Source organism: Dulcicalothrix desertica PCC 7102 (assembly GCF_003991905.1).
GTDB classification, from domain to species: domain Bacteria; phylum Cyanobacteriota; class Cyanobacteriia; order Cyanobacteriales; family Nostocaceae; genus Dulcicalothrix; species Dulcicalothrix desertica.
In genome coordinates, this window is record NZ_RSCL01000010.1 from 1 (window position 1) to 115,343 (window position 115,343).

At 38.3% G+C, this 115,343-nt stretch carries 110 protein-coding genes, 1 tRNA gene and 3 pseudogenes; 42 read left to right on the top strand and 72 right to left on the bottom strand.

The window, feature by feature from the left end; translation table 11 throughout:
- The first annotated feature begins 59 nt into the window (after nucleotides 1-59).
- The 3 genes from DSM106972_RS51475 to DSM106972_RS51480 all read left to right on the top strand — a co-directional run bounded on the left by DSM106972_RS51475 (nucleotide 60) and on the right by DSM106972_RS51480 (nucleotide 2,144).
- Nucleotides 60-183 (top strand) — tRNA-OTHER (locus tag DSM106972_RS51475).
- A 172-nt stretch (nucleotides 184-355) separates the two neighbouring features.
- Entirely contained in the window at nucleotides 356-1,966 is a 1,611-nt protein-coding gene (locus DSM106972_RS21035; protein WP_127082559.1) for a TROVE domain-containing protein, read from the top strand.
- 13 nt (nucleotides 1,967-1,979) lie between these two features.
- A complete protein-coding gene (locus DSM106972_RS51480; protein ID WP_158632856.1) occupies nucleotides 1,980-2,144 on the top strand; it encodes a hypothetical protein in 165 nt (54 codons plus the stop codon).
- 532 nt (nucleotides 2,145-2,676) lie between these two features.
- Here the strand turns inward: DSM106972_RS51480 and DSM106972_RS21040 are convergent.
- A pseudogene (locus tag DSM106972_RS21040) lies at nucleotides 2,677-2,766 on the bottom strand (AAA-like domain-containing protein); the annotation flags it as partial.
- Between the two features lie 112 nt (nucleotides 2,767-2,878).
- Between DSM106972_RS21040 and DSM106972_RS21045 the strand changes: the two are divergent.
- On the top strand, nucleotides 2,879-3,415 hold the full coding sequence (locus DSM106972_RS21045) for a hypothetical protein (protein WP_127082560.1): 537 nt from the start codon (nucleotides 2,879-2,881) through the stop codon (nucleotides 3,413-3,415).
- A gap of 9 nt (nucleotides 3,416-3,424) precedes the next feature.
- Entirely contained in the window at nucleotides 3,425-3,916 is a 492-nt protein-coding gene (locus DSM106972_RS21050; RefSeq protein ID WP_127082561.1) for a hypothetical protein, read from the top strand.
- On the opposite strand, the gene DSM106972_RS21055 is transcribed toward DSM106972_RS21050, so the two are convergent.
- Nucleotides 3,898-4,293, bottom strand: a complete 396-nt coding sequence (locus DSM106972_RS21055; RefSeq protein WP_233787389.1) for a DUF433 domain-containing protein — start codon at nucleotides 4,291-4,293, stop codon at nucleotides 3,898-3,900. The genes DSM106972_RS21050 and DSM106972_RS21055 overlap by 19 nt on opposite strands.
- 525 nt (nucleotides 4,294-4,818) lie before the next feature.
- Between DSM106972_RS21055 and DSM106972_RS21060 the strand changes: the two genes are divergently transcribed.
- From DSM106972_RS21060 to DSM106972_RS21075, 4 genes are all read left to right on the top strand, one after another.
- Nucleotides 4,819-5,826: a hypothetical protein gene (locus tag DSM106972_RS21060; protein ID WP_127082562.1), complete on the top strand. Its 1,008-nt coding sequence runs from the start codon at nucleotides 4,819-4,821 to the stop codon at nucleotides 5,824-5,826.
- Nucleotides 5,827-5,829: 3 nt separating this feature from the next.
- Nucleotides 5,830-6,066 (top strand): hypothetical protein, encoded by a 237-nt coding sequence (locus tag DSM106972_RS21065; RefSeq protein WP_127082563.1) that lies wholly within the window; start codon nucleotides 5,830-5,832, stop codon nucleotides 6,064-6,066.
- Nucleotides 6,067-6,090: 24 nt separating this feature from the next.
- Entirely contained in the window at nucleotides 6,091-7,653 is a 1,563-nt protein-coding gene (locus DSM106972_RS21070; protein ID WP_127082564.1) for a polyamine aminopropyltransferase, read from the top strand.
- A gap of 83 nt (nucleotides 7,654-7,736) precedes the next feature.
- Nucleotides 7,737-8,324 carry a DUF4178 domain-containing protein gene (locus tag DSM106972_RS21075; RefSeq protein WP_127082565.1) on the top strand — a complete coding sequence of 196 codons (588 nt, stop codon included), beginning with the start codon at nucleotides 7,737-7,739 and terminating at the stop codon, nucleotides 8,322-8,324.
- Between the two features lie 2 nt (nucleotides 8,325-8,326).
- On the opposite strand, the gene DSM106972_RS21080 is transcribed toward DSM106972_RS21075, so the two are convergent.
- Both DSM106972_RS21080 and DSM106972_RS21085 read right to left on the bottom strand, forming a co-directional pair.
- Nucleotides 8,327-9,484: a glycosyltransferase family 2 protein gene (locus DSM106972_RS21080; protein WP_127082566.1), complete on the bottom strand. Its 1,158-nt coding sequence runs from the start codon at nucleotides 9,482-9,484 to the stop codon at nucleotides 8,327-8,329.
- A gap of 93 nt (nucleotides 9,485-9,577) precedes the next feature.
- Complete coding sequence (locus DSM106972_RS21085; protein ID WP_127082567.1) at nucleotides 9,578-10,882, bottom strand: dihydrolipoamide acetyltransferase family protein; 1,305 nt, start codon at nucleotides 10,880-10,882, stop codon at nucleotides 9,578-9,580.
- Nucleotides 10,883-11,127: 245 nt separating this feature from the next.
- On the opposite strand from DSM106972_RS21085, the gene DSM106972_RS21090 reads away from it, so the two are divergent.
- A complete protein-coding gene (locus tag DSM106972_RS21090; RefSeq protein ID WP_127082568.1) occupies nucleotides 11,128-11,619 on the top strand; it encodes a hypothetical protein in 492 nt (163 codons plus the stop codon).
- 129 nt (nucleotides 11,620-11,748) lie between these two features.
- On the opposite strand, the gene DSM106972_RS21095 is transcribed toward DSM106972_RS21090, so the two are convergent.
- The 3 genes and pseudogenes from DSM106972_RS21095 to DSM106972_RS21105 form a co-directional block, all read right to left on the bottom strand.
- Nucleotides 11,749-12,195, bottom strand: coding sequence for a YlqD family protein (locus DSM106972_RS21095; RefSeq protein WP_019489390.1), 447 nt, complete (start codon nucleotides 12,193-12,195; stop codon nucleotides 11,749-11,751).
- Between the two features lie 20 nt (nucleotides 12,196-12,215).
- Nucleotides 12,216-12,623 (bottom strand): annotated as a pseudogene (locus DSM106972_RS53640) (long-chain fatty acid--CoA ligase); the annotation flags it as partial.
- Nucleotides 12,614-12,829, bottom strand: coding sequence for an AMP-binding protein (locus DSM106972_RS21105; protein ID WP_127082569.1), 216 nt, complete (start codon nucleotides 12,827-12,829; stop codon nucleotides 12,614-12,616). The pseudogene DSM106972_RS53640 and the gene DSM106972_RS21105, both read right to left, overlap by 10 nt.
- Before the next feature lie 955 nt (nucleotides 12,830-13,784).
- Here DSM106972_RS21105 and DSM106972_RS51485 point away from each other — a divergent pair.
- The 3 genes and pseudogenes from DSM106972_RS51485 to DSM106972_RS21120 all read left to right on the top strand — a co-directional run.
- Complete coding sequence (locus DSM106972_RS51485; RefSeq protein WP_158632857.1) at nucleotides 13,785-13,961, top strand: hypothetical protein; 177 nt, start codon at nucleotides 13,785-13,787, stop codon at nucleotides 13,959-13,961.
- Nucleotides 13,962-14,113: 152 nt separating this feature from the next.
- Nucleotides 14,114-14,335, top strand: a complete 222-nt coding sequence (locus DSM106972_RS21115) for a hypothetical protein (protein WP_127082571.1) — start codon at nucleotides 14,114-14,116, stop codon at nucleotides 14,333-14,335.
- A gap of 63 nt (nucleotides 14,336-14,398) precedes the next feature.
- Nucleotides 14,399-14,851, top strand: a pseudogene (locus DSM106972_RS21120) (aldehyde dehydrogenase family protein); the annotation flags it as partial.
- Between the two features lie 158 nt (nucleotides 14,852-15,009).
- Here the strand turns inward: DSM106972_RS21120 and DSM106972_RS21125 are convergent.
- Both DSM106972_RS21125 and recQ read right to left on the bottom strand, forming a co-directional pair.
- Nucleotides 15,010-15,528, bottom strand: a complete 519-nt coding sequence (locus tag DSM106972_RS21125; protein WP_127082572.1) for a GNAT family N-acetyltransferase — start codon at nucleotides 15,526-15,528, stop codon at nucleotides 15,010-15,012.
- Nucleotides 15,528-17,687 (bottom strand): DNA helicase RecQ, encoded by a 2,160-nt coding sequence (recQ, locus tag DSM106972_RS21130; protein ID WP_127082573.1) that lies wholly within the window; start codon nucleotides 17,685-17,687, stop codon nucleotides 15,528-15,530. Before recQ ends, DSM106972_RS21125 begins: the two co-directional genes overlap by 1 nt.
- Nucleotides 17,688-17,995: 308 nt before the next feature.
- Between recQ and DSM106972_RS21135 the strand changes: the two genes are divergently transcribed.
- Nucleotides 17,996-18,775 (top strand): hypothetical protein, encoded by a 780-nt coding sequence (locus DSM106972_RS21135; RefSeq protein ID WP_325052200.1) that lies wholly within the window; start codon nucleotides 17,996-17,998, stop codon nucleotides 18,773-18,775.
- 100 nt (nucleotides 18,776-18,875) lie between these two features.
- Entirely contained in the window at nucleotides 18,876-19,133 is a 258-nt protein-coding gene (locus DSM106972_RS53645; protein ID WP_233787616.1) for a Uma2 family endonuclease, read from the top strand.
- Nucleotides 19,134-19,301: 168 nt separating this feature from the next.
- Here DSM106972_RS53645 and DSM106972_RS21145 read toward each other — a convergent pair whose 3' ends face one another.
- On the bottom strand, nucleotides 19,302-20,777 hold the full coding sequence (locus DSM106972_RS21145) for a phytoene desaturase family protein (protein WP_127082574.1): 1,476 nt from the start codon (nucleotides 20,775-20,777) through the stop codon (nucleotides 19,302-19,304).
- Nucleotides 20,778-20,865: 88 nt separating this feature from the next.
- Here DSM106972_RS21145 and DSM106972_RS21150 point away from each other — a divergent pair, with 88 nt between their 5' ends.
- The 3 genes from DSM106972_RS21150 to DSM106972_RS21160 all read left to right on the top strand — a co-directional run bounded on the left by DSM106972_RS21150 (nucleotide 20,866) and on the right by DSM106972_RS21160 (nucleotide 23,981).
- Nucleotides 20,866-21,648: an ABC transporter ATP-binding protein gene (locus DSM106972_RS21150; RefSeq protein WP_127082575.1), complete on the top strand. Its 783-nt coding sequence runs from the start codon at nucleotides 20,866-20,868 to the stop codon at nucleotides 21,646-21,648.
- A 160-nt stretch (nucleotides 21,649-21,808) separates the two neighbouring features.
- Complete coding sequence (locus DSM106972_RS21155; protein ID WP_127082576.1) at nucleotides 21,809-23,320, top strand: MlaD family protein; 1,512 nt, start codon at nucleotides 21,809-21,811, stop codon at nucleotides 23,318-23,320.
- 19 nt (nucleotides 23,321-23,339) lie between these two features.
- Entirely contained in the window at nucleotides 23,340-23,981 is a 642-nt protein-coding gene (locus tag DSM106972_RS21160; RefSeq protein ID WP_127082577.1) for a cadmium resistance transporter, read from the top strand.
- A 105-nt stretch (nucleotides 23,982-24,086) separates the two neighbouring features.
- On the opposite strand, the gene DSM106972_RS21165 is transcribed toward DSM106972_RS21160, so the two are convergent.
- Nucleotides 24,087-24,368 (bottom strand): DUF3288 family protein, encoded by a 282-nt coding sequence (locus DSM106972_RS21165; protein WP_073619962.1) that lies wholly within the window; start codon nucleotides 24,366-24,368, stop codon nucleotides 24,087-24,089.
- 232 nt (nucleotides 24,369-24,600) lie between these two features.
- On the opposite strand from DSM106972_RS21165, the gene DSM106972_RS21170 reads away from it, so the two are divergent.
- Complete coding sequence (locus DSM106972_RS21170) at nucleotides 24,601-27,057, top strand: ATP-dependent Clp protease ATP-binding subunit (protein ID WP_127082578.1); 2,457 nt, start codon at nucleotides 24,601-24,603, stop codon at nucleotides 27,055-27,057.
- Between the two features lie 299 nt (nucleotides 27,058-27,356).
- On the opposite strand, the gene DSM106972_RS21175 is transcribed toward DSM106972_RS21170, so the two are convergent.
- From DSM106972_RS21175 to DSM106972_RS52205, 5 genes are all read right to left on the bottom strand, one after another.
- Complete coding sequence (locus tag DSM106972_RS21175; RefSeq protein WP_127082579.1) at nucleotides 27,357-28,712, bottom strand: UDP-N-acetylmuramoyl-tripeptide--D-alanyl-D-alanine ligase; 1,356 nt, start codon at nucleotides 28,710-28,712, stop codon at nucleotides 27,357-27,359.
- A gap of 220 nt (nucleotides 28,713-28,932) precedes the next feature.
- Nucleotides 28,933-29,376: a tellurite resistance TerB family protein gene (locus DSM106972_RS21180; protein ID WP_127082580.1), complete on the bottom strand. Its 444-nt coding sequence runs from the start codon at nucleotides 29,374-29,376 to the stop codon at nucleotides 28,933-28,935.
- Nucleotides 29,377-29,534: 158 nt separating this feature from the next.
- Nucleotides 29,535-29,792: a tellurite resistance TerB family protein gene (locus DSM106972_RS55840; RefSeq protein WP_411675324.1), complete on the bottom strand. Its 258-nt coding sequence runs from the start codon at nucleotides 29,790-29,792 to the stop codon at nucleotides 29,535-29,537.
- 17 nt (nucleotides 29,793-29,809) lie between these two features.
- Entirely contained in the window at nucleotides 29,810-30,013 is a 204-nt protein-coding gene (locus tag DSM106972_RS55845; RefSeq protein WP_411675325.1) for a hypothetical protein, read from the bottom strand.
- A gap of 219 nt (nucleotides 30,014-30,232) precedes the next feature.
- Entirely contained in the window at nucleotides 30,233-30,370 is a 138-nt protein-coding gene (locus DSM106972_RS52205) for a hypothetical protein (RefSeq protein WP_026092841.1), read from the bottom strand.
- Nucleotides 30,371-30,716: 346 nt separating this feature from the next.
- Between DSM106972_RS52205 and DSM106972_RS52575 the strand changes: the two genes are divergently transcribed.
- Nucleotides 30,717-31,037: a GIY-YIG nuclease family protein gene (locus tag DSM106972_RS52575; protein ID WP_201800762.1), complete on the top strand. Its 321-nt coding sequence runs from the start codon at nucleotides 30,717-30,719 to the stop codon at nucleotides 31,035-31,037.
- 147 nt (nucleotides 31,038-31,184) lie between these two features.
- Here DSM106972_RS52575 and DSM106972_RS21195 read toward each other — a convergent pair whose 3' ends face one another.
- The gene (locus DSM106972_RS21195) at nucleotides 31,185-32,282 is read right to left on the bottom strand and encodes an FAD-dependent monooxygenase (protein WP_127082581.1); all 1,098 of its coding nucleotides are present in this window, start codon (nucleotides 32,280-32,282) and stop codon (nucleotides 31,185-31,187) included.
- A 158-nt stretch (nucleotides 32,283-32,440) separates the two neighbouring features.
- Nucleotides 32,441-33,229, bottom strand: a complete 789-nt coding sequence (locus tag DSM106972_RS21200; protein ID WP_127082582.1) for a DUF3598 family protein — start codon at nucleotides 33,227-33,229, stop codon at nucleotides 32,441-32,443.
- A 25-nt stretch (nucleotides 33,230-33,254) separates the two neighbouring features.
- Between DSM106972_RS21200 and ureE the strand changes: the two genes are divergently transcribed.
- The 4 genes from ureE (at nucleotide 33,255) to DSM106972_RS21220 (ending at nucleotide 35,905) form a co-directional block, all read left to right on the top strand.
- Nucleotides 33,255-33,698, top strand: a complete 444-nt coding sequence (gene ureE, locus DSM106972_RS21205) for an urease accessory protein UreE (RefSeq protein ID WP_127082583.1) — start codon at nucleotides 33,255-33,257, stop codon at nucleotides 33,696-33,698.
- Nucleotides 33,676-34,362, top strand: a complete 687-nt coding sequence (locus tag DSM106972_RS21210; protein WP_127082584.1) for an urease accessory protein UreF — start codon at nucleotides 33,676-33,678, stop codon at nucleotides 34,360-34,362. Before ureE ends, DSM106972_RS21210 begins: the two co-directional genes overlap by 23 nt.
- A 9-nt stretch (nucleotides 34,363-34,371) precedes the next feature.
- Nucleotides 34,372-34,971 (top strand): urease accessory protein UreG, encoded by a 600-nt coding sequence (ureG, locus tag DSM106972_RS21215; protein ID WP_127082585.1) that lies wholly within the window; start codon nucleotides 34,372-34,374, stop codon nucleotides 34,969-34,971.
- 307 nt (nucleotides 34,972-35,278) lie between these two features.
- Nucleotides 35,279-35,905, top strand: coding sequence for a DUF5678 domain-containing protein (locus DSM106972_RS21220; protein WP_127082586.1), 627 nt, complete (start codon nucleotides 35,279-35,281; stop codon nucleotides 35,903-35,905).
- Between the two features lie 8 nt (nucleotides 35,906-35,913).
- Here the strand turns inward: DSM106972_RS21220 and DSM106972_RS52210 are convergent, their stop codons facing one another.
- A complete protein-coding gene (locus DSM106972_RS52210; protein ID WP_170213591.1) occupies nucleotides 35,914-36,075 on the bottom strand; it encodes a hypothetical protein in 162 nt (53 codons plus the stop codon).
- Nucleotides 36,076-36,313: 238 nt separating this feature from the next.
- On the opposite strand from DSM106972_RS52210, the gene DSM106972_RS21225 reads away from it, so the two are divergent.
- The 5 genes from DSM106972_RS21225 to DSM106972_RS21245 all read left to right on the top strand — a co-directional run bounded on the left by DSM106972_RS21225 (nucleotide 36,314) and on the right by DSM106972_RS21245 (nucleotide 41,350).
- Nucleotides 36,314-37,276: an acetamidase/formamidase family protein gene (locus tag DSM106972_RS21225; protein ID WP_127082817.1), complete on the top strand. Its 963-nt coding sequence runs from the start codon at nucleotides 36,314-36,316 to the stop codon at nucleotides 37,274-37,276.
- A gap of 32 nt (nucleotides 37,277-37,308) precedes the next feature.
- Nucleotides 37,309-38,085, top strand: coding sequence for a sulfite exporter TauE/SafE family protein (locus DSM106972_RS21230; protein WP_127082587.1), 777 nt, complete (start codon nucleotides 37,309-37,311; stop codon nucleotides 38,083-38,085).
- A gap of 63 nt (nucleotides 38,086-38,148) precedes the next feature.
- Nucleotides 38,149-39,279, top strand: coding sequence for a BMP family ABC transporter substrate-binding protein (locus DSM106972_RS21235; RefSeq protein ID WP_127082588.1), 1,131 nt, complete (start codon nucleotides 38,149-38,151; stop codon nucleotides 39,277-39,279).
- 38 nt (nucleotides 39,280-39,317) lie between these two features.
- Nucleotides 39,318-40,664 (top strand): cytochrome P450, encoded by a 1,347-nt coding sequence (locus DSM106972_RS21240; protein ID WP_127082589.1) that lies wholly within the window; start codon nucleotides 39,318-39,320, stop codon nucleotides 40,662-40,664.
- 188 nt (nucleotides 40,665-40,852) lie between these two features.
- Nucleotides 40,853-41,350: a hypothetical protein gene (locus DSM106972_RS21245; protein WP_127082590.1), complete on the top strand. Its 498-nt coding sequence runs from the start codon at nucleotides 40,853-40,855 to the stop codon at nucleotides 41,348-41,350.
- Between the two features lie 70 nt (nucleotides 41,351-41,420).
- Here DSM106972_RS21245 and DSM106972_RS21250 read toward each other — a convergent pair whose 3' ends face one another.
- From DSM106972_RS21250 to DSM106972_RS52580, 4 genes are all read right to left on the bottom strand, one after another.
- Nucleotides 41,421-41,729 carry a TMEM165/GDT1 family protein gene (locus DSM106972_RS21250; RefSeq protein ID WP_127082591.1) on the bottom strand — a complete coding sequence of 103 codons (309 nt, stop codon included), beginning with the start codon at nucleotides 41,727-41,729 and terminating at the stop codon, nucleotides 41,421-41,423.
- Nucleotides 41,730-41,751: 22 nt separating this feature from the next.
- Nucleotides 41,752-42,177 (bottom strand): TMEM165/GDT1 family protein, encoded by a 426-nt coding sequence (locus DSM106972_RS21255; RefSeq protein ID WP_127082592.1) that lies wholly within the window; start codon nucleotides 42,175-42,177, stop codon nucleotides 41,752-41,754.
- 86 nt (nucleotides 42,178-42,263) lie between these two features.
- The gene (locus DSM106972_RS21260) at nucleotides 42,264-44,408 is read right to left on the bottom strand and encodes a GumC family protein (protein ID WP_127082593.1); all 2,145 of its coding nucleotides are present in this window, start codon (nucleotides 44,406-44,408) and stop codon (nucleotides 42,264-42,266) included.
- A 402-nt stretch (nucleotides 44,409-44,810) separates the two neighbouring features.
- A complete protein-coding gene (locus tag DSM106972_RS52580) occupies nucleotides 44,811-46,040 on the bottom strand; it encodes a GNAT family N-acetyltransferase (RefSeq protein WP_201800763.1) in 1,230 nt (409 codons plus the stop codon).
- 139 nt (nucleotides 46,041-46,179) lie between these two features.
- On the opposite strand from DSM106972_RS52580, the gene DSM106972_RS21275 reads away from it, so the two are divergent.
- Nucleotides 46,180-46,449, top strand: a complete 270-nt coding sequence (locus tag DSM106972_RS21275) for a hypothetical protein (RefSeq protein ID WP_127082594.1) — start codon at nucleotides 46,180-46,182, stop codon at nucleotides 46,447-46,449.
- Here the strand turns inward: DSM106972_RS21275 and DSM106972_RS51490 are convergent.
- The 11 genes from DSM106972_RS51490 to DSM106972_RS21335 form a co-directional block, all read right to left on the bottom strand.
- The gene (locus DSM106972_RS51490) at nucleotides 46,436-47,968 is read right to left on the bottom strand and encodes a TrbI/VirB10 family protein (protein ID WP_158632858.1); all 1,533 of its coding nucleotides are present in this window, start codon (nucleotides 47,966-47,968) and stop codon (nucleotides 46,436-46,438) included. The two genes, DSM106972_RS21275 and DSM106972_RS51490, sit on opposite strands and share 14 nt — an antisense overlap.
- 21 nt (nucleotides 47,969-47,989) lie before the next feature.
- Entirely contained in the window at nucleotides 47,990-48,643 is a 654-nt protein-coding gene (locus tag DSM106972_RS21290; protein ID WP_127082595.1) for a hypothetical protein, read from the bottom strand.
- 36 nt (nucleotides 48,644-48,679) lie between these two features.
- Nucleotides 48,680-49,495, bottom strand: coding sequence for a hypothetical protein (locus tag DSM106972_RS21295; RefSeq protein WP_127082596.1), 816 nt, complete (start codon nucleotides 49,493-49,495; stop codon nucleotides 48,680-48,682).
- Between the two features lie 13 nt (nucleotides 49,496-49,508).
- Complete coding sequence (locus tag DSM106972_RS21300) at nucleotides 49,509-50,537, bottom strand: hypothetical protein (RefSeq protein WP_127082597.1); 1,029 nt, start codon at nucleotides 50,535-50,537, stop codon at nucleotides 49,509-49,511.
- A 2-nt stretch (nucleotides 50,538-50,539) separates the two neighbouring features.
- Nucleotides 50,540-51,322, bottom strand: a complete 783-nt coding sequence (locus tag DSM106972_RS21305; protein WP_127082598.1) for a hypothetical protein — start codon at nucleotides 51,320-51,322, stop codon at nucleotides 50,540-50,542.
- Nucleotides 51,323-51,329: 7 nt separating this feature from the next.
- A complete protein-coding gene (locus tag DSM106972_RS21310) occupies nucleotides 51,330-54,071 on the bottom strand; it encodes a putative type IV secretion/conjugal transfer ATPase (RefSeq protein ID WP_127082599.1) in 2,742 nt (913 codons plus the stop codon).
- On the bottom strand, nucleotides 54,025-54,393 hold the full coding sequence (locus DSM106972_RS21315; protein WP_127082600.1) for a hypothetical protein: 369 nt from the start codon (nucleotides 54,391-54,393) through the stop codon (nucleotides 54,025-54,027). The genes DSM106972_RS21310 and DSM106972_RS21315 overlap by 47 nt, the downstream gene beginning before the upstream one ends.
- Nucleotides 54,393-54,902 (bottom strand): hypothetical protein, encoded by a 510-nt coding sequence (locus DSM106972_RS21320; protein WP_127082820.1) that lies wholly within the window; start codon nucleotides 54,900-54,902, stop codon nucleotides 54,393-54,395. The genes DSM106972_RS21315 and DSM106972_RS21320 overlap by 1 nt, the downstream gene beginning before the upstream one ends.
- Nucleotides 54,903-55,220: 318 nt before the next feature.
- Entirely contained in the window at nucleotides 55,221-55,760 is a 540-nt protein-coding gene (locus DSM106972_RS21325) for a WcaF family extracellular polysaccharide biosynthesis acetyltransferase (protein ID WP_127082601.1), read from the bottom strand.
- Between the two features lie 4 nt (nucleotides 55,761-55,764).
- Nucleotides 55,765-56,322, bottom strand: coding sequence for a YdcF family protein (locus DSM106972_RS21330; protein WP_127082602.1), 558 nt, complete (start codon nucleotides 56,320-56,322; stop codon nucleotides 55,765-55,767).
- Nucleotides 56,319-57,152 (bottom strand): 2OG-Fe(II) oxygenase, encoded by an 834-nt coding sequence (locus tag DSM106972_RS21335; RefSeq protein WP_127082603.1) that lies wholly within the window; start codon nucleotides 57,150-57,152, stop codon nucleotides 56,319-56,321. Before DSM106972_RS21335 ends, DSM106972_RS21330 begins: the two co-directional genes overlap by 4 nt.
- A 23-nt stretch (nucleotides 57,153-57,175) precedes the next feature.
- Between DSM106972_RS21335 and DSM106972_RS21340 the strand changes: the two genes are divergently transcribed.
- On the top strand, nucleotides 57,176-58,087 hold the full coding sequence (locus DSM106972_RS21340; RefSeq protein ID WP_127082604.1) for a class I SAM-dependent methyltransferase: 912 nt from the start codon (nucleotides 57,176-57,178) through the stop codon (nucleotides 58,085-58,087).
- 102 nt (nucleotides 58,088-58,189) lie between these two features.
- Here DSM106972_RS21340 and DSM106972_RS21345 read toward each other — a convergent pair whose 3' ends face one another.
- The 29 genes from DSM106972_RS21345 to DSM106972_RS21485 all read right to left on the bottom strand — a co-directional run bounded on the left by DSM106972_RS21345 (nucleotide 58,190) and on the right by DSM106972_RS21485 (nucleotide 91,975).
- Nucleotides 58,190-59,011: a glycosyltransferase family 2 protein gene (locus DSM106972_RS21345; RefSeq protein ID WP_127082605.1), complete on the bottom strand. Its 822-nt coding sequence runs from the start codon at nucleotides 59,009-59,011 to the stop codon at nucleotides 58,190-58,192.
- A gap of 3 nt (nucleotides 59,012-59,014) precedes the next feature.
- Nucleotides 59,015-60,199 carry a glycosyltransferase gene (locus DSM106972_RS21350; protein WP_127082606.1) on the bottom strand — a complete coding sequence of 395 codons (1,185 nt, stop codon included), beginning with the start codon at nucleotides 60,197-60,199 and terminating at the stop codon, nucleotides 59,015-59,017.
- A 296-nt stretch (nucleotides 60,200-60,495) separates the two neighbouring features.
- On the bottom strand, nucleotides 60,496-61,635 hold the full coding sequence (locus tag DSM106972_RS21355) for a glycosyltransferase family 4 protein (RefSeq protein WP_127082607.1): 1,140 nt from the start codon (nucleotides 61,633-61,635) through the stop codon (nucleotides 60,496-60,498).
- Between the two features lie 11 nt (nucleotides 61,636-61,646).
- Nucleotides 61,647-62,756 (bottom strand): glycosyltransferase family 4 protein, encoded by a 1,110-nt coding sequence (locus DSM106972_RS21360; protein WP_127082608.1) that lies wholly within the window; start codon nucleotides 62,754-62,756, stop codon nucleotides 61,647-61,649.
- 2 nt (nucleotides 62,757-62,758) lie between these two features.
- Nucleotides 62,759-64,069, bottom strand: a complete 1,311-nt coding sequence (locus tag DSM106972_RS21365) for a hypothetical protein (RefSeq protein WP_233787396.1) — start codon at nucleotides 64,067-64,069, stop codon at nucleotides 62,759-62,761.
- Between the two features lie 18 nt (nucleotides 64,070-64,087).
- On the bottom strand, nucleotides 64,088-65,305 hold the full coding sequence (locus DSM106972_RS21370; protein WP_127082609.1) for a glycosyltransferase family 4 protein: 1,218 nt from the start codon (nucleotides 65,303-65,305) through the stop codon (nucleotides 64,088-64,090).
- Complete coding sequence (locus DSM106972_RS21375; RefSeq protein ID WP_127082610.1) at nucleotides 65,302-66,345, bottom strand: glycosyltransferase family 4 protein; 1,044 nt, start codon at nucleotides 66,343-66,345, stop codon at nucleotides 65,302-65,304. The genes DSM106972_RS21370 and DSM106972_RS21375 overlap by 4 nt, the downstream gene beginning before the upstream one ends.
- Nucleotides 66,346-66,348: 3 nt before the next feature.
- Nucleotides 66,349-67,491, bottom strand: a complete 1,143-nt coding sequence (locus DSM106972_RS21380; protein ID WP_127082611.1) for a glycosyltransferase family protein — start codon at nucleotides 67,489-67,491, stop codon at nucleotides 66,349-66,351.
- Nucleotides 67,492-67,531: 40 nt separating this feature from the next.
- On the bottom strand, nucleotides 67,532-68,722 hold the full coding sequence (locus tag DSM106972_RS21385) for a glycosyltransferase family 4 protein (RefSeq protein ID WP_127082612.1): 1,191 nt from the start codon (nucleotides 68,720-68,722) through the stop codon (nucleotides 67,532-67,534).
- Between the two features lie 15 nt (nucleotides 68,723-68,737).
- On the bottom strand, nucleotides 68,738-69,436 hold the full coding sequence (locus DSM106972_RS21390; RefSeq protein ID WP_127082613.1) for a class I SAM-dependent methyltransferase: 699 nt from the start codon (nucleotides 69,434-69,436) through the stop codon (nucleotides 68,738-68,740).
- A gap of 66 nt (nucleotides 69,437-69,502) precedes the next feature.
- Entirely contained in the window at nucleotides 69,503-70,459 is a 957-nt protein-coding gene (locus tag DSM106972_RS21395) for a hypothetical protein (protein WP_233787904.1), read from the bottom strand.
- Nucleotides 70,452-72,248 carry an ABC transporter ATP-binding protein gene (locus DSM106972_RS21400; protein ID WP_127082615.1) on the bottom strand — a complete coding sequence of 599 codons (1,797 nt, stop codon included), beginning with the start codon at nucleotides 72,246-72,248 and terminating at the stop codon, nucleotides 70,452-70,454. The genes DSM106972_RS21395 and DSM106972_RS21400 overlap by 8 nt, the downstream gene beginning before the upstream one ends.
- A 52-nt stretch (nucleotides 72,249-72,300) precedes the next feature.
- Nucleotides 72,301-73,818, bottom strand: a complete 1,518-nt coding sequence (locus DSM106972_RS21405) for a hypothetical protein (RefSeq protein WP_127082616.1) — start codon at nucleotides 73,816-73,818, stop codon at nucleotides 72,301-72,303.
- Nucleotides 73,811-74,881 (bottom strand): non-hydrolyzing UDP-N-acetylglucosamine 2-epimerase, encoded by a 1,071-nt coding sequence (gene wecB, locus DSM106972_RS21410; RefSeq protein WP_127082617.1) that lies wholly within the window; start codon nucleotides 74,879-74,881, stop codon nucleotides 73,811-73,813. The genes DSM106972_RS21405 and wecB overlap by 8 nt, the downstream gene beginning before the upstream one ends.
- Nucleotides 74,878-75,663, bottom strand: coding sequence for a glycosyltransferase family 2 protein (locus DSM106972_RS21415; RefSeq protein WP_233787398.1), 786 nt, complete (start codon nucleotides 75,661-75,663; stop codon nucleotides 74,878-74,880). Before DSM106972_RS21415 ends, wecB begins: the two co-directional genes overlap by 4 nt.
- A gap of 108 nt (nucleotides 75,664-75,771) precedes the next feature.
- Entirely contained in the window at nucleotides 75,772-76,788 is a 1,017-nt protein-coding gene (locus tag DSM106972_RS21420) for a hypothetical protein (RefSeq protein ID WP_127082619.1), read from the bottom strand.
- 67 nt (nucleotides 76,789-76,855) lie between these two features.
- Nucleotides 76,856-79,894, bottom strand: a complete 3,039-nt coding sequence (locus tag DSM106972_RS21425) for a N,N-dimethylformamidase beta subunit family domain-containing protein (protein ID WP_127082620.1) — start codon at nucleotides 79,892-79,894, stop codon at nucleotides 76,856-76,858.
- 102 nt (nucleotides 79,895-79,996) lie between these two features.
- The gene (locus DSM106972_RS21430; protein ID WP_127082621.1) at nucleotides 79,997-81,154 is read right to left on the bottom strand and encodes a choice-of-anchor tandem repeat NxxGxxAF-containing protein; all 1,158 of its coding nucleotides are present in this window, start codon (nucleotides 81,152-81,154) and stop codon (nucleotides 79,997-79,999) included.
- Nucleotides 81,155-81,281: 127 nt separating this feature from the next.
- Nucleotides 81,282-82,583 (bottom strand): NAD(P)/FAD-dependent oxidoreductase, encoded by a 1,302-nt coding sequence (locus tag DSM106972_RS21435; protein WP_127082622.1) that lies wholly within the window; start codon nucleotides 82,581-82,583, stop codon nucleotides 81,282-81,284.
- A gap of 18 nt (nucleotides 82,584-82,601) precedes the next feature.
- The gene (locus DSM106972_RS21440) at nucleotides 82,602-83,597 is read right to left on the bottom strand and encodes a GDP-mannose 4,6-dehydratase (protein ID WP_127082623.1); all 996 of its coding nucleotides are present in this window, start codon (nucleotides 83,595-83,597) and stop codon (nucleotides 82,602-82,604) included.
- Between the two features lie 24 nt (nucleotides 83,598-83,621).
- Entirely contained in the window at nucleotides 83,622-83,975 is a 354-nt protein-coding gene (locus DSM106972_RS21445; RefSeq protein WP_127082624.1) for a multidrug resistance protein, read from the bottom strand.
- Complete coding sequence (locus DSM106972_RS21450) at nucleotides 83,972-84,358, bottom strand: EamA family transporter (protein WP_127082625.1); 387 nt, start codon at nucleotides 84,356-84,358, stop codon at nucleotides 83,972-83,974. The genes DSM106972_RS21445 and DSM106972_RS21450 overlap by 4 nt, the downstream gene beginning before the upstream one ends.
- Nucleotides 84,359-84,405: 47 nt before the next feature.
- Entirely contained in the window at nucleotides 84,406-85,536 is a 1,131-nt protein-coding gene (locus DSM106972_RS21455) for a DegT/DnrJ/EryC1/StrS family aminotransferase (protein WP_127082626.1), read from the bottom strand.
- Nucleotides 85,537-85,554: 18 nt separating this feature from the next.
- Entirely contained in the window at nucleotides 85,555-86,181 is a 627-nt protein-coding gene (locus tag DSM106972_RS21460) for an acyltransferase (RefSeq protein ID WP_127082627.1), read from the bottom strand.
- Nucleotides 86,168-87,181, bottom strand: coding sequence for a Gfo/Idh/MocA family protein (locus DSM106972_RS21465; RefSeq protein ID WP_127082628.1), 1,014 nt, complete (start codon nucleotides 87,179-87,181; stop codon nucleotides 86,168-86,170). The genes DSM106972_RS21460 and DSM106972_RS21465 overlap by 14 nt, the downstream gene beginning before the upstream one ends.
- Before the next feature lie 53 nt (nucleotides 87,182-87,234).
- Nucleotides 87,235-88,545 (bottom strand): nucleotide sugar dehydrogenase, encoded by a 1,311-nt coding sequence (locus tag DSM106972_RS21470; RefSeq protein ID WP_127082629.1) that lies wholly within the window; start codon nucleotides 88,543-88,545, stop codon nucleotides 87,235-87,237.
- 254 nt (nucleotides 88,546-88,799) lie between these two features.
- Entirely contained in the window at nucleotides 88,800-89,225 is a 426-nt protein-coding gene (locus tag DSM106972_RS21475) for a hypothetical protein (protein WP_186538695.1), read from the bottom strand.
- A 327-nt stretch (nucleotides 89,226-89,552) separates the two neighbouring features.
- On the bottom strand, nucleotides 89,553-90,914 hold the full coding sequence (locus DSM106972_RS21480) for a glycosyltransferase family 4 protein (RefSeq protein WP_127082631.1): 1,362 nt from the start codon (nucleotides 90,912-90,914) through the stop codon (nucleotides 89,553-89,555).
- 710 nt (nucleotides 90,915-91,624) lie between these two features.
- Nucleotides 91,625-91,975, bottom strand: a complete 351-nt coding sequence (locus DSM106972_RS21485) for a YkgJ family cysteine cluster protein (protein ID WP_127082632.1) — start codon at nucleotides 91,973-91,975, stop codon at nucleotides 91,625-91,627.
- Nucleotides 91,976-92,126: 151 nt separating this feature from the next.
- Between DSM106972_RS21485 and psb30 the strand changes: the two genes are divergently transcribed.
- A complete protein-coding gene (gene psb30 / locus DSM106972_RS21490; protein ID WP_026092833.1) occupies nucleotides 92,127-92,249 on the top strand; it encodes a photosystem II reaction center protein Ycf12/Psb30 in 123 nt (40 codons plus the stop codon).
- 69 nt (nucleotides 92,250-92,318) lie between these two features.
- On the opposite strand, the gene DSM106972_RS21495 is transcribed toward psb30, so the two are convergent.
- The 3 genes from DSM106972_RS21495 to sbcD all read right to left on the bottom strand — a co-directional run bounded on the left by DSM106972_RS21495 (nucleotide 92,319) and on the right by sbcD (nucleotide 96,466).
- Entirely contained in the window at nucleotides 92,319-94,454 is a 2,136-nt protein-coding gene (locus tag DSM106972_RS21495) for a single-stranded-DNA-specific exonuclease RecJ (RefSeq protein WP_127082633.1), read from the bottom strand.
- 83 nt (nucleotides 94,455-94,537) lie between these two features.
- Nucleotides 94,538-94,963 carry a hypothetical protein gene (locus DSM106972_RS21500; protein WP_127082822.1) on the bottom strand — a complete coding sequence of 142 codons (426 nt, stop codon included), beginning with the start codon at nucleotides 94,961-94,963 and terminating at the stop codon, nucleotides 94,538-94,540.
- Nucleotides 94,964-95,155: 192 nt separating this feature from the next.
- Entirely contained in the window at nucleotides 95,156-96,466 is a 1,311-nt protein-coding gene (gene sbcD / locus DSM106972_RS21505; RefSeq protein WP_127082634.1) for an exonuclease subunit SbcD, read from the bottom strand.
- A gap of 235 nt (nucleotides 96,467-96,701) precedes the next feature.
- Between sbcD and DSM106972_RS21510 the strand changes: the two genes are divergently transcribed.
- The 3 genes from DSM106972_RS21510 to DSM106972_RS21520 all read left to right on the top strand — a co-directional run bounded on the left by DSM106972_RS21510 (nucleotide 96,702) and on the right by DSM106972_RS21520 (nucleotide 103,783).
- Nucleotides 96,702-100,715: a PDDEXK-like endonuclease domain-containing protein gene (locus tag DSM106972_RS21510; RefSeq protein WP_127082635.1), complete on the top strand. Its 4,014-nt coding sequence runs from the start codon at nucleotides 96,702-96,704 to the stop codon at nucleotides 100,713-100,715.
- Nucleotides 100,716-100,832: 117 nt separating this feature from the next.
- Nucleotides 100,833-102,665 (top strand): trypsin-like peptidase domain-containing protein, encoded by a 1,833-nt coding sequence (locus tag DSM106972_RS52585; RefSeq protein ID WP_201800764.1) that lies wholly within the window; start codon nucleotides 100,833-100,835, stop codon nucleotides 102,663-102,665.
- Nucleotides 102,666-102,685: 20 nt separating this feature from the next.
- Entirely contained in the window at nucleotides 102,686-103,783 is a 1,098-nt protein-coding gene (locus tag DSM106972_RS21520; RefSeq protein ID WP_127082636.1) for a hypothetical protein, read from the top strand.
- A gap of 221 nt (nucleotides 103,784-104,004) precedes the next feature.
- Here the strand turns inward: DSM106972_RS21520 and DSM106972_RS21525 are convergent, their stop codons facing one another.
- From DSM106972_RS21525 to DSM106972_RS21535, 3 genes are all read right to left on the bottom strand, one after another.
- Nucleotides 104,005-104,418 (bottom strand): helix-turn-helix domain-containing protein, encoded by a 414-nt coding sequence (locus tag DSM106972_RS21525; protein WP_127082637.1) that lies wholly within the window; start codon nucleotides 104,416-104,418, stop codon nucleotides 104,005-104,007.
- Entirely contained in the window at nucleotides 104,399-104,701 is a 303-nt protein-coding gene (locus tag DSM106972_RS21530; protein ID WP_127082638.1) for a type II toxin-antitoxin system HigB family toxin, read from the bottom strand. Before DSM106972_RS21530 ends, DSM106972_RS21525 begins: the two co-directional genes overlap by 20 nt.
- A 224-nt stretch (nucleotides 104,702-104,925) precedes the next feature.
- Nucleotides 104,926-105,516, bottom strand: coding sequence for a MarC family protein (locus DSM106972_RS21535; protein ID WP_127082639.1), 591 nt, complete (start codon nucleotides 105,514-105,516; stop codon nucleotides 104,926-104,928).
- 153 nt (nucleotides 105,517-105,669) lie between these two features.
- Here DSM106972_RS21535 and DSM106972_RS21540 point away from each other — a divergent pair, with 153 nt between their 5' ends.
- The 3 genes from DSM106972_RS21540 (at nucleotide 105,670) to DSM106972_RS21550 (ending at nucleotide 108,570) form a co-directional block, all read left to right on the top strand.
- Nucleotides 105,670-106,482, top strand: a complete 813-nt coding sequence (locus DSM106972_RS21540; protein ID WP_127082640.1) for a carbon-nitrogen hydrolase family protein — start codon at nucleotides 105,670-105,672, stop codon at nucleotides 106,480-106,482.
- Between the two features lie 390 nt (nucleotides 106,483-106,872).
- A complete protein-coding gene (locus DSM106972_RS21545) occupies nucleotides 106,873-107,310 on the top strand; it encodes a hypothetical protein (RefSeq protein WP_127082641.1) in 438 nt (145 codons plus the stop codon).
- A gap of 207 nt (nucleotides 107,311-107,517) precedes the next feature.
- Nucleotides 107,518-108,570 carry a phosphodiester glycosidase family protein gene (locus DSM106972_RS21550; protein WP_127082642.1) on the top strand — a complete coding sequence of 351 codons (1,053 nt, stop codon included), beginning with the start codon at nucleotides 107,518-107,520 and terminating at the stop codon, nucleotides 108,568-108,570.
- Here DSM106972_RS21550 and cobA read toward each other — a convergent pair.
- Both cobA and DSM106972_RS21560 read right to left on the bottom strand, forming a co-directional pair.
- Nucleotides 108,519-109,310: a uroporphyrinogen-III C-methyltransferase gene (gene cobA, locus DSM106972_RS21555; RefSeq protein ID WP_127082643.1), complete on the bottom strand. Its 792-nt coding sequence runs from the start codon at nucleotides 109,308-109,310 to the stop codon at nucleotides 108,519-108,521. The genes DSM106972_RS21550 and cobA overlap by 52 nt on opposite strands.
- Complete coding sequence (locus DSM106972_RS21560) at nucleotides 109,307-110,104, bottom strand: sirohydrochlorin chelatase (RefSeq protein ID WP_127082824.1); 798 nt, start codon at nucleotides 110,102-110,104, stop codon at nucleotides 109,307-109,309. The genes cobA and DSM106972_RS21560 overlap by 4 nt, the downstream gene beginning before the upstream one ends.
- Nucleotides 110,105-110,157: 53 nt before the next feature.
- Between DSM106972_RS21560 and DSM106972_RS21565 the strand changes: the two genes are divergently transcribed.
- From DSM106972_RS21565 to DSM106972_RS21575, 3 genes are all read left to right on the top strand, one after another.
- Nucleotides 110,158-110,451: a glutaredoxin family protein gene (locus DSM106972_RS21565; protein ID WP_127082644.1), complete on the top strand. Its 294-nt coding sequence runs from the start codon at nucleotides 110,158-110,160 to the stop codon at nucleotides 110,449-110,451.
- 146 nt (nucleotides 110,452-110,597) lie between these two features.
- Complete coding sequence (locus DSM106972_RS21570; RefSeq protein ID WP_127082645.1) at nucleotides 110,598-112,100, top strand: UDP-N-acetylmuramoyl-L-alanyl-D-glutamate--2,6-diaminopimelate ligase; 1,503 nt, start codon at nucleotides 110,598-110,600, stop codon at nucleotides 112,098-112,100.
- A 169-nt stretch (nucleotides 112,101-112,269) separates the two neighbouring features.
- Nucleotides 112,270-113,637 carry a DICT sensory domain-containing protein gene (locus DSM106972_RS21575; protein ID WP_127082646.1) on the top strand — a complete coding sequence of 456 codons (1,368 nt, stop codon included), beginning with the start codon at nucleotides 112,270-112,272 and terminating at the stop codon, nucleotides 113,635-113,637.
- On the opposite strand, the gene DSM106972_RS21580 is transcribed toward DSM106972_RS21575, so the two are convergent.
- A complete protein-coding gene (locus tag DSM106972_RS21580; protein ID WP_127082647.1) occupies nucleotides 113,634-114,035 on the bottom strand; it encodes a response regulator in 402 nt (133 codons plus the stop codon). The two genes, DSM106972_RS21575 and DSM106972_RS21580, sit on opposite strands and share 4 nt — an antisense overlap.
- 604 nt (nucleotides 114,036-114,639) lie before the next feature.
- On the opposite strand from DSM106972_RS21580, the gene DSM106972_RS21585 reads away from it, so the two are divergent.
- The gene (locus tag DSM106972_RS21585) at nucleotides 114,640-115,245 is read left to right on the top strand and encodes an exopolysaccharide biosynthesis protein (protein WP_127082648.1); all 606 of its coding nucleotides are present in this window, start codon (nucleotides 114,640-114,642) and stop codon (nucleotides 115,243-115,245) included.
- The last annotated feature ends 98 nt before the right edge of the window (nucleotides 115,246-115,343 follow it).

A 115,343-nucleotide genomic window follows, 5' to 3' on the forward strand; every position in this document is an offset into this window, starting at 1 on the left:
CACCCGCTCCCCCCACCCGCCTCACCCTCCCAACCATAACCTAAAATCCAAACATCATGTGGCGGGTAGCTCAGAGGTAGAGCGCGTAATATCCTTGTTCGACTTATTGCCCTCACGGGACGACTGAATGAGGGTTATCGATTTAGGTTCGCGAGGTCGCAAGTTCAAATCTTGCTCCGCCACCATTATTCTCACTGGCAGGTAGCTTAATAGTAAAGCGCCAATTTTACCCTTACGGGACGAAGATTTAGGGTTATCGCTTACTCACGAATCCCCCCTTAATCGCCGGAGACGCGAGTGCAAAGCTCGTCCTGTCAATTTTATATTTGCCCCAACGGGAGTCGCGGAGATAAAAATGACATATAAATTTTTTCTAAATCAAAATAACAAAAATCAAAATACTCGACAATCTCAACCAATTCCCGGACGCGAAACTGAGATGATTCAGGGACGTTCTGGTGGCTACATGTTCAAAGCTGATTTGTGGCAAGTATTACGTCGTTGCTTGTTAATTGGTACATCACAAAATACTTATTATGCAGGTAAGCATGAATTAACCAATGCTTTTGTCGATACATTATTTAAAGCCATCGCCGAAAATCCAGAACGTGTAGCCTCAGAAATTATATATGCTTCTGACGGACGCTCAATTAATAACAGCGCACCAATTTTTGCTCTAGTACTATTATCAATGGGAGAAACAAACGGCGCCAAAAAAGCTTTCCAAGAAATTTTCCCCCAAGTTGTGCGTACTGGCAGCCATTTCTACGAATGGTTAAATTATACAAAATCAGTGCGTGGATTTGGTAAAATTGTTCGTGAAGCAGGACAACGCTGGTTAGCGCGCGAGAACGTTAGAGACTTGGCATATCAATTGTTGAAATATCAACAAAGACAAGGTTTCTCTCACCGTGACGCTTTACGTTTATTTCACGTCAAACCACCTACCGGAGACCATAACCAATTGTACCAATGGGTATTAAATGGATGGAAAGAACTACCAGAAGCAATTCCATCTGGTGCGTTAACACAAATTTGGTGGTACGAGTGGTTAAAACGTAATCCGAGTGAAACCCATAAAGCAATTTCTGAAGGTCGCTTGACTCATGAAATGGCGGCGCCTGTCGGTAAAATGGATAAAACAGCATGGCAATTATTATTTAATGATATGCCCATCGGCGCCATGTTACGAAATCTTGGTTCCTTAACTGAATTAGGTGTATTGCGCGCAGACTCAAGAAAAAACCTTGACCATGCAGAATCTATATTAAACAGTCGTAACCATCTTCGCAAAGGACGTATCCATCCAATAGACGTATTAAAAGCGCTAAAAACCTATAAATCTGGTGGAAGCTTAGGACGCAGCCAAAAAACTTGGCAACCTATTCCTCGTATTGTAGATATTTTAGAGCGCGCATTAGAACTTTCTTTCGATACTGTCGAACCAACGAATAAAGTATTTATGCACGCAGTAGATATTTCTGGTTCGATGAGTTGCTATACAGTCAGTTCAATTGGATTAACATGTTGTGAAATTGCGACAACAATGGCATTAGCAACTGCAAAAGCTGAAAAAAACTATGCCATCCGTGGTTTTTCAACACAATTCGTTGACTTAAATATTACAGCCAAAGACTCCTTTAGTTCAGCAATGAAGAAAGCAAGTAATCAAAACTTTGGTGGTACCGATGCATCAGTTACTTATGACTGGATGATTAAAAACAGATTTAAAGCTGACGTAATTTGTTTTTGGACAGACTGCGAAAGCTGGGCAGGACGTAAACATCCAAGTCAAGCACTTGCAGAATATCACCACAAAGTTAACCCGAAAGCCAAAGCTGTATACGTAACATTGGCGCCGAACAAAATCTCACTTGTTGATCCTCAATGTTCCATGTCTTGGGACTTAGCAGGTTTTGACCCTAGCGCACCACGCTTTATCCAAATGCTAGCAACAGATTTGTAATGTATGGTGGGCAATGCCCACCAAAATTTATCTACTAATTGCAGTTCTACGGCGCCGACCTGAATTTATTATCAATTTATGCAACTTATTTAAAGTAGATGAGACAGATTTATTTGTTATTTGTGCTTGCTTGCTGTTAGAAGCCCTGAAGGCAAGCTACAAGCTGTTAGCGATATAATACACAGTAAAACAATTGCAATAGATTTTGTAATTGTGGTAGACATTGGGCTGTTTGTTAGGTTGATGATTTCTATCAAACGGCACCTGTATTTGAGTATAGACTTGAGAAATTTGTGATTCTAATTGAGTTAATTTGAGATAAATTTAGCAAAACCTATCATCCTTATTACGTGAAGCATCTGATGCAGCAGATTACGTGTTTATACAATACATGTAGAGACGCGATTAAATCGCGTCTCTACAAGGTTGCGGGTATTATGCAACAAAATATTTGATTGTGAGCATTCATCAACCTTGTTTAACAGCTATCACCTGCTCACTTTGCTGAATAAATTTATCTACCTCAGAATGGTAAGGAAACAAACGTTTAACTAATTGGAACATTCGCAAGTTTCATTGTTAGTTACCTAGAGTGTATCAAATTATATAAATACTAATTCATCTTGTAAAATAATTCTCCCATGCGTGCAAGTGCTGCTTTATACTCATTTAACGGCATAGTTTTACTTAGTTGCCATAGCCAGTGACTCTATCACCAACCGCAGTTGCTTCCAAATATCGCGTTGCTTTGCTTCTTCGTGGAGGAAACGCAATAAACCAAAAAAGTCCTTGTAGATTTTCTAGCTAATGCGCTTTAGCTTGTATATATCAAGCTAGACGAAGAGCAAACATTAGTATTGTAATGATGAATCTTTTGATAAAATTGATTAAAACGTAAAAATAACATGTCATTTGGAGGTTAAAATTAGCCCTGAAAGCTATATACCGTCTGAAGAACTAGGTGCTGAACTTGTAGACCATATCGCCGAAAACGATAAGGTCATTCCTTGTGTTCAAAAAGGCTTAGTCAAAGTGGCTATTGACAAAGTTAATATCTACTGTATGGGTAAAGTACCTATGTATCCCCAAGAAGAATTGCAACAATTACAAAGCTTTAAACAAAGTAATCGTAAACAATTTGATGCAGACAAGCAGAATGAAAAAAGATTACTGTTTATACGGGATAAGCTAAAGCATAATTGGGATCGCTCCCAAGAAATGTTTAAAACAATCAAACAACTTGGATGGGAGGATTCTGTTGATGTTGTTGATAAAATCATTGCTCACTTATTAACGGTTGGTGAAGATATAACTGTTGAAAATCGAGTTAGATATTCAAGCCGATTGGAGGCACCTCTGGGATATTTGAAAGTACAAAGTACTTGGATAATCCTTCCAAACGGAACAAAATATCTATCAACTATTAATTTTATTCCAATTCAAAAATGAGGATAAACTATGAATAGCGAAAACTTGGAGATTCTGACTGATGCCGATATTGATTATGGTGATTTGTCAGAAGATGTACTAAAAAAACTCGCTTTAGATGATGAGTTATTCATTGCTACTTCTGCCCTTGTAGAATTAAGACTACGCGAAAGTCTTGTAGCTGCTATAATTGCTTATGAAATACTTTCTGAATCCAAGGGAGATAAATATTTACAGGCTACCGCGCTATCTGTTCTTTTTGAAACTAACCAAGAACAAGCGATTAATTATATGCTTAAAGAGGCACCGTCTTGTGAGCCATATATTCTCAATAGTATCATGGAATTAATGATTGAAAATGAACCTGATTTTAAATTTGTTCCTGCTTCGTTACTTGTAACTATAGTCAGAGAGCGCCTTCGAGAATTAGAAAATTCAACAAAATTTACTACGTTAGAAGCAAGGGATAAATTTTTACATACATACGGGCACATACAAAATATTCATACAAGCAAAGTGTAAACACTTTGATTTACACACCAGCAGTTGATGGTACGTAATGGCACTATGTTTTTCGCTTCGTTATGTTTTGCAATTGCTGCTTCAATCTCGTTTGCGTATACTTGGGCATAAGACCAAGCATTTGCTAAGTCAACAGCTGATAAAGTAGGATAATTATCTAAGATTTTGGCTTCACTTAGACCTGAGCGTTGGTAACTTACTAATAACCAAACAGGAATACGAGTTTGTCTTATACAAGCATCACCACCCATGACACCAGGAGTTTTGTTTATTCCTTGCCAAGTGTTAGCTAGACTTTGCGATAATAGTTGAATGACCTCGGCTTTTTCTGCTGGGGTTAATGAGAGTAATTGAGATTTTAATTCTGTAAAAGTCATTTTATCTGTTTACTTAGTATTCATAACATATATTTTATCATTGATAATATTATACTTGACTCATAACCCAAAGTTAGCAATGAATAGTCATAATCTAAATTTGATGACTGATAACGATATTGATATTTATAACATTAACGGGTCACACCTTTACTTTTAAAGTGTGTCAAAACCTTGAAGATGCTACCCTCCGGGAAAACTGCGCCCTTCGTGCGTCAGCATGACAAAAAGTTTGAATTTAACTCGTTTGTATTAAAAATATTGAAGATGCGCGCGAAAGCGGGAAAACTGCGCCCTTCGTGCGTCAGCATGACATAAGCCTGAATTTTGCGTGTTTGTATTATACGTATAAGATTTTTACGGCGCCTCTTTCAAAAATGAGTTCACTATCCGTTACATCCGTTTATAATTCTTTGTAAACTTTCTCTTACTTACACTGCACAGGCACCTACAGTTTTTGCCATTTTTGAAAAGCGAGGGCTAATATGGAGTAATTAACACGCTTTTTTAATTTATACAATTACAATGCAAGTGACTATAAAAACGAAGCGAACAAGCCAATTTATTGATTGGTGGGCTTGGGGCGCCTTCACTAGTTTCATATTAATTTTTGTAACGTTAATTCTGTCACCGATGTGGCAGCGAACGCTGTTAAATGAAACAGTAACGGTTGATGATGAGCCTGCAAAACTTAAGCCTATAGAATTAAAACCACATACACTCGGTGCCCTACGTGTTGATGCTGAAGCACGAATAAATGCGAATGAGTGGGTAGCGTTTGAAATTCAATTGCTTGATAAAGCTGGAAAAGTAATAGCGTCGGGTACTAAGGAAGGATGGAGTGAAACTGGGACTTGGTATGAAGAGGGAGAGTATGGAAGTTGGGCTGAACAAGATACTCTTGGTGGGCTAGATGTACGTGCGAAGCAAGATGAGACATTGACGGTTGCACTCGCACTGCTTGACTATGGAACTACGGAAGGAAAAGATTTAAATCAACCTGTATCGTTTCAAGTTACTGTCAGTGACGGGATAATAGATACTGGATATTTATGGTTAGGAATGATTCTTTCCTCTCCTTTCGCGTTGGCAACTATGTATGCTGCCCGTAAAAGTGGCAAGCGTGCGATTTTTGAGAAGATTCAGGATAGTGACCCTACTGGGCGTGGAATATTGGGAGGAGAAAAACGTTTGGTGCGTGTTCGCGTCGAAGTCGAAGCTGACGAAACGGCGCCTCGACAAGTAGAAGTTAGGCTAGTTATTAATGATGGCTATGGCGAACAAATATACTGCGAATCAACCGATGTTAACGTTGAGCGTAAAACAAAAGATGGGCAGTTTATAAAAGCTGTTGCTAAACTAGACAAATTCTTTGTAATACCTGAACGCAACTCTTACGGTTTTCACGTAGAAGTTTATCCTGATGCACCTATAGACAGAACAAAACTAATAGTTCGCGATGGCGCCCGTACAATTCTACCTACTGATGTAATTTATTTGGAAAATCACAAAGATTTAGCCGTTAATAATTAAATTATGATTACCAAAATTTTATCTGCTGGAACCGTATTAATTGCTGCCTCAACAATTTATGCCAGCGTCACCGACTCCAGTGCCCTAGTTCTGCGTCAAGAACAGCAATCAAATTATTCACCGCGTGAAGGCACAAATCCATCAGGACGATATAATTCACAAGGTGTATGGATTTTTACATCCACAGAACGCACCAGTTACGAAAATTTCCAAGGTGGTGGACCAGGAAGCGGGAAATGATTTGATTTTAAATTTTAGGAATATATGGGCGCCGAAACAGAAGAAAGTATCTTTATAAACAAAGTACAGCGAAGAACATTATTATTAGCAGCCGCAGTATCATCCGGCACAGGATTAGCGGTTGAATTATTACTGGGTAACCTAGCAAGCTATCTAATGGGCAACCAAGCACTCGCATATGGTATTGCCATAGGTGGATTCCTAGCAGCAATGGGTATCGGTTCATACTTGAGCAGATTTATCGCACCCAAAGAACAAGGACGCGCGTTACAGCGTGAAATGCTAACTGCATTTATAAAAATTGAACTACTCATAGCACCTTTAACTGCCTTATTACCAATGGCATTATTCGCGCTGTTCGTTGCCGATAGTGCTGTAATTTGGCAAGCTTTATTTGTCGTTACTATCTTACTGGGAATTTTAGCAGGCTTAGAAGTGCCAATTCTCGCGCGCTTGCTTGAAATAGTTGACGGTGTACGCGATGCTATTTCTGGAGTACTGGCACTTGATTATTTGGGTGGTTTGTTGGGGTCGCTAGCATTTCCCCTACTTTTATTACCTTTTTTGAGCATGTTTCCCACTGCGTTTGTGTTAGGCGCCTTTCCTGCTTTAATGGTATTTGCTATTGGACAGTGTTTTCCATCAATGCGTCGTTGGGGATATGCAGGATTGATATTAGGTATAGTCTTACTTATATCGGCGCCAGCATCTATCCCACTAGGCAACAAGCTCGAAAATAATTTATATAATGCACCAATCATTAAGCGAGTTCAATCAACTTACCAACGTATTGTTTTAACACGTCAAGGTAAAGACCTGCGTTTATTTCTCGACGGTGACTTACAATTTTCCACTGTCGATGAGTATCGCTATCATGAAGCATTAGTTCACCCAGCAATGAGCGCTGTCCCAAAGCGTAAAAAAGTACTCGTTCTAGGCGCCGGCGATGGAATGGCAGTGCGAGAAGTTTTAAAATGGCAGGGTGTAGAGCGTGTTGTTTTAATTGAACTTGACCCAACAATCGTCAAATTAGCTACTCGTTACCCGCAACTAGCTAAAGTAAACGCTAACTCACTTAAAGACCCACGAGTTCAAGTCATCAACGCCGATGCATTTGTACAGGCGCCTAAATTACCCGATATATTCGATGTCATTATCGCCGATTTTCCTGACCCAGACCATGATAGTTTAGCTAAACTTTATTCAGATGGATTTTATCGGCGGTTAATGGGGCGCCTTGCAGAAAATGGTGTTCTTGTCACCCAAGCATCAAGCTCATTTTTCACACCCAAAGTCATAAGCTGCATAACTGCCACAATAGCCCATACAGGACTTATGGTACATCCCTATGTTGCTGATGTACCCTCGTTTGGCCCTTGGGGTTTTGTTCTCGCATCACGAAATAATATAGATACAACAAAACTGAAGCTTGAAATTCCAACTAGATATCTCACCACCCCCTTATTACAACACATATTCGAGTTACCTAAAGATATTGAGTTTGGCAACACAGAAATCAATCGTCTTACTCATCCCGTCATTGTTCGTTACCAGTCGCAAGAATCAAGAATAAGAAATATACCGTAGGGGCGGGTTTACCTATACTCTAGTAAACAATGAAAATTTAGGTGAACCCGCCCGTACAGCATTTATAATTTGAGAGTAAAACAATGTTATATATTACCCTAGCCATCATCGCAGTCACAGCCATAATAATCTACACACAGCGCAAACAAATACAAAACTTATTAAAACCAACTACTAATAAAAAACTGGCGCCAGTAAATACCACTATATTTGATTTAAAGATAGGCGATATAATCCAGCACATGGGTATTGATTGGGTAGTCGAAGGTAGATTGACTTATCAAGAAGGCGCCTACTACTGGTACGAATATTTACTACAAGACAAAGATAAAATAGCCTGGTTATCAGTCGAAGAAGATGACCGTGTTGAAATTGCATTACTAGAACCAACAAACCAACTTGATGTAAGTAAAGACCCACCACCCGAATTAAACTTTGCAGGAGAAATATATACACGTGTAGATTATGGTAAAGCCAGAATGACACGTACTGGTATAACGATGAAACGAAAAGCAGAAAAATGTCAATATTTTGACTATGAAAGTACGGACGGAAAAATTTTATCAATTGAAATTTGGGATGGAGATATTGAGGTTTCTGTTGGAGAAAAAATTAGTCCTCGGTCACTAACAATATTACCTGGTGATGGTAAAACCGTGTACCGTGATTAAACCTATAATTCAACTGCTCGACAAACCTGCAACACTTGCAACCATCTTTGTTGATGAATTTTGCTGTATCGTTTCCGCAATGGCTTACGTTCGTCAGCTTTTTTCTGGATATCAGAAACATTAATCACACGATTAACACCTAAATTATTAGGCGATTTAAATTTTTTCTTAAGATACTCATACCAGTAGTCATGCTCTAGACCCATCCAAGACATTATTGGTTTAACTGCAATTTTCAAAAGCAATTTAATCAGAAATTGATATTGAAATAAGCTAACAATTTGGGTGTAGTCTAATTTTATACCTTTATATACCAAGACTAAAGTACTCCAATAATCTCCGCAAGACTGGCTGGCTGCTGATAAATAAAAGCAAAAACTACTGGCAGACAAATCGTAAATGTAAGTAGGAATTTCTGGATGTCTTTGTTGGAAATCTGCCATAAACAGATTGTAAGACCTTTCCATTGACCGATAGTTACAAGACATACTTCCTCTTACCCGACGGTAACCAATCAAAAATTCTTGTACTACCCTAAACTTGTAATGTTCAGCAATACGCAAATAAATATCCCAATCCTCACAACCTTGAGCATTATCTGCTCTGAGCTTACAATTGTAACCACCAACTTTTTCAAAACAAGATCGACGTATCAGAGGCACACTAGCACAGCCTATAAAGTTGGTGTACACCAGAAGTGGGTAAACAGTTCCCTCTGCGCTATAAAAGTCTCTATGATATTCAGTATCAGGTATTCCATAGATTATATCATCCTCGTCAATGTTGACCGACCAGGCATAAACTAGTCCTACAGATGGGTCAGCTTCTAGCAAGCATTGCACTTCTTTTTCTAGTTTTTGGGGATACCAAATATCATCGGCATCAATCGGTGCGATATACTCACCACTAGACTTTTCAATTGCTAAATTACGAGCTGCTGCTACCCCTGCATTTGACTGTTGCAAGAGTTTGACACGACTGTCTTTCTGAACAAAAGATTTTAAAATATCGACAGTTCCATCAAGCGATCCGTCATTAACAACTAAAACTTCAATATTTGTGTACGTCTGAGTGAGGATAGAATCCAATGTTCGTTTAATAAAAGTCTCAGCATTGTAAGCCGGTATGATAACAGAAACTAAAGGAGATTCTTTTGTCATAGAAGTAACCTTTTAACTATATCTAAAATAATAAGCTCGGTTCAGAATTAAACCGAGCCTTATAAATTAAAATTAGCGCTATGTTAAGTAATATTACATAGTCAATGATTGTGTATTAGTTTCAATGCACGATGCCAAGTCTTTTAAGAAGGCAGCTGCATGGGCGCCGTATATAATACGGTGGTCACAGGTAATATTGACTTGCATTTGCTGTTTGACACCGAACATACCGTCAGGGGTTGCTACAACTTGAGGACGTGAGGCGCCGATTGCTAGTATCGAACCAGTTCCAGGTGGTAAGATAGCGTCGAATGTATCAACACCGAACATTCCTAAATTAGAAATGGTAAAGGTACCTGTACTATACTCATCGGGTTGAAGTTGTTTCGCACGCGCACGTTCTACCAAAGACTTCCAGTTACGTGATAGCGAATATATATCTATTTGGTCGGCGTTTTGCAAGACTGGTGTAATTAACCCACCATCGTCCATTGCAACCGCAACAGCTATATTAATGCCAGAGTGATGCACAATTCCTGAGTCAGAATAACTAGCATTTAATAAAGGATGTTTTTGTAGTGTTACCGCTACAGCTTTCGCTAGCAGCGCGCTCATTGTCACACCTTTAGATTTAAGCTGTTTGTAGAGTTTGTCGAGAGCGTCGGTGGTGATAGTGTAGCCTACACGGAAAACTGGAACTGCCAAGCTAGCAACCATACTCCTATTAACAGCGTTTTGCAACGTGTTAAATGGTGTTGTTGTTCCTGGCACTACTGAAACAGGTGCTGGTGGTGTTGGAGTTGGTTTTGCAGCTGGTGCTGGTGTGTAAACTGGTGTTTCAACACGAGCTACAGGAGCAACCACAGGAGCTGTTGTTGGAGCTTTGCCTGCAAGAGCTTCTATATCGGCAGCAATAATACGACCGAAAGGACCACTACCAGTAGTAATTTTATCTAACTCGACTTTTAGCTCTTTTGCTAATTTCTTAGCGCGTGGTGACGCTACAACCCTACCTTCGCGATGGTTTGAGCCGTTAGAGTTTGCTGTTGAGGTTTGTGCAGTTGCAGTTGCACTGGCGCCCGAAGTTACAGCAACTGGTTGTGCAACAGGTTGTGGGGTTGATGTTGCTTGTGCTGCCGCAGTGGCAATTTCCGCTTCGGTTTCAACAATAAAAGCAATCGCTTCCCCAACAGGCGCCGAATCACCAGCTTGAACTATGATATGGGCAAGGTATCCTTCATAAAAGGATTCCACATCCATATCAGCTTTATCAGACTCGACAACCACCACAGTTTCGCCTTTTTCCACTTTGTCACCGGGTGATTTTGCCCAGGAAACAATCTTGCCTTCGGTCATGGTGGAACTAAGTGCGGGCATGAATACTTCGTAAATGCTCATCTTGTGTGGTTAGGTTAATCGATAAATTATAAATTGTGCCAAATCGAATTGTAGCTTGCTTCTTCGCACGAGGAACCATCTTAATAATGTTTATGTCTATAAATTTTGTATAAGCGTTCTTTCCTGACCTCTCTCCCCAAAGTGTGATTTATATATAAAAGTTATAAAACGACCGGAGGAAATGCTGTATATAGACTTAGAATGCAAAGTTGATAACTAAACCTTCTCACACACACGTTTTTGTTATGTCGGCAAAGTCAAAGATAGTTTTTATTTTGATACTCAGTATCTTTGCCACAATCAGCGCTAGCGTTGTTTTTAACAATTCTAATTCATCCTCACTGATTTACACCAATCAGAACGCACAAGCGCAACAACCCCCTGTGGCAATAGAAGCTGACATTGCAGCTAATCCGGAACGCGCAAAATATAAAAAGATACCTTTAGAAAGTATCAAATCCGCGCTCCAAGGTTCAGACCCAGCATCGCTAGCAATGGAAGCATTTGATACAAATGGCATTGAGGGTAAACCCCGAAAAGTCGAGGTCGCTTACCCACAACCCAATCAAGCTTTAGTAACAATTACTCAAAACGACCTAGTTAAAAACTCTCGTGATACAGTTCGCTACCGCGTCGAACTCAGCACTTTTGGACGCACAATACTCGCTACCTCTCCTCCTATGTGGCAAATAGTCTGGGTGGGAAAACGAAATAGCAACGAAAATAGTGCTGAGTAGAAAGTGCTGAGTGCTGAGTAAAGTGCTGAGTAGAAAGTGCTGAGTGCTGAGTAATATCCTTAATTCCTAACTCCTAACTCCTAACTCCTAACCCTACTCAGCACTCAGCACTCAGCACTTTTCACTCTCTTAGATGTCTCCGCGAATTTCTTCAACGACTCCATCACGGATGACTACTTCGACTTGTAACTTACTAATTAAGTTGTCTCCTGGTTCAACACGGAAGAAACCTTCCATTTGGAATTGATTTACTTCTTGGTCGAGTTCTAATAACTGAACCTGTTGGAGATTTTGCAAGCTTTGGTTCTTTTGTTCTAGCAGTTCACTTTTCTTTTCGTTGACTTGCGCTTGGATATTATCTATTTGCTGTAAGGTTTGTGGTCCGGGTGGTTGCAAACCTTGTTTTTGAATTTCTGCTATTGCCCGCTGTCCTTGAACATCGAGTTGTTGTAGCTGTTGGTCAATTTGGATTATTTGACCCTGAAGTTGCTGCTGTACTTCTTCTTTCCAAAGCGTAGTAACAATCGCTTTGACGTTGACAGCACGCTTTAATAGTAGTTGCTTGGAGACATCCATAAAGTTTTCACGTTCACTCATTAGTTAACAGTTGTGGAGGTGAGGGCGAACATGTTGTTAATCGTATCGCCTGGGACGTTCGATTACAACTAATTGCGCCTCACCTTCAATGTTTGTGTCATTAAACCATTTTCTGTCGAAAATGGCTCTAAAATTAACCGTGCAGGCGCCTATACGGTCGTCCGGACGGAACGCCAGGACGATTTTGCACCTCTCGGTTAAGTTCTCGACGAAATAAATCCAGGATTATTTTACTCTCCAAGTTTATTTTTTGGCTGCCTGCCAGTGTAACATTGTCTTTTTGTATACATAGCTTAAGGCGCCATTAAGAACGTAAAACTGCATCCTCAATTGGTTGTGGCTCTATTGTTCTCACGATTTGTTAATACAATAGTATCTTTTGCACGTCCGGTTAAAATCAGGTCGTTAGCATCGCATCAACAGCACCTGCCATCATAATTCCTTGGTCAGCTATCAACCAACGCGGAGAATTATCTGCTATTAAAGCACTTTTATCACCTGGTCCCATCAAGAAAGCCTGTAAACTAGCCGCAAAACACTGAACTTTTTGATTTAATTGAGTGTAAGTTAAAACAACTTTTGGTTTCGCATGAAGGTCATTAACTGCCACCACATGCCTAACATCGCTTTGCTACTTCACGCCATATTTCGCTTAGTCTCTTAACACCTGAATAATCGAGCAAATGCCGAGCGTTTGTCAGCTCGCACAAAATACAGTTCTCCAAGAAATTTGGGATATTATATGTTTTTGCCATAACCACCTCACCCTACTATTACCTAAAAATTTAATTAATACTGTTTCCAGCATATTCCGCATCAGAGACAGCATAACTTACTCAAAAAGACACAACTTTCTTACATTGACTTTTCCACATCAAAATAAATTCACCTATTGATTAAACTCTATGTTGTGTTAGGCTTATATAAACAAACAGTGATGCTTCAAAACCCGCTTTCAAAAAAGAGACGGGTTTTTGCCCTCTGAACGACCGCAGCGCACATCTATTTTAAATTTTGAATTTTAGGCCTTGAGTTGTTTTTAATCCAAGGTCTAAAACCTAAAATGTAAAATTCACACAGCCTACTACGATTCATTAAGAGGTAAACCAGACATGAATTCAATAGATATCATATTACTAACTTTGGTCAGCACAATTACCTGCCTTGTGTTGCCGCGAATGGTTTCAATGATTTTGGCTCTTGGCAATCAATCAATAAAACAAAGTCGAGTTCTTGTTCTTCAAAAAGAAAAACAAAAGCATAAACCAAAGGTTAGTAGTTTTCCATTCTGTGCTACTTATACCTTGAAAACCACTCCATCATGTAAATTCAGCCCGCACTTCTGCGAGAGATGTTCTCCAAATTTGTAGAACAACTTGATGGGGAGATTGCCTACAAGGGGCAGTATCTCCCTTTTTAATATTATTTTGATTTATGTTTACAAAACTTTATGTTAAATCAAACTTATAGTTATCAGAAGAAATTCCAAACATTCAATTGAATACATATTAGTCAATATGCTGCACACTTAATAAATAGAACCAATTATAAAAAAAAGGGGGAAGGCTTTGAATTTGACAGAGGGTTTACTCCTAACACTCTTTAGTGCAACTGTTTGCATCGTATTACCAAAGTTGCTGTCAACGCTACTCACTGACAGAGCAGAGAAAATAAAACCACCTTTAACAGAAACATTATCAGAGGCGCCTAGTCAAGAAGTACCCACCCTACTTCCTGAAAGTTAAACATCTATTTCCCATAAATACACAGCTAGTTCAAATCGATACATAACCCGGTTCACATATAACCGGGTTTTTACATTATGTCCGGTTACGTAACCTTAATAAAATCATCGTAGAGACGCGATTGAAAGAATGTCTCTACATTGTCGGTAATTATGGGTAATCAACCGGACATGATATTACATAAGAAAATCTCCATAACCCTATCATTTATTGCCGAGCCAAGCAGTATCAAAAGTATAGAGAAAATTTTACAAGATGATAAACGGCGCCTCTATTACAGCAATTTTCACCTGTTTGAAGCACACCTGGGAATTGTCACATTTGTAGAAACGTTACATGTAACGTCTCTACATGTGGTATTTGCTAAAAATTGAAGCATGACTCTATATCACTGCATCTGGTGACTCAATTATAAAACCATGACCGTAGCTCTCGATGCACAGGAGTGTAATCGCTTGCGGAGCAGTCAAAGTCTTTGGCTGCAACTTGGTGTTGAAAAGCGGGTATAAGCGTTACAACAATGGAAGCAAGAGATATTGGCGTTGCATGATCAACTTGTTTCGGCTTTGGTTGATGATACAGGAAGATTGTCAATTTCTAATCTAGAAGTAGATTCTTTTCTCAGTAGTATCGATAGATGGTCTCAATTAGCACCGAAGATATTGCAAGAAACTCTCAAAGATACGTCGATTCCCTTTATTCAATTGCAACAAACAACAGTACCCTATCAACTGGTCGGGGTAATTAGTCCTTGGAATTTTCCTCTGTTACTATCCACTATTGATGCAATTCCTGCTTTATTGGCTGGTTGTGCTGTAATTATTAAACGGGCAGCTGCTTCTACAGTCATGTTATCGATACCTATTATTTTTGACATGTTAAATTTTATTTGAGTTTAAATAGTAACTAAAAAAGTGAAATGATTTGAATTATAGGTAAATATAACATTCAAGATAAATATTGGCAACGGATGATAAACGGATGTAACGGATGAGTAATTGTTTATAAAAAAAACTAAAAAACTCAACTCTATACTTATTAAATAAAATCAATCATCCGTTACATCCGTTGTATCCGTTGCCAGCGTTTTCTCTAGTAAGGCACATGGTATTGTTACATTAGAACGCAAGCGATGTGATGAGTATTTTATAAATTTATAACCATTTGCTTTGTAGAAAGGAAGAGCAGTTATCGATGCTGATATTTGTAGCTTTGTGAAGTTATGAGCTAGTGCTTCGTTTTCTGCTGCTTTAAGTAGCTGTTTCCCTACTCCTTGACGTGTATAGTCAGGATGAACATAAACAGCACTGATATCTCCATTTTTATCAAAAGCGGAAAAACCTGTTATTATGCCATTTTCATCTTCTGCAACAAATTGTACTTCATATCTGGCGCCATTTATTATATATTGACGAAGTGTTTCGGGGTTTAAATGACCCACCCAAGCTTCTATTTGCTCTTGAGTATAGTCCACTGCACAAAGTTGACGCACTGAGTTAACGTGAATATGATGCATTTTTTCTGCATCTTCGGGTCGAGCTAAACGAACTGTAATTTGAAGAACCATTATTTTTTAGATTTCTTTTTCCATTTACTTTTTACTAATCTAATTTCTTCAAAGCTATAATCATTACCAAGGTATTCTTTTATTGGGGTGAGTGAAATGTCACCTAGAGTATCTAATACTTTCCAAATTACCTGCTGTTTTTTTGCTGGTACTAATAAGTTAATATCTATATCATGATTTTTATCCATTAAATCAATTAAATGACGCATTACTGTTGAAGGTTTTAAATTACGTTTTCTCGCTATCTCATTGATATTTAAACCTTCTTTATGTAATTGCAAGCTCATTATTTCTGTGCCAGTTGCTGTATTATTTACAATCGGAGTAATTTCTTGTTTTTCTGATGATAAATTATTCTCTCTACAGTATGCACAAATTTCGTTGACGAATTGGCTACCATATTCTGCCAATTTATGACTCCCAACTCCTGAAAGTTTGCTAAATGCTTGTTTCGTTTGCGGTCGTGATTGTGCCATTAATTTTAACGTAGAATCAGCAAAGATAACATACGGCGCCACTCCTTGAGCATCTGCCAACTTTTTACGTAGCGAACGTAATCTCTGGAATAGTAATTCTGTTTCTACATTATTTCCACTCAGTTCTTGCAAAGCGACTTTTTGCGCTGCGGGTACTACTATAAATACTGTACGCTGGCGCCGCATTATTTCCCAACTCTGTTCATTCAGCTTTAATACAGAATATCCGTCAGTAGTTTGTTCAAGAAAACCTTGCTGTAGTAATGAACGTGCTAATGTTCGCCATTCGTTTACTGTTTTATCTTTACCAATACCGTATGTCGAAAGTTTATCATGTTCATATAACTTAATCTTCTCGGTTTTGGCGCCGCGTAATATATCTATAACATGCGTCATGCCAAATTTTTCTTTAGAACGCGCGACACACGATAAAAACTTCATCGCTTCTAACGTCCAGTCCTGAGTTGGTTGAGGGTTACGACAGTTATCACATGCTCCACAGTTACCTGCAAAGCGTTCACCAAAATAACCAAGTTGAACTGTACGACGACAAACGTTAGTCTCAGCATAGTCTATCACTTGCCGCAACTGCTGACGCGCGATTTTTTGTTCTTGTTCATCGGTTTTCTGTGCAATACTCCATTCAATCGTTTTTATATCACCAACGTTGAAAAATAAAGTACACCTCGATGACTCCCCATCTCTTCCCGCACGTCCAGACTCTTGATAATAACTTTCTAAGTTCCGAGGTAAGTTATAATGAACTACTAACCGTACATCCGGTTTATTAATACCCATCCCAAAAGCTATTGTCGCGACTATTACACGCACATCATCACGAATAAAGCGAGTTTGGTTACTGCTACGTTCTTCATCAGATAAACCAGCGTGGTAAGCTAAAACAGATATTTTGCTGTGTTGCAGTTGAAAAGTTAGTTCGTCTACTTGCTTGCGAGTCAAACAGTAAATAATTGTCGAACCATCACTTTCACGAATCATTTCCAATAATTCAGCATAAGCGTTTTTGGTTCTGGTACGAACTTCATAAAATAAGTTTTCGCGGTTGAAACTGGTAAGATGTATATTCGGCTCTTTTAATCCCAATTGCTCAATAATATCTGAACGCACTCGTTCGGTAGCTGTTGCAGTCAGTGCAACCATCGGAACATTTGGATATCTTTGACGCAGCGATTTTAATTGACGATATTCTGGACGAAAATCATGTCCCCATTCTGATACACAGTGTGCTTCATCAATCGCAAAACTCGAAATTCCTATTTGATGCTGAACTAAATCCAAAAACGGTAAAAACCTTTCACTCATTAACCGCTCTGGCGCCACATAAAGTAATCTAATTTTACCATTGAGAATAGCTTGTTCGCGTAACCGAGCTTGATGTGAATTTAAACTACTATTAAGAAATGTTGCGTTTATACCATTCTTTTGCAGTGCTTCCACTTGGTCTTGCATCAACGCTATTAACGGTGACACCACAACCGTTAACCCAGGTCGAATTAGCGCAGGTAGCTGAAAGCACAGTGATTTTCCTCCACCTGTAGGCATTATTACGAGTAAATCCCGATTTTGCAAGGCGCCTTCGATAATCTGTCGCTGTCCTGGGCGAAAATTGTCGTAACCGAAGTGATGCTTCAGCGCTTGTTCTAAATTGGGATAAGTCAGCATACTATAAAAATTTAAAAGGACTAAAGGCTTGTCATAACTTATAGAACATTAGAATAAGACATTACACAAAGCCTTGTAAATATCTATCATTCTTTATTTTGCAGCAATATGTAATGGAAACGTTGAATAGATTTAAAGATATTGCGAAACCTCTAACTCCATAAATTACTTAAAGCTATTATTGCATACAGGTGCAGCAGTACTATACTAATTCCCAGCTAATGACCAAATTTCCATACGATGAATTTTCCAAAAGTTATCTTAAAGAATTGTTACAACCTTTAGGTTAAGTTGAAACAAGTCGCAAAGTGCCAGCAGAAATCAGAGAAATAGACGTTTACTTTGCGCCTTCATCACAATCGCCACAAGGTACAATGCAAATAGGGTTACTAGGGCGCCTTGCATTACAACCCGCATTAATAGAACCGTTTAGAAACGCAGCGACTCGTTCAGAAATTCGCAGTTGCATGGGTAAATTATTTACCTTGTTTGCTGACATGCAACGACAGAGTAAAACTCGCATTCTAGAATCTGGGTTGCCTCGATTATGGATTTTAACACCAACTGCTTCAAAAGCCATATTAGGAGGATTAAATGCAAACAGCGATGAGGACAACTGGGGTCGAGGAGTATATTTCCTTGGTGACGCACTTAAAAGTGTAGTTATCGTCATCCATCAACTACCTCGTACTCCAGATACACTATGGTTAAGAATTTTAGGAAGAGGAAGAGTGCGGGAACAAGCAGTGAGGGAACTCGAAGCACTTCCTGAAAACAACGCACTGCGGAAAAAAGCCATTGAGCTACTATTAAGCTTAAAAACAACTTTAGAAGTTCGAGAAGATTTAAAAAAAGATAAGGACGAAAGGAAATTAATTATGCAGTTATCACCTCTTTACGAGCAAAAATTGGCTGACGTGAAACAAGCAGAACGTCGCACTATTATCGAAAACCTCTTGAAAGTTAGGTTTGGCGCCCTTGATAATGAATTAAGCTCGATTGTTCAACCCATAGCTTTGCTGTCACCTGAAGAATTTAGTCCTCTACTGCTACAGTTATCACGCGAAGACTTGTTGAGTCGATTTTAATAGTACAAAAAAACTAGTAAACTATATTTTGTGCGCCATTGGCGCACAAAATTATATGAGTATCTTAAGTTAGAAGATGTAGTAAACAGCAAAAGCGAATATTAGCACTAATCATAACGACGTTGCTTTAAATTTTGGCGCCGAGTTAAATTTTGCTTTTAAAAGGCAAGATTATAGAGTTTACACAAATGAAGTAAAATTATGGATACCTAAAATGCTGATTAATACGTATCCTGATGTGATGGTTATACCTGGAGAGCCTGAGTACTATAATCAGCGTACTGATATTGTTACCAATCCTCAAATTATTATTGAAGTGCTATCGAAATCAACTCAAGTATATAGACAAAGAGGGTAAGTTTGAGGCATACCCTGCAATTAAGACGTTTCAAGAGTACTTGTTAATTGATCCATTCCAATGGATATAACGGTGCTTGTGATTTTAAATAATTCAATTTTGTTTGTAACGAATAATTCATCCGTTGAATTAGTTGCAAATTATACCTATTAAGCACTGAAGTGCTTATTACGAACGCAGTGTGTTCGCGCATAGTATTCCGGAAGCAGCTACGGCGGGGACTCCGATACCGGGCATGGTGCTGTCACCAACGCGGTATAATCCTTTGATGGGTGTATTGGCGCCAAGAAACATTGCTTTTGTTGCTTCTATTGCTGGACCGTAAGTTCCTTGATGTCTTCTTAAATAATGTGCGTGTGTTAATGGTGTTCCGATAAGTTCTAGCACTATACGTTCTCGAATGTCGGGTATGATTCTCTCTAACGCTCTATATAGTGTTTGTGCTTTTGAGTTTTTCTTTGCTTCGTACTCTTCGTTTCTTTCCCATCCTTTATATGATTCTAATGTGTACGCATGAACTACATGATGCTCTTCTGGCGCCAATTTAGTATCCCAGACGGTAGGAATTGATATCATACAGGTGTTTCCTGGGACTGTTATATCAAGTTTTGAGTCGTGAACTACTACATGGTGTCCGGTTAAGTTTTCTAAACCAGAAGCTTTTATTCCCAAGTGCAAATGCATGAAGCTTTCGACGGCTGGTGTTTGTAATGCTTTTTGACGATAAGATGCTGGTAAGTCGTCTGGATTTAATAACTTTGTATAAGTATCCCAAACTGTCGCGTTCGATATAACGATAGGCGCCTTGATTATCTCATTATTTTTTAACTTGACTCCAACAGCTTTTCCTGACTCCACTAATATTTGTTCAACATGACAACCTAAACGGAGTTTACCACCCCAACGTTCCAAACCACGCACTAATGCCTGAATAATTGCTCCACTTCCACCCACAGGATATTCAACTCCTGCACGAGAACGTTCTCCCAACATAAATGCTACTTCGGGTGCAATAGTACCATGTGCTTTTAAGCCTGATAATAAAAAGCATTCTAAGTCAATTAGGCGCCGCACCCAAGGGTCTGTAACTGTTGCGTCCATTACATTACCTACTGAGCTTTGTATCAGTGGCAAATTAGGTAACATTTTCAGTAGTGAAGGTAAATAATTTGTTATTAATATAGGTATCATCTGCCAGTCTGTACGTAAAGCTATAGTCGGAATTCCTTTCATCGCTTCATACAGTGGAAGCATTTTATCTATAAAATGTTGAAGTTCGATAGCACCTTGTGGTGTTATTTTGGATACTTCATTGAGATAAAGAGAGTTATCGCTATAAATAGGAACAGTATTCTCTGGAAAATGATAGTGTCCTAATGGGTCATATGCAAGAGCGTCTATAGATTCGCCTAAAATATCTAATACTTGTTTTACAGGATTCAGACTATTGGCGCCTGTAAGACCACAATAGAAGGAGGGCCCAGAATCAAATTCAAAACCACGTCGTCTAAAACTATGTGCAGCACCACCAGCAATTGTATGACTCTCACATACAACTACACGCTTACCGTAACGTGCAAGTAAACTACCTGCTGTTAACCCACCGATACCGCTACCAATAACTATGACATCAAAATTAAACATGTTAGAAGGGGCGGGTTCACTTAGGTTTTCTATTTTAACAGTATATAGATAAACCCGCCCGTATAATAGTTAATAGTTAATTTTAATCATGACTGAACCATTAATAGAACTTAAAGGTATTTCTAAGGCATTTGGTAATAATAAAGTATTAGACAATATAGATTTAACAATATATCGAGGTGAAGCACTAGGAATAATCGGCCCATCAGGAACTGGTAAATCAACTATATTACGGGTAATTGCGGGGTTAACAGCACCCGACAGCGGAGAAATCTATATACAAGGAGTGCGACGAAAGGGTTTAATCGAGGATAGTGCTGACCCGATTGGAATTAGTATGGTGTTTCAACAAGCTGCATTGTTTGACTCGCTGTCTGTGGAAGAAAACGTGGGTTTTTTGCTGTATCAACACTCGAAGTTATCTAGAAAGCGAATTCGAGATATAGTACATGAGAAGTTAGAGATGGTTGGTTTGGGAGGAAGTGCAGATAAATATCCATCGGAACTTTCGGGAGGGATGCGGAAACGTGCGAGTTTTGCCCGTGCGATTATTTCTAACCCTGAAAGTCCCAACGAGGCGCCTGAAGTTTTGTTATATGATGAACCTACAGCTGGCTTAGACCCCATCGCTTCAACGGTTATCGAAGATTTGATACGTCAGTTGCAGTGTACCCAAGGAGTTTGTAGTACTTATGCGATTGTTACCCACCAAGATAGTACGATACGGCGCACAGCTGATAAACTTGTGTTTCTTTACGAAGGTCGGGTGCAATGGGAAGGACACGTAAGCGATATGGATACAACATCCAATCCTTTAATTCGACAATTTTTGAGTGGCAGTATTGCTGGTCCAATTCATGTCGTGGGATAAAATTCAGTGCTGAGTAGAAAGTGCTGAGTGCTGAGTAAAGTTAGGAGTTAGGAGTTATAAATCAAATCTATGTAGACACTCCACACTCAGCACTCCACACTCAGCACTCCACACTCAGCACTCAGCACTCATTACTAAACTAAAAAGAGAGGAAATAAAAATGCGTTCATTGCGTACAGTCCGAGAAGGTACCGTAGGATTACTATTCCTAGCTGGTCTTGGTGTATTTGGGCTAATTTTTTTATGGCTCAATCGTTTTAATGCGACTCAAAGTAACTATAAAATCTTTGTTGACTTTACCAACGCTGGTGGGATGCAAAAAGGCGCCCCCGTTCGCTTTCGCGGTGTTAAAGTAGGTAGAATTGCAGCAATTCGACCGAGTCCGAATAACGTTGAGGTGGAACTAGAAATTTCTCAACGTGACTTAGTTATCCCGCGAGATGTTAAAGTTGAAGCGAATCAAAGCGGTTTAATTGCCGAAAGCCTTATTGATATTACACCTTTATCCAAGGTACCAGAAGGTGCCATTGCAGCGAAACCGTTAGAGCCAAATTGTGACAATAAGCAAATTGTTTGTAATAATTCGCGTTTAGATGGTCAAATTGGTGTTAACGTTGATGAAGTTTTGCGCTCAACCACTGAGTTAGCAGATAGATTTACTAACGAAAAATTTTATCAAAATCTGAATCGCACGCTCGAACAAGGGGCAATAGCTGCTGCTAATGTTTCTGAACTGAGTAAAACTTTAAACTCGTTGGGTAAAACCGCACAGTCTCAACTCAATACGACTTCTAGTGTAACAACTTCCGTACAGCGTGCAGCAAATCAAGTCACCGTTTCAACAGCACAACTTACTGCTACTGCTGATAGAACTCTCAATAAATTTGGCAACACAGCAAATCAATTAAACTCTACAGTTGGTCAATTTAGTTCTACAGCGAACGAACTCCGTACCACAGCAGGTCAAGCAAATAAGCTACTTGGCAACCTCGATAGTCTTGTAACTACCAACCGTTCTTCTTTAGTTTCCACACTCAACAATATTTCTGCCAGCAGTAACCAACTACGTGTAGCTGCTAGTGGTCTTTCACCAGCTATTAACCGTTTGACTCAAGGTGAATTAATTAAAAACTTTGAAACTCTTTCTGCAAACGCAGCACTAGCATCAGCAAATTTACGCGATGCTACCAAAACTCTCACCGACCCTAAAAACGCTGTCGTGCTTCAACAAACATTAGATTCAGCCAGGGTAACATTTGAAAACACCCAAAAAATTACTTCTGACCTTGATGAGTTGACAGGAGACCCTAAATTCCGTACCAATCTTCGACAGCTTGTTAACGGTTTAAGCAGCTTAGTTTCTTCTACACAACAGATAGAACAGCAAGTTCAAGTCGCGCAAACCCTTGATATGATGAAACGTAATCAAGTAATTCAAGTACCATCTGCACCAGTATCTACACCAACCGCGACATTTAGTACCTCAACACCAGGTCAAATTTTCCCAGTTGCAGAATTTTCGCAAATTCCAGAAACAAAAGAAACAATGCAGCGTAGACAATCTATAAACCGTTTAACGCGCGTTTTAAAACGAAACACTGAGTCTGCAAAACTACCACAGAATACTAAAGATAAAAATCTTTCAGTAGATAAAAAAAAAAGAGATAGATAAATAAACATCGTGCATCAAAATGAACCAATTTTTGGGTGCAGTTGCATCAGCTTGTGCTGCTTTTTCGGCAACTAATCTTGATGACATAATTATTTTAACGTTACTTTTCGCACAAGTAAACGCTAACTTTCGTAAGCGTCATATTATCATTGGACAATATTTAGGCTTTTCTATAATAATCCTGGCTAGTTTACCTGGTTTCTTCGGTGGTTTAGTTATTAAACGTTCCTTAATTGGTTTGTTAGGATTTTTACCAATCATTATCGGTATATATCAATTAGTAAAACGTCAAAACGATGATAATGATAATGATGATGAAATCCAAGCTGTAACTGCAACTATAAATCGAGGCAATAATATATTTAATAACTTATTGGCGCCTCAAATTTACAACGTTGCCGCCGTGACCTTTGCCAACGGTGGTGATAATATCAGTATATATGTGCCTTTATTTGCAAGTAGTACTCTTCAGCAATTGCTTATAACTCTGATAGTTTTCTATATTTTGATTGCTGTATGGTGTTATTTAGGATACTTTTTCACACGACATCGTGCAATTACTAGCGTTTTTAATAAATATGGAAGTATATTGGCGCCTATCGTTTTAATTTGCTTAGGAATATACATTTTAATAGATAGCGGCAGCTTGCAACGGATGTAACGGATGTAACGGATGATTTATTTGTTGAAGATGAAATAATGAAATATAGATCAGAGCATAGTGATTTAAAACTACCTATCCGTTACATCCGCTGTCATCCGTTGCCTAATTCCAATCTTGTTCTTCGCGCTTACCGCGAGTTTTATATATACCACCTGCTTCATGTATAAGACGAGTGCGCTCAAATAGCTGTTCTTCAGTTAAATTCCATTTTTGTAAAATTGTGTCTAAATTAGCTTGAATGTCGCGGGCGCCAGGAAAACCATTATAACGCACCCGCAAACGAGCTAATTCTGCTAAGTTAAGATCAGATGGTTCGCCCTGAAGCAAACTCTCAATTATGGGGCGGTCACGATTATATTGGGGATGTTGCTGGTCTAAAGTCATAATCAATACTTTTTTTTCCTAACTATACCTAGAGAAAACTACCTAATAATAAGGCTTTCAAGCACTTTGCTTAAGTAGGCGGCAAATACAACTCTAGGCATACGGCTCTCACTACTGTCACAGTGCTTAAAATAAAGATACATTATCTTTAAGAAAGTACAAACAACTTAAACTGAGGGTGAGATTCATTATCACCCAACGTCGTACCAGCAAGGGAGGCAATAGCCCGCTTATGTTTGAACACTTCACTTCCCAAGCCATTCGGGTAATCATGTTAGCTCAGGAGGAGGCACGCCGCCTGGGGCACAATTTCGTCGGCACTGAGCAAATTCTCCTCGGGCTAATTGGAGAAGGAAACGGTGTTGCCGCCAAAGTGCTTTTGGACATGGGCGTTACCCTCAAAGATGCGCGTCGCGAAGTCGAGAAGATTATTGGTCGAGGTTCTGGGTTCGTACCACCAGAGATTCCTTTTACCCCTAAAGTTAAAAGTTTATTTGAGCAAGCTTTTAAAGAAGCACGTACACTAGGCAACAATTACATTAGCACTGAACATTTACTCTTAGGTTTAACTGACGCAGGCGAAGGTGTTGCAGCTAAAGTACTACAAAATTTGGGTATTGACCTTAAAGAAGTTCGCACTGCTGTAATTCGCCGTTTAGGTGAAGAAGTAGCAGTGGCGCCGGGTGCTAGTAGTAGCGGTACCGGGCGTCGCAACCAGCAAAATCTTACTATTGAAGAATTTGGTAAGAACTTGACCAAGCTAGCGCAAGAAGGCAAGCTTGACCCAGTTGTTGGTCGTGACAAAGAAATCGAGCGTACCGTTCAAATTCTCGGCCGTCGTACCAAGAACAATCCTGTATTAATAGGAGAACCTGGTGTTGGTAAAACAGCTATTGCCGAAGGTTTGGCGCAGCGTATTATCAACCAAGATGTTCCTGATATTTTGATGGGCAAGCAGGTTGTTAGCCTTGATATGGGCTTACTTGTTGCAGGTACACGCTTCCGTGGCGACTTTGAAGAGCGTCTTAAGAAAATCATGGAGGAAATCCGCACAGCCGGAAATATCATCCTCGTGATTGATGAAATTCACACTTTGGTAGGCGCCGGTGGAGTTGAAGGTGGCATGGATGCTGCCAATATTCTGAAACCAGCGTTAGCACGTGGCGAACTACAGTGTTTAGGCGCCACAACCCTCGATGAGTATCGTAAGCACATCGAGCGTGATGCAGCATTAGAGCGAAGATTCCAGCCAATTATGGTTGGTGAACCTTCAGTCCAAGAAACCATCGAGATATTATATGGTTTGCGCTCGGTATACGAGCAGCATCACCGCGTTACTATTTCTGATGAAGCTTTACTAGCTGCCGCTACATTATCTGATAGATATATTTCCGACCGTTTCTTACCTGACAAAGCTATCGACTTAATTGACGAAGCAGGTTCGCGCGTGCGTTTGCGGAACTCACAAAACGCTGCAAGTCGTGAAATTAAACGCGAATTATTATTAGTCAGTAAAGATAAACAACAATCTGTTCGTGTTCAAGACTTTGATAAAGCAGGAACACTGCGTGATAAAGAACTTGAGCTTGAAGAACAACTTAAAGCTGAAGAAAATGGCTTTATTAGTAACCCCACTGTTGACGAAGAAGACATTGCACAAATTGTTGCTTCGTGGACTGGTGTTCCTGTCAACAAGCTTACAGAGTCTGAATCTGAAATGCTGTTGCACCTCGAAGATACATTGCACCAGCGTTTAATTGGACAAGAGCAAGCTGTTACCGCAGTTTCTCGTGCCCTGCGACGCGCGCGCGTTGGTTTGAAAAATCCAAATCGACCAATTGCCAGCTTTATCTTCTCAGGTCCAACTGGTGTAGGTAAGACCGAGTTAGCAAAATCTTTGGCAGCATATTTCTTCGGCGCCGAAGATGCGATGATTCGTCTTGACATGTCTGAGTACATGGAACGTCACACCGTTTCCAAACTCATCGGCTCGCCTCCAGGTTATGTAGGCTACGATGAAGGCGGACAACTTACCGAAGCAATTCGCCGCAAACCTTATACAGTGGTGCTATTTGACGAAATCGAAAAAGCGCACCCCGATGTATTTAATATGTTGCTGCAATTGCTTGATGACGGACAGCTTACCGATGCGAAAGGTAGAAAAGTGGACTTCAAAAACACTTTAATTATCTTGACATCGAACATTGGTTCCAAAGTCATCGAAAAAGGTGGTGGTGGTTTAGGGTTCCAGTTTGAAGATGCAGCTGAAGCGAGCTACAACCGCATCAAGAACTTGGTCAACGAAGAACTCAAAGCTTTCTTCCGTCCAGAATTTCTCAACCGTCTTGACGACATTATTGTCTTTACTCAACTTAACAAAGACGAAGTTAAGCAAATCGCTGACATTATGCTTAAAGACGTTTCTAACCGTCTAATTGAAAAAGGTATTACCCTCGAAGTTACTGAGCGCTTCAAAGATCGCGTGGTACAAGAAGGTTATGACCCAAGCTATGGCGCCAGACCATTACGTCGAGCTATTATGCGTCTGTTAGAAGACTCATTAGCCGAAGCAATGCTCTCTGGTCAAGTTGTCGATGGAGACAAAGCAGTAGTTGATGTTGACGATGATGGTCAAGTAAGAGTCAGAAAATTAGAAAAACCTGAGTTGCTTTTAGCTAACGTTGGCTAAATTGTAACTTCAACTAACACTGAGGGTACGGCGCCGCCGTACCCTTTTTTGTTGTTGTGGCACAGCCCGGAAAGCCTGTGGATTCACTATGTCTCTTTTTTACCACAATCTGAAGGGATACGATTATGATTTGACTATAAAGGCACCTTTGTATATTATTCTGAATTCAAATTCTTCTTGTGGAACAGGCATCCTTGCCTGTGATTTAAATTGTAATGTTTTATTGATTTGGGTTGGGGCGGGTTTAGTTTAATTGTAATGTGTGTTGAAGTTTGTCGATTAACCCGCCCCTACCGTATTTAACAATTACATTCGGCACGTAATTGGTTTACTACTTTTTCTAATCCTACTGAATGCGCTGCTTTAAATAATAAACGGTCACCTGCTTGTACATATGACTTTAAGCGCGTCACCATTTCTGTATGGCATGTAAAGCACTCAGATGGTATTCCTTCTGCACTCTTAACTATTGTTTCGGCATCTTGTCCGTCAATTAATACCATGAGCGCGTCTAAATTGAGATTTTTTACCATTTCACCAACGCGCTGATGTAATTGATGCGAACGTTCACCTAATTCTTTCATGGCGCCTAATACTGCAATATGGCGCCTACCTGGTGTTTCTGCCAGTAAATTCAATGCTGCTAACATTGCTTCTGGTGCCGCATTATATGTCTCATCCAAAATTACCACATCGTTGGGTAACATAAACTGCTGCGAACGTCCAGATGGCATGTTAACTTCTACACCTGATTGTAACGACGTAAAGCTAATATCAAGCACTTTTGCTACAGCCAAAGCAGCTAAATAGTTAGTTGCATTATGGCGCCCAGCTAAGGGTAAAGGTAATTGTATTCCGGCAACTTCGATAGTATGATTATCGATTAAACTGCCTTGAATATCACCACCCGATAATCCATAGGTAATAACTTCACCCTGCCACACTTTTGCAGCAACTTCCATCAACAACGGGTTATCGTGGTTGAGAATAGCTACACCGTCAGTTGGCATTTCGGCTAATAACTCACACTTTGCTTGGGCAATAGCTTCTTCAGAACCAAGTAACTCAATATGCGCGGTTCCCACATTTGTAATTACTCCAATTGTCGGACGTGCAATATGCGTTAAATCAGCAATCTGCCCCATTCCACGCATTGCCATTTCAATCACAGCAAAATCGTGTTCTTTGCCAACTTCTAATAAAGTCTTTGGTACACCAATTTCATTATTAAAGTTCGCGTATGTTTTGTGAACCTTTCCTTGTGTCGCCAAAACCGCAGCTATTAACTCTTTAGTAGTAGTTTTACCTACAGAACCAGTTACACCAATCACTGGAATATCAAGGCTATCGCGCCACCAACGCGCAATATTTTGGTACGCTGTTAATGTATTTTTTACTTGGAGTACAGGCAACCCTTGATTCTCATACTCAAAATCAACGATTGCTGCAATGGCGCCAAATTCAATAGCCATAGACACAAACTTATGTCCATCAAACTTTTCACCGCGTAAAGCTACAAATACCTCACCAGGTTTAATTAACCTAGTGTCTGTTTGTATACCTATACTTATATTATTTAATGCTGTACTCGATACATTTAAAGGCTTGGCGCCAGTAGCTTCAATTAACTTTGTGAGGGTGGCAGAACAGGACATCTTGCTTGGATTTATTTCAGAGGTTCGTTTTTTTATATTCCAGCGTCAGTGAATAACGCAAGGATAAAAGTCCTTAAATCCTATATTCTTTTACTTAATATAGGAAGTGTAGAGGTTAACATTCTTACTTTAATTTGTCAAAGTCTTGGCAGCGGATGCAACGGATGTAACGGATGAAATATGAAAAATCATCCGCTACACCCGTTCTTATCCGTTGCCATTAGCCGCGATTTTTGATTAACATGACCTCGATAATTTGAGTTGCAACTTCGCTGTCTAAACTTAAAGCTTGGTACAAGTCGTCTAAAAATTCCTTTTCTTCTATAGCAACAACTCCATCCGCTAAAATTAAATCGGTCGCAACGGCAAACGCTGACTCCCGCATGTCGTAAGGTAAAGACTCCTTAGCAACATCGAACAAACCATTTATTCCTTCATGACGTAAAATACCCAAAAGCTTATCAAACATCCGTTGCATTACATCGTTTGAGTAGCTGCGGTATAACTTCATCCGAAACAAGGTAGCAGTTAGAGCGCGCATTTCATCTTCAGAGAGATATCCATCAGACGCAATAGCAGACAAAGTAATAGCAGCAAAAGCTTCTGCCGGAGTCATCAATTCTTTTACCGTATTATTACCGAGTACTTTGTCAAATAAACCCATTTTAGTGTTATCCTTTTCTTGGAAATATTTCAAGATGACATTACACTTGTTATATGGCTGGCAAGCGTCGTAACTTGTGCAATGTCTTTTTTCTGGTAATCTCAGTATTCCCTAAATTAAGTAAAAACTAACACCATGAGTTAAGTATGAGTAAATTATTAACCCCGATTCTCGATTATCATGACTTTTACAATTCGTGTAGCCGTTTTGTCTGATATATTTAGGCTTTGATATAAATCGTCTAAAAAGTCGTCTAAAAAGCTTTGTTCAAGTTCTGTAACATAACCGTCCGATAATACCAAGTCGGCAGCTACAGCAAATACTGTTTCTTGAAGAGAGTAGGGTAAAGAATTTTTGGCTGCATTGATTAATGCGGCAACACATAAAGCGTCGAAGCATTCCCAGGAGTTTATCAAACATCCTATATATCACGTCATTGGAAAAACTTCATTTTAGATAGCGCTAACGAAATTCCGCGCGCTTCATCATCTGACAAATAACCATCACAAGCTTTTGCTGCCAAACTTATTGCTGCAAAGGCCACCGCAGGACTAAGTGCCTCTGTAACTTTACTTTGAACGCCACCGAAAAATATCTTATCAAATAAGCCTATCGTTGCTTGCTGCGTGTAAGACATCGAAATAGCATTGCTTGTTTACCCAGAAGGTTTTACTAAGACCAACTGCTTTATCTGACTTTCACACCTAATATTCCCAGCACCACAGCTAGGCAAACACCAGGGAAGCAACAATTATGATACAAAAGTTAAGTGTACTTTTGTACTTATGTAGTTTTGTTAAGATAGAATCAAAGTTGGGGATGAGAATGCCCTTTTTTTTGAGTCTGCTGTTATTACTTAGCGGTCGCTTGCCTTCTCTATTGATTCGATTACTGCTAAACCGATACCAGAAGCTGCCACAAGTAGTATCGCAGAAGCCAAAAAAGCATTGACAAGAATCCGGAGCGCATCATCGAAGAAAATATAGCTGTCCATTGTTTTATCCTCAATTGTGTAAGTGAACTGGTAGTATTTATTCCTCCACACCCAGAGCATTCAATTCCGTTAAAAATTTGCTCTTAGGGGTATCTTAACAAAACTTCAAATAAATCATAACGCAATTTTCAGAAAATCATCCTAAAGAGAGGATGACTTTTTCATGAGATTTTGTTATGTGTCATACTAGGTACACTTGTGTTTAAAAAACTATTGATGATTTTTATCAGTATTATCAATGAAGACAATGAAGTTTAAATAATTACAAAAAATCTATGTTAAATTGCGTATTAATTTATTAAAAACAGAAATCATTACAAATCGACTTTTGCTCAAACCAATAGCTATGCAGTATAAGAGCGAGATTTTTAGAGAATTTACAAATGAAATAGCTATTTATATGACTCCTAGACCTGCGATTGACATATTTGAGACAGAATCGTTTATTAATGAATCTATAATTGGTCTGGCTGAAGGGTCTAATCTCCAACTCGTAATTATAAAAAAAGATACACAAGAGTTTCTAGGCTGTACTGGAATTCATAATCTTAACGCGAAGGCGCGAGAAAAACAAATAAAAGGTTGGTTACGCGAAAAAAAGATTGCTTTAATTGAGTCGATAAACCCAACGTGGAAAGATTTAAGTGATGGTTGGTATGACAGCTAGCTTTTCAAAGTCTGTTTTGAGTATGATTCTTAGGCGCCTGTCAAGTGTGATGCTGAACGTAGTGAAGCATCTTACACGTTGTCAATATATACGAATATTCTGCACTTTGCCTAGATGTTTCGCTGCGCTCAACATGACAGGTGTGTGTTATTGGGTTGTTTGAAGTTTTTTGGTACGTCCTGTTTTTTGGCTCTTTTCTCGGCTGGTTCGCTGTAATTCATGTATGATTGGCAGACGGTCTTGTTCAAATGTTGCTAGTGCTTCGTCAATTGCTGTTGATGATGTTAGGTAGTTTGTGAATGCTACAGCGTCTTCGAGTCCACTACTCATTCCTTGCGCTCTTGATGGACTTTTTGCGTGTGCTGCATCTCCTAATATTATTACTCGGCCAGCAACTATGTGCTGCATGGGGTTGATGTCATAGGAGTAGCGACAAACTATGTTTTCTTGCGGTGTCATTTCAATAGTTTGACGGATGGTGTCGGGGAGTTTTGCTAACTCTTCAGGTGGCATTTGAGTATTTTTTGGTGCGTGTAGTCCTTTTTCATCTTCTGGTTGTTCGCATTCGGTGAAAAATCCCCAGTGACAGCGGTTTTGACCGATATTAAATGCGTTTGCGTAAATACCGTGTGCGCGCATGAATACTATAAACTCTCCTTCTGAGAAAATATGATTGTTCGGCGCAATTCCTCGCCATACAGCATCTCCGAGGTAAGATGGTTGAATATCTGGTTCTACGAAACTCCGCACTTTGGAATTTAATCCATCTGTACCAATTAATAAGTCTCCTTCCCAAGATTGACCGTTACGAAATTTTGCTGTTACTTTACCGTTGTTTGACTCTACAGATTCTAAACTATGGTCAAAGTATAAGTTTTCGGGATTTATCCGTCTTAGTAATGCTTTTGCTATATCTTCTCGATGCACAACAACAGCAGGAAAACCATTTTCTGCTTCTGCTTCTGCTGCTGAGTTAGAAAATGCTAGTTCACCTTTGAGGTTACGAAATTCGTATGTACTAACCTTTATTCCTGCTTGAATAATTTCATTGCTGAGTTCTTTGTCATACATTGACAAAGCTTGCAATCCACTAGTAATCATCAAAATACCACATCCATCTACTCTTGGTTTCGGCGCCCGTTCAAATAAACAAACGTCAAATCCACGGCTTTTAAGTAATATGGTCAGATACAAACCAGTAGTACCACCACCGACTATTCCAATTTTTGTTTGTGTTGAAATCATATAAATATTACTATTACTGCTTCAAAGATAAGCTCATCTACACGAATAAGCAGCATTATTTCGCAACTTTTTATTAATTTTTATTGACAAATTTTCCTCTGCGCTCTTATATCTTTATTTTTTACCACGGAGACGCAGAGGACACAAAGAAAGAGTTTTTAAAGTGAGAATAATTCTAGTTTCACGTTAGAGAAGGCGCCGCTATCATCATAGTTAACCACAAGTTGTTGTAGGTGCAATGCTGTCATAAAACAATTGGCAACGATAGTAAACTTGTTCTGAGAAGTTATTCGACTAGGACAGCTTACGGAAATACCGCTGGGTAAAAAGAAGTTTTTATTACCTTCGATAGGAAAATGCAACTGCGTTTTTACTGAATCAGAAACCTGTAAATCTGGTGACATTGTTATTGAAGTGCCTTGCCAATTACCTCCAAAATCCCTTTCGGCGCATAAATTCATTTCATCTGTCCATTGCTGAACCTGCGAACCATTAATGTCTTCGCGAATACATACTGTTCTAATTAAATTGCCTTCACCATCGTAGTGTGTTGTTACACTATTACGACCATTTTCTACTTTCAGCAATAATTCAACCGCGAAATTAATGCCTACTTCAAATTCCTTTTTAAACCATACAGCGGCGCCTTGGTCAAAAAACAGAGTCCGCATCGATGGAATTGCTTCGTGACATAAACCATCAGCTAAGTTATTCGATTTTTTGTTAATTTGCCATGTTTTCTCAACTATTTTACCGTCAGGGTATTTATATTCGTTGTTCTGAATCACCTGAGTTTGTTCTTGGTTGCCACAAAAACTTCTCAAACTTTCAAAATATTCAAACATTTCGCCTTGAGGTGAATACTTTGTGCAAACACCTTGCCAGTCTTGCAAATGGTGTACAAAGAAATTATTCCAGTTTTTCTCTCGTAAATCTGTAATAATCATGTTTAAACCTCGAAATTTGTTAAAAATGTTAACAGTTACACGGCGCCAACCACCGAACCCAGATGTGGTAGTAACTCTAACACTAGCGCTGACAGCAGAAGAACGTACTCGTAGTCGTCACCGTTTTGAGACGGAAGATGGTAAAACTGTGTTTTTACGTTTACCGCGCGGGACTGTGTTACAGGATGGTGATATTTTACTTGATGAAACTAATGAAATCAGAGTCAGAATTGTTGCGAAACCTGAAGCTGTAATTACAGTTACGGCGCATCATGAGATAGATTTACTCCGCGCGGCTTATCATTTAGGTAATCGTCATGTGCCCGTTGAAATTACTCCTCAGTATTTACGATTGGCGCCTGATAGTGTTTTACAATCAATGCTTGAACACTTGGGATTACACGTAATACCTGAAATCTCAACATTTTATCCAGAAACTGGTGCTTATGGACACCATCATCACGAATAATAATCTTCTTTGGTTGTTACAGCTTGCTAGTCCAGCTTTACCTGTTGGTGCATATAGTTATTCGGAAGGCTTAGAAACGCTAACGGAACATGGTGTTATTACATGCCATGATACTCTCATGCACTGGCTAACTGCTGAATTACAGTATGGCGCCATTCGTTTAGAAGCAGCACTAATAGTACGTGTATATCAAGCTTTGCAAAATCAGGACTTTGCAGCACTGACACACTGGAATATGTGGTTAACAGCAGTGCGAGAAACTGAGGAGTTACGCAATAGTAGTTTGCAGATGGGACGGTCGTTAATTCAATTACTCGAAAAACTTCAGCCAGAAATTAAGATTATTAGTGATAAAGTTGGCACACTGTGTAATTATGCGGTAGCGTTTGGTATTGCTACAGCATATTGGCATGTGGATATGAAAGCAGCGTTACTTGGTTATTTGCATAGCTGGGTAAGTAATTTAGTAACTGCTGGAGTTAAATTAATTCCTTTAGGACAAACTACAGGTCAGCAACTATTATTAAATTTACAACCACTTTTAACGAGTGCGGTTGAAGAAGTATTACAGTTAGAAGACGATGACTTGAGTTGTTGCAGTTGGGGTGTATCCCTAGCTAGTATGCAGCATGAGACACTATATACAAGATTATTTAGAAGTTAGATTATTATAATTATGACTTTTAGAGTTGGGGTTGCAGGACCAGTTGGTTCAGGGAAAACCGCGTTAGTCGATGCGCTGTGTAAGGCAATGCGCGACGAGTATAATTTAGCTGTGGTTACAAACGATATCTATACCCAAGAAGACGCGCAGTTTTTAGTTCGCTCGCAAGCACTGTCAAAAGACCGTATTTTAGGAGTAGAAACTGGTGGATGTCCTCACACTGCTATTCGTGAAGACGCTTCAATGAATTTAGCTGCTATTGAACAGTTAGAAACACGCTTTGAAAATTTGGATTTAGTCTTTTTAGAAAGCGGTGGAGATAATTTAGCAGCTACTTTTAGTCCTGAGCTAGTAGATTTAACTATTTATGTAATTGACGTTGCCGCTGGTGACAAAATTCCCCGCAAAGGTGGACCAGGTATTACTAAATCTGATTTGTTGGTGATTAATAAAATAGATTTGGCGCCTTATGTTGGCGCCGACTTAGGTGTAATGGAGCAAGATGCTAAGAAAATGCGCGGTAATAAACCTTTTATATTTACTAATTTAAAAACTCAAGATGGATTAAACAATGTAATTAAGTTTGTTTCAATGCATGTTGGAGGTTAAAGTAGGTTGGGTGGAGGCTTTGCGGAACCCAACATATTATATTTATTTTCCAATATATCATGTTGATTTACTAACATTTTAATTTAAAATTCACACCGTCTATGGTTGCAAACCATAGGCTAATAGTTTAAGTCCATTAAAATGGACTATCAAAACAAGTATTATTTGTCAAATACTAGACTTATGTAATTAATCACAAAGGACACAAAGGGCAAAAAGAAAGAAAATAAAGATTTTACCCTTTAAGGTTATTTGCCTATTAAAATAAATATAACAACTTACAGACTGGCGCCTAGCGGTATGTACTATGGATACAACACATTCGCAAGAAGAAACTCAAGAAATACTCACATGGTTAAATAGAAACCGACGGATGTTACTAGATTTTTACAAAAATCAGTATATTGCCTATAACGCTAACGGTATCATTGCCCATAGTGAAAATTTGCGAGAAGCTTTAGATATAGCGGAGGCTTCAGGACAAAGGTTTGTTATTTATTTTGTCCCTCGTTCTACAGGTTCAGTTAAAATACTACCTATTCGCTTTCGTGCATTAGTGCGTCATGATTGGGAGCCAAATTATGAAGTACGACTCCAGCATGGTGATAAAGTAATGAATGCTGTTATGTTAGTAGATAGTGGTGCCGAACTTAGTTTAATACCTTTTAAAATAGGCGAAGAATTAGGATATAGTTTGGCAGATTCTGAGTCTAAACTAGTCGCAGAGACTATTGGTGGAAACGTGGAGTATGTTATGCGCGATATTCAAATGACTATTAATGAGAAGCAATTTGTTGCACCTGTCGCATGGTTACAAACTGATGCAGGTGCAGCCCAACTATTACTCGGTCGTGAAATTGTATTTGATAAATTCAATATCGAATTTCGCCAATCTGAAGAAAAAATTATATTTCATGCCGTAGAGGCGCCTTAACTAAAAAATCAATGCGGTTCAAGTTTTCCAATTCCTATTTCTCTTAATTTTACCCGTATATCCTCAAGGTTTTCACCGCAGTAATAATATTTTTTATCCGCGATATCGGCTAAATAGTAACCGGGCTTGCCATCGTTGATTTGCTGTAATTTTGCAGCTAGTTCTTTCATATTTAATATTTTAACCTCCGGGAAATGCTCCTCTAAGAGGTTGCTTAGTTCAAGAGTTTTCAAATAAAAAATACTCAAAATTTTATTGTGGGATGGGCGTCCTCGCCTGTCCAATCTTCAAAGTGACTCATCTTTTTAATCTTTTAAGGCAGGCAAGGATGCCTGCTCCACAAGATGGAGAATTAATTTTTTGGGCACCTCTTGTGTCAGAATGGATACAAAATTTGCTTATTATCAAATGGTTCGTCATATTTTAAAGGCTACAAAAGAAACGGTGCATCTAGGTGGTTTTTCGCATTTACTACCACCTGCGCTTAGGGTTGATTCTGGAGATACGGTAGATGTTGAAACTTATAGTGGGTTTTATGTGTATGATAAGGCACCACCAGCGTTTCTGACTCCTGAGTTTGTTGATATTTGCCAAAATTTGGCCCCAGAGCGTAAGGTTGCTGGTGGTCCACATTTGTTGACTGGCCCTATTTATGTAAAGGGTGCAGAACCGGGAGATGTTTTGGAAGTAGAATTACATTCAATCTCACCGCGTTTACCTGTTGGGTTTAATGCTATTCGCAGTGGATGGGGCGCCTTGCCACAAAAGTTTACACAACCTGCACTAAGATTTATTGATTTGGATTTAGATAATAATGTTGCGGAGTTTCCGAAGGGGTCAGGTATTAAAATACCTATTACGCCTTTTTTTGGCATTTTGGGTGTGGCAACTCATGATGAACACCGCTCTTCGATACCACCTGGATATTATGGTGGTAATATCGATAATCGGGAACTTCAAGCTGGCGCCCGTATATTTTTACCTGTGTTTGTATCTGGTGCTTTATTTTCGATAGGTGATGGTCATTCTGCACAAGGTGATGGGGAAGTTAATGTCACGGCGATTGAAACTTCGATGAATGGTACTATTAAGCTAAAAGTTCGTAAAGATTTGCATTTGAAGGCGCCAATCGCTGATACACCAACTGATATTATAACGATGGGTTTTGGGAATACCCTTGATGAGGCTTTACAAAATGCCGTCTCAAGTATGATTGATTTTCTAGAACGCTTTGTTGGTATATCAGCCGAAGATGCTTATGTGTTGTGTAGTTTGGCTGTAAATTTTCGCATTAGCCAAGTGGTAAATAGTCCACAGAAGGGTGTACATGGGATGCTGCTTAAGTCTATTTTACCAAAGAATGTATTGTAAGCTTGAATTTTGCACTTCCCTACGCTCAATATATGGATACATCAAAATTAATTTCACTAGCTGTCGGTGGTTTAGTATCTGGAATTCTCGCTGGATTTTTGGGTATTGGTGGCGGTACTGTTTTAGTACCGTTGCAGGTCGCATTAGGATATACGCCGCTTCAAGCTGTTGCTACTAGCAGTTTTTCTATAGTTATTACCGCTATTTCTGGAAGTATCCAAAATTGGCGTATGGGCTATTTGAGTTTTAAGCGAGTTATATATTTAGGATTGCCTGCGGTTATTACTGCACAATTAGGAGCAGAACTTGCTACTCGTATCCCTTCGTATGTTTTATTAGTAGCGTTTTCATTGTTACTTTTACTTAATATCTATTTAGTACAATTACGTAAACAACTTTCTAATAGTGAAGCCGAAAAGAGTAATAACTTCAACCCTGTTCTGGCAAGACTTTTTACAGGTGGCGCCGCTGGAGTACTAGCTGGATTATTTGGTGTTGGTGGTGGTGTAATTATGGTGCCACTGCAAATTTTGTTACTAGGTGAAACAATTAAAGTTGCAATTCAAACAAGTTTAGGGGTGATAATGATTACCGCTGTTTCTGCCACTATTGGACACGCAGCTAAAGGTAATATTTCGTGGACAGTAGGATTGATATTAGGTATAGGTGGATTGATTGGCGCCCAAATTAGTACTCGTTTTTTACCGAAGTTACCCGACCATATCGTCAGTTTAGCATTTCGGACACTACTAGGTGTTTTATCTATATATATATTCTGGCAAGCTTGGCAAGCGTTTTCACGTATGTAAAGGTGATTGCGGACGATAAAAGCTACAATCAAGCAAAAAACGTTATATTTTTTGCTTATTGATATGGAACGTCGAAAGTTTATTCAATATATAACTTTAACAGGTGCTGGGATGACGTTGACTAGTTGTGGAGGTAGAAAAAGTACTCCTACAATTAAACCGACAGTTCAAGCTTCACCAGTTTCTCTTTATCAACCCTTAAAGGTTGGATTTGTTTATTCTGAACAAGTGGGGGATATGGGGTGGACTTACGCACATGATTTAGGACGTAGAGAAATGGAGGCAAATCTTAAAGAGAAAGTAAAAACAACTTTTATCGAAAACGTCAATAATGGTGCAGATGCTGAGAAGGTGATTCGGCAATTAGCGCTTGACGGTCATGAGTTGATTTTTACAACTTCGCTTGGTTATATGAACCCCACTATTAAAGTTGCTTCATATTTTCCTCAAGTTGCTTTTGAACACTGCACTGGTTTTCAACGTGCGGCAAATGTTGGTACTTACATCGGTCGCTTTGAAGAATCGCGATATTTAACCGGCATGATTGCTGGTAAAATGACCAAATCGAATATTATTGGTTTTATTGGCGCCTCTCCAACACCAGAAGTAATTCGGGGAATTAGTGCATTTACCCAAGGTGTAAGATTGACAAATCCAAAAGCCAAAGTACGGGTAGCGTGGGTAAAAACTTTATACGACCCAACTTTAGAACGTGAAACTGCTATATCTTTGGTAAACTCAGGCGCCGATATCTTAGCACAACATACCGACTCAGCGGCAATAGTTCAATTTGCTGAAGAAAAAGGAATTTATGCGTTTGGTTACAATACCGACATGAGCAAGTTCGCACCAAAAGCACATTTAGCATCAGCAATTAATCAATGGGGTAAATTTTACACCGAAAGAGCCATAGCAGTAATTGAAAAAACATGGAAACCAGAGGATACTTGGTATGGAATAGCACAAGGAATGGTTGATATATCACCAATGAACGCAGTAATTCCTCCAGATATACAAAATTTAGTTAATCAAAAACGCAACGAAATAATTCAAGGAATTGCCCATCCTTTCGAGGGACTCATTAAAGACCAAAAGGGAGTCGTGCGAGTTCCAACAGGAAAAATACTCGATGATAAAGCACAATTAGCAATGGACTGGTATGTTGAAGGTGTTGAAGGAACCATACCTAAATAACTTTTAGCTTTTATATTTTCAAACTACTTTTATTTAATATGACAAAATCTATTCCTGTTGCTACACCTCCAACAACTACAAGGCGCCGCAGTCACACAAGTGCTATGAATGATGATATGCTAGGATACCTTGAACATTTAGCCCAGCAAGGTGATTTTCTTCGCATACCTTTCGGGATACTAGGTTCAGGCTATTTTCTCAATCATCCCGATTTAGCACAACAAGTTTTACTCAAGCAAGCTAAAAAATTTCAGAAGATATTCACTGTAAAATACACAGCAAAGGGAATTTTTGGAGAAAATTTATTTACTAGTGATGGTGAGTTATGGCAGGTTTTGCGCTCTATTATTAATCCTGCATTCAATGCCCAACGGTTTAATGCATATGCAAGCATTATGACCGATTATACAAAAATAATGATTTCGCAATGGCAACCTGGAGAAGTTATTGATATCCCTACTGCAATGATGGATTTAACTTTGGGTATTACAAGTAGAGCTTTTTTTGGTGAAGATTTGCGAGATAATCAAATTGGTCAAGCAATTATTAAATTTATTGAATTATTCTCTCAGCGGATAAGTTCTTTTCCTGTACCAATTTGGATACCAATTAAAAGTAACTTAGAGATGAAGCGGCTATTTGCCCTCATCGATAACCACGTAGGTTCTATAACAGTAAAACGGCGCCAATCAGGCGAAGATTATGGTGATATATTATCAATGCTCATTCAAGCACAAGCAAGTGATACAACAGGTTTATTGACGAATGAGCAAATTAGAAACGAAGTACTAAATTTATTTGCTGCGGGTTATGAAGTAACTGCACACTCCATTGCGTTTACATTATATCTTATCTCTCAACACCCAGAAGTCGAAGCGCGCTTGTTAGATGAAATTAATCAAGTGGTTGGAGACAAGACTGTAACAATTTCAAATTTAAATCAAATGCCATATCTTGAAATGGTACTATTTGAATCAATGCGATTATTGCCTGTAACAGCAGTCGTTTCTAGACAAGCGATTGAAAACGTTGTTATTGATGACTATATTATACCCAAAAATAGTTTAGTTTTAGTGGCGCCTTGGACGCTGCACCGTCGTAGTGATTACTTTCCTGAACCTTTACGCTTTGACCCAGATAGATTTAATAGTCAACATAAAGACAATATTCACAAGTTTGCCTATCTTCCTTTTTCCGGAGGACCTCGCATTTGTATAGGTAATGCGTTTGCTACTATGCAAATGCGAATTAATATAGCTATGATTTTACAACGCTTTAAATTAACATCACTTTCTGATTATCAATTGCAACCAATATTTAATTTTAACACCCGCCCTAAAAATGGCTTACCCATGCTCACACATGCACGCAAGGGTATAGATTAGCATTATCAGCCAAAGAAAGCTTAACAATTCTTAGTTAATAAAAACTTCAGATATACAAAGGGTTTGAGACACCGAATAAGCGTAAATACTTATAAAAAATAAGCCACTTTGTAAAGGTTAATTGCCATCTGTTGTCAAAGTTACTTTGTTAGGTACAAACTAGAACTATATATACAGGCAATTATTCTATGAATGCTATTTCTAACGTTGAATTCAAACGCCCAGTTTGGCACACCATGTTAACTTTAACTCTAGGTTTCTGGTTAAGTGCTAGTTTACTTATTGACTGGGTAATTATGCCTAGCATGTACTTTTCGGGGATGATGAACCTAGATAGTTTTGCTTCCGCAGGTTATTCGATTTTTTGGAATTTTAACCGCATTGAATTATTATCTGCTGGCGCCGTCTTAACTAGCATTCTCGCTTTATCAAAAACTCAACTACGTTGGCATGGTGGTGTAGCTGCTTTAGCTGTCACACTCTTCAGTATATCTCTGGCATTTACATATTTCTTAACACCACAAATGTGCGCCACAGGGATAGATTTAAACTTGTTTGACTCAGTGTCTGAAGTTCCAGCATCAATGAATCTGCTACACGGCTTATACTGGAGTTTTGAAGCATTTAAATTGACAGCACTTGGCTTAATATTCGGATGGTGCTGGCGCCAGAAAGGTTTAGTATAAATTCAAAATCACAACGAAATTTATAATGAAATTTTGTAGAGACGTTACATGTAACGTCTCTACAATCATATTATGAAGCTGTTTCTTCTTCTGCATCATCAGCTTCTTGGTTATTGAAGAAAAGTAGACGTACTGCGAGAATTGCAAATCCAACTGCTGCAACACCTTTGAGCAATCTTGTTGGTAAAAGTTCTGCTACTGCACCTCCTGCTAAGGCGCCTAGTAAACTAGTTAATAACAATGCAGCAGCGCTACCAAAAAATACGGCACGTGGATATTGGCAACGTCCTGATAGTGCAATTGCCGCTAGCTGACTTTTGTCGCCTAACTCTGATAAAAATACTGTAATAAAGCTTATTCCTAAAAGATGCCAGTTCATAATTTATTAAGTAGGGGGTAAGTTAACCGATGAAAACATCGCAAAATAACATGACGGAAATCAGCATTAACATTACTCCTGCTGATTTTTCGACTGTTTTGGGTGAAAATTTGCTTGCCATCCAACTACCTAACAGTACCCCTAATAAGCTTGTAGTGATTAATGCTGCTGCTGAACCTAGAAATACTACTAGTGGTGAGTGAGACTCGGCGCTCATCAATAACGTTGATAACTGGGTTTTATCGCCTATCTCAGCTAAAAATATCGTTACAAATGTTGTTGTGAAAGTTACCCATACCGATTCTTGCTTACAAGGCGCCTTTTCTGAAATCGATTGTATTGTTTCAATGGTGGCAATACTATTAATTGTTGAGTCAGTAACGACTGGGGTGTCGAGGTCGTTCTCTAACTGAGTTATGTAGTTGCTTGGTCTATCGTCAACTTTCACAGGCGCCTTCTGTAATTTACTAGCTATTTTTCATATTCTTCTCATTTTTACAGATAGTGTTGACTTTTCGCAACCCTTTGGAGATTTTACGAGTTTCTTTTTTGAGCGTTGCCTACTATACCTAGTATATTGATACGCGACAGTTTGAGGTTATCTAACGCGCGCTTCAGTAGTGATGTGTCTGTTTTATCCATCCTAATGGCAAGTAAAATCCCGTTAGTGTAAGGCGCCAGCAAGCTTGCGTCTGCTAATTCATCTAAATGAGGAGTATCATATATTACTAAATCGAAGCTATTCTGAAATTCCGCCATCAATCGCTTTATCTTTTCAGATGAAAGTAGTTTGATAGGGTCTGGAGGTGTTGGTCCAGAGGTAATAATAGATAATTCTTTAATTTGAGGGTATTGTCGAATTACTTCTTCGATAGGAGAGTTTGTTGAGATTAAGTTACTTAATCCCCATAAATTATTAAGGTTGGCAAGGGTGTGAATTGCAGGTTGACGTAAATTTGCATCGACTAGTAGTACACGTTGACCCATTACTGCGGCAATTTTAGCTAAATGGAAGGCAATTGTAGATTTACCATCTGAATTCATTGCCGAACTTACTACTATTGAACGAATTGGACGGTCGGAACCGAGGAACTGTATGTTGGTATATAGTACTCGCAGTGCCTCTAAAAATTTCTCTGAGTAATGACCGTAATCCGAGACTCGCGCAATTGAAAATTCTGGAATACTGGGATGCTGTGAGTTTATGGTTTTTATCGCAGAAATTTGCTTACTTGGACGATTTTGTTCGCTTTGAAGTTGTCTCTCAAATGGAATGGTACCTACTAATGGTAAATTGACTCCTTCTTTCAAAGCTGAAACTGTGTGGTATGTATTGTCTAACTTTTCTTGTAGAACTGCGGCGCCTACTCCTGCTACCATACTACCAAGTAATCCCATAATTAAAGCACGTTTCGTATCTGAACTTACGGGTGATTCTGGTTTACTGGGTGGTTGAATTAATTGCCAAGGTAACTCATTTTGTGATATCTGGATTTGTAGAGTTTCGCGTGTTGTTAGAAAACGATTTAAACTTTCGGTTGCAACCTGTAATTTTCGCTGTAACTCAGTATATTTGCGTGCTTGGACAGGTAATTGTTTACGCATTTCTTGAAGCCTTTTTTCTGAAGAAGCTAGCTCGTTACTTTGTACTTCCAACGTTTGCACTTGTGTAGCTGCTTGTGCTGTTCTCACATCCATGAACCGTTGTGCTTCTTGCGTCAATAAGGGTAATAAATTATCCCTCTTTTCTCTTAGGGTGCGAATACTAGGACTTTCTTCTTGATAACGTGCGAGTTCAGTAGCGATTAATGCTTCTAACTGACGTACTTGTACAAGCAACTGCTGGTAAACAGTCGCATCGTTCAACACCGCGAGTTTACCATTTTCTCCACTCAATTCAGATAAATTCGAGCGCGCTTGTGCTAGCTGTTGATTAACTGCGAGTCTCTGTTGCGATAATAAACTAAGTTGACTTGCTATTTGCTGCGCTTGAGCATCTGGGTCTACAAAATTGTTTCGCTGTCTAAAAAACTGTATATCTTTTTGAATTGCGTCAACTCGTTGTTGTGATGCTGGCAGTTCTCTCTCAATAAACTTAATTCCTTGACGGAGTTTGGTTTGCTTCTTTTCTAAGCTGTACTTTAAATAATCTTCAGAGATTTTTTTGGCAACATCATGAACTTGCGCTGGGTTTTCCCCTCGATACCGTACCTCAATTATCTTAGTTTCACCCAAACGCACTATAGTCAGAGAGTTAATTAGCTTGACATAATCAACTTCTGGATAAGATTTTTGTAACATCTTAACCACATCACCTAGTAAATCAGGACTTTTGAGAACCTGAATTTGGCTTTCGTAATCTAAACTTGTTTTTGTTGCACTAGGGTCTTTAGTAATATCCAGTGCTTTGCTGTCATCATTTACTGCTTCCACCAATAATCTAAAACTACTTTCATACTCTTTTTTCTGGTTTACTATCGAGTTAGCGTTTATCCCCATCACAATGGTTGCCACCCCAACCACAACTAGCATACGGCGCCGTATAATACCCAGAAAGTCGCGAAAATTCCAATCATCACCAGTTCCTTCAGACCAAGGTAAAGCCACTGGTTCACTATATTTTTCAGAGTTCTGACTGCGGTCACGGTCTGAAGAAGAAAACTTAGAGTAATTCCCCATTTTTTTTATAAATACTTAGTTACAATTTAAACTTTACTTTTACGCTTTTATAAGTATCAAATTTTACTTAAAATTAAATTTTTAGTTATAGGGATAATATTATTAAACCATTACTAAGTAAACAAAGCAATCACTTCAGTTAGAATTGATCCCCCCAACCCCCCGCGTGGAAGGGGGGCTAAAAATTTATTTATTTTACAATTATTTTTATTAATAGGACTTACGCAGGCAAATACAAAACTTAGGGTGGCATAGCACAAACTTAAGAAATGTAGGTTGGGTGGAGGCTAAAGGAACCCAACTCATAATTTAACATTAAAAGGCTTTATTATATAGCATTATAATCTTAAGTACGTGCTAACTGGCGCCAACTGTAATCTAATAATCTAAATAAAATTAAAATTAGCCACCTATTTTAATACATAAATACTCAGCATAAGTTTCTGTATTATAATTTGCCTCTACAATTTCAAACCCTGCTCTGGTTAGCATTCCCTCAATAATCCATGAAAAAGTACTATGTTCTTCACGCACATGCGTCTCAAAGTCTCTAGCTGTCCAACCTTCACCTTCTGATTTTGCGACCTGTTGAATCCATTTGTTAATTGATGCTTCGTATTCTGCTGGTGGAAATGAGAAAATTACATCTCGCAAGTAGAGAATACCTTTTGATTTAAGCATTGCCGCAATTCTGGTAAAAGCAACCATTTTCCAAAAATCTGGCAATATATGAAGTGCATTTTTAATAATTACAAAATCTGCTAATTTATCTTGATGCTCGTAACTTAAGAAACCAGCTTTATGAAACTTAATATTATTAGCACCTGCTTGTTGTGCTTTGGTTTGAGCATAATTAAGCATCGCTTGTGAAATATCGATAGCATGTACAGAAGCTCCAGTAAGTGAAGCTTGAATTGTAAAGTTGCCTGTACCTGCTCCCAAATCAATAACAGTATGCTCTGCATTGATTCCTAAGCGATTTACTAAAGCTTGTTCTTTTTCTTTTGTACTTACTGTTTGATTGCGGTCGTAAACTTCAACTTGTGCTGCATCTTCAAAATCAACACCTGCCATGTAGGATTCATCAAAATACCAGGCAGGAAAAGAACTCATTCTTTGTTGTATACAGTAATAAAGAGCATCCAAATTAAATATATAAATTGGTTTTTCATATTGCAAACCAGCTTTTTCAATTACCCTTTTTGAAGCTAGATTATCAGGTAATACCATTGCAATAATTCTATGTAATTTAGCTATATTGAAACCATATGAAACTGCTGATGATGCTGCTTGTGTTGCAATTCCTCTTCCCCAATATGCTTTACTAAGTCCATAAAGCACTTCAACTTCTGACAGTTCATCTAAATAACGAAGTCCACAATAACCAATCATTTGAGATGAAGCATTTTCAATAATTGCCCAAATTCCATAACCTCGTTGCCAATGTTTAACGAAAGTTAAGAGCGCTTTTTCAGCTTTTTCTCTTGGAATTGCAACTCCTCGACTAGGAAGAAAACGAGTTACTTCTGGGTCTGCCCAAATTTCTGCAAGTGCATCCAAATCAGAAGATTTAATTGGCCGCATTGTGAAACTACCAATTTTTAAAATAGCTGCATTAGTGGAATTTATCATAAGCAAGATCGCTATGTGACGATACTAATTTAAGGGATAGCCATAGCACGCACCATATTAATTATACTTTCTTTCATATTCTTTGTAATGTAGATTATAATATAAATACTGAATAGGTTGTGATAAGTAGCAAATTAGTATGATGTCACCGCATTTAGATGATATAAAGCGTTCTATCGGTACTTTATCTTTGGAAGAGCAAGAATGGCTCTTAGAACGTATCTCTGAACAAGTACACCACAAAAAACAGCTACTAGATAAATTTGCTGATGCTGAATATATGGCTGAACAAATTGCCCAAATGGCTCAAGACCCAGAAATACAAGCAGAAATTGCAGCTATTAATCAAGAGTTTATTGTTACAGAAATGGATGGTTTATTAGGAAAAAAATATATTAAAATTGCATAGTTTGGTTAATATATACTTCAACTTCTTTACCAGCAGGTAAGAACCAAATATTTCCGCGTTGAGTCATTTGTGAAATAGCTTGTTGATTACGTTGTGCGATTTGAGGTACTATAGCGCTTATACCACCATCGACAACACCCGCTAATACATTACGTCTAGAGTTGCTATTACTAATTGTTGTTCCTGCACCGCTTGTGACGACGACTTGAGATTCTGTACGATTAGCTAATTCCGCAGCTTTGCCAATACCTCCTAATACGAATAATCCTGTGTCCATCCAAGCTATTGACCCCCCTTTATTGGGATATTGGTTTGCTATTAAGGGTCTACCTTCACGCGCACGAACTATTATTGCATTTTCGGCTAAAGTTTTTTCTGATATGCTATTACCGTTGCGGGTAACTAGTTTGGTAACGTTGAGTTGAACTAAACCTTGTTCGGATATTGAACGAATTTCTGCTAGTAGTTCTGTGTTTACGGGTAAAGCTATTTTTTCATCTGTATATTTGAGGGGTTCTCGCAGACGCACTACAAATACTGGTTTTCCTGCTTCGTTTGTGTTGCTGTTGTTTGAACGAGTGGTTTCTCCAAATACAGCAGTTGCAAATACTGCTTTTACTGTACTACCTACTGCTACCGAAGAAGGCGCCTGTGTAGGTGTAGGTGTAGGTGTAGGTGTTGGTATGGGTGTTGCTGCGATAGTTGGTGTCGGAGTCGATATTATTGCTGGTGTGGGTGTTGGTGTTACTGGTATCACTGGTAATGGTGTGGGGGTTGGTGTGGGTGTAGGAGTGTTGCTAGCTAGTGTATCTTTTTTGTAGTAGTCGTTTAATTCTGCTAGTTTGACTAAATCTTGAAGTGAGTCTGGTGTAATTTGTGGGGTTGGTTGAATTGTTGGTTTTGGTATAGGTTTTGCGGTTGCTTGGGGTCGTGCGGGTGGAGTTTGAGGTGCGGGTATGGTAACTATACGTATACGTTCTGGTGGTGGTTGTACGCGCGGTGGTGTATAGTTAGTTGCTATTCTAGGGGTTGGGATTAGTCGTACTCTATTTGTAACTACTGGTTGAGTTCTAACGGGTGTTTGTGGTGTTGGTTTGGGAGATATTGGTAGTGGGTTTCTCAGTTTTTGCTGTGCTGCTTTGACTGCTTGTGCTTGCTCGGTTAATGCTAGTTTTGTTTTTAAATCTTCGACTTGTGATTCGAGTTGTGGGGTGGGTTGGAGTGTTGGTTGCGGTTGTGCGGTAATGGTATTGGCTTTTGGTTTTTGATTACCAGGGTTCATTATTTGTGATAGGAATAAACCCGCTACTAATACTACAGCGAATGTGCCGGCGCCGACTAAGCCTAGTTTTGCGAAGGGACTTGCGGATAGGGGTTGTTTGGTTTGTAGTTCTTGGGGTTCTGGTTGTGCGGTGTTTTCTGGTTGGTTGTTAGTTGGATGTTTTGTTTCTAGTCCTACTAACTTTGACATTCTTGCTTCCCAGTCGGATGTGTCTGGGGTGTTTGGTAGTTTATTCATATTCGGTTTCAACCCTAGGAATTAAGAGCAGTTTTTATCGTTGATGTCGCAGACGTTATATATTTGTAGTCTTGCTTCTCCGAGACGGGAGACTGCTACGTTTAGTGGTACTGGTAAATTTGGTAGTGAGGCAAACGGCGCCTCTACTGCTTGTACTAAAATTTGTTTATTAAAGGGGATTGTTTTTCCTAATTTATCGGAGTTGGTGAAGATGATTTGATTGGCGATTATTTCAACTTTCCATCTACCCTCACTAATTTTACTTGGTTGTCCAATGGTTTGGATGACTAAAACGTTTTCGGTACCCTGACTCAATGTTTCTGAAGGACTAATTATTGATTCTAATTTTGGCTTTAAGTTATCATTTACTAAAACGGAACTTGTTTCCCAAACCATTCGTGGTTGTTGTTGCTGTGACCAAGTAAGCATTAAAGTCATTGTTTCACCCACAAACCGTCTTATTGTCTCCGGATACCTTTCCATATCAGGTTTTGGGTCTACACTTATGGCACGTCCATCAATTAACTGCACCAAACTTTGAGGAGTTAAGCGCTGTTGCAACTGCTGTAACAACGACCAATGAAACGTCAACAACAAAAAAGTAAACAAATGTAACCCAAACGTCGCTACAGTAAACAACGGCAAAAAACTAGCTCTCTTACTCTCTGACTTCATCACCTCTTCCTTTGCGTTATGCAGTGTTCTTTGCGGTTATTTAATGAAAGTCTGGTCATTCTTCAAATTCCCACAAGACTTATCCTGACTCAAACCACTATACTCATCCACCAAACATAAATTTCTAATCTCATAAATTTCCAACTTATCAGCACGAACACTATAAATAGCTTTTTGTAAATCGCTCTTCATACTTTGCGGATACCCAAAAGCATCAACCGAACGCACAAGCAAATCCTTATTAAAGGGAATTATCACACTGCGGTTATCAGATTGTTTCTTCTGTATTAAATCTGCCACCATTCCAACTTGCCACTTACCAGGAGCAATTTTCTTGGGTGGATATATCCTTTTAACTGCTAACCGTGACGAAATAGCTTGACTCGGATTATTTAAAAAAACCTCTGGTGGTGTCATTTCCGCTATTTTCGTCAAAAACCCTTTACGAAAATCCTCAGATAACGCAAACCCAGCAACCCAACTAGTAGTACTAATTTTTTGATTCCCCTTTCCTGTTGATACTGGTACACCCCCATCTGGTTTAGGTTGTGTTGCTTCATCAATAGACTGCGGTGGTAACTTTCCTGACCAGTTAAACATTAACGTCATCGTCTTATTTACGAACTGACGTATTGTCTCTGGTTCTGGTTCTAAATTCGATTTATTTATATCTACCGTTTTACCATCTATCATTTGCACGAAATTTGGAGGTTTCTGTAAACTCAACGAGCGAATGTTTAACCCCTGTAATACCAGCATCGATAAAGCTAATAGATGTAACCCAAAAGTTGTAAACGCAAAAATCGTTAGAACGCTTGTTTTAGCTTTTTTCTTTTCGAGTAAACGAACCATGTCTTACACCTCGCTAAACTCTATCTCGAACTAATGCACCCGTATAGCTAATGGCATTGAATATCGCAAACCCTCCTGCACCTGCTATAACTAGAGAAACGATAGGCGCCAATAAACCAAGAAAAATCATAAACCACATCAAGTCTGGGTCGGTATTGGCATTTTGTCCTGGCCCGTTGACAATGACTGCGGCTGTTATGATAGCGATAATGTTAAAGGATATTTTAGAAATTCCTAAACATAAAAATCCTGTTAACCATGCAAAAATTGGTTTACCTGCAACTGGTAGTAATGAACCTCCTACTGCGAGTGGACCCAAAGCAGCTACTAACAACATCGTAGCTTCGATCAGGTTCTGAAATGCATACTGTAATGAAATAAAAAAGTTTTTAATAATCGTTTGCATTGTGGAACCAAGCAATGCGTTAAAAGTGCTTTCTGATACAGCCCCCGGACTATAAGCAATTTGAGTTACTTTAGTCTCCAAGCGGTCTATCCAAATTTGATTTCCGTATAAATTCCGATATTCTTGCCAAAGTAAGCTAGCTTTCTCACTTGCTTTGACTAGGCATTGAGTTTGCTGCTCTCCTAAAAGTGACCCACATGGACGCAGTAAAGACCCTGCTATTTCTTCACCTGTACTCATGTTTAAAGCTTGCTGATATATTTTATTCGCGTCTGCTGTTGTGATAATTTGCTGGTTAACTGTATTGAGTAAGTTCCTAACTCCTAGTGTCAGGTTAGATAATGCACTCCCTGTTCCTGTGTTTGTAAGTAGTAATACTATAATAAAGGGCCATATCAATGCTGATATTGGTCGCGAATAGTCACTATATATTAAATCTTTGAGCCATTGGAACATGAAAAATAATAATGTACCAACTGCAAAAAATATACCTAGGTTTGTTAAGGCACCGTAAAAACTATTATTGCTTTGTAATAAATCTAACCATTGTTTGTCCCATGCTTCGGCGATACTCTTTGCTGTAGTGGCGCCGCTACCTATTACATTATCTATACCAGTTTGGGCTAAATAAAACATAGTTAAGGTTTTCGACCGAATAAGTCAGTTTGAGATGTGGTACGCAAAAGTCGCGCTGCTTCGGTTGAGTTATCGACTCGACGCGCTCGGTTTGTGTCTTCTATCTGCTCTCCGATATTGGCTAGGTTTAGGTTGGAGTATTGTAAAAGTTGGTTTTCGTGAATTGTTTGTGCAAGCGTTTCGGCAATGATTTTGGATTGGTCACGCTGTATTTTGATTTGCTGTGTTAGTAAGTTGGATTGGTTGAGGACACTTAGTAATGTTCCAATAGGTTGGCTGATACTGGCAAGTCGATTAATTTCGGTTTGAATGTCGTTGACAAAATCTTGGTTTATGTTGTCTGCTTCTTCGGCAAATGCGTCAATACTTTTTAATTGTGTTTCGACGTTTTGGAGTTTGATTTTTGTTCGCAGTTGTCCGTTGTTGCCTAATGTTCCAGCAGCAGAACTACGAAATATTAAACGTTTCATTTCGTTGCCAAATATTATTGAGTTCATTAAAGGGTTTGTTTCATAGTTACTAGATAATAAGTTTACATTAATGTCGTTACTGAGGGTTTCTCCGGCGCCTAGTGGGTTAGGAATGTTTAGTTCTCCTGTATTGCTTGTGATGGCGCTTTGGCTTTGAATTTGTAGGGGTTTTAGTTCGTTTAGGTTGTTTCTAAGATGGTTTTGTAGGTCTGCTGAGTACGATTGAAAGTCTGTCCATACTTGCCCTAGTTGTGCTGTGGCTGGTAAGGTGATAATAAGGGATAGAAAAGAAGTAATTATAAAGATTTTTTTCATATAAAAATTAAGACGGTTTTCTTAGGGATGTAATTAGTTGATGTGCGAATTTTGATATTGCTTCATATTTATCGGGGTATTTTTTCATCATTATGTTTCGTGCGTTTTGTTCGTTAGGGTTATTGGCTACTACTGCTAGTTGTTCGTATCCTGGGTAGTAACGGCAAAAGGTGTAAATACCGTTATTATCTAATAACCATTGGCTGTATACTCCTTCTTTTCTTGGAAAAAAACTTTCTGATGCATTGCGTGAGATGATTTCGCGTGGGTATTTTAATATGTCTACAAAGCTATCTATCGCAACGGGTTGGATACGTCCAACTAGTCGCGTTGTTAAGTTTTGTAATATCTTGGATGCGGCTTTTGATTTGGCGATGGTGTCGGGGTCTTGGGCTGATAAAATAACTCTTATTCCAGCTTTGGCGCCGTTGGCACATATTCTACCAACAAGATTGGCGATTTGCTCGAATTCAAATAAGATTGGCGCCTCGTCGATGAAGAATATTGATGCTGGGTTACTAAGTGCGCGACGTAATGCTGCTGAGTATGCGCTCAATGATAATATTGCTGCGTCTTCACTATCTGATAAATTTCGTAGAGCAAATACTAAGAGTTGAGCATCGGTGGGAAAGCTTGATGGTGCTGATATTGCTTGTCCGACTCGACTCGATAACCAAAACCGCAACCGCAAACGAATTTGACTAAGTGCGTCTTCAACTCGCTGACTCATTGCGTCTAGTTGTAAATGTTCGGGGGAACAAAAGTAGAGAAAATCTTGTAAGGTTGGGGTTTTTTGCCACGCTGTAGTTCCAAACCCTCCTTCCATTGCCATTTTATATCTTTGTTTGATCCCCTCGTCGGCAAAGAATGCTGTTAATGCTATGTTCAACAGCGAACGCACTGTTTGTGATAGCAATGGATTATCAGTTTCGGCGCCCAACACCATTGTCATGAGTGCCGATTCGAGGAAAGCTGTATAATCTAGCTCACGGTCGCGTTGTTCTTCTGGTGATAATAAGCGTAGGTCTGGCTGTTCAAATAAGTTATTCGATTGCTTGGATATGTCAAAATAGGCGCCTCCTTCTATAAACTGTGTGTAGTCGGTAAACGTTGATGTTCCATCGGGTTTGGGAAAATCTAATGCAACTACTGGTATATTATGTGCTAAGGCTTGCGTTAATATTCCTGATACTAATACTGATTTACCTGCGCGTGTTGTCGCAAATAAAGCTAAATTCTTATGTTCGTTAAATAAATCTAAATGTATCGGTGTTCCACCTTCTTCTGCTATTAATTCAAACCCGTAGTTATCACTGGGTTTGGTTAGTACTAGGGGCATTAAACCGGGTACTTCGCTGGTTAAATATAATTGGCGCCGATTAAATGGTTTCGCTAATAGTTTTTCCCATACAATTGGTAAAGTTTGTAGCCATATTTTCCAAGTGTACTGAGTCTCTCTTACTACTTCTGCTGGACGTTGAAAGCAATTTTCTATATATCTCGTCGCTTCGTCTAGTTGTTCGACGGTAGAACGATGGACGAAAATCACGACTCCTGCGTAAATTGGTACGGCGCCTTCGTATAATTGTTCTTGCGCTGCTACTGATTTTCTGAGCTTTAATTGAGCATTAACGTCAATCGTTTTACTTTTTTCTTGAGCCATTAATGCGGTCATATTTGACTGCTTTAAGACTCGTTGTAAAGTTGTTTTAACCAAAGCTGGGTTTGCCGCAGTGAGTTGACAAAATACTTCTGTGTCTACAACCGTTTCACGTGCTAATAATTCCCATAAATATCGTAACTGCGCTGTTTTACTCTGCCAACTACCCGGTTTTTCTAGAAATGTTAAGGCGCCTATATAATTATCTTTAACATGAATCCAACGACGGTCTGCACACGGTATACTTGACTTTATCAATAGTGTTGTACTATGAATATTCTCTAATAGTAATTTAGTACTTGCTAAGTCCGAATAAACTTCTTCGTGGAGTCCATTTTCATCGAATGTAAGCAACTGCGGAATAGGGACGGGTGGATTATTATTAAAACGGTGCCAAATTTCACTCCAAAGTTGTTCTGTATTTAAAGGTTGAATATCGAGTGCCATTTTATTGGCTAATACTTGCTCCCAGCGACAAAATCCTTGAAAAGCATCGGCAATAATAGCTTCGAGTCGCTGATTTTCGACTTCTGCGACTTCTCCCTTAAATTTGAGCCAGAATAATTCAGCTTTGGCTAAAATCCGTTCTATCCAATCACTTGTATTAGTCGAATTACTTTCAACTGTATAAGTGACATAAATTCGTAGAAATTTTGGCTTGCGAACACCATTACTCGTAAGTTCTTGAATACGCGCGCGTTCTGCGAGCAGTAAATATTTTATATCTTTTGAGGGTACATTTTTAATTAGAGACGCAAGTTCTTCTTGTCGTTGAGCATCTGAACTAAACGAACCAAGGTGAAAAGTAATTTGCTCGTTGACGGGGATATCCTTTAAACCAGCTTCGATATTACCGATGATTTGGTCGATTTGTTCTGTTCTCAAAGTCGTGTGAACACCCCGACACTCAAAACCAAAAACAAAGCATAATCTATCCTTTTGAGTTCCTTGTGTCAAAATATAGGCGCCAATATCGCGTCCACCTAGTGAGATCCGCAACATGGTAGCCAAATTGAGCGCATCCTCAAACGGAGTTAATCTTTCACTTCCTGTTCCTTCGACGCTTTGCTTTCCGATTTTTTCCTTCATGATTTCTCAGGATGCTGTGATAACGGGCAAATCCTCTAGTCCAAGTCGGAACACCGATAAACTTACTTAAAAAGCGCCAACTTCTACCCCCTGTGAGTATCCACCAAGTGGCAATTCCCCATGTAGCTAATAACGCAGTCCACAACCATTTTTGAAACTCATCTTGGAATATACCTCCAAAAATGCCGTTGACAATGAAATAAGAAGCTAGAGCAATAATCGTCCAAGGAAGAACCTGGTCGGCAGGTATGGGACCTAATGAAGGTTGACTACCGAGTATCCTATTAACTGGACGAAAATCCTTATCTTTATCTTGACTCATTAATTACCAATTACAAAACCTGTAAGTACATCCGCAATTGTCACAGCAATCACAACTAGTAAAGGCGTTCTAGCGATATTCTGCCAGTCATCATCCCTACGAACTGCGTTAATTACGCCAATTAGAGCTACTGCTATATACAGTAAATACAACGCCCGTAGCACGTTAAAAATCAAACTTATAGCAGCTTGCGTACCAGCTGCATTAGTCGTATTAGAGGTACCTTGTGTTAAGTTATTTCGGAAAAAATCCTCCGCACGTTTAAAAAACTGAGCTTGAGCCGGGTCTGCAAAATAGTCTAACCAAAAACAAGCTAAAATTACACCTACTGCAACAACCTGTAAAAATATAACTTGGCGCCGAGGTAAATTGACTTGGCGCCCGATTTGATGTATAACTACTGAAATTAAACTACCTGCGAGCAAGCAAAACAGCAGCACAGGACTTTTTAAGCTAATGGCGCCTAATAGTATTGTGCAGGCGATTAAGAAAGGTATAAATTCAAGCATCATTAAATACCGAGATTACAGTAACCTTCTCAAAACAATAAAAAGTATATGTATAACTATTTTCGACAGGTGATTATGTTAATAATCATATAATGATACATTAATTTTGTTCTTGAAGATACTATAAAAATTTAATCACATTTTTCATACGCATATATTTGGTTAAAATAATGACTAAGTAATATATGATGAATTTGCAACGGATGTAGCGGATGATTTATTTGATGCAAACAAGATTTCATTTTGCGGCACCTTTCTTAAACGAATCAACTATCCGTTACATCTGTTCATCATCCGTTGCCAATTTATACCTGCGGTTCAAAATTTGCGTCGTTTAACAGCTTGTGCGGGATTACCAGAGTATATGGTCATTGATTCTAGAGAATGAGTGGTGACACTGCCCAAAGTCAATACAGCACCTCTACCAATCGTCACACCTGGTCCAATCATTGACTTAGCGGCAATCCAACTACTTTCTTGAATATAAATAGGAGCTACAGACAATTTGAAATTAGCGTCACTCCAATCATGATTACCAGTACATAAGTACACACCTTGAGACAAACATACATGATTCTCGATCTTTACATGAGCAAGATTATCAATCCAGCAATTCTCACCAATCCAAACACAATTACCAACAGTTAGGCGCCAAGGAAATTTTACCCTAACACCAGGTTTAATGCGAACTAGTTGCCCAATTTGCGCTCCAAAGAAGCGAAGTATCCAGACTTTAATATTAGACATGGGCAACCAATGGCATTCTACCAAAGGAGAACCGACGAAGTACCATAGAATTTGCTTCCATAAAGGCGCCCCTGGTGTATAAGTGCCGATAGTATATTGGTCTAAACGCATAAAATCATTTACCAAGCGTTTGTGCTGTAAAAATCCACAGTACCGACCGAAGCATATCTCGGATGATACGAAAATTTGACTCTTGAGGTTGATTTGAAGGAACGGAAACAGGAGTAAAAACAATACCTCGACTACCTAGAACCAAAGTACCAATAGCTTTAGCTCTGGGCATATGATAATCGTTGGTAATTAGATACAAATGTTGAATTTTAGATTTTTGGAAATCATTTACCAGAGTAGTAAAATTAGTCACAGTATCAACTGCGCGTTGGTCAATACGTAATCGAGTAGAATTAATACCCGCAGTTTTAAAGATTTTTTTAGTTTCTACAACATTGGGAACCGAAGATAGCCATACATCTAAATTTGGGAACCAACGCGCAATTTCAGCAGTTACCTCTTCGCGTTTTGGTTCACCACCTAAGACAAAAAATGCTTGAGGTTGGGGTGCTTGATGTGACGCTATTTTAATTTTGATGGGAATGATTAGAATCAGGGTTAGAATGAGAGTAATTATAAATAGGCGCCAGTATTTTGTTAAAAAACGATAGAAAAGTTTCATTTGCGATAATAATGAGACTTTTTAATTCCATATTTAAACACTTTACGAATACCATTACGCAGCATGGCATCTCCTTGTAATATAATATCTCGAAGCTTTTGTTCTGGGCGCCCGCGAAAAGAAGTAACGTGAAAATATGATTCACTGTCTACAGGTTGATTAGAGAAATAATAATTCGACACACAACACCTTGACAAGTGATAATTAACTTTGTTGACAGAATGTAAAGATTTTTTATTAGTCATCATAATAACTAATCGGTTGAACTTATAGTCAATAGTTCGACACTGATTTTTTAAACCGGAGTCCCATAGTTCTAAGTTGCCTCCATATTCAGGGCGCCAATGAGGAGTGACATAATATAATAAGTTTAAAACGCGATACTTATCTCGGTCTTTATCATGAGAGTTATCAAGGTGTGGGTTAAGAAAACAACCCTCATCCATCAAGCTAATACCACCTGCATAGAGGTATTCATCGGGAGATAGTTGCTTAATTCCGGTAATTTCAGAAATAACCTTTACTACTTTCGGATGCTGGAAAGCATAAATTATCTCGGATATTATCGGGCTGTATTTATCTATTTGAATACCTACGTATTTATATTCGCGCCAGTCATTCAACTGTAACATATCTTGCTTTTTAGGGAAAGCTGCGTATATACTTTTAACATCAGCTTCATCTAACAAATCATCAAGATAACAGCTAGCTACTTGGTTAGGAATGTGAAACTGTTTTTTGAGGTTTTCTTTAGCTCCTTCCAATTTATAAGCAATAATTTCAGCACATGTATTTAGATTTAGCAAATCATCAGAAATAAAATAGTTCATGTTTGTTTAGATAACGACAATGTATGTTAAATCAATTGCTTGATTTGAAAAAACTTATATTAGTAGAAAATAATGTAGAAGCATGGGAAGATGGGATTTTAAAATGCAAAATTCCTCATATAACACCAGCGATTGAAGCAAATAGTTATTACTTTGGGCATCCAGAATGGGGAAAAAATTATTTTGAAGCTTGTCATCGGGATGAGAAGTTTGTAGAACTTTGGCAGGCAGTTATAAATCGTTGGGATGCGGCTATAGTAGTTGATATTGGTTGCGGTCCAGGTAATGTGTATGCATCTTTGAAAGACCAATGTGGAGAACCAAGTTTGTTAATTGGTGTAGATGTTTCACTTGGCGCCTTAAAAATGGCTCAAAAAATTGGTTATACTCCTGTATTAGCGGATGCACATCAATTACCATTTATTTCTGGGTTTGCCGATATTGTGATGCTAAATGCTTGCCTGCACCACTGCGATGATATGGCGAAAGTTTTGGCAGAAGCTGCGCGTTTAGTGCGTCCAGGTGGACTATTAATAACCGATCATGACCCGCAGTTAACTGCTTACCAGTTTCGGGGTTTGGGTTTACTGCTTTGGCAGATGCGTTTACCGTTTTATCGGTTAATAAAACGAGGTGGACATTCCACATCTCAAGAGCAATTTTGGAGTATAGCAACAGAAGTGCATCATAAACCAGGTGATGGTACAACATCAGAGTTCTATCGTCATATACTTGAACCGCTTGGATTTGCAGTTCAAATATATCCCCATAGTCATATGGTGGGTGAAAAAGCTTTACAAGGAGATTATGGTAAATCTTTCGACAAATGTCGTTTTGCTCAACGGTTATCCAGTATAGACCCAGATAAAACAGAAGCAGCACTGTCGTTGATGTGTGTTGCTAGGCAACGGATGATGAACGGATGTAACGGATAAGTAATTATAGATAGATAGAGCAATATCTATCTATTTATTTATTTATCTATCTATTTCTCTATTTATTTATTTATCTATCTATTTCTCTATCTATCTATCTATCTATCTATATCTGTATTTGTTATTTGTGATGAATAACTTATCCGTTACATCCGTTGTATCCGTTGCACTCTCCATTTCAATTAAACGAATTGCCAGAATAATTTCAGCCAAAACACGTTGAAATGCGTAATACCAGCCTCGCCATCCATCCAAAATGCCACCTTTGAGAATTAAGCAGTAAACTAAGACAACAAACGGCGCCACTATTTTCTGTTTGCGAATAGTATCGCTCAAACTCAGCTTACTAATTGGGGTTTGTTGTAATTTTTTAGCTTCAATTACCAAATAACGATCTTGTGCCCATAGCCAACGACTTAAAGGTTTACGGTCGTCGTGGTAAATATAACTTAAAAGCATCCCCGACTTACCTTTAACTTCTAAAAGCTGTGTGTGTCCATCATCTATATAAATAGATTTATCTTTACGGAAAAGCGCTTGTCGGGGAGGAAGTATTGTACCGCGCAAGGGTTTACCAAATACACAGTATTTAAATTTACAATAATACCCATCTACTGATGTATTTTCAGGTAATGCTTTGATTTCAGCAATTAGCTCAGAACTTACTGTATAATCGGCATCTAGAGAAAGTACCCACTCAGAATTTACTTTTTGTAACCCGTAATTCCACTGCATTGCGTGAGTATCAAATGCACGTTGAAATATTTTAACTTGTGGATATGATTTTAGAATATCTAGAGTTTCATCGGTGCTATAGCTGTCAATCACAATAATTTGCGCTGCCCAACACAACTTTTCGAGAGTCCGGTTGATGTTGGGCGCCTCATTATAGGTGAGGATAACAGGAGTTATTTTTTCTAACATATATTAACTTATAGCCATAACTGGCTGGTGCTGGAGTAAACAAGAGTAAACTTCTTGCATTTGGCAAGCTACTTTGTCCCAGGTATATTTCTCAAACACCAATTGACGCGCGCGCTCACCCATTATTTTCGCTTGTTCTGGATTACTGAGACAATCAATTAAAGCGTTGGCAATAGCCGAGCTTTCAATGTCAACAACCAAAGCAGCTTGATTATTTGCAGCTTCAGGGAAATTACAACCTTTAGTAATTACGCAAGGCAAACCTGAAGCCATTGCTTCTAAAACAGACATACTAAACCCTTCTGAATACGAAGGTGCGACATAAATACTAGCGGCAGCAAGTGCTGCATATTTCATGGCGCCTGTTAACATGCCTGTAAAGGTGACAGCATTAAGGCAACCTTCTTCAGCAAAGTAATTTTGAACTGTTGGTAAAAACCCAATACTATCGGGGCCTGCAACAATTAAATGAGCATTAGAAAATTTAGATAATGCTTTGGCAAATGCAGGCGCCAATAAGTCAAGTCCCTTCTTAGGGTCTATACGACCTAAAAAGAGAATTAAGGCTTTGTCGCGCGTGTGGGGGAATTGTTCATAGAAAGCTTTAGGGTTGTGTTGCAGTTGAAACTCTTGGCAATTAATACCATTTGGTACTGTAACCAAAGGGGCTTTAAGATGTAAGGGTTCGGCGTTTTGCGCTTCTGCCTGATTTAACATTTGAATTGCACTTGCATTATCAAGAGCAGCTTTCTCTATTAAGCTATAGTAAAGTTTTTTCTTCCAAGATTTATGACTAAGCGCCCAAGGTTCTAACATTCCGTGAGGACTATTGATGTAAGGAACGCGGTTAATTTTACAAGCTAAGTGAGTAATAGAAACTGGGTAAGAAAAAACAGCAATTGTATGTACTAAATCGTAGCTAGCAACATTCTTAAAAAGCCATTTTGTCAATGAAGTACTTAATTTATAATCTCCAATATGCCAGCGTGGAAAGTATTGAAGACGGTAAAGTCCTTGATTAAGCCAAGTTCTTAATGGTACGTCTAAATCTTCTAAGCCATTGGCATTAGTAGTTACAATATCTATGTCAATACCTAGTTTACCCAAAGCTTGGGCAAATTCAATCGCTACTTTAGAAGTACCACCATAAACATCACCAATACCAGGAATAACAAGTAAAATTTTCATAGCTATTTATTTCATTTATTATGATTTCAACAACACTTGGTAGATCAAATTAGATATTAAGCAAAATACTTTTGCAATAATTAATATCATGTCCGGTTGATTACCCATAATGTAGAGACGTTACATATAACGTCTCTACAAGGTTTTTATTACGGTTATGCTACTGGACATCATATAAGGGGTAAAAATTCAAATTTACGTTAAAATTACCTAGTAATATTTTGCAAAATTTCAAATAAATTTCACGATTTATTAAAGGGAATAAGTATATTTTTTGACACATAATGCGCGAACTGCTATATATTAATTGCTTTACGAATACCCTCAGCAAAATTTTTAGTACTGTATTTAGCAATAATTTCCTGACTCAAATCTCCCATTTTCATCCGCATTTCGGCATCTATTTGAGAAATACTTATTAAAGTACGAGTAATGTCTGAAATGTTTTCTGGCTCAAACAGCAGGCCATTTTTCCCATCTTGGACTAGTTCGCTAGCAGACCCAACTGTATGACTGCAAATAATTGGTAATCCTGCTGCACAAGCTTCATTCACTACCAAACCCCAAGGTTCTAGAAGGGCAGGATGGACAAAAGCACCAGCTAACCCATACCAATCTCCCAAAGCTTGATAGGGAATAAATCCAGGTAAATGCACGCAGTCTGTAATGCCAAGTTTATCAATTAATTGATGAATGTTACTTTCTTCTTCACCGCTACCACATATGATTAAATCCCAAGCTTTTTCAATCCCTATTTGTTGGCGATAATTTGCATAAGCTATAACTAAGCGAGCTAAATTTTTTCGCTTTAACAGGCGTGTCAAAACTATAAAATACAGTTTTGTGGGAATTTGTGGGTGTCTTTGCCTTGCTTTTTCTGGGTTTTGCCTAGCTTTGTATGCTGTTTGGCTAAAGTGATCGTTATCAACAGTATCGTACCCATAAAAAATGCGATCCCTAGGAAAGCCTAACTTGATAAGGTAGTCACGGTGTAGTTTCCCTCCTACCAGCGCCGCATCAAACTTGTTAATACATAACCAAAATTTGAGTTTCTCCTTCCACCATTGTCGTGGTTCATCATCCCACTTTGTTTCACTCATTACTATAGTTGGAATACGGTGGCGCCTGCACCAAGAGAGTGCTGCACGAGATACAGGAAATCCCCAACCAGGTATAGCAACCGCATCAGGTAGTAAATTATCTAAAAAACCAGGTAGTACAGCTTCTGGTTTGTTAGATGTGCAGTCTTTTGGCAAAAGGGTTTTCAAAGGAAATGTTATTTCCTGCTCTAAATCACCCCAAGGATGCTCTAGGGTATTGTCTGTAACTTGGACTGCCGTAAAATTCCAGCCTTTTTCCTGACAAGCAGAGTAAACCGCACGAAGTCGAGCAGCGTGGTAGCTACCAATATTGATAAATATTATAACGATATGCATTTTTATACCTTTTAAGATGCTTTTAAAACATCATTAAACACTTCTAAGTACTTCTGAACATATAAGTCATTGCTAAAGCGCTTGCGAATAGTCTCTATTGAAGCTAACTGAAATTTATTATATAAATCTTGTTCATTTATTAACTTCAAACAATACTCAGCAAGCTGTTCAATCTCGTGTTTTGGTATTAAATATCCATTCTCTTTATGAATTATAACAGAATCTGTACCACCTTCTAAAACAGATGCAACAACTGGAACCCCATATCCCATTGCCTCCATAACTGTGCGACCAAATGCATCAGAATTAGAGTTAAATAATACTAAATCTAAAGCTTGATAGAAAGTATGTAAAACTTCTTGCCAACCTAGAAATTTTACTTTATCAATAATGCCTAAATCGCGAGCTAGTATCTCTAATTCTTGACGCATAGGGCCATCACCAGCGATAAGGTAAAAAACATTTGGATATGATTTGGATATTTTTGCACATACCTGTAAAAAAATATCAAAACGCTTTCGTTCGATTAGCCATCCAGCATTACCGATAATAAACTTATCAGTAGGAATATCTAAATGCTGACGGGCAGTACGCTTATCTTTTTCACTTGTTATTGAACAGTGTTGAGTTGAATATTCAACCAAATGAAATTTATCTTCAAGATAAGGAGCTATCTGTTTTGCCTCTTCTAGAATATATTGAGAATGATATATAATCGCATCATAATCTTTTCCAAAAAAATTATAAAATAATTTCCACTTTAATCTTTCTTTAATAGAACTACCATGACAAAAATGTATTCCAAGCACTTTCTTATAAGAACTTCCTTTAATCGCTAAACAAGATGTCAAGCTAGGACCAGTCACTAAAATAATATCACCGATAAACTCTAAAATTTTTCTCTTTAGTTCAAAGTAAGAGCGCCAGCCAAATTTTCCTATATATAAGTTATCTTTTGCTGGAATATTTAAGTTAGCAGCAATTTTTTTACCTACACCGCCAGGAGTAATACTTTGTACTTGCCACGTTATCATTTTTTCATGCGTTTCTCTCATTAAAATGTATGCCGATTGTTCCATACCTCCAAGATTTAAGCACTGCATTAAATTTAATATTTTCATATTTATACCCATTCAGTTGAATATTTGTGTTTAACCTTAGAATAATATAAAGCTAAACCTATAAAAATTAATTGAAAGCTTGATTGTTGTATTGCAAATCCAACAGAATGCGTTAGAGCTATCATTGTTGGACTAACTAGCCCAAGATATAATATTCGACTACAAGTACTTTTATAATAGGTAGCTGATATCCATACATGTTTAAAAATATAGGCTATCAGCGCAAAACTAAGAAAGCCAAAGTAGCTAAATTCTACAAAAGAATCTCCAATACCAGTAAATGTTGCACCAGCAGGGTTTTTATAGCCATAAAAATCTTTTAATAAATTTAAGTATTTATCCCACAAGTTAAATTGTAGAGACTTCTTAAAGTCAAAACCTACAATTTGTCCAGGTACCCATTGAAGTACAATACTATCCCACCATCCAGTGCCATATCCAAATAAACCCGTCCGCTCTACTGCATCCATTACTAATGCTGCATTTCTTAGTTCTAATAAATCTCCCTTTTGTTGATTATCAAAAGCGTGTTGAGATACAGCTAAGACATCCTGCCATTTACCACTAAAAATCAAATTCCAGAAATCGCCACGTAACGTACCTAAAACTGGAATGAGAACAGCTATTGAAAGCATACCTATAATAACTAATATTCGAGGTGGTACTAAGCGACGAACCCAGAATAATGAAAGTCCTATGGTAACGAGAAGTGTCATAGTAGGTTGCCGACGTCCGATAATAACTGCACCCAGTAGGGGCCAAGCGGAGAACACTGTACAAATAAAATTAATAATGTTAGGACGCTGTATGAATTTTAAAATAAAAATTCCCAAGGCAATTTGAGTAGTTTGAGAAAAATTAAGATATATTGTGGCTAAACCTGTCCAATTACCATTTTCTCCAGTAGCGGCAGTTGTGCGAGAAAGTAATAAAGTAAAGAACAAGCCACTAGCCATTAGGACAATTCCTGCTCTAAATAATTTACGCTCATCGATAGCAGTATTTAGTTTAGTCAACCATTTTGGGTCTGGTCTTATTTGATAGCCTATCCAACAGGCGGTAGCGCAAAGACATGAGACCAATAATACTCTTTGGAGAGCCTCTAAGCTGACTTGTTCAGGTTTACTAATTAAAGCAAAAGCTTGAGGTAGTATAAATGAAGTAAACATACTACCCATAAAAAATGGATATTGATAAATTCGCTCTATACGTATCACTCCCCAACCTAACAAACCCAGGCAAATAATAATAAATAAATCTTTATATATTCCAACCATTTCCATTTTATTGACTTGCGAATGTAAGGTGGACACTGCCCACCCTACGTGTAATTACAGAACACGACAAATTGCATCACGAAAACTTTTCCAAGGAAAACGCTCTGCACAAAAACGCGCCTTTTTACGTATTTCCGGAGTAGCTGGTATAAAATTTGATAGATATTCAAGTTGAGAGATTAGGTGGTCTAAATTTCCCACTTCTGTCAAAAAAATGCCATCTTCCTCTCTACCTAAATCAGGTAGGCAAGTATTAGCCGTTCCAAGTACAGGGCAACCATAACTGAGTGCTTCTAGAAATACTTGCCCAAATCCTTCAGTTAGAGAGGGCATGACAAAAAGAGAACTATTGTGATAAAGATGGCGCAAAGAAGCTGCATCTATGCCTCGGATTAGACGTACTCGTGGAGTTTGAGACACAAGAGATTCCATACCTGGGTCTAAGTACCTACAAACTAATGTCAGCAAACTTTCCTTTGGCAAATGAGCTTTTTGCCATGCATAGAGTAAATGATGCAAGCCTTTGCGTTGGCATCCAGAACCTACAAAAAGCGCCTGGAAACTATCCAAACTATCTAATTTAAATGAGTGCAATGGTAGTACAGGCAAGTCAATACCATAGGGAATCACCTTACAGGAATTATGTTCTGCTCCAGCTGCTACTAAAGTTTGCTTAGTAAAGCTACTTGCACACAAAATAATATCAGCATGGCGCCAACATTCTTTAACTCTTACTATTAATTTTTCTGGTAAGTGGGCACCTGTTTGTTCTAAATAAGATTCTTGTACAAAGGGAAAGCGTATTAAGTCTTGTGCTAACAAAGGGATTTCAACTTCAGGGTGGGGGTGAAATTCAAACAAAATTTTCCGAGGATTATGTTGATAAGACGCAATAAAAGCTTCCCAGGCATATGGCGTGTAGAGCAGTAAATTACTTTTGGTTTTACGTGCCTGTGACGCAGCTGCTTCGGCAAAATTTTGATCTAACCAAGCAAAAGTAGTAGCAGGAGAAAAGCCTAGATAATGGCGAGTTTGTTCAAGTACAGCAGAACCCCATAGACATTTCACTTGCTCTACGGGAATATTAGATTCTAATCTAAAAGAGATTTTATTTTGCCACTTTTTAGGTAGCAGGGGAGAAACTTTCTGAATATAGTTTACTGCATAAAAATCAGTAATCAATTGATTTAGTAAACCTTTTTCCACCAAAGCTAAAGGAATCTGATAATTATCCCTACGCCCTCGAAATGCACAAACATACTGACTCATCATCTATTTTTCAAAATACTTTCAATAATTTTTAGATATTTAGTGCCAATTGTGTCTATTAAAAAATCATGCGACCTCTCATATGCTTTCTTTTCTAGATTTATTTGTAAATCAGGATGCTCTTTAAGCTGAATCATACATTCTGCTAGTTGTTCCGCATTACCATTTTCAAAGGTCATACCGTAACCTTCTAAAACTTCCCCTAAACCACCCCAACGTGAACCAATCACTGCTTTTCCACAAGCCATTGCTTCCACTGCTACTATACCCATAGGCTCTGCCCATCGAGAAGGTACTACCACAGCACCAGCAGCATTCATCGCCTGTACTAATTTTTCACCACGTAAGAAGCGATACCAACGTATTTGTGATTCTATACCCAGAGTTAACGCTAGCTGCTGTAGTTCTTTAATGTAAGAGCCTTCACCATATAAATCAAGCTTATACATTTTACTCTTGCTTTTACAAATTGCTAAAGCTTCCAGTAAAGTATCAACACCCTTATCAGGAATCATTCTGCCAAAGAAGGCAAAATCATTGTCAATTTTTACGCTAGGTAAAGGTCGAAACCTATCTTCTACTGGATTATAAATCACAACTCCTTTACGAGCGCCAACTTGTTGCTCAATAGCATGACTTACATAAATATGTCCAGCCCCTAAAGACAGAAGCATTCGTCTTAGTAAAGGTTTAATAAGACTTGTCAAACTGTTTTGACCATCTTGAAACAGTTCTGGAATGTAAATTGGATGTATCCAAATTATCGGTTTACGTGATAATAGCCAAACAGCTAGATGTTTCAAGCTATAACCGTTAGAAATAATACAGTCGCTTTTATCTAGTATTGTCTTCCAAGACTCAAAATTTGGACAACGAATAACTGGAAAAATATAACTTGTATTCTGCTCATTAGTTGCAGGAGTATCAGTAACGATGCTTACTTGATGTTGTTGTTTTGACCAGTAACTAGCCAAAGTATAACTTACTTGCTCTAGTCCACCAATATTGGGAAAAAATGCACTAGAGTATAAACAAATATTCATAATTTAAATTGTGTCTTGAGCAGAAATAAGTATATTCTCTAATGTTTGAACACGATTTGACCAAGTATTTTGCTGGGCAAATTCTAATTGTTTCAAGCTATGCTTATAAGCTAAATCACTTCCACAAATACTAAGCTTAGTGTCTATGTAAGTTACTGCCTCTTGTGCAGTTCGGAAAATACTAATCCACTCAGGATATAAACAACACTCTGGTATTTTAGTACTAATAAGTGGGCGCCCGCTAGCGATGCCATCCATAATTTTGGTGGGACAAGCAGCTTGATTAAACTTGTGATCTACTACATAGGGAATCCAATTTACTGCAAAAGACCAGTAATATTTTGCTACTTGTTCTGATGGCACTCTGTCGATATGACGAACATTAGTCAATGCTAGCACTGCTTCACGGGTTGAATGCCAGTCTTGTGGATTTAAAATACCTTGATCGTCTCGACCACCAACAAATACAAAAGTTATTTTCGGACAAGCTCTAATAACTTGATAAATTAATTGCCAGTCTAGGCGATCGCCTAAGTTCCCAACGTAACCTACAGTCATTGGTTCTGGAGAATTTTCTGGTTGAGGATTGAGGTAGGTATTTATTAATCCATGCGGAAAATGACAAATTCGCGATGATCTATAAGGGTAAAGCTTCTGAAAAGAGATTAATTGCGAGTGAGAAGCGCAAAGAGTTATATTGGCGCCGTTTACTAACTCCTTTTCCTTCTCTAAAATTTGGCTTTTGCGCGACTGTCGATAAAGAGTATAGTCATCAAAGTTATAGTAGATTAAACGCTCTCTTGGAACTTTGCGAACCCAGTAGGTAAGATTAGGATGGCAACCTATAACCCAAGGGTATTCACCAGAAACTTTTTTCAGTTGCTGACACCATTGCAAAATTAACTGTTGCAAGTAAAATCTGAATAGTATTTCTAGTCGTCCTGCATAGCCAGTAGGCATTACTTGCATTGAACGTTGTAATAGGGATGGCGGAGTCCGGCTTGACCAACTTGGACGGATAGTATAATAAGTTCGCCAATCATAAAACTCAATTGCATGGGTTGGGTGGCGTTGAGCTAAAGCTTCTGCCATACCGTAAGTCCAAGGACTGTTAGCACCTAAAAATAGAAAACTTAGTTTTCCCATATGTACACCATGTTCTATCTACCAACTATCTACCAACTATCTACCAACCGCGTAGATCCCGCAACCAGTAGCCAAGAAAAGGAGATCGCCCGATGAATTCTCTAATGACAGAACGCAGGCGAGGGGGTAAAAGCTGAAAGCGTTGTACAGGAACTTGATAAAGTGTTGGTTGTTGACACTGCTTGCTCCTTTCAATCGGTTGGAGAGTGGAAATATAATCGATGAGGGCTTCGTAACCTTGCCACATTAGTGCTTCGTTAAAGTTGGAACGCGCACGTTCAATTACATTTGCACCAAAAGCTTCATAGTTTCTGCAAGCGTACAGAACTTGCTTGGCTAAAGCTTGAGTATTGCCTAAAGGTGCAAAAAGCGCTGTTTCGTTTGCCGTAGTAATTTCTTTTGTACCAGTCTCAACATCCCAAGCAACTGGCACGCACCCCATACTCATCGCCTCAATAGTAGCCATACCGAACGGTTCAACGCGACTCAGCATCAGCAATACTTTTGCAGATGCTGCGCTAGAGAAAATAACATCACGTGCAACATAACCATAAATATGAATAGCCTCAGAATTAGGTAATTGTTTAATCTGAGTCAGAAATTCCGGTGTTATATTACCAAACCAGTGTAGCTTACCTCTAAACCCTAAGTTAATAAGTTTTTTCCATAACTTCAGGACATCAAAAGCTCCTTTTGTCGGATTATCACCACCAAGAAATATTAAATCATCTTGCCGTGTAATATTTATATCCAATAATTCTGGGAAAAGACAGCCGTTGTAAATAACAGATAGTTTTTGAGGATTTTTTAGACGGTGACGAAATTTACTTGCCACAGTTTCTGATACTGCAACAATCGCCTCTAAATTATCTTCTTCTTCCAAAGCTTTACCCCAGTAGGGAGGAGCAGTATCGTGGGCAACAAAAACACATTTTATATTGGGAGGCAAGTAAGGAATAATAGCTTCTAATTCTCCACAGGCATTAAAAAACAGTATATCTTGGTGATTTTCATTTAACCATTGCAGTAAATTTACTGGTGTTTCTGCTGCCCATCCTGTTAGCTCTAAAGACGATATTTTGAAATTATAGTTATTAGTTATCCTGGTTGGTTTAAGGAGCATAAGCATTGTTGTCTCATACCCTGCTTGGGTAGCTTGACGACAGCAAGATATAGCTACAGGAGTTATTCCACCACTTGAGTCACTAGCAATTAGCCAACAAAGTTTCATTATTTTAATTTTAAATTAAATATTTATTCTTTGGTTATAATTAGATTTTTCAGCTTCCAAATATTGAGTAATTTCAGGTATATGATTAAACCTATTCGCATGAGAATCCAAGTAGCCAAGTTTCGATTCACAATCTTGATAAAATGACATTTTTAAATTTGTAAATCCTACTTCTTGGCAATGAAATTGAAGTGCTTCTCGTGTATATAAGTAACGATGCCCATGACTATAAAAAACTTCATTTATTTCACTACAGGCTGAAACAGATTCAGAAATTTTACTAGCAAAATAGTTTAAGTCAGGTGTTGTTAAACGAATGACTCCACCTGGCTTGAGAATTCTATAACATTCTCTTAACAATTGTAAACCGCATTTTAGATCAACATGTTCAATCGCTTCTTCGCAAAAAATTGCATTGATTGAGCAATCATCAAAAGGTAGTTTTTCTGTTATGTCTACATAGGCATCTGCCCTAGGGTCTATATCTACTGTTAGACACCCTGATAAGCAGTTACTTCCACCTCCTAAATTGAGGATACGTTTATCTACTGATATTTGAGTCTTCCATTTATTAATATAAGGCGACGTTACTGAGAAACCAATTAAATTCCAAAACTCTTGGTTATAACGCCCTATAAAACTAAAAACAGTATGAAATAAGCCATACTTATTGAAATAGTAAGAAAGCTTACTTATTACATGAGATGTATCCATGCTATCTAAACCTGCTAACAGTACAATCTACAGTCATAATAAATATAACTATTTAATATCAACAACTCATGATTTTTTTAATTTTTGCAATACTATTGATTGTCCAATATGCCGCATTGCAATTCTTGTTTCACTTAAGTAATGTCCACAATAATGTATAAAAACACACTGTTTTTCATCATAAATGCGTCCGGTATTATATTCATTTTCAGGTAACATTACTCTAGCACTTTGGCTTACCAAAGCTGCTGTAATAGTTTGTTCAGCATAATGGGAATAACTAGGATAACCTGGTGTTGAAAGCCATTTTTCTGTAATATTTAAATCGATTGTTTGGCGGTTAATTACACAAAAACCAGCACAAAAGTATGGTATAATTTCAACGCCAAAGTACTCTTGAATTTGTTTTTCAGAAAGACTATAAGGATAAGGCTGTGGGTCTTTAGCATAAACATTCACATCTTCATTGTTATCAACTAACTTGCGTAACCGATGTAGCGGTTTAAAAGCCAAGCAATCGGTATCAAGAAGAATAACTTTTTGCGAGTGCGAAAGCAAGAAAGCATCGATAAGCTTGGTGCCAAATACGTTAATTTGTCTAAATCGTTGGCAGTATTTCAAACCAAGTGCTTCTAACTTAGGCACCACTATTTCATCTCTTTGCTGTCTTGTAAATATTTTAGCTTGCGGTAAGTGTTTGTGAATTTTTTGAATTACATCATCTGTAACGCTTGTATCACCATGAATAATTAAACTAATTGGCGCCTGATAATTAGAAATAAAAGATTTAGCTGCATATAATAAGTCTACATAGTGTTTTGCTCCCGTTAACATGTGAACTTCAATGGCATCAGGAGTACCATAAGTAGCTGTAATAACTGGCGCCGTTTGCTCAATATCTATAGAACGTCTCCAGGAATAATAGTAGTGTGGAAACAAATACCAAAACTGCCCGGTTTTAAGTGTTTTTAGTATAGTTCTGATTTTATTCATGCTATCAAATTTTTTTTGTTCTCTATACATGAACTTGGGATTTATATAAAGAGTAGTACACACGTTGATTGTTTAATAGTTCTTGATGAGTTCCCTGCTCAAGTACATGTCCATTTTGAAGAACAACGATTTTATCAGCTTTTTCAATAGTTGAAAGACGATGGGCAATCACAATTACAGTACGATTTTTACTTACTGCTTCGATTGCCTCTTGTACAATTCTTTCAGAGTTTGAGTCTAACGCACTTGTTGCTTCGTCGAGAATTAAAATATCAGGGTTACATAAAATTGCTCTTGCTATTGCTATTCGTTGCCGTTGACCACCTGAAAGTCTTGTACCACGATTACCAACTATCGTATCAAAGCCTTGAGGTAAATCTTGGATAAATTCGTAAGCATATGCTTGTTTTGCTGCTGCAACAATTTCTGAATCTGTAGCATTTGGGCGCCCGTATCCAATGTTATCACGAACTGAAACATCGAACAAAAACGTGTCTTGACTAACCATTGCAATTGCGCTTCTAAAAGAACCAATTTGCAAATCTCTTAAATCAATTCCATCAACGTCAATACTACCCTCTTCAGGATCATAAAATCGCATGATTAAATCAACTAATGTTGATTTTCCACTTCCTGATGAACCAACAATTGCAGTTGTTTTACCTTTTACTATTTCCAGATTAATATTATGTAAAGTCGGTTCTGTATTATGCGTAAAAGTAAATGTTACATTTTGGAAGACTAAGCTGGAATTTAAACCGGGGTAATATTTTTCACCATTAGGTAATTTTAAATAATCGGTATTATATAAAAAACCTTGAACTGCTTCATAGTAACCTCTAAATAAATATATTTGTGAGCGAAAACTATTTAAAACGGTTACTCTTGGTAAAATCCGCATTAAAGTGACTGTAAAAGTCAATAAAATCGGTAAAGTTGAGTTAGTTGATGTTGAAAGTAAGTTTGCTCCAATTAATATTATTACTAGTAGAACTGATATTCCTATCGTTTCCGTCACAGGAGCGCTAGCACAATAATACTTATATCCTGTCAAATCAGCATTATACCGACTTTGCAGCGATTCGTCCGCGCGCTTTAACTCCCGTGCTTCCGCATGAAATGATTTGACGACTCGAATACCTGTAATTATCTCAGTAACTAGTGTTGAGAAAGCTTCAATTGCAACAGCTGCTTTACGACTATAAACTTGTAGGTCTCGATTTAATGTTCGTAGTGGCAGAAATACTATAGATAAACTAACCAGAGCAAAAATAGTCAAAAGTGGAGAAAGAACCATTAAAAAGCATAGCAAGAAACTAATAATTAATATATTCCGAATAACTTCTAAATATAAAGAAAATAATAGTTCACTGCGTTGTACCTGTTCGTTAATATGACTTAACAACTCTCCTAAGTTTTTTCGAGTATAAAATGGTATTTCTAACTCTAATATATGCTCAACGCACTTTCTACGGAGTAAAGTTCCGCTGCGGAGCATGAAATCATATATACTAATGCTTGATAAGTAAGCAACGGCATTTTTGATAATCGTCAAACATAATAAAGCTATGATAATTACCAACAATTGCCACTTGGGAGCGAAGTAAGTGTGGAAGCTTAATAATGGTTTTAAAAAACTAGATTGAATATTGCTGTAGTCTTGATTTCCACTTAATGCTTGAGTCAGAGGCAATATCAGTGCAGTGCTGAGAACCTCTAATACTGACAAAATACTTGCTAAAATTAACGATACTATTGCCAGATATCTATGAGGTTTGACAAATTGATATAGTGAGATCAATATAGTTTTTTCTTTCATAATTAATAGGTTGGGTTTAACAAAGTGCAACCCAACATCAGCGGTATTTATTTTAAGTGTTTGCAAATTCCCAGCGAAATTTATCAGGGTTAAAGCGTAATTTGACGGCGCCTGGTTTTTGGGTAATGTTGACTAAACGCTCACCTTCGTGTAGAAACCAAGCTCTATCGGTAAGTGGTCTACCAGTCCACAAACCAAGTTTCGACTCTGGGGCAAAGTTAAAAACCCAGTTATCATACATATCAAAGCCAATAGTTGTGTACAAAGTGGGCCAAGCGGCTTTAATATCAGGATTGAATTCTAACTCAATATCTCCTTTTACCTTGTGAGTTACTATAAATTCGGCTAATGCATCTTGACGGTTAATCTCGTAAAGATATACTCCTGTTACTAACCAACTTGTACTTATTCCAAAAACTCCACAAGTCATGATTAATACTAGCATCTTTCGAGTAAATTTAACTCGATTTTCAAAGAATTTACACCATATCCATCCTACTAAAAGTAGTAGCAGTGGAATAAGAGAATATCTTTTACGACTTTCTAGTTGATACCCTCCTGATACAACATAAAGCAAAGAGGCGCCGAAAATCAATAGCAAAATGTAAGGTAGTAAAAATTTACTTACAGGTAATAATTTTGACTTAACAAAATCTCTTTGCTTTAATAATATAGATAAACTCAGAGTTAAGGCAAACAGCAATATACCAAACAGCAGTACGTCGCTTAAACCCCAAGAGTGAAAAATTAAATTACGAGTAACTGGACTTAACCAAGGTTGAAAAATGTAGTAATTTGTGTATTGGCGAAAGTAAATTGAAAAAACTGCCTGAATGGCGAATCCAGGAGGATACATTCTGTTACTTTCAGGGTATGTAAGCTTGTATGAAATTAAAAACGCTAGTCCGCTTAAAAATGGCGCCAGTGCAATATAGGTTCTTCGTAAATTATTAATTATTTTTCTAAGATTAAAACTTTTATCGCCTTCATCAAAGCAGATAATGGCGCCGCTAAACATGAATGCAAAAACTAAAATCTCATATAGTGACTGTGCTACAAATGTCAATATAAAGCTTATAGCAAATATATAAGGCTGTTGTTTCTTGTTATTTGCAAATTTTAATAGTAATAACAAATTTCCCCAAAATATAGTTGTGGCTAACATTGGTGTATAACCCATTACATTGACTATAGTTTGAAATCCCCAAGGAAATACACCGAAAGTCAATGCGAGAACCAGCGCTAACCCTTTTCTTTTGAATAAAATTTCTGTAACTCGAAAAAATAAACATGCTGTAATTATATGTGTAAAAACAGCCAAGTAAGAAGTAAATGCAGGGTGATTTGTAGTTACACCATTTACTGCTTGACTTAAAAGGCGCCACATTCCCTGAAATTGTAACCATTCTACACAAAAACTCCAGAACCCATTATTTAACATATTCCGATAATGGAATTCTTCGGAAAATAAAGGATGACCACCTAGTGCAGGAAACCACGCGGCAAGGACTGCAATACTTAGAACTGCGTAAGTAACGATACTGTTTGGAATTTTAATATTTTTAATCATTTTCTTTCCCTATCAATATCTCAACAATTTTCTGGGCTGCGTCTCCGTTACCGTAAAATGAAGGTGATTCTAATGGGTAAGTAAAATTAGTAATGGTGTCTCTTAGGTTTTCTGGCTGTACTAAATGATTCCAACCTGCATACACTGTTTCTTTCCACTCAGTTTCGTTACGTAAGGTAAAACAAGGACGTTGGAAAATATAAGCTTCTTTTTGCACTCCCCCTGAGTCTGTAATAACTCCGCTACAATTACTTTCTAACATCAACATCTCTAAGTAACTGACTGGAGGAATTGTTATAATTTGTTTGTGGTTTAGATAATTATCTAATCCTTGCTGCTTTATTTGGTTAAGCGCGCGTGGATGAACTGGGAATACTACAGGGAAGTCTAATTTTGTTAGGTTTTCTAAAATTGCACTCAACCGCTCGTTGTTGTCTGTGTTGCTAGGACGATGAATTGTCGCTAGATAAAAACTATCTGGGTTTAAATTATATTTGTCGAGGATATAAGATGTTTCTTTGGCGCGATGATGAAATGTTAATACAGCATCCATCATTACGTCTCCGACACAGTGTACTCCCCGATATATACCTTCTTTCTCAAGACATTCTACTGCTATTTGTGTTGGCGCCAGTAATAATTTTGCTAGGTGGTCTGTAACAACTCGGTTTATTTCTTCTGGCATTTCGCGGTTATAACTACGCAAACCAGCTTCGATATGCATTATAGGAATGTTTAACTTGGATGCTACTAAGGCGCCTGCTAGTGTTGAGTTAGTATCTCCGTATACGCATACCCAGTCTGGTTTGTTTTGTTGTAGCAATGTTTCGATTTGCTCCATCATTCTACCTGTCATAGCTCCGTGGTTGAGGCTATGAATATTTAAATGATGGTTAGGTTGTGGAAGGTTTAAGTCTTTGAAGAATACATCTGACATTTGAGCGTCAAAGTGTTGACCAGTATGGATAATGGTTTCTTCGATGCTGGAGTGTTTGAAGGCATTGCTAACTACAGATGCTTTGACGAATTGAGGTCTGGCGCCTAGTATTGTTGTAATTTTCATCGGCGTATTGCTTTTTTTGCTGAGGTGGGAAGGGGTTTGATGGTTTGGGATGATGCGGTTGGGAGTAGGCGCCTAATTGTTAATTTTTTAATGTAATTTAGGTGACTTAAGATGACTTTGACGACGCGCAGTTTAGAACGACCATATACACGGTTACTTAATTCTGTAGGTAGTTCGACTACTCTATATCCACATAGCATTGCTTCTGCAATGACTTCTACTAACCCTAAAAATCCTGGATATGTAATAGGTATTTCTTCAAGGACTTCGCGTCGATATGCGCGGAACATACTTGTATATGTATATAGTCTTTGTGGTAGTACGATTCGATATAAGTTTGATAGCCCTTTGCTTAAAAATAGGCGCCAACCTGGTACGTTTTTGACTCTTCCGCGTGGATGGTAGGGTGATGCAGTGACGACATCGACATCCGGGTACATTAAGTCTAGAAGGTCTATTAGATATTTTGGATGGTAGGTACAATCGCTATCAATCGTGCAAATAATTTGACCCTTGGCTGATGTTAACCCTGTTTTAATTGCTGCTGAAAGCCCTGCGTTTTTTGGATGATTAATAATTTGTACATGTTCTCCTAAATGCTTTTCTAGCTGTAAATATGTATCATCGGTGCTGCCATCGTTGACACAAATTACTTCTACATTTTTTCGCTCTCGCAGTTTTGATAATACTGGTAGTAATTCTTGCTTTAGGGCTGGTATTCCCTCAGATTCATTATAACAGGGTATAATGATACTAATTAGTTCGTAATCGCTATTATTCATGTGATTGGAATACATAATTTTAGCTTTATTGCTATTTCTTGTGGCGTAAAAAAAAATCTCGACTTCTAACAAAAGTCGAGATTCTAATTTTTTGTTTTTGATAAACTTTTAAGCTATTGCAAACGCTATTTTATCAACTTGAAAATCTCGCACAAATCTAATGGCACCGCTTTTTTCGTCAACGATAAATAGCGAATTAGTTCCTTTTGATGCCGGGTCGGCAAGGGCATATATTTGACCTCCCGGAGAAATTGCTAGGCTCAATATATCGTTTTCTAAATCTTTATTGTCTAGCTGCAATTCGACGACTGTGGTAACTTTCGCTCGACCTGTTATTGCAGCTCTATCGTTTAAATCGATTTTAATCAGTACAACTGAACCCTCGGAACCTATGCTTGTACCGTAAATTACGTTGTCACGACCCAGTACTAAGTTACTGTATCGTCGATTTGGAAATAATGTAGGTAGCGCTAATCTTTCGGCGTTATTTGCCTTACCTCCTTTTAAATCAATACCAATTAATTTAAATGGTGGTAACCCATCGCTAAAACTGGCTATGCCAATTAGATTATTATCTTTTGTTGCTACTAAGCTTTCAAGTGTAGAACTATTGGTTTCAAAGCCAGAAATTCTTGTTGCTCCTAAATTTTCACCAGTTTTAGGGTTAATTTGTGCTACCCGTGTAAAGTTGCCTCGTGGGGTATTGACTACAGATACAACAGCTAAAGTTCCGTCAGTAAGAGGAGTTAAACTTGTTATGCGTTCTCTAGTACGAGTCAATACTGATTTTCCTGGTACTCCTCGACTTGCATCTGTATTGTCAACTTGTGCATTGTCAATTTCTACACTATCAAGCTTTGTATCTGTTTGTAAGTTACTAACTTGCCGGGAAGGAACACTAATTCGAGAAGTTTCTTTTCCTGTTACTGTGTCAGCTACTACAAAAACAGTATCTGGAGTTTTGTTTGGTGCATCAGTTGCAACTTCTTTTTTGGCAACTTGCACTCCATAAAGTTGTGATTCTGACTGAGCATATGCTCGGCGTGGTAAGTTAGCTAACACTGCCGTAGCTGCACCGGATAAAACAAGCTGCCCAAATCGGCGCCGTCTAATTCTGATGTACATTGTCTTTTACGGTTATTTTAGGTTATTTTATTGGCAATAAAGTTTTAAGTTTCCCTGTATAGAGGGTTTAGGGAGACGTAGGCACGATAATTCCCGCATCGGGTGTTTGAGGGAGAGCGCCCATGTCAGCAAAAACGTTAACAGCTATTTGTTTTGCTCGTGGGTCAGTTAAATTTGTGCTATTACCACCGTTATCTAAACCAAACATCCATTGGTTTGAACCAGTAGAAAAGACTTTTGCCCCACTGCTGGCTGTGTAACGTACCGCATTAGAAACGCTATAATTAGTGCCCGGTGGAACATCGGGGTCAGTATTACTTGGGACTACTGTTGATTGTGATAGTATTACTAAACCGCTTGGTGCGGCGCCGTTATTTACATTAGCATCCCATTCAAAACCTACTAAACCTGTTAATTTACTGCCGTTAGTTAGTCCGGTATTAGCGTAATAAAGGTCATCACTCTTTGATACTACATGGTCAAAACCCGAATATGAAGGGCTGTTTATATTTGTTGTTGTATCGTATAAACCGTCACTTCTATCACCTGTATACATAACACCTAACAGCGCATTCTCTGGACGGTTAATTAACCTGAATTTGTTCGTTGCTGGTGAGGTTGGGTCAGCGTTACTCTTGTAACACGTCATGATGCGGTTAGCTTGTCCACCGTTAGTGGAGTTTCCAAAGCGGATGTGCCAGTAAGCTGTGTTTGAACTGAAAAACGCTAAGTTAACTGGTGGGTTCGCATCGCGTGCTTGTTCGACTGCATCGCGTTCTTGCATCGACCAGTATTCATCATGACCTACTGATATAAAGACTTTGTGTTGTCGAATTATTTGCGGGTTCGCTTGAACATCCAGGTTCGTTATATAGTTGACATCATAACTTTGTGACTCTAACCAGCGCACCATGTGACGCTCAAAACGTAACATTGAGTCAAAATACCAGGCGCCTTTACTAGTAGTTTGAATGAACGGACGGTCGAAAGAAACTTTGATGGCTTTTTGTCCATTAAGACTATTCCAAGCATACAAACTATATTGACCTAAACTGTTATAAGCTTGGAAAGTAGTAAAGCTGCTTTGGAATACGATATCAGAATTATTGCTATCGTCACGGACAACAAACCAAATAGCAGACTGTTTACCACTCGCTTGGTCGATAAGTTTGGCTATATAAAGTCCACTTGTCCAATCGGAACCAACTGCAATTGTATAAGAATCTGACCAGTTACACTCAACAAGGTTAGTTCTATTTGGATTATTAGGGTCATCATCTACTGTACACGCGGGTTGAGTATTACCAGTAAGTGAACCACTACTCGATACTAACCTACCGCCTAAACCACCGTAATAACCTAAACGGTACACTTCAACTTGAAAACTTCCAGATTGTTTGAGCGATACTTTAATTGGTAGTGAAGCACCTTTATTTACACTGGTTGCTGCTGCATAACCTGTAATTTCGTCTAACGCATAATTTGTGATTACCCAATTATTTGTGCCTGTTTTGATATTTTCTAAATATATCGCGTTGGCATTTGCAGGCGCCGATTTTGCGCTAAAAGTAGTACTACCAATACCCGCTGCTGTTGCCGTCACAATAACTGCGCTATTGGGTCCACTTGGTATATTTCCTAAAGTCAGTGTCGTACTTGCTTGACCATCACTACCAGTTACTACACTGGCATTCGACACAGTACCAGCACCTTGAGTCACAGTAAACGTGACGGTAGCACCCGACTGTGGATTATTATTTCCATCTTCGACACGAACTACCAAGGGATTTTGTAACGCAGTTCCAACCTTACCACTTTGATTATCACCACTTACTTTATTAATGGTGCTGCCAATCACTAATACTACATCACGGAAATAGTTAGTATTACGGTACGAGTTAGTCGGGAACGCATTGATGTTACCGTACACACCATTATTACCATCAGCGACTGAGCTTATGGCGCCGTTTGTAATAGTACTTGCTAAAACATCGTAAGTGAGTGCGAAGAATGAATTAACGTTAACAGAGACAACGTATGTTGTATTCGGGTCAATATTAACTGGTGTGGAAAGTGCTTGAGTTTGCCATCCCGAAGCTGTTTCGTTCGCGAAAGTTACAGAACCCAACAAAGTACCGTTAGACGACCAAATTTTACCAATATGTGACCCTGTTTCACTTGCTGCCTTCCAAAAACGAATACCAGTAATTTGACCTGCCTTAGTACTGGTAAATTTCATTCCCAGTTCATATGTTGCGTTATCAGAAACGTTGGCATTACTAGGTGTCTGGTTAGTAAACACACTGACTACAGTTACACCAGCAGGATTAGCTGTAGCATTAAAAGTCACAGTCCCAATACTTGGTACTGAAGCATTCACAGTATTACTAATAGGAATTATCGCACCTGAAGCGGCGCCAAGAGTAAGTACAGTGCTAGCTTGTCCACTCGCATTAGTAACAGCACTAACTGGTGATACACTACCACCTCCAGCCGTCACAGTAAAATTGACTGTTACACCAGCTTGTGGATTACCCCCATTTTCGATGTTAACTACCAATGGATTTGTTAGCGCGGCGCCTGCTGTACCCGTTTGATTATCACCACCAGTTTTGGTAATCGTAGGAATAGTAGTAACAACAAACCCAACATCACGGAAGTAATTACTATTGCGGTAAGAATTATTCGGAAAACTACCAGCATTGCCAAACACACCGTTGTTATTATCAGCAACCGAACTCAAATTGCCGTTAGTAACCTCAGTCGCTAAAGCATCTGTTGTCATCGCGAAATGATTATTAGTATTAACACTAACTACATAGGTTGTATTCGCCTGAATATTTAATGGTGTCGTTAATGCTTGCTCTTGCCATCCTGAAGCGGTTTCGTTTGCAAACGTTACCGTCACTAAAGGATTGGCGCCACCAGTTCCCGCCCATACTTTACCGATATGACTACCCGTTTCGCTTGGCGACTTCCAATAACGAATAGCCGTTATTTGACCAGCCGCAGAACTTTGAAACTTCATCCCTAACTCATAAGCAGTCCCGTCAGTAGCATCAGGGTTGCTTGGTGTTTGTGTTGTAAAAATCGTCTGATTAGCCATTGCCTTAATTCAAAAATATATAAAAAATGTAGAGACGCGATATATCGCGTCTCTACACGGTTAAATTTCAAAAATATATTAAAAAACCATCCGTTACATCCGTTAAATCCGTTGCAAATTTTTCCTCCAACCCATAAGCAAAGCACCGACACCTAATATACCTAACACCGATGATGGTTCAGGTATAGAAGTTGCAGGAGAAGTACTTTGAATATCTGGGTCAGCGCGGAAAATTCCGCTTGAACCATCATCAAACTTGGCATAAAACACAAGTTGATTACTGTTATTTAAACTTTGATTAGATATGTAAAGGTCTGTAACGATGGCGCCGAATAAAGAATCACCAGCTGCGATAATTTTATTACTTCTGGGGTCTGCGCCGTTATAAATTCCTAAACCACCACCTCTAAGAACACCTTTGAATGCAACATTACCTTTATCGTTAATAGCTGGGTTTTCAAAAAAATCAAAAAGGTCAGCATTATCGACAATTTTATTAACTAGGCCATTACTGGCAGTGTAAATTCCTTCACCTGCTAAAGCGTCTAATATTCCCTTGAAGACAACTGTACCTGTTTTATTGATAGCTGGATTAAATAAAAAATCGAAATCTCCAGTTGTATCAACTATAGTATTAACGGCGCCGTTGCTATCAACCCTATAAATTCCTCTACCACCTCCATTCTTCAAGCTAGCGGAAAATGCTACAGTACTTTCTTGATTAATACTTGGACGGTCAAAATTACTATATACCCCACTCGTATCAGCAATGGAATTTACCGAGCCATTAAAATTTGTAAAAATCCCAAAAACACCATTGATGTTAGCATTAAAAGCTACAGCATTATTATTATTGATTACAGGGTCGCCTATACCAAAGTAGTTGGCACCTTGCGCTACAGAAGTTACTAATCCATTCTCAGCAATAAAAACACTAGTGCCTCCAGTGTTGGCATTTGCTTTAAATGCCACTGCTCCATTATCATTAATGCCTACAAATTGTCCAAACGAGTTAAATACCGTATTATCTGCAACGGTTGTTAAACCTAATCCATTACCTGTAAATATGGCACTGCTTCCATCTGCCAAGTTAGCTGTAAAAGCAACATTGCCTGTTTGATTTATAGTAGGCAGCTTGAACTCACTATAACCCTGATTGCTATCGGCAATCCGAGTAAAAGTGAAACCAAAAGCTTCGTTTGTTAATGTCACAATCGTAGAAATACTGAAGAAGAGTGCTATTAACCCTTTTTTTATCATAGTTACATTTTGGTGTTTTTAAAACGCTGTTATAATCTTTACATAAGTATGATTATTATTTAAGGTAACTAAATATTTAATTAATGACTATCGTATATATACTTACAAATTTGACAGCAAAGCAAACTTAACTATTGCCTTCTTTCCAATCATGTACGAATTTATCGACATGTCGAACTACCGTGTTGTTGTTCAAAGTATCCTTAATAAATTGTGATGAATTTAACACATAGAAGTCTTTGTGCTGCGTGAATACTTGGGGCACCATTCGAGAATAATTTAATACTTGTAATGGTTGCATTTTCTGTGCCCGATTGATATGAACTGATACAATGTCATCAGCGTCTAAATCTGGAAACATTAAACGTAACCCTTTGAAAAATAAGTCACGCAGTGATTGGTCTGGTTGTTTGAGCAAAGGGTCTTCAGAGTGTATATACTTAGGAAAATAAGTAAAATGTAACCCATTTGTCTCTTTTAGAGAAACCAAGTTACTCATCCCCAACACCCCAGTAAAAGGTATTCGAGAGTCAGCAAGATTTACGATATAAAAAGGTACCAATGGTTTACGAGTTATCAAAACCATACAGATAACCCCTAAATATTCAACATTCCCATCCCCTGATACTTGAGCTAAATCATTAGATACTACTTGTTGTAGTACATTTACAGGCGCCGTAAAAACGACTTTATCAAAAAGCTCTTTACCCCTATTACTCTCCACCCATATTCCCTGCTCAGGGTGAGGTGCAATATATTGAACTTTTGTACTGGCAAGAACATTTCCACCTGATGCACGAATTAATTCGGCTAAACGGTCAAAAACTGTTTTGTAACCACCTTCTACATAACCTAATTGTTCTTTATGTAATGAAGAATCACGCGCAGAAAATAAGCGTTTGATATATGACCATATGAATACAGCAGAAACACGTTGATAGTTTTCTCCAAGCTTGGCGAGTAACAAGGGTTTCCATAGCTTTTCGTAAGCGTTTTTACCAGATATTTTCAACAACCATTTTTCAACGGGTATTTTTTCTAACTTTTGCCAGTTATTTACCCGTGAACCGTAGAGCATGGTAAAAGCTAACCGCAGTTTACCAATAATACTCAGAGGGGGAAATTTAAAAAACTCGATGGTGTTGCTTATCGAGTAAAGCTTTTGGTCGATATAACAACCAGTGAGTGTAGGGCGCCAATGTAGTTTATCTTTTAAGCCAATATCTTTGATAAGATTAACCAAATCGGTATCACACGGTAAGATAACGTGATAAAACTTGTCCCACACAAAGGCGCCGAAATCATGATGAGTTGCAAGTCCACCCAACTGCTCATTAGTTTCTAATACGGTGACTTGATGACCTTGTTGTGATAGACGATAGGCAAGTGATAATCCCATCATCCCACCGCCGATAATACCAATTTTCATACGGGTAAGGGGTAAGGCTTAATATTTGTATAGACCTAAGCTACGTTGCCATGCAATAGTTTGTGTAAGTCCTTCCTCTAAACTCACTTGTGCTTTAACACCTAAAACTTGTTCGCATTTGCTGCTGTCAGGTACTCGTCGCATTACGTCTTCGTACTTTTTACCAGTGAATGACTCATAAGGAATATACTTGAGCTTGAGTTCACCGGGTGTGTTACTGATGCGCTTAATGGTTTTGGCTAAATCTAAAATAGTAACTTCTTGGTTGTTGCCTATATTGAAAATTTCGCCATTCGCATTACTGTTAATGATGGCAGCATAAATTCCTGCAACCGTATCATCAACAAATGTAAAGCTACGGGTTTGCATACCATCACCATGAATAGTGATTTCTCCGTCATTTAATACTTGTTCGATAAACACTGACTGCGGACCACCCCACCAAGATAAGTGATGACGTGGACCATACGAACCGAAAAAGCGCAGCAGAACAACAGGAAAACCATAGCTTTCTTGATATGCAAACGCTAAATGCTCATCAAATAGTTTTGAAACAGCATAACTCCAACGCGCGACTTTCGATGAACCAATTACCGAATTACTTTCTTCGCTAAAAGGTAACTCAGGGTTACGTCCATAAACGTCAGAAGTAGAAGCTAAAACGCATTTACAATTTAACTCTCTAGCAAACTCTAAAACATTGTCTGTACCTTGGTAATTTATTTTTAACGTGTCTATAGCTTTACCGTAACGGGGAATTTTAAAAGCTGCTAGATGAACTATACAGTCAATATCGGCGCCAAGATTTTGATCAAAGGTACTTTTTTCGGTAATATCCTTCTGGAGAAATTGGAATTGTTTATTTGTGAGATGATGCTCAATATTTTCCAATTTACCCATACTTAAGTTATCAATACCGATAACTTCGTGTCCGCAAGCAATGAGTTTATCAAGTAGGTGGGAACCAAGAAACCCCGCTACACCTGTAACCAGAATTCTTTTTGGTAGTGTCATAATAAAAAGTTATGAGTTATGAGTTTAAGTTTGGACAACAAGTATTACACCGACAATAATTACTGCGATACCAAACCACTGACTTAAAACGACTTTCTCTCTTAAAAACCTATTAGATGCCAAAGGTACAAGAGCAAAAGTCATTCCCAAAGCTGGGAAAGCTTGACTAAGCGGAACACTTTTTAGTACTACTAGCCATAAAACTGTAACAACAATATAGCTAATAAACCAAACCCAAAAAAAAGGAGAAAATAATAAACTTTTAATAGTATTATTATTACTACTTACAGGCGCCTGAAATGCATATTTTAATGATAACTGTCCAACAGTACCAAGCACCACAACCATTGCTAAAATTAGCCAAGGAACAAAATTCATGTTTTTGCTCCTCTTTGAATTGGCAGTGCGACCAAAAGTACTCCTAAGAAAATTAGAATAACTCCAAAAATGCGAATTAAAGTAATTTCCTCACCAAATAAGTAATAAGAGCCAAAAAGTATTCCGATGTAATTCAAGCTAGTCAAAGGATAAGCAATACTTAACTTAACAACACGTAACGCTAAAATCCAATTAACTATACCCAAACTATATACAGTCAAAGCAAGAACTAATTGCTGAATAAACGACCAATTCAACCCTACCGTAGAACTACTCATGGTGTGCTTCATTAGCAATTGTCCAACAATCCCAAATCCTATACTAATAAACAAAGTTGTATAAGAAATAGCTTTTTGACGAGAAGACAGCGACTGTACCGTCATGGCTTTATCACCTTAATAAAAAGAACGCGCTCGTTCACGAAAAAGAGTTACTGCAAACAATAAATATCAGCCATCACTTCTTTTACCGACTCTACAACAACTTGTTGCGCTGAACTTTCAAGCTCTGGAAACAAGGGTATAGAAAGAACCTCATGACTTAGCTGCTCACTTACAGGTAGTGAACCTTCAACATAATTTAGATCAGCATGAACTTCTTGAAGATGTAACGGTATTGGGTAATACACCATACTGCCAATACCCTTAGCTTGTAGGCTTTTCTGAATAATGTCACGTTTCCCACCAAGTACCCTAACAGTGAATTGATTCCATACTGAATTTCCCTGATGTAATTTTTGGGGTAAAACAATACCTGTAGTTGTTGAGAGTGCTTCAAGATAAAAGTCTGTAATTGCCTTTCTAGCCGCATTCCATTGGTCAAGATACGGAAGTTTTACTAGCAATACGGCTGCTTGTAATGTATCAAGACGGCTATTTAATCCAAGTTCTTCATGATGGTATTTTACTTTACCCCCATGTCTGCGAAGATACTCAGCACGTGCGGCTATTTCGGCGTTAGATGTAGCAATTGCTCCTCCGTCGCCAAAGCAACCTAAGTTTTTAGTTGGGAAAAAACTGAAACACCCAACATCACCAATTGTACCGACTTTTTTACCTTCCCACGTGGCACCTGTTGCTTGAGCGCAATCTTCAATCACTTTCAGATTATACTTACGCGCAATTTCCATTATTGCCGTCATGTTACATGGGCGCCCGTATAAATGCACGGGTATGATAGCTTTGGTACGTTCGGTGATTTTAGATTCGATGAGTTGAGTGTCTATATTATAAGAATCTAACTCTACGTCTACGAATACAGGGGTTGCCCCAACTATACCTATTGCTTCAGTCGTCGCTATAAATGTAAAGGGTGTTGTAATAACTTCATCCCCTGCACCAATTTTTAATGCTCTTAATGCTAAATGCAGTGCATCAGTACCAGAATTACAAGAAATTACTTGCTCACAATTTAAGTATTGAGCAAACTGTATTTCAAATTCTTTGACTTGTGGACCCATAATATAGCGTCCACTTGCCATAACCGCACAAACATTTTTTTCAATTTCGTCAGCAATACTTTTATACTGAGTCGTTGCCTCAAATGGAGAAATATTTATCACTGTTATATTATCCTTTCTTTATTCTTTTCTTTTTATTTGGTTTTCAGCACAATATTCGTACTCGCGACCGCAAGCTTTACAAGTAGTCGCAGTATCAACCTCAAAGTCATCTAATTTGGCGCCACACTCGCACATCCATCCAACCTGTTTGGCTGGGTTGCCGTAAACTAGTGCGTAATCGCTGACATTTTTAGTAACGGTTGAACCTGCACCAATAAACGCATAACGTCCAATAGTATGACCGCAAACGATTGTCGCATTGGCGCCAATTGTTGCACCTTGTTTAACTAAGGTAACTAGATAATCGTCAATAGTATTGCGTGGAAAAGCAGAACGTGGTGTATTGATATTAGTAAAAACACAACTAGGACCGCAAAATACATTGTCTTCTAAAGTAACTCCTGCATATACTGAGACGTTGTTTTGTATTTTGACGTTGCTGCCAATTTTTACCCCTGCTGCCACAAACACGTTCTGGGCAATTTTACACTTTTCTCCAATTTCAACATTTTGCATAATATGGCTAAAATGCCAAATTTGAGTTCCGGCGCCGATTTTACAAGGTAAATCAACATATGCTGACTCATGCACAAAATAATCGGTGCTTTTTTCTGTGGTTTGTGTATTTCCGTTATGAGTGGACAAGTTGAAGCTCCTTTAAACTTACAGCTTTACCTTGAGATTCTAAAGATGATTGCGCCGATTGTAAAACGGAGCAAACATTAATACCATTTTGAATATCAGTTTTAGGAGTTTGCCTTGTTTCTACACAAGTTAAAAAATGTTTACATTCCTCGGTTAATGGTGATGCGGTATCAATAGGAATAACTGTCTTGGAATGAAGTTTGAGAACTGGTACATTATCTTGTATCTCAGCTTGTTGGTCATAAAATGTTAGCTTGGCATCAGTTGATACATCGTCAAAGACTAATGTTCCTGACTCTCCAACTACTACAAGTCGCTGTTCTTTAAACGGATGTAGCCAACTTGTAAAAATATGCGCTTTGATATTGTGTTCAAATTCTAGATTAATTAAGCAAAAATCTTCAACTTGCGTTATGTTAGCGCTACCAACAGCTTGTACTGATAAAGGTAACTTACCAGTAAATCCTAAAATTGAGCAAATATCATGAGGTGCAAAGCTCAAAAGCACATTTTCTTCTGTGCGAACCTTACCAAAACTCAAACGGTTAGAATAAATATACCGTAGCTTGCCAATTTTTCCGGCTGCTACTAAGTTACGTAGTTTTATCAAAGCTGGGTGATATTCTAGTAAATGTCCTACCATCACAATCTGATTGCTTTTACGTGCAGCAGTTTCAATTAAGAGCGCATCTTCTAACGTCAAAGCTAAAGGTTTTTCAACAAATACGTCTTTACCCGCATTCAAGGCTTGAATAACCAAACTAGCATGACTTGGCGCCGGAGTTGCAATGACTACAGCTTTGACATCAGACATTGCCAAAACAGTATCAAAATCAGAAACACCTTCGACATCAAATTTGGCGCCTAAATCTGTTAATATTTGTTGACTGGCATCACATATAACCCGTAATACTCCTAATTGAGCAAAATCTCGTACTAAGTTTTTGCCCCAGTAACCGCAGCCAACAACGGCAACATATTTATTAATTGGTGGTGACATACTTGTTTGCATCCTTTATTCTTACGTGAATGGGTATTGATGCTGTCTAATAGTTACGCTGCTATTATTTTTTCTATATCTTGGTTTTTTTGTCCTAAAACATTGCGAGTATCAATAATTAAAGCTGCATGTTCGACAACAAGGTCATAATCTACCTGGTCATGATTAGTTGCAATAATAACAGCGTCGAATTTATGTAAGTTTTCTTTTGTTAAAGCTATTGATTTTAGATTTATTTCTGGATAATGACGATGATTACCACAGGTCAACGCATAAGGGTCATGATATTCAATATGCACCCCTTTCTGCTGTAAAAGCTGAATAATTTTGAGTGACGGACTTTCTCGCTGGTCATCTATATTTTTCTTATAAGCTACCCCAAGTATTAAGATTTTGGAATTCTTTAAAGGTTTACCAACATTATTTAGTGCCTCTCCTACCTTATCTACCACATAGTTAGGCATTAAGCTATTAACTTCACCTGCCAACTCAACAAACTTTAAAGACACATCATATTCCCTTGCTTTCCAGGTTAAATAAAATGGGTCTATGGGGATGCAGTGTCCACCCCATCCTGGTCCTGGATAAAAAGCATGAAACCCGAAAGGTTTAGTTTTCGCTGCTTCGATGACCTCCCAAATGTCTATATCCATTTTTTGGAATAGAATCTTTAACTCATTTACCAAGGCAATATTTACCGCACGATAAATATTTTCGAGAATTTTAGTTGCTTCTGCTGTTTGAGTTGATGAAACTGGAACTGTTTGAATAACAATATGGTTATAAAGAGTTTGAGCTAAATTTAGACACAGCGGAGTTATTCCACCAACCACTTTAGGAACATTCGCAAAGGAATAATTCTCATTTGCAGGGTCTTCACGTTCTGGAGAGTAGGCAAGTGCAAAATCTTCTCCTACTATCAACCCGCTTCGAGAAAGTATTGGTAGCATAACTTCTTTGGTAGTACCTGGGTAAGTAGTGCTTTCCAATATAACGAGCTGACCTATTTTCAAATTACGTGCGATAGCATAGGAAGTATCAACAACATAAGCCAAGTCAGGTTCACGATGAGCATTTAAAGGAGTTGGAACACAAATTATTATTGCGTCAACTTCCCCTAAACGACTTATATCAGTTGTGGCATCAATCAGTTCGTTTAATAAATGCTCTGATGGAATATGTTTAATATAAGACTGTCCAGCTAGGATTTTATCTACTTTGCTCTGGTCAATATCAAATCCTAGTACTGCAAAACCTTTTTTCGCAAATGCGGCAAGAATTGGTAGCCCAACATACCCTAGTCCAATAATTCCAATTTTTGCCTGCTTGTTGTCGATTTTATCTTCAAGTTGTTTAAGAAACATATTAATTACTTTACCTGATTTTATAATTTTATTACTCCATCAGTATACAGACGCAATTTAATGATTCTGTGGACAAATAAGGGTTGATACCTCCTATTTAACGCAAATTGGTTGGTAAAGACTGAATTCATTCGGTCTCCACATAGCCTGGAATTACGTAAAATCTTTTTATGAGGGGTAATGCCCCTGAATGAGCAACAGCATCATTTAATTTTGTCTCTACACTAATTGATGCAATTGATGCGGGGTATTAGCTAACCAACACAGTGAAAATCCTTGATGCAATTACTACCAACTAACTTTGCTTGTCTGCGTGTGAACTCTCCTACACTTGGGTTGCCATTTGGGTCAATTACCCCTGATACTTGCTGCCATAATTCATCTGGCGCCAAAGAAACTGTGTATCCATGTTCGTGTTTACGGACGTGATACCATTTGGTTTCTTGGCACTCCTCACACCAAAAAGCTTCTAACCATTCTCCTGGTATTAAAACAGCGGTTTGAGAGGCTACTATTATTAGTGCGTTTTTCCGACTCATTCCTCTTTGCTGTAATTGACCTGCTTTATCAGCAAAAAGTAGATGTTTCGGACTTCTACTTTCTAGATAACAACCATGAATTGGACAGTATATTGCTCTTTTTTTTGAGCGTTTCCGATTTTTGTCACACCTTTTCTGCATAATTCGACCTCCAATGTCAATACAAGATACTTGCATGAAGGTTACGTTTGGAGGGACTGAGATCATAAGACCATCGAAGCCCATACTCCTAATTGATAACTTACTCTTTAAATTTATTTAGTTGTACTTAATTTATTCAGTTTGCTCAGTTTATTTAACCGATTCGGGTGGTTTTGATATTGGGTAATGTACTAGCCTGATAAATCTTATGGGTAACACTTAAACTTCTTATTTTCAGTATATAACAATCTTGGATAATTGTTGCATTACATTTTATTATCTTAACTTTTTAAATTAATATTAACAAAATGTTACTGAAATTTGCGCCTACTCAGATTGTGTTTGAGTCATACTGACGATTTCAGAGGAGATCACCGCTTGCTTCAATACCTCTAAATATTGTTTAGCAATTATTTTGGGTGTAAAGTTCGCGCGCAAATATTGACGGCCAGCTTTACCCATACGTTCAGCTAATAAACTATCTTGACTCAGCAAACGAATAAATTGAGTCAAACCGTTACTATCTCCATTATCAAACGAACTACCACAGTTAGCTTCGGTGATGATTTGCCTCAAATAACAAAACTGCGAACAAATTGCTGCAATTGGTCTTTCAGAAGCTAAAGCCGAATAAAGCTTACTAGGAGTAACCAAATTCTCTGTTCGCTCATCTACACTCACAAGCGATAAATCACAAGCTGTTAACGAGTAAGGTAAAACCTTCTTGTCTTGATACGGTAAGAACAATAAATTGTTCAAACCAAGACGATTCACTTCAGTAACCAACTCAGTCAACTTGGCGCCTCCACCAATAATTAGGAATTGAATTGGGTCATTTTGTAATTGCTTGGCAGCTTCAAGAATCGTGTTCATATCATGACAACGACCCAAATTACCAGAGTAAAGCACTGTAAACTTTTTGACCAAATCGTATTTCCAAGCAAACCAATTTTCATGCTTGGCAATTGGTAATATCCAGTTTGGATCTGCCCAACTGTGAATTACCGAAACCTTATCAGCAACAGCAGGACAGCTTATTACCACCTGTCGCTTCATTGCTGGACTCAAAACGACTATTCCCATAGCTCTTTTCCAAACTCTTTGGTTCACAGACTCCCAAAATCTTGCCAACCAATGACGTTTAGAAACTACACCTAGTGCTACAGCAATATCTGGATACAAATCATAGAGTATGCAAACATAAGGCGTTTTGAACACAATATTTGCGAAATAGCCCAAGAGCGGCAGAAATGGTGGTGCGGTAGATATCAGCAGCACATTATTCCAGTGTCTAGCTCGAAATAGATGCCACGCAGCACGCAAAGTGTACAGAACACCATTAATCGCTTTGCCGCGAATTCTTCCTGGAGCAAGTTGAGCAGTGCGTGAACGCTGAATTCTAACTCGACCTTTATACTCAACCTGTGGAGCATTTTTCACCTGATATGCATAGCCAGGTTGACTCGTAAAAACATCAATCTCAATTCCCAGTAAGCCCAAATTCATTACCAGCTCTTCTAACAACTGACCAGTTGCCGCATAATCTGGAGGAAAAAATTGGGTAATTACAGACAGCTTTATGGACTGCTGAGTTTCTATAGACTTTTGTCTATTATCTTGTCTTGAGTCTGGTTGCTGGGAAAAAACAGAATGAAATAATTCGAGATTAATCCATTTGTTAAATCTCATCGTTTAAATCCTAAATATCCTTTAACTGATACTACTGAATTAATCAAGCTTTAATAGTGAACACCGGGAAGTTGCCCAAAACTTTGAGTTATGACAAGTCAATTTAGGCAAATTACTAAGCAATTGTGAAGTAATTGGCTCATGTAAAACTTCTTTTAACTCATTAAGAAGCTATTGTAAACCAAAGTATCTAAAATCTTGTTATTTTTAATAAATTTTCCACACAGAATCATTATCTACATTACCATGTTTAACATTTTCTAATTGTCTTCATAGAAAGTTTATATAAACCTAATTATTATTTCACCGAATTTTAACATTTCTTTTTAAGTGATGTATCAAAAAAAAAGGTCATTGCAATATTTGATGCAAGTATTTGCACTTGTATACAAAAAACGTATTCCCAAAGTCATAGTATTCAAGCATATGTGCAATTGCATCAATATTAGATACCAAGTTTATTTGTAAAAAAAAATAATTATTTGTATCTTATGTTACTCGTAGTTAGTTTCTGCCTTGTGATCGTGAATATTGACTATGTAAAATACTTACTTGGTAAACGCGCTTAACTGCTTGATTTCAACATAAATTCAATTTGAAATATAAATTTAAAATAATAAAAATCATTTTCAACGCGAGAATCTTGGCAACGGATGCAACGGATGAATTATAAAATCAGCTATCCGTTACATCCGTTTATAATCCGTTGCCTATATTCCTACAGCTTTATCAAATCGCAGCATTTCCAAACTGCGCTCTCCATATACTCCTTCGATTTGTTCACGACAACAGTCAATAGCAAAATCGTTTAAATCTTCTTGCTCAATACCATACATATCCTCAAATACGTCTGGTTGCACCCGACAAAACCTTGGACGGTTGGCATAAACCTTACATTCGCGTGTTGAGTGGTCTAAATTAATGCACCAACCACCTTCACCAACCATACTCATGTACTCGTGTAACTCAGAAGGGGTCAAATATTCATGAATATCAGGACGGTCTGCTGGGTCTAGATTACAACAGGCGCCACAATTCTTTACACATTGCCAAGTAGCCATAGTTTGTCTGGGTAGAGGGTCAGAGGGATAATTGTATCTTTATTTATAGTTTTGTTAAGAAAATTAAAATTAACCGACCGAAGCCAGATATTATATAATCCTAGTCCTTAAGTGCGCTATTTAACTTTTTAATACAAGTTCGGAGGAAAAAATGTTTGAGGCGTTGGGAAACATCAATTGGGAAGTTATTTTCCAGCTTACATCAGTAGCCCTAATCATGCTGTCTGGTCCAATAGTAATTTTTGTATTAGCATTCCGTAACGGCGACCTGTAACAAGTTAGGAGTTAGGAGTTAGGAGTTAGGAGTAAAAATACTCATATACTCCAAATGAAATAACGATATTTAAAAATCATCATTATCTAAAGCTTGAAGTGCCGCACGAATAATGGTGTCGTAAGGAGGTTGAGATATATCAACCTCTTTTGCATCTTGACGGGAGCTTCCGAGTAAACCAGTAGTACTGTTCGGTGTTGCAGCCAAGATTTTCCCTTCAGAGTTTTGTATTCTCAGTTCCAAGGCGCCATTATTTTTGTCATTATTATAGATACAGCAAGTGTAACTGCGACCAAGATGTTCAAACTGGGTACGCGGTTTCGTTGAGACGGACTTAAACTGATTGAATAATATTACCTGTGATTGCGGTGTTGGAATCGGCAATCTGGCGCCAATAATTTCGAGTTCGATGTTGGTTTCACCATTGAAGGTATTTTCGCGAAGTTTATAAGCTATATCTATATTTGCTGGTAGAGGACAATACTCACGCCATCGCCATGCTATCGCTTTTATTGTATGGCGCCGATTGTCTACCATTTGCTCTATGGTCATTTTTATATGAGCTTTACCTACGGTTCCTTGCTCGATAATGCGGACATTCGGTGTCCAAAAAACTGGCTCAGGATTTTCGATACCACAAGGTTCTAATACATTAAGCTGTCGATAAAGTTTTTGATTGAGTTGATTAAGATTAGCGAGTGTATCAATTTTGAGTAAAGGTTTCAGATGTTGTAACTCTAAGCACTTATTTGCAAACTCACTTAAACGTGAATGTACTAACTCTAAATTTTCCGCAGGTATCGAAAAACCACCAGCAGCTTTATGACCGCCGTATTTACCGAGCAAGTTATGACAATATTCCAACGCTTCAAATATATTAAATTCAGGAATACCACGTGCGGAACCGCGAATATGTCCTTCGTCCTCATATGTGCCTATAAATACTGGGACTCCATAGCGTTCAACTAAACGTGAAGCAACAATACCAATTACACCGTGGTGCCAACCAGGACAGACTACTAATAATACTCGGTCATCGTGGAGAGACGCGACATGTCTCGTCTCTACATATTCAATTGCTTCTTCTTCAATTTGTTTACACATGTCCTGACGCTGACGATTTATACTTTCGCACTGCATCGCACGTTCGAGTGCCATCCCCATATCATCAGTTGTGAGCAATTCGATCACAATTTGGGGATCGGCAATTCTACCAATAGCATTAATGCGAGGACCAAGGCGAAAACCAATATCTTCAGGTTTTAACGATTTGGGATTTTTGATTGTGGATTTTTGATTACCAAAGTCAGGCGTTAAGATATTTGTATTATCTTTAGAAGGCGCCTGAACTCCTGACATTTGAATTAATGCTTGAATTCCTGCTAAATTTGATTTGGGTAATACCTTTAACCCGCTTTGTACCCAGCGACGATTAACACCTGTTAACGGCGCCAAATCAGCAATAGTACCTAAAGTAAAAAGTTCTAACATTTGTGTAGTAATGTCAGAATTTGCCTGTCCAAGTTGTTCAGCAAGCGATACAGCTAAGATATAAGCGACACCAACACCTGCAACACCACGGTAAGGAGAATCTTCGCGAATAAGTTTAGGATTTAATATTGCATTTGCAGGTGGTAACTTTTGAGGAATATCATGGTGGTCAGTAATAATTACCTTTAAACCAAGTTCTCTCGCTCTGGCAATTGGTTCAAAAGCAGAAATACCATTATCAACAGTCAGAATTAACTCTACTCCCTCACTATGGAATTCTTCAATAATCCGTTTATTTACACCGTACCCCTCATGCATTCGACTTGGAATTGCATAATCAACTTGGGCGCCTAAATATCGTAAACTACGTAACAACAACGCAGTACTAGTCATTCCATCGGCATCATAGTCACCACAAATGGCAATTTTAGCTTGCGATGCGATGGCATTTTCCAACAACTCCAAACTTACAGCCAAGTCAGGAAAATCTTCTAGCGGTGAAGGTAAATTTAATAATTCGGGTTCTAAAAATATTTCGGCATCATAAAGCGTATCAATTCCACGATTTATCAAAAGCTGACTTATAATCGGCGATATATTAAACCTATCCGCGAGCATTTGCGCTAATTCCGGTCTTTCTGGTTGAATTTGCCATCTTTGGTCAGGCAAACGCCGAGTATTTACAATTGATGTGGAAAAAGATGTGTTGAGCATTAAAATTAAAAATACAATTAAGATTTTTCATCTAAATATTAAGACGGGCAAGATGCCCATCCCACAAAATAGATAACTTATTGTTACAAAACGTTAATCATACCATCATCACGGACATAAACCGAACGGTCGCCAGGTTGGCGCCAATTAGGTCGCAACTCCACACGTAAAGTAGACGCATTTAGCTTACTTAATGATGCACTCAATGAGCGTCCAGTATCATCCCAAAACAGTAAAGAGATATTTGGCTCGGTCAAACGTACTTGCTCGAATTTTATAGTTTGCCCAGGCTGTATAGCAATTGACTCAGAAAATTCACTCTTCTGTAATGCTAACACACGTGGTGTTCTATTTACTACTTCAACTCTCACTAACTGCCCAGGTACAAACTGAAGCGGGCGCCGACCACACTTAGAAGCACAAGTTTGTGCAACTGCTAGATTAGGGTAATTATTTATACCTAATAGTAATGTTGTTGCAATAATAGTGCTAGATACAATCTTCGAGATTTTTAACATGTTTGGTAATTCCTACTTCAATAAACAACACAGACGAACTGATCCCCCCTAACCCCCCTTAATAAGGGGGGAAACCAGAAAGGGGTCTTTACCCCCCCTTAGTAAGGGGGGTGGGGGGGGATCAATATAGCGTTTGTCTTATTTATTGTTCCCGTTTAGTAGGAAAGAGTTACAAAGCTTTTGTTAGAGCAACTTTAATTGTGTGTTTTTGTCTACCATAGAAAGTTGATTTTGACTAGAGTCATTACTATTTTCGCTGACCAACCAATCTTCTTCATTTTCAAAGAGTAGATTTTGGGCTGCCTCTAGCATTTTTCCAGAGATATCCTTTAAATCTTCACGATTATTTAAGTAAGTTTTGAGTGCTTCGATAGGGTCGATGCTGTGAGTTGCGTTTAACTCAGGAACACGTGGACGTGCAAGTTGACTAATCAATTCAGGGTGAATGCTATAAGTGTGGGCAGAACTTAAAGCTTCATGTAATGCAGAAGTTTCGATTAAATCTAATTGCTCGGAACGGAGTTTATAGATTAACCTGACTACCGCATCCGTATTATCGTGTTTGGCAATAGCTTTAAATATTGCTGCTTGAGGATTTTCAGCTTTTGAAACATCAAGCTCGATAGTCCGAAAGACTCTTACGGGTAAAGGACAAAATTCCCATTCGGCATTTCCTGGTTCCAAGTCAATCATTACATAGCCTTTATCTTCCTTCTCTTCACTAAAATCAACTCGTTCGATACTACCAGGGTAAATAACGGGTGGATTATTGTTTTTATTTAAATTTTGGTGACGATGAACATGTCCTAATGCCACATAATCAAAGCAATCGCGCGTTAATAACGACAAAGGCAGCGTAAAACCTTTACCAACAGCCAAATAACGTTCGGCGCCTAGCGTTGCATTATCTGCCATTAAGTGTGCTAAAAGTACCGTGGGCATATCAGGGTCTAAACGACGAATTTCACCTTCAATAACCACACGCAAACGGTCGGTCAATAATTGGTTAACTTCCGAAAGTGACATTCCCTCAGTATCTTGACGTGTCATTAACGTTGAACGAGTTAACCAGGGGAGTGTAATTATTTGTACTGGACCACTGCGAGTTTGAATTACATGTGTAGCTATTGAATCACCAACTATAAAACCAGGCACACCCAACGTGCGGTAAATACATAAGCTGGCGCCTCCTATTCCCTGCGAATGTTGGTCATGGTTGCCCACTAATAATACAGTAGGAATATTGGCATCGACTAGGCGCCGGAACTGTGAAGCAAATGCTTCTTGTACATAAGGAGGAGGAGTAGCATCTGGAAAAGCATCACCACCAAATATTACCAAATCAACAGGCTCATTAATCGCGCGGTCAATACACATCGAAAGCGTGCGAACAAAATCTTCCAAGCGTGTATTCAAACCAGTTTCCGCGTTAATGCGTCCGTGGGAAAACCCACTTCCCATATGAATATCGGAGAGGTGGAGGATTTTTATCATATATTTATCTCAAGTTTTGCCAAATAATTGTCTTACTTACTTTTCACCCTAATCATTTTACCGTTTACTATAGAGGAGAAGCTGATAGCGTACCATATTTTGTACCATTAAGTATCTGTATATCCAGTAATTGTCTTCAATTTGTAACAAATGGCGATCTCAATAAGAAATTTCACTTAAAATAAGAGTATTAAAACACAAGGTCACTCCTTGTAGCACTACCAGTTGAAAGCGAATGAGTATCTCGGTAACTGAGGAAATTCAACAAAAAATCCAGATTTGGAAAAAAAGGCTCGTTGGCGACTCCAACAGTAACCCTCTAGTTGATTTTCGCAAAAATAAAAAACCAGTAGTTAACATTCTTACAGACTCTTCATCTTTGTATAGTAGCTTTGCAGGAGATGATACTGTCTCATTACCTTTTAGTCAGTTGGAAACCGAGCAGACCGATACTGACCTAAACAAAATTTTAGACGAGCTTCGTAAAGGTGCTAAATCAAGCCTAGCGGAAAAGGGTTTTAACAGTTTGTTTTTAGTCCTCGGTACTTTGACATGGTTTGACCCCCAAAAACCCAACGACAAGTATGTTTCCCCAATTTTGCTCGTTCCAGTGAAATTGGAAAAAAAAGGTAGAAAGTTACCAGAGTATACACTTTACTCTACAGATGAAGATACTTCTGTCAACTTTCTTTTGATTAACAAGTTAAGTGATGACTTTAATATTACCTTGCCTGATAGCGATAACGCCCAAAAACTGGGTTATGAAGCATTTTTAGATGGAGTTCGCCATGCTATTGCGATACAACCTGACTGGCAGCTAGAAGAAACAACGCACCTGACATTGTTTCAAGATGCGAAAGCAGCAATGATTCAGGACTTGAAGCAAAATCAAGATAAAATCGCTGGGCATCCCATACTTCAAAGGCTAGCTTCAAAAAGGGTACTTGGTGATGTAAACAAACCTACTGTTCCTCAAGAGCAGGAACTTGATAATATTTACCCTTCATTAGTTTATCAAATACGTGATGCCGACTCTAGCCAGCAAGTAGTTATAGAAGCAGCTAAAAAAGACATTAGCTGTGTAGTACAGGGACCCCCAGGAACAGGAAAAAGCCAGACAATCGTCAATATTATTGCTGAGTTAATTGGTACAAAGAAGAAAGTCCTTGTGGTTGCTGAAAAGCAAACTGCTCTAGATGTTGTCTTTCAAAGACTAAAAGAAAATAATTTAGAAGATACGTGTCTAAATTTACACCATCAAGGAACTACAAAGGCGAAAGACTTTTTCAATGAACTAGATCAAACAATCACTAAGCTTTCACAAAGAACTGCACCACAACAGCAAAATTGGGACACATCCTTTAAATCTTTAGATGATTGTCGTAAATTCCTTAATAACCACGCAGTAAAGTTACATAATCTTGAACAACCTTTAAATAAATCAGCTTTTGACCTCTACGGTGAGATTCTTCGATTACAGCAAGAAGACATTCCTGTACTAAAGTTTAATTGTTTAGACCTCCACGATTGGTCGGAAACTAAGTTACTGAAAATTAAAAACTTACTCGAAGAACTTGGTAAATTTGAGAATATATTCAGAGGTAAACTAAGTACAATATGGTCAAGTAGCCCGCTACAGTATCAACCTTGGTCATCTAGGATATATACAGACTTGCGTGGTAGTCTAGATAATTTTAGCGATGCAATACAGCGCGCACAAGATACGATAGCGTCATTTAAAAAACTGTTAAAAATAACAGAGCCAATCCAATCATTATCTGATTTAGACAAGCTACAGCCTGCAATTGTTCATATTGTTGAGGCTCCGCCGGGAATAGAAAATTGGCTACTTGCAACAGATATTGCTGTATTTCAAAAGTTGTATTCTGAGTTAAAAACCAATATTACCAATTTTCAAAATATTAATCGAGAACTAAATGCTAAGTACGTTCAGGAATTTTTTAGTTTCGATTTGTTAAACATTAAGGAAATCTTCTCAAAAAGGTTTACTGGATTTTCGCGTTTCTTTAACTTCCTAGGCTATTTGCGATGGCTTGGTGCGAAAAGGCGTGAACGTCAACGTCTCCTTGGTTTACGACAAGACCAGCGTCAAGTCTCCGAGCCGGAACTAATTATAGATATTGACAAAGCAATTGAACGCCAAAATATTTTAGATATATTGCGCGATCCGAAATCTCAAGCACGCAAGGCTTTTGGTTCTTCATTTGATGGAGAAATGACAGAGTTAGAAACTATAGAGCGAGGCCTCCAATGGTTGGAAACGCTTATTAGCTGGCGCCAACTGGATAAAAAGAGTGTAATAGCGACTCTTAGCTCAAGCGAGCGTCTGCGTGAATTAAGAACTGTATTAGAGAATTTGGAAGTATCATTGAATAAGATTAAAGAAGGCTTTAGATTTTTAAGAGAACATTTTCCTCATGAACGAAAAACAGCGAACGGTGTTTTAGAAAAAATGCTACTAAGCGAAGTAGAAATTTTCCGAAAGCAAGCCGATAATGAACTTGATCTACTCCAAAGCTGGTTGGACTATCAAGAAATTATGCGCCAGTTAAATGAACCTGGAATAAAAGAGTTTCTATCTAAGCTCCGCGATTCTAACATTGCACCAAATTATTGGTTTGCTGTGTTAGAAAAAGGTGTCTATGAAAATTGGCTGCAATATATACATAATGATAACTATGAGTTACGTAACTTTAGCCAAGATTTGCATGAACGCAAAATAAATGAATTTTCTGATAAGGATAAGCAACAGTATGAAATTGCAATACAACGTTTAAGACAACTACATACAGAATCTTGGCAAGAGTGGTCAACACAATCAGAAGCTGAAGAACAATTAGCATCACTTAAAAAGGAGACTAGAAAGCAAAAAGGGCAACAGAAAATTCGTCAGTTTATTAAAAATGCACCTCAACTTGTGACTACACTCAAACCCTGTTGGCTCATGAGTCCCTTAGCCGTTAGCCAATATATAGATGCTGATGCGCTAGAGTTTGATGTCGTAATTTTTGATGAAGCTTCCCAAGTTTGTACTGAAGATGCTGTATGTTCCATCATGCGAGCTAAACAAGTGATTGTCGTGGGAGATGACCAACAGTTACCTCCAACTTCTTTTTTCAAAAGCACAGCCTCTAGCGACGACGATGAAGAGGAAGAAATTTATGAAAGTTTGCTTGATGAGTGTTCTGCTTTATCTATTATAAAGAACTTTACTTTGAGGTGGCACTATCGTAGTAAAGATGAAAGCTTAATTGCTTTCTCAAACCAAAAATTTTATCAATCAAAATTAATTGCTTTCCCAAATCCTGTTAAAGATGTTAGTCGAGGTGTACATTTTCATTTTGTCGAAGATGGGATATATGATCGTGGAGGGCGTAAAGACAATATCCGCGAAGCTGAAGAGGTCGCAAAGCTCACATTGCAGCATTTCCGAGATTATCCTCAGCAATCTTTAGGTATTATTACTTCAAATAAGGAGCAGGCAAAAGCGATTAGCGAACAAATCAATTTAATAAGTGAGAACCATACACAAATTGAAGAATTTTGTCAAGATAATTCAAGCAAGTTTTTTATTAAAACAATTGAAGAAGTTCAAGGAGATGAGCGAGATGTCATTTTCTACAGTTTTGGCTTTGGTTTTGATAATAAAAATCCAACTCAATTGAATCACAATTTTGGTCCCCTTAGTAAAAATCAACAGAATGTAGGAAAACGAAGGTTAAACGTTGCGATAACTCGTGCTAAATGTAAGTTCGTTTTAGTTGCCTCAATAAAAGCAGAGAATTTTGACTCCGAACGAAGTCAACAAGCTCCATTACTTAAGGAATATTTTGCATATGCTCGAAGTCGTGGTCAACAACTAGATGAAAAAGTAGATGAAAACACCTATGGTATAAGTTTACCTTTTGAACAAGATATCTATCGGGTTCTGACACAAAAAGGGTATGTAGTTAAAAAACGGGTGGGTCGTTCAGCTTACCCAATTGATTTGGTTGTAATAGATAATCGCAAGCCAGAAACAGAAGAATGTCTTTTAGGTATTATTTGTGATGGAACAACTTACCGTAAATACCCTACAGCACGCGACCGAGATCGTCTTCGTGAAGAAGTTCTAGAAAAGTTAGGCTGGCACATTTACAGAATTTGGTCTTGTGAGTGGTATCGTGACAGAGACAGCCAAATAAATGAACTGATTGGACATATAGAATATCTCCGTAATCAGAAATAAGCATGATTAAGAGTGTAGTATTACAAATTGAGATTTAAAAAGCATTAAATTTGGTCTATGGAACTTCTCGCACAACTTGAAGAACTTTTCACTAAAATTCAAAAGCTGCAATCAATTATGATTGCAGTTGCAACTGATGCGTACCGTAACCCAATTAGAGAGAAAGAGAAAATTTACACGCAATTATACGAAGATGTTGTAGATTTAATCGAATTACTTGAATATGAAGAGGTTTTTATTGAGAATTCTAATCAATTTAAATCTCTTTATGATTGGAAAGCTTGCTGGTCATCTTTAAGTGGATACGCTTCAAAAGCCAGCTTTGTTCATGATTTATATAAGAACTTTTTTAATCAAACAGATTTTGTTCTGTGCCAATATTATGTAAAAAATAAGTCTCAGCAAGATTTACTCGATGACTGGCAAGTATCAAAATTTGAAGACTTTATAGCCAAAATTGAAAAATTAAAGGGCATAATGATTTCTGTTGCTAATCAAGGGCAACCCATTGATTTAATTAGGAGTGAGGAAGAAAACTATATAACGCTTTATAGAAAAATTACATTGGAAATAAATCTAATGCAAGAAATTGGTATAAAAATCTCACATCCAAACAGCTTTAGATCACTTTGCCAATGGTATAATTATTGGTCGTCTGAATTAGAAAAATCATATGCTGTACGAGAAAAGTACATTAATAATCTCTACGAAGCTATTCTCAAACCAATTAATAGAGCTTTGAAACAATATCCAAGCAAGTTGACTAATACAAAAGAATTTATTGAGCATTTGCAGTCAAAGTTAAATTCAGAAAATTCTACTTTGCCTTCAACTAAATCTCCCATTATAACTTCAACTTTGAGCAATAGTGTAGAAACAGCTAATTATAAAGTAGATAATAATATTCAGCAAATAATAACTGAACCTGTTTATAATTCATCATTGCTTCCTCTACCTCCAGGATATGACAATTCTATTTTTACATACACAAATTTTAGCGTCAGTTGGTCAGACAATCATATTATGAATCCAGAAGTGTTTTTAGAGCAAGAAGATATTGTAAGTTTAGTGGATAGTTTAGAAAAGCTATTTACTGTTAAAATTGATAATTCTAATAATCGGAGAAGTATTTTTAGCACATCTGGTGTTGATAATTCATTCATCAGAAGTATGATTTTTAATCAGGCTCCTGTAGAATTTACTAATATAATAGTTGCAAAATTTAAGGATTATAAATATACAACACAACGATTCAATTATCATCCTATGATAAATTTATTGCAGTATTTACTTCAGCGAAAAGAAAGTTATGAGTTGGAAGACCAAGATATAGATTTATTCAAAAAATTAACTGAACGAGGTCAAGAAAATTTTAAAGCTTTAGAGGCTCGTAGTAGTGTTTGTAGGATTGAATCGCCCAAGGGAACAGGTATTGGCACAGGGGTATTGGTGGGTGGTGACTTATTACTTACCTGCAATCATATTTTTAGTAAAACTCAGGCTAAACAAGCTTGGGTTCGTTTGAACTATAGTACTGGGAATTATCTCTCGGATAAAGACTTATTTGAAGTAGATATGAATTTTGTCAGTAATCATAATCGTCCTGATTACGCTCTAATCAAAATAAAAGGCTATTCTCAACAAAAAACAACTATTCTTAGTGATGAAATACTAGATAGCGGTCAGGAAATTCGTATTATCCATCATCCGCAAGGAAAACCAGCATTAGTTTCTGACTTAGGGCTAATAATGCAAGTAGGAGAAGATTATATTGACCATAATTTAAAAACAGATAATGCTTCTTCTGGCGCCCCTATTTTTAATCGCGGATGGGAAGTAGTTGCTATTCATCAGGGCAACGTAGGTATTGGCCGCAATTGTGAACCAGGTACAACAGGAGGAATTCCCATCCGTATAATTTGGAATCAAATTTCATCATATTTAACTTAATCTGATAGAGGAATAATTTTATGAGTTTATTCAAAAATCTCTCTGAAAGTTTTAGCCGCGAAGCTAAAAAATATACAACTATTTTTTTGCCGAAACATCGAGTTGATATAGACATTGATGATACACCTATTAGCCTTGGTGATGCTTATTGCCGTATCTGGTTAGAGGATATGAACTTATCTAAAGATGTAGACTGGTTTAAACAGCGGTATCCAGTAGTACATGCTGCCACTCGTTTTCATTACGATGGAGAACTAGTTACTATTCCCTATCTAGCGGCACCTGGTAAATTGAAAGATGTTGGCAGCAGCAATTTGAATAAATTTATTCAAGATAGATATGCTCTCACTCCGCTTTTCCCATTTAATCAAGGTTTGGTAGAATTCCAAGCTGGTTTATTTAGTATTGCAGCGAGTGATCCCGTAGGCAAATTTATTGAGACTATAGGAACATTTGCTAAATTATTGCCTGTAGCCGAACTATCAAGCGTTCTAAATTTAGCAGAGCCAGTATATCGAGGAATTGAAGATTTACTTAACATTGGACAACAGCAGTTTGAGTTAGGCTACCAACAAACTTTCTCTGATGCAGATGGAGGTAGTAGTAATTGTTTGCGTGAAGGCTACTTTGCTATAATTTTGGCAGAAGAATATCAATTAAATTTAGATAATTTATGTGTTGTAAATGATAATCTTCGAGAATCCTCTCCAGGTAAAAATAAATTATTTATTCGTGATAGCAAGCCTTTTCAAGGCTACAGCTATATGTTATTTCGTATAGAAAAACGTAAACAACAAGATTGGGAGTCGTTAAAAAGCATAAAAGAGCTTGTAGCTCAAGCCCAGGATGAAGTTTTATTAGGAGAATATGAAAAAGTAAAGAAATTTATTTTGCCTACTATCAAAACAACTATTTACCGTAGTCCTGATATCACAAAGTTTGACCGTAGCCAAATGGTAATGAAAATAGAAGATTTTTTAAAGGAGTTAGGTTTACAAGGTTCAAAAGTTCAAAAACGTTCACTTTATTCGATTATGCAGCGACCATTGCCGCAAGTAGATGCTACAACACAAGCAGAATTAGATATTTTAGAAGAACTTTTCCATCCAAAAAGTTAATGATAAACACTATCTCATTCGTTAGCTAACCATTTTAGTAATTGCTATATCCCACTCTTTTGCTACTGCAAGTGTTTCCGAATTACCTTGAAGCATTTGCAGAGCATTAAAAGCATCGATGCTAGACACAATGTAGCTTACTCCATATTTATGCAATAACAATATATAATATTGTTAAAGAGATTTAGGAAAATAGAGCAAAGAGTTTAAAATATACTAACTTATTTATTTTTTAAGAAAGCAACAGGTGAAATCTTAAAAAATTTAGCAAGTTTGTCAATATCTTCAACAGTTAAATCTATTTTACCATTTAAAATATCAGAGACATTCGATTCTGTATGAAAAATTGGAATTAAGTCTTTAGCGCTTAAGTTTAAGTCTGATAATAAAGTATTAAGCAGTTCTACCCCGTATATTCGTGGTATCTCTACATACTTTTCCTCATATTCATAGACAAGACTACCTAAAATATTTAGGTAGTCTTGTTCATCGCTAGTTAGTTGAGTTTCTTTATCGATTAAAGAATCAATTACTTTTTGGGTAGCAATAAATTCTTCGTGAGAAGTAATTGGACGAGGTGGAAAAGTTTTGAATAATTCTATGTAAGCATTGTTATTACGTGTACCAAGGGTCATTTTTCCAGTCCTCCTTGTCATACTCTGAGTGGGTTAAAATAGAACGGATAAACACCTTTTGATAATTATAGTCTACCAGAACAATAAGGCGGTATTTATTACCACTTATGTTAAAGACTGTAAGTTTCTTAACTTGGTCTGCTGATGGAAAAACTTCACGTAACTCAACAAAGTTTGACCAGTGAGCTAATAATGTTGCCTCGTACCAGCTTCTTAGACTAGCTTCCGCATCGGGATGCTTTTCCCAAAATTGCCTCAGCCTAGAGCGAGTAATTATATGCATCGAAATTTTGTTAGCTAATTTGATTTACTCTTAAAACAAGTTGAAATTTTTAAGATGCTTCGTTCCACCCTGCGGGAAGCAAGCTAGAGCATGACACAAGTTGGTATTTTATCCGTTTGCAGTATAAATCATCCGTTACATCCGTTGTATCCGTTGCAAGTAGGTTTTGTTGGGTTACGCTATAGTGGAACCCAACCTACGTTGTTAAATGTTGTTAAGTTTTGTTAGAAGAATAGTCCTTTTATGCCTTCGCTGCCAATTTGGACTGCTAGGGCGGCTAGTAAGAAGCCTAGAAGTTGGGTGATAATGACTTCACCTTCGGCGCCTATCCATTTGTCGATGTTGTTGGCGAGTCTTAATATTAGCCAGGTAACAAACATTGCTGCTATAATACCGACAATTACACTGACGTGTGGACTTGGTGATTCCGCCATTAGTAACATGACGGTTGTCAGTGTTCCGGGGCCTGCTAGTAAGGGCAAAGCTAGGGGGGTAATGGCGATATCGCGCTCTTGCTCTACTACTGGTGTATCTAAATCACCTTGAAGCATTTGCAGAGCAATTAACAGCAGCAGTAATCCTCCTGCTACCCGTAGTGAGGCGAAGCTAATATCTAAGTAACTTAGTATAAATTTTCCACCGAATGCAAAAAGCAGTAAGACCATTATTGCTACTGCAACAGCTTTATTAATAACTTTGCTTCTTTGTTCTGCTTCCATCCCTTTGGTCAGTACCAGGAGTATGGGGATGTTACCTACAGCATCAGCAAGCACAAAAACAGCAACAAAAGTTTTAATTAAAATTGACGTATCCACAAATTTACCGATATTATCAGGACTTTATAACAAAACTAACGCAATTTTGACCACTATAAATGCAATATTGCTTATTAATTAGTGCTTTTTTGAGTGATGATAGTAGTTTGATAACTTGCGCTCCGCGTTATTTGACTGTTGTTAATCGAATCTATGAAGTCTTATTTAGCCGCTGCTATTCAAATGACCAGTATCCCTGATGTCCAATCAAATTTGGCTACTGCTGAGGAATTTATTGATTTAGCTGTAAATCAAGGCGCCCAGTTGGTGGGTTTGCCTGAAAATTTCGCGTTTATGGGTGAAGAAAGTGATAAGCTCTCCCAGAGCGATAATATTGCACTCGAAACTGAGAAGTTCCTCAAAACGATGGCGCAACGCTATCAAATAGCTATCCTTGGCGGCGGCTTTCCTGTCCCTACCGACTCCGGCAAAGTTTACAACACAGCTTTGCTTATTGACTCCAGCGGGCAAGAACTAAGTCGTTACCGTAAAGTTCATCTTTTTGATGTAAACGTTCCTGACGGTAATACATATCGTGAGTCCAGTACAGTAATGGCAGGTACCGAACTACCCCAAGTTTGTTCCACAGAGAAACTTGGTTGTATTGGGCTTTCGGTTTGTTACGACGTTCGTTTTCCTGAACTTTACCGCTACCTGTCGCACCAAGGAGCAGATATTTTGTTTGTACCTGCTGCATTTACAGCGTTTACAGGAAAAGACCATTGGCAAGTTTTGCTGCAAGCGCGAGCTATTGAAAACACTTGTTATGTTATTGCCCCTGCCCAAACTGGCATTAACTACGCACGGCGCCAAACGCATGGACATGCAATGATTATAGACCCGTGGGGAAGCATTTTAGCAGATGCAGGCGAAAAACCTGGTGTCGCCATCGCTGAAATTAACCCCTCTCGACTCGAACAAGTGCGGCGCCAAATGCCCAGTCTTCAACATCGAGTCTTTGTTTAAAAGTAGAAAGTGCTGAGTGCTGAGTGCTGAGTAAGGTTAGGAGTTAGGAGTTAGGAGTTAGGAGTTAGGAGTTAGGAGTTAAAGAAGATATTAGATTGTCATTCTGAGCGCAGCGAAGAATCTTAAAAGTTTCGATAAGTTATATAGATGCTTCACTACGTTCAGCATGACAAGGAACTTATAACTCATAACTCATAACTCAACACTCAACACTCAGCACTCAGCACTCAGCACTCAACACTCAACACTCAGCACTCAGCCCTCAACTATCCATCAAATAACTACTAATAAAAAATCCTTTAAGAAAACTGGAAAATTTTGTGCCGTTCTCAATCTTTTTATTCACAATAGAAGCATCTAAACCAAATTGATTGTAGAAGGTACCACCAATTGAGGACTCGAATTATAGTCTTTTCTCTAATTGTAACTCAGTGTTTACTTGCAGGCTGTAATCTCCGAAACCCACCTCAACGGCGAACACCGCAAGACGACCCTTTCTCTACACAAGAACCGTTTGCAACCCCAACGAGGAGCGACGCTGAACGGAATAGAGATAGTAATACTGAACGCGGAATAGGAGATACTGAACGCAATAGAGACGGAACTAATGAACGCGATAGAAATGATACTGAACGCGACAGAGATGGTATCAATGAACGCGATAGAAATGATAGGGAACGTGACAGAGAAAACAACAATACGGAAAGAAACAGAGGAGGAGAAAATTCAAGACGAAGAAGAATTCATTGTAATGGTTTTGTTAATCAAATAGGAGTATGCCAAACAGATGAAACGAACATACAGGCACCCCTTGTAAATAAAACGTAGGTTGGGTGGAGGCTTTGCGTAACCCAACTACAATCTTATAATTTATAATATTGTAGTGTTACGCACCAAACCCACATTTCGTAACACTTAAGCTCTTCTTACATTTATCATCGTTACCTCTTAACAGTAAAATTTTAGGGTATTAATGCCATCTTTATAAATCAGAGTAATTACGATTACAAAATCGCAAATCTCTGGAAAGGAAGTATGACGTTAATTCCTAAAAAAAATAAACTATTTATTACCGCCTACTGTATAACGGTAATATTTCTGTTATTTCCGAATTTATGTGTTGCTGAATCTGCAAAAGTTACTTCAAATACATGCAACACTAATCTCGGTCTCCAACCAATTGCTCGCTTAGTATCTACACCCAAAATGCCTACTGTGCTTAACGAATCAAATTCTTTGATTCAAAATTTATTTAAAATTATAGCTAGTAGTGTACCTTTACATACAGTCACTATTGAAAAACCATTGCGTCTTTATACTCAAATTTGGAAGCAAGCAGTCTCTCCTTTTTTCAACTTCGATTTTGATTTCAATAGTCCCGTTCAAAAAACAGAAATAACTATCGATAATGTTTCATTAATTCTTATCTCTGGTGGTAAACCAATAACTATCCACGCGGATAGTCGGTATCAAGTGCCAGAAATTTTAGCGAAAAGTGGAACAAACGCTGTTGCCGCAGTAGATGGAACTTTCTTCTCACTAAAATACTTAACTTCTAATGTAATGATTGGGCCAGTTTTAAGCCAGGTGAATAACCAATTTATTCCTGGTAACAACAGCGAAAACAAAAAACTTACGGGACGACCTTTAGTATTAATTAGTCCTCGTAAAGCTCGCTATATTGAATTTGACCCAGACAAGCATAATACTCTCGCTGGTATCCAAGCTGAAATGGCAGATGTTACTGATGCTTTTGTTGCAGGCGCCTTTTTGCTCAAAAACGGTCAACCAAGCGTTGCGAGTAGCTTTAAAAATCTTTATGGTGCGGATGTTGCACGTCACAGAGCATTTTGGGGCATAAGTAAAACAGGAGTTCCAACAATTGGTGTTTCTACAAAACCTGTTGATTCTGCTAATTTAGCAATTATGCTCGCCAAAGCAGCATTACAAAATGCTGTAATGCTAGACTCTGGCGCCAGTACTTCTTTAGCAATGGAAGGAAAATCGTTAGTTGGTTATATTCCTCGTCCAGTACCTCACGTCGTCGCATTAATACCAACAGCAGGAGTTAAAACAGAATGTAGTTGAACTACTGCCCCAATTACCACAATAGCAGGCGCCTCGAACTTACTTTTTTCCACTTGCTCAACAATAGTTTCGAGTACACCTATTAACTCTTCTTGATTAGAACGTGTTCCCCAACGAACTAAACCAATAGGTGTTTCTTTACTCAAACCTGCCCCTACTAATTCGTCAACTATATAAGCTAAATTGTGAATGCCCATATAAATCACTATTGTCTCAGAACCGTGGGCTATCGCTTGCCAATTTACAGCAGGACGATATTTACCTGCGGCTTCGTGACCTGTGACAAACGTTACTGATGAACTATATAATCTGTGAGTCAAAGGAATACCCGCGTAAGCAGGCGCCGCTATGCCTGATGTAATACCGGGCACAACTTCTACGGACACTCCCGCATTTATCAACTCTTCCATTTCCTCGCCACCACGTCCAAAAATAAACGGGTCGCCACCTTTTAACCGCACAACAATAGCATTGGACTGCGCTTTCTCAATCATTAACTGCGTAGTTTCTTCTTGTAACAGCGAATGCCTACCTTTGCGCTTTCCTGCATCAATTTTCTCTGCTTGCGGGTTAATCATTGCGAGAATTTCCGGACTCACCAAGGCATCATAAATTACCACATCCGCGCATTCAAGCAACGTTTTCCCTTTGAGCGTAAATAATCCAGGGTCGCCAGGACCCGCACCAACAAGATATACTTTTCCTACAAATTCGTTCTTTTTAATCTCGGTGCAATTCATTTATGCAAATAATCCCAAATTAAATCAGCAAATTCTTCGTTGACTCCCAGTGGCTGCGCTAATTTTAAACTCACCCCAGGAAATTGTAATTCTAGCTTTTCTATCGTAGTTTCGATAGCGTCAGTTATGCCACCCGCGAATAAAAAGTATGGGATAACCGCAATTTCTCTATAACCAGAAGAAGCAAATTCTTTTACTCGTGACTCTAACTTTGGCTGTACTGCCCAATATGCTGTAGTTAAACCTAAATTTGCCGCTAGCGTTTCGGTATGATGTTCAAAACCCGGCCGACGACTGCCATGTGCCAATAATATATACTTTTGCGCCCGAATACTATTCTTTTGTAAGCGAACTAAGTCAACCAAACCACCATGACAACCTATATAAGGTTGTAAATCAATTACGACATTATCGCCTAAAATTCTTTGTGCAGCTTCAACTTCTGTAGGAATATCCTCCATAACATGGACTCCCGCAAGAAGGAACAAAGGTAAAATTTTGAGGTGCAGTGATTGTTCGGTTGAGCGTGACAGAATATTTTGAGCAAACTCTACTATTTGCAAATGCAGTGGTTGAGGTTGTAACTCTAAATAAGCTGTACCAACTGTCTCATATTTAGTCTCACATTGAGGAGGCGCCGCAACACCACCAGCGTACTTACTGTAACTAATCTTGTCTTGTTGACTTTCGATTTTCTGGAAACGTGACTGTACAGAGAAAGCAAGATGCGACATTGCAATTTCTGGACGTGGGTCATGACTTCCGTGAGAAACTAGCAGGTACGCAGATAACATTGGCATTCAGTTATGTTACAAAAGTTAATTATAACTTATACTATCGCAACATTATGAAACTAATCTTATACAGCAAACCTGGTTGCCATCTTTGTGAAGGGTTACAAGAAAAACTCGAACAAATAGCCACAACACCAGATTTAAATTCGGATATCAACCTGCAAATCGAACTTCGTGACATTACAACGCACGATGATTGGTATCAAGCATATGAATACGAAGTTCCTGTGCTTTTTGTCGCGCAAGATACAGAAAATAATGGCAATGCTGTCGAACGAATGATATCTCGCCCATCTCCGCGCGCTACCGTCAAACAACTAGCGCAAATGCTGCAAAAGTACTTATAACAAAGAAACCGGGTTTCTATGCAAAATTTTTGTTTTTATTACAAGCTATCTATAAAGAAACCCGGTTTCTAAAAAAAAGTATCTATAGGTATTTGTATAAAAAGAAAAATGGTGCAAAATAAGCGGAGTTAGAATGGAATTGTTATATGAAACTGCGTGAACTATTAGCATCTGTAAAAGATATAGTGCAATTGGCCGAGCATCCATCAATGGATATGGAGATAAACGGTTTAACAACCAACTCCCATGCTACGAGTCAGGGTGATGTATTTATAGGTATGCCAGGTACCCGCGTTGATGGTGGTGAATTTTGGGAAAGTGCAATCGGCGCCGGAGCAATTGCTGCGGTAATATCTGAACAAGCAGCCGAAAAAGTACCTCCTTCAGGGCAAGAAAGTGCTTGTGTGATAGTTGCTTCTGACATGACCAAAGTTTGTGCAAAATTAGCCGCAGCTTTTTATGGTTATCCTGGACACGCGATGAAGCTTGTAGGAGTAACAGGTACTAACGGTAAAACCACAACTAGCCATTTAATCGAATATTTTTTAGAACGTGCAGACAAAGCAGTAGCTTTAATGGGAACTCTTTACACTCGTTGGAAAGGGTTTAACGAAACTGCCGTACACACCACACCTTTTGCTGTCGAACTCCAAAAACAACTCGCAGCAGCAGTAAATGCGGGAAATGAATATGGAGTAATGGAAGTAAGTTCCCACGCTTTGGCTCAAGGAAGAGTTTCGGGATGTCAGTTTGAAGTTGCCGTATTTAGTAACTTAACCCAAGACCATTTAGACTACCACAAGGACATGGAAGATTATTTTTCCGCAAAAGCCTTGTTGTTTACTCCAGAATATCTTGGTGGCAGAGCCATTATTAATATAGATGACGCTTATGGAAAACGTTTAGTTGAAGCTTTAGGTAAAGACAAAACTTGGAGTTACAGCGTTAATAACTCCGGCGCCGATTTATGGATGAGTGATTTAAGCTACGAGCCAAATGGTGTAAGCGGCACAATGCACACCCCAATGGGAGACGTAGCATTCCGTTCACCTCTTGTCGGTCAATACAACCTCGAAAATCTACTATCAGCAGTAGGAGCAGTTTTACACCTCGGTATCGAGCTAGAAGTAATTGCAGGCGCCATTACCGACTTTCCTGGTGTACCTGGAAGAATGGAACGAGTACAAGTAGAAACAGTGCAAGATATCAGCGTCATAGTAGACTATGCCCATACTCCCGACAGCTTAGAAAACTTATTAAAAGCATCGCGTCCATTTATACCAGGCAAAATGATTTGCGTATTTGGCTGTGGTGGAGATAGAGACAGAACCAAACGTCCCAAAATGGGTAAAATAGCCGCAGAACTTGCTGATATAGCAGTTGTAACTTCAGACAACCCACGTACAGAAGACCCCGAAAAAATCTTACAAGATATTTTGGCAGGTATTCCCGAAACAGTTAAACCACTTGTATTAAGCGACCGTGCGACAGCTATCCGCACAGCAATTTTACAAGCACAACCAGGTGATGGAATATTACTTGCAGGTAAAGGACACGAAGATTACCAAATTCTTGGAACCGAAAAAATTCACTTTGACGACCGAGAACACGCACGCGAAGCTTTAGCTGAAAGAGCGAAAGGTAAATAGGCAACGGATGTAACGGATGTAACGGATGGTTTTTTCATTTATCCGTTACATCTGTTGTATCCGTTGCAAAAATAATTTTGTTACAAATGGACACATCCAGGTGACAATGTAAGGCAGTATTATTTATTGCTTTATACTGACTTCTTAATAGCTTGGTTTTGCTTTACCCATGAACGTATCTCTGACTCAAGACTTTTCTATATATAAATTGGCAGCAGGCGCCGAAAATGCTCCCAATACTTTTGCCGTTACCCCTTCCGCGCTGCTTGCTACCTTGCGCGCGCAAATTGATTTGTTAATTGAACAACAAATACCAGCGACTTTATGGGTAAAGCTACCAAAAGGCAATATTTGGCACTCCGAGCTTCAACGCTATGAAAAACGCGCATTACCAGGAGCAACTATTTACACATATCATTTAACTGGTAATAAGGAGATTAAAGCGACATCTAAAGATACCCTTTCTCAGTCTTCGTCGCATTCACCTATATATTTAAACTCGAATCAGTTGCAGCGTGAGTATTTTTGGATTGTTGAGTCTCCCAAATTTTGCAGCTTGGTTGTAGCGTTACGTCCTTCTAGAAGTCGCATCAAAAGAACCGGCGCCAATAAGTCAAAACCCCTTTTAGTTGCTATTACTTCTTATGAACATGGCATTATACAGCAAGTAACAGCATCTTTGCCATTAAAAGCTGAAGCTGATAACTCTATAAACAATACAGAACCAGCATTACTGAGTAACTTAATAGTAAAGCAAATGCGGCGCCAGGAAGAAATAAGCGTCACTCGTAGTAAAAAGCGGCTTGAGACATTAAAGCAACGAAATCAAAATTTGTATACTACGCTACAGCAAAAAGACGATTATTTAATTCAAGTTTGTCAGGAGTTGCGGACACCAGTAACTCATATGAAAACAGCTTTATCGTTGTTTAACTCACCTTCACTCAAAACATTACAGCGACAACGGTATCAGCAAATGCTGAATAACCAGTGTGACCGTCAAACGGTGCTTATTAGTGGTGTTTTAGAATTAGTGGAATTAGAAAGAAGCTTACAATCTGCCAATTTTGAGACAGTGCGTCTTTCGGATATTATTCCTGGTGTTGTTAGCACTTATCAACCGCTAGCTAACGAAAAAGGTATCATGCTGGCATATACAGTACCAACAGAGTTACCACCGGTATCATTCATTGTTGGTGGACTTAGACAAATAATGATTAATCTACTTGCAAATAGTATTACATTTACACCCGAAGGAGGACAAGTTTGGGTGAAAGCGCGTACTTCTGGAGAATACGTTTACCTAGAAATTCGTGATACTGGTATAGGTATCGCTGAAAGTGAACTACCCAAAATATTCAACCGTTTTTACAGTCATCGTCCACCCAGCATTGAAGAACCAGGAGGCGCCGGACTTGGGCTAAGTGTGGTTCAATATTACCTAGAAAAATCTGGCGGTAATATCTCAGTCAAAAGTAAATTAACAGAAGGCACTACCTTTACCGTTCAACTTACAGCAACCCCAGAAAAGCATTAATTTTTAGATTGAGTAAGTGTTTCAACCTCAGAAAAGAGTCTATCAAAATCGATAGGCTTACTAATATATCCATCTATGTTCTTATCAAAATCATCACAATCAGATACATTATCCCAAGCCGTCAGCAGTAAAATAGGAATAAAAGGTAAATTGTTGTTGCGTCGAATGCGTTTAGCAACTTCCAACCCGTTTATTCCAGGCATCATCATATCCATTAAAATTAACCCTGGAGGCGAAGATTCAATAATATCCAACGCTTCGTAACCATCTTCCGCTATCTTAACCTCGTAACCCTCAGTTTCCAAAAGCGTTTGCAACATCATGCAGTTGTCTAAAATATCATCGACTACCAAAACGCTTCGGCTCAAATTGTCTAGTTTTTTTCCAGTGATATACATATATTTAGCTGATAATTCATATATTATTGATTTATATGCTTATTCTCCCAACTTCAACTAAAACCGTCCTCTTACTTTAGACATGTCTAGAGGTAATATATTTAGAGCTTTCTTGTGGAACGGGCATCCTTGCCCGTTCTGTGTAAAATGGGCGGGCAAGGATGCCCACCCCACAAGATTGTTAATTTGATTTTTGAAATATACTGCAAACGGGTAAAATACAGACTTCTGTCATGCTGAGGTACGAATGTCATGCTGAGGAACGAAGCATCTGGGATGCTCCAATTGTTAAAATACAAAATGTTAAGTGTTTGAGTTAAATTGGTCTAGTCCCGATTGGTAAACTAAATCATTACGCTTCTTTAAATTTTTTATAATAACTTGTACCATTTATTGTTTGTATTAATTTGGCGAGAGTTATACCAGCCTGATATTAACTCTTTAAATATAGGTTTATAATCATTTACATAATATTAGTTAATCATTTTCACACCATGTTGTTTTAGGTTTAGCTTCAAACGATTAAAGTCAATCTTTGGTATGAAATAACCCTACATCTGAGACGTTATAATCAAAGCCACAGTTTTAATATTGGCTAAATAAAATGAATGCACTAGTACCAGTTGTTCAACACTCTGAAACTTCTGACAATACGCTGCGAATCTCTGAACTGCTGCAACGATTTTTAGACCAGCATCAAGGGGATGAAGTCCGCCTCCGAGACCTGCTGAACGAGATGGGAGATAGAGCGTTTGGTCCAACCCTGCTGATTTGCGCTTTGCCTGAAGCCCTCCCGCTTCCTATCGCTGGTATTTCTGCCCTTGTAGCCGTGCCCTTAATGCTGGTTTCCGGTCAGTTAGTGCTTGGATTTCAGCAGCCTTGGTTGCCTGACCAGTTGCTAGACCAGCCTTTCAAACGAGAACACTGTGAGCAGGTAATTAAGGGCGCCATCACTCTTCTCGAAAAGCTGGAATACTTTGTTCAACCCCGCTTGCCGTTTTTTACCAGCCCTGAAGCAGAACGCGGTGTCGGCGTAGTTTTGTTGTTCCTCAGCTTCATCATTGCCCTGCCTATTCCGTTTGGGAATATGCTGCCCGCAGTCGTCATCGTTCTCATCTGTCTTGGTTTGATTGAAAAAGACGGGCTAATCATTGCAGTCAGTGCGATGATCACCGGCATTAGTCCGGCACTTTTATTGTTGTTGCTCTAATTACCGTAACTTTGTCATGCTGAAGAACGAAGCATCTTTGATTTACATACAAACTCTTCATAAAATAAGTAAATTTACTGGCAACGGATAGAACGGAT

Excerpts from the sequence above, each read along its gene's own strand:
- DSM106972_RS21035 (WP_127082559.1), top strand. The coding sequence starts at position 356 with ATGACATATAAATTTTTTCTAAATCAAAATAACAAAAATCAAAATACT.
- DSM106972_RS51480 (WP_158632856.1), top strand. The coding sequence starts at position 1,980 with ATGCCCACCAAAATTTATCTACTAATTGCAGTTCTACGGCGCCGACCT.
- DSM106972_RS21050 (WP_127082561.1), top strand. The coding sequence starts at position 3,425 with ATGAATAGCGAAAACTTGGAGATTCTGACTGATGCCGATATTGATTAT.
- DSM106972_RS21055 (WP_233787389.1), bottom strand. The coding sequence starts at position 4,293 with ATGACTTTTACAGAATTAAAATCTCAATTACTCTCATTAACCCCAGCA.
- DSM106972_RS21060 (WP_127082562.1), top strand. The coding sequence starts at position 4,819 with ATGCAAGTGACTATAAAAACGAAGCGAACAAGCCAATTTATTGATTGG.
- DSM106972_RS21065 (WP_127082563.1), top strand. The coding sequence starts at position 5,830 with ATGATTACCAAAATTTTATCTGCTGGAACCGTATTAATTGCTGCCTCA.
- DSM106972_RS21070 (WP_127082564.1), top strand. The coding sequence starts at position 6,091 with ATGGGCGCCGAAACAGAAGAAAGTATCTTTATAAACAAAGTACAGCGA.
- DSM106972_RS21075 (WP_127082565.1), top strand. The coding sequence starts at position 7,737 with ATGTTATATATTACCCTAGCCATCATCGCAGTCACAGCCATAATAATC.
- DSM106972_RS21080 (WP_127082566.1), bottom strand. The coding sequence starts at position 9,484 with ATGACAAAAGAATCTCCTTTAGTTTCTGTTATCATACCGGCTTACAAT.
- DSM106972_RS21085 (WP_127082567.1), bottom strand. The coding sequence starts at position 10,882 with ATGAGCATTTACGAAGTATTCATGCCCGCACTTAGTTCCACCATGACC.
- DSM106972_RS21090 (WP_127082568.1), top strand. The coding sequence starts at position 11,128 with ATGTCGGCAAAGTCAAAGATAGTTTTTATTTTGATACTCAGTATCTTT.
- DSM106972_RS21095 (WP_019489390.1), bottom strand. The coding sequence starts at position 12,195 with ATGGATGTCTCCAAGCAACTACTATTAAAGCGTGCTGTCAACGTCAAA.
- DSM106972_RS21115 (WP_127082571.1), top strand. The coding sequence starts at position 14,114 with ATGGGTAATCAACCGGACATGATATTACATAAGAAAATCTCCATAACC.
- DSM106972_RS21125 (WP_127082572.1), bottom strand. The coding sequence starts at position 15,528 with ATGGTTCTTCAAATTACAGTTCGTTTAGCTCGACCCGAAGATGCAGAA.
- recQ (WP_127082573.1), bottom strand. The coding sequence starts at position 17,687 with ATGCTGACTTATCCCAATTTAGAACAAGCGCTGAAGCATCACTTCGGT.
- DSM106972_RS21145 (WP_127082574.1), bottom strand. The coding sequence starts at position 20,777 with ATGTTTAATTTTGATGTCATAGTTATTGGTAGCGGTATCGGTGGGTTA.
- DSM106972_RS21150 (WP_127082575.1), top strand. The coding sequence starts at position 20,866 with ATGACTGAACCATTAATAGAACTTAAAGGTATTTCTAAGGCATTTGGT.
- DSM106972_RS21155 (WP_127082576.1), top strand. The coding sequence starts at position 21,809 with ATGCGTTCATTGCGTACAGTCCGAGAAGGTACCGTAGGATTACTATTC.
- DSM106972_RS21160 (WP_127082577.1), top strand. The coding sequence starts at position 23,340 with ATGAACCAATTTTTGGGTGCAGTTGCATCAGCTTGTGCTGCTTTTTCG.
- DSM106972_RS21165 (WP_073619962.1), bottom strand. The coding sequence starts at position 24,368 with ATGACTTTAGACCAGCAACATCCCCAATATAATCGTGACCGCCCCATA.
- DSM106972_RS21170 (WP_127082578.1), top strand. The coding sequence starts at position 24,601 with ATGTTTGAACACTTCACTTCCCAAGCCATTCGGGTAATCATGTTAGCT.
- DSM106972_RS21175 (WP_127082579.1), bottom strand. The coding sequence starts at position 28,712 with ATGTCCTGTTCTGCCACCCTCACAAAGTTAATTGAAGCTACTGGCGCC.
- DSM106972_RS21180 (WP_127082580.1), bottom strand. The coding sequence starts at position 29,376 with ATGGGTTTATTTGACAAAGTACTCGGTAATAATACGGTAAAAGAATTG.
- DSM106972_RS55845 (WP_411675325.1), bottom strand. The coding sequence starts at position 30,013 with ATGTCTTACACGCAGCAAGCAACGATAGGCTTATTTGATAAGATATTT.
- DSM106972_RS52205 (WP_026092841.1), bottom strand. The coding sequence starts at position 30,370 with ATGGACAGCTATATTTTCTTCGATGATGCGCTCCGGATTCTTGTCAAT.
- DSM106972_RS52575 (WP_201800762.1), top strand. The coding sequence starts at position 30,717 with ATGCAGTATAAGAGCGAGATTTTTAGAGAATTTACAAATGAAATAGCT.
- DSM106972_RS21195 (WP_127082581.1), bottom strand. The coding sequence starts at position 32,282 with ATGATTTCAACACAAACAAAAATTGGAATAGTCGGTGGTGGTACTACT.
- DSM106972_RS21200 (WP_127082582.1), bottom strand. The coding sequence starts at position 33,229 with ATGATTATTACAGATTTACGAGAGAAAAACTGGAATAATTTCTTTGTA.
- ureE (WP_127082583.1), top strand. The coding sequence starts at position 33,255 with ATGTTAACAGTTACACGGCGCCAACCACCGAACCCAGATGTGGTAGTA.
- DSM106972_RS21210 (WP_127082584.1), top strand. The coding sequence starts at position 33,676 with ATGGACACCATCATCACGAATAATAATCTTCTTTGGTTGTTACAGCTT.
- DSM106972_RS21220 (WP_127082586.1), top strand. The coding sequence starts at position 35,279 with ATGGATACAACACATTCGCAAGAAGAAACTCAAGAAATACTCACATGG.
- DSM106972_RS52210 (WP_170213591.1), bottom strand. The coding sequence starts at position 36,075 with ATGAAAGAACTAGCTGCAAAATTACAGCAAATCAACGATGGCAAGCCC.
- DSM106972_RS21225 (WP_127082817.1), top strand. The coding sequence starts at position 36,314 with ATGGTTCGTCATATTTTAAAGGCTACAAAAGAAACGGTGCATCTAGGT.
- DSM106972_RS21230 (WP_127082587.1), top strand. The coding sequence starts at position 37,309 with ATGGATACATCAAAATTAATTTCACTAGCTGTCGGTGGTTTAGTATCT.
- DSM106972_RS21235 (WP_127082588.1), top strand. The coding sequence starts at position 38,149 with ATGGAACGTCGAAAGTTTATTCAATATATAACTTTAACAGGTGCTGGG.
- DSM106972_RS21240 (WP_127082589.1), top strand. The coding sequence starts at position 39,318 with ATGACAAAATCTATTCCTGTTGCTACACCTCCAACAACTACAAGGCGC.
- DSM106972_RS21245 (WP_127082590.1), top strand. The coding sequence starts at position 40,853 with ATGAATGCTATTTCTAACGTTGAATTCAAACGCCCAGTTTGGCACACC.
- DSM106972_RS21250 (WP_127082591.1), bottom strand. The coding sequence starts at position 41,729 with ATGAACTGGCATCTTTTAGGAATAAGCTTTATTACAGTATTTTTATCA.
- DSM106972_RS21260 (WP_127082593.1), bottom strand. The coding sequence starts at position 44,408 with ATGGGGAATTACTCTAAGTTTTCTTCTTCAGACCGTGACCGCAGTCAG.
- DSM106972_RS52580 (WP_201800763.1), bottom strand. The coding sequence starts at position 46,040 with ATGATAAATTCCACTAATGCAGCTATTTTAAAAATTGGTAGTTTCACA.
- DSM106972_RS21275 (WP_127082594.1), top strand. The coding sequence starts at position 46,180 with ATGATGTCACCGCATTTAGATGATATAAAGCGTTCTATCGGTACTTTA.
- DSM106972_RS51490 (WP_158632858.1), bottom strand. The coding sequence starts at position 47,968 with ATGAATAAACTACCAAACACCCCAGACACATCCGACTGGGAAGCAAGA.
- DSM106972_RS21290 (WP_127082595.1), bottom strand. The coding sequence starts at position 48,643 with ATGAAGTCAGAGAGTAAGAGAGCTAGTTTTTTGCCGTTGTTTACTGTA.
- DSM106972_RS21295 (WP_127082596.1), bottom strand. The coding sequence starts at position 49,495 with ATGGTTCGTTTACTCGAAAAGAAAAAAGCTAAAACAAGCGTTCTAACG.
- DSM106972_RS21300 (WP_127082597.1), bottom strand. The coding sequence starts at position 50,537 with ATGTTTTATTTAGCCCAAACTGGTATAGATAATGTAATAGGTAGCGGC.
- DSM106972_RS21305 (WP_127082598.1), bottom strand. The coding sequence starts at position 51,322 with ATGAAAAAAATCTTTATAATTACTTCTTTTCTATCCCTTATTATCACC.
- DSM106972_RS21310 (WP_127082599.1), bottom strand. The coding sequence starts at position 54,071 with ATGAAGGAAAAAATCGGAAAGCAAAGCGTCGAAGGAACAGGAAGTGAA.
- DSM106972_RS21315 (WP_127082600.1), bottom strand. The coding sequence starts at position 54,393 with ATGAGTCAAGATAAAGATAAGGATTTTCGTCCAGTTAATAGGATACTC.
- DSM106972_RS21320 (WP_127082820.1), bottom strand. The coding sequence starts at position 54,902 with ATGCTTGAATTTATACCTTTCTTAATCGCCTGCACAATACTATTAGGC.
- DSM106972_RS21325 (WP_127082601.1), bottom strand. The coding sequence starts at position 55,760 with ATGCGTTTAGACCAATATACTATCGGCACTTATACACCAGGGGCGCCT.
- DSM106972_RS21330 (WP_127082602.1), bottom strand. The coding sequence starts at position 56,322 with ATGAAACTTTTCTATCGTTTTTTAACAAAATACTGGCGCCTATTTATA.
- DSM106972_RS21335 (WP_127082603.1), bottom strand. The coding sequence starts at position 57,152 with ATGAACTATTTTATTTCTGATGATTTGCTAAATCTAAATACATGTGCT.
- DSM106972_RS21340 (WP_127082604.1), top strand. The coding sequence starts at position 57,176 with ATGTTAAATCAATTGCTTGATTTGAAAAAACTTATATTAGTAGAAAAT.
- DSM106972_RS21345 (WP_127082605.1), bottom strand. The coding sequence starts at position 59,011 with ATGTTAGAAAAAATAACTCCTGTTATCCTCACCTATAATGAGGCGCCC.
- DSM106972_RS21350 (WP_127082606.1), bottom strand. The coding sequence starts at position 60,199 with ATGAAAATTTTACTTGTTATTCCTGGTATTGGTGATGTTTATGGTGGT.
- DSM106972_RS21355 (WP_127082607.1), bottom strand. The coding sequence starts at position 61,635 with ATGCATATCGTTATAATATTTATCAATATTGGTAGCTACCACGCTGCT.
- DSM106972_RS21360 (WP_127082608.1), bottom strand. The coding sequence starts at position 62,756 with ATGAAAATATTAAATTTAATGCAGTGCTTAAATCTTGGAGGTATGGAA.
- DSM106972_RS21370 (WP_127082609.1), bottom strand. The coding sequence starts at position 65,305 with ATGATGAGTCAGTATGTTTGTGCATTTCGAGGGCGTAGGGATAATTAT.
- DSM106972_RS21375 (WP_127082610.1), bottom strand. The coding sequence starts at position 66,345 with ATGAATATTTGTTTATACTCTAGTGCATTTTTTCCCAATATTGGTGGA.
- DSM106972_RS21380 (WP_127082611.1), bottom strand. The coding sequence starts at position 67,491 with ATGGGAAAACTAAGTTTTCTATTTTTAGGTGCTAACAGTCCTTGGACT.
- DSM106972_RS21385 (WP_127082612.1), bottom strand. The coding sequence starts at position 68,722 with ATGAAACTTTGTTGGCTAATTGCTAGTGACTCAAGTGGTGGAATAACT.
- DSM106972_RS21390 (WP_127082613.1), bottom strand. The coding sequence starts at position 69,436 with ATGGATACATCTCATGTAATAAGTAAGCTTTCTTACTATTTCAATAAG.
- DSM106972_RS21395 (WP_233787904.1), bottom strand. The coding sequence starts at position 70,459 with ATGTATAGAGAACAAAAAAAATTTGATAGCATGAATAAAATCAGAACT.
- DSM106972_RS21400 (WP_127082615.1), bottom strand. The coding sequence starts at position 72,248 with ATGAAAGAAAAAACTATATTGATCTCACTATATCAATTTGTCAAACCT.
- DSM106972_RS21405 (WP_127082616.1), bottom strand. The coding sequence starts at position 73,818 with ATGATTAAAAATATTAAAATTCCAAACAGTATCGTTACTTACGCAGTT.
- wecB (WP_127082617.1), bottom strand. The coding sequence starts at position 74,881 with ATGAAAATTACAACAATACTAGGCGCCAGACCTCAATTCGTCAAAGCA.
- DSM106972_RS21415 (WP_233787398.1), bottom strand. The coding sequence starts at position 75,663 with ATGAATAATAGCGATTACGAACTAATTAGTATCATTATACCCTGTTAT.
- DSM106972_RS21420 (WP_127082619.1), bottom strand. The coding sequence starts at position 76,788 with ATGTACATCAGAATTAGACGGCGCCGATTTGGGCAGCTTGTTTTATCC.
- DSM106972_RS21425 (WP_127082620.1), bottom strand. The coding sequence starts at position 79,894 with ATGGCTAATCAGACGATTTTTACAACACAAACACCAAGCAACCCTGAT.
- DSM106972_RS21430 (WP_127082621.1), bottom strand. The coding sequence starts at position 81,154 with ATGATAAAAAAAGGGTTAATAGCACTCTTCTTCAGTATTTCTACGATT.
- DSM106972_RS21435 (WP_127082622.1), bottom strand. The coding sequence starts at position 82,583 with ATGAAAATTGGTATTATCGGCGGTGGGATGATGGGATTATCACTTGCC.
- DSM106972_RS21440 (WP_127082623.1), bottom strand. The coding sequence starts at position 83,597 with ATGACACTACCAAAAAGAATTCTGGTTACAGGTGTAGCGGGGTTTCTT.
- DSM106972_RS21445 (WP_127082624.1), bottom strand. The coding sequence starts at position 83,975 with ATGAATTTTGTTCCTTGGCTAATTTTAGCAATGGTTGTGGTGCTTGGT.
- DSM106972_RS21450 (WP_127082625.1), bottom strand. The coding sequence starts at position 84,358 with ATGACGGTACAGTCGCTGTCTTCTCGTCAAAAAGCTATTTCTTATACA.
- DSM106972_RS21465 (WP_127082628.1), bottom strand. The coding sequence starts at position 87,181 with ATGTCACCACCAATTAATAAATATGTTGCCGTTGTTGGCTGCGGTTAC.
- DSM106972_RS21470 (WP_127082629.1), bottom strand. The coding sequence starts at position 88,545 with ATGTTTCTTAAACAACTTGAAGATAAAATCGACAACAAGCAGGCAAAA.
- DSM106972_RS21475 (WP_186538695.1), bottom strand. The coding sequence starts at position 89,225 with ATGCAGAAAAGGTGTGACAAAAATCGGAAACGCTCAAAAAAAAGAGCA.
- DSM106972_RS21480 (WP_127082631.1), bottom strand. The coding sequence starts at position 90,914 with ATGAGATTTAACAAATGGATTAATCTCGAATTATTTCATTCTGTTTTT.
- DSM106972_RS21485 (WP_127082632.1), bottom strand. The coding sequence starts at position 91,975 with ATGGCTACTTGGCAATGTGTAAAGAATTGTGGCGCCTGTTGTAATCTA.
- psb30 (WP_026092833.1), top strand. The coding sequence starts at position 92,127 with ATGTTTGAGGCGTTGGGAAACATCAATTGGGAAGTTATTTTCCAGCTT.
- DSM106972_RS21495 (WP_127082633.1), bottom strand. The coding sequence starts at position 94,454 with ATGCTCAACACATCTTTTTCCACATCAATTGTAAATACTCGGCGTTTG.
- sbcD (WP_127082634.1), bottom strand. The coding sequence starts at position 96,466 with ATGATAAAAATCCTCCACCTCTCCGATATTCATATGGGAAGTGGGTTT.
- DSM106972_RS21510 (WP_127082635.1), top strand. The coding sequence starts at position 96,702 with ATGAGTATCTCGGTAACTGAGGAAATTCAACAAAAAATCCAGATTTGG.
- DSM106972_RS52585 (WP_201800764.1), top strand. The coding sequence starts at position 100,833 with ATGATTGCAGTTGCAACTGATGCGTACCGTAACCCAATTAGAGAGAAA.
- DSM106972_RS21520 (WP_127082636.1), top strand. The coding sequence starts at position 102,686 with ATGAGTTTATTCAAAAATCTCTCTGAAAGTTTTAGCCGCGAAGCTAAA.
- DSM106972_RS21525 (WP_127082637.1), bottom strand. The coding sequence starts at position 104,418 with ATGACCCTTGGTACACGTAATAACAATGCTTACATAGAATTATTCAAA.
- DSM106972_RS21530 (WP_127082638.1), bottom strand. The coding sequence starts at position 104,701 with ATGCATATAATTACTCGCTCTAGGCTGAGGCAATTTTGGGAAAAGCAT.
- DSM106972_RS21540 (WP_127082640.1), top strand. The coding sequence starts at position 105,670 with ATGAAGTCTTATTTAGCCGCTGCTATTCAAATGACCAGTATCCCTGAT.
- DSM106972_RS21550 (WP_127082642.1), top strand. The coding sequence starts at position 107,518 with ATGACGTTAATTCCTAAAAAAAATAAACTATTTATTACCGCCTACTGT.
- cobA (WP_127082643.1), bottom strand. The coding sequence starts at position 109,310 with ATGAATTGCACCGAGATTAAAAAGAACGAATTTGTAGGAAAAGTATAT.
- DSM106972_RS21560 (WP_127082824.1), bottom strand. The coding sequence starts at position 110,104 with ATGTTATCTGCGTACCTGCTAGTTTCTCACGGAAGTCATGACCCACGT.
- DSM106972_RS21565 (WP_127082644.1), top strand. The coding sequence starts at position 110,158 with ATGAAACTAATCTTATACAGCAAACCTGGTTGCCATCTTTGTGAAGGG.
- DSM106972_RS21570 (WP_127082645.1), top strand. The coding sequence starts at position 110,598 with ATGAAACTGCGTGAACTATTAGCATCTGTAAAAGATATAGTGCAATTG.
- DSM106972_RS21575 (WP_127082646.1), top strand. The coding sequence starts at position 112,270 with ATGAACGTATCTCTGACTCAAGACTTTTCTATATATAAATTGGCAGCA.
- DSM106972_RS21580 (WP_127082647.1), bottom strand. The coding sequence starts at position 114,035 with ATGTATATCACTGGAAAAAAACTAGACAATTTGAGCCGAAGCGTTTTG.
- DSM106972_RS21585 (WP_127082648.1), top strand. The coding sequence starts at position 114,640 with ATGAATGCACTAGTACCAGTTGTTCAACACTCTGAAACTTCTGACAAT.